General features: G+C 75.4%; 96 protein-coding genes and 1 pseudogene (2 of these 97 cut by a window edge). 21 read left to right on the top strand and 76 right to left on the bottom strand.

Annotation, left to right across the window (positions count from 1 at the left end):
• Together CELF_RS07870 and CELF_RS07865 are read left to right on the top strand one after the other, a co-directional pair.
• A protein-coding gene (locus CELF_RS07870) for an ATP-dependent helicase (RefSeq protein WP_013770724.1) crosses the window boundary here: on the top strand, positions 1–4,330 show its 3' portion. 677 nt of this gene lie to the left of the window's left edge; 4,330 of the gene's 5,007 nt are visible here — the last part of the coding sequence; its start codon lies off the left edge, out of view; its stop codon occupies positions 4,328–4,330.
• 111 nt (positions 4,331–4,441) lie between these two features.
• Positions 4,442–5,218 carry a DNA-formamidopyrimidine glycosylase family protein gene (locus CELF_RS07865; RefSeq protein ID WP_013770723.1) on the top strand — a complete coding sequence of 259 codons (777 nt, stop codon included), beginning with the start codon at positions 4,442–4,444 and terminating at the stop codon, positions 5,216–5,218.
• A gap of 193 nt (positions 5,219–5,411) precedes the next feature.
• Here CELF_RS07865 and CELF_RS07860 read toward each other — a convergent pair whose 3' ends face one another.
• The 3 genes from CELF_RS07860 to pgsA all read right to left on the bottom strand — a co-directional run bounded on the left by CELF_RS07860 (position 5,412) and on the right by pgsA (position 7,226).
• A complete protein-coding gene (locus CELF_RS07860; RefSeq protein WP_013770722.1) occupies positions 5,412–5,753 on the bottom strand; it encodes a helix-turn-helix domain-containing protein in 342 nt (113 codons plus the stop codon).
• Positions 5,754–6,021: 268 nt separating this feature from the next.
• The gene (locus CELF_RS07855; protein WP_013770721.1) at positions 6,022–6,507 is read right to left on the bottom strand and encodes a CinA family protein; all 486 of its coding nucleotides are present in this window, start codon (positions 6,505–6,507) and stop codon (positions 6,022–6,024) included.
• Between the two features lie 11 nt (positions 6,508–6,518).
• Entirely contained in the window at positions 6,519–7,226 is a 708-nt protein-coding gene (pgsA, locus tag CELF_RS07850; protein WP_013770720.1) for a CDP-diacylglycerol--glycerol-3-phosphate 3-phosphatidyltransferase, read from the bottom strand.
• Here pgsA and CELF_RS07845 point away from each other — a divergent pair.
• Entirely contained in the window at positions 7,221–8,561 is a 1,341-nt protein-coding gene (locus CELF_RS07845; RefSeq protein ID WP_232014320.1) for a CapA family protein, read from the top strand. The two genes, pgsA and CELF_RS07845, sit on opposite strands and share 6 nt — an antisense overlap.
• Positions 8,562–8,575: 14 nt before the next feature.
• On the opposite strand, the gene CELF_RS07840 is transcribed toward CELF_RS07845, so the two are convergent.
• Positions 8,576–10,771: a putative bifunctional diguanylate cyclase/phosphodiesterase gene (locus CELF_RS07840; RefSeq protein ID WP_013770718.1), complete on the bottom strand. Its 2,196-nt coding sequence runs from the start codon at positions 10,769–10,771 to the stop codon at positions 8,576–8,578.
• On the bottom strand, positions 10,768–13,434 hold the full coding sequence (locus CELF_RS07835; RefSeq protein ID WP_083835703.1) for a DNA translocase FtsK: 2,667 nt from the start codon (positions 13,432–13,434) through the stop codon (positions 10,768–10,770). Before CELF_RS07835 ends, CELF_RS07840 begins: the two co-directional genes overlap by 4 nt.
• A 199-nt stretch (positions 13,435–13,633) precedes the next feature.
• Here CELF_RS07835 and CELF_RS07830 point away from each other — a divergent pair, with 199 nt between their 5' ends.
• Entirely contained in the window at positions 13,634–14,767 is a 1,134-nt protein-coding gene (locus CELF_RS07830) for a DNA glycosylase AlkZ-like family protein (RefSeq protein ID WP_013770716.1), read from the top strand.
• Positions 14,768–14,783: 16 nt separating this feature from the next.
• On the opposite strand, the gene CELF_RS07825 is transcribed toward CELF_RS07830, so the two are convergent.
• Positions 14,784–15,650, bottom strand: coding sequence for an MBL fold metallo-hydrolase (locus tag CELF_RS07825; protein WP_013770715.1), 867 nt, complete (start codon positions 15,648–15,650; stop codon positions 14,784–14,786).
• An 85-nt stretch (positions 15,651–15,735) separates the two neighbouring features.
• Between CELF_RS07825 and CELF_RS07820 the strand changes: the two genes are divergently transcribed.
• Positions 15,736–16,680 carry a GlxA family transcriptional regulator gene (locus CELF_RS07820; RefSeq protein WP_013770714.1) on the top strand — a complete coding sequence of 315 codons (945 nt, stop codon included), beginning with the start codon at positions 15,736–15,738 and terminating at the stop codon, positions 16,678–16,680.
• A gap of 71 nt (positions 16,681–16,751) precedes the next feature.
• Positions 16,752–17,693: a DMT family transporter gene (locus tag CELF_RS07815; RefSeq protein ID WP_013770713.1), complete on the top strand. Its 942-nt coding sequence runs from the start codon at positions 16,752–16,754 to the stop codon at positions 17,691–17,693.
• Here the strand turns inward: CELF_RS07815 and CELF_RS07810 are convergent.
• The 4 genes from CELF_RS07810 to CELF_RS07795 form a co-directional block, all read right to left on the bottom strand.
• On the bottom strand, positions 17,668–19,353 hold the full coding sequence (locus CELF_RS07810; RefSeq protein ID WP_013770712.1) for a ribonuclease J: 1,686 nt from the start codon (positions 19,351–19,353) through the stop codon (positions 17,668–17,670). The genes CELF_RS07815 and CELF_RS07810 overlap by 26 nt on opposite strands.
• A 14-nt stretch (positions 19,354–19,367) precedes the next feature.
• Positions 19,368–20,285, bottom strand: coding sequence for a 4-hydroxy-tetrahydrodipicolinate synthase (dapA, locus tag CELF_RS07805; protein WP_013770711.1), 918 nt, complete (start codon positions 20,283–20,285; stop codon positions 19,368–19,370).
• Between the two features lie 109 nt (positions 20,286–20,394).
• Complete coding sequence (locus CELF_RS07800; protein WP_013770710.1) at positions 20,395–20,898, bottom strand: dihydrofolate reductase; 504 nt, start codon at positions 20,896–20,898, stop codon at positions 20,395–20,397.
• Positions 20,895–21,740 (bottom strand): thymidylate synthase, encoded by an 846-nt coding sequence (locus tag CELF_RS07795; protein WP_013770709.1) that lies wholly within the window; start codon positions 21,738–21,740, stop codon positions 20,895–20,897. Before CELF_RS07795 ends, CELF_RS07800 begins: the two co-directional genes overlap by 4 nt.
• 201 nt (positions 21,741–21,941) lie before the next feature.
• On the opposite strand from CELF_RS07795, the gene CELF_RS07790 reads away from it, so the two are divergent.
• The 4 genes from CELF_RS07790 to CELF_RS07775 all read left to right on the top strand — a co-directional run bounded on the left by CELF_RS07790 (position 21,942) and on the right by CELF_RS07775 (position 25,323).
• Complete coding sequence (locus CELF_RS07790) at positions 21,942–23,420, top strand: NAD-dependent succinate-semialdehyde dehydrogenase (RefSeq protein WP_013770708.1); 1,479 nt, start codon at positions 21,942–21,944, stop codon at positions 23,418–23,420.
• Positions 23,421–23,491: 71 nt separating this feature from the next.
• The gene (locus CELF_RS07785; protein ID WP_126297689.1) at positions 23,492–24,253 is read left to right on the top strand and encodes an AzlC family ABC transporter permease; all 762 of its coding nucleotides are present in this window, start codon (positions 23,492–23,494) and stop codon (positions 24,251–24,253) included.
• Entirely contained in the window at positions 24,250–24,570 is a 321-nt protein-coding gene (locus CELF_RS07780) for an AzlD domain-containing protein (RefSeq protein ID WP_013770706.1), read from the top strand. Before CELF_RS07785 ends, CELF_RS07780 begins: the two co-directional genes overlap by 4 nt.
• A gap of 186 nt (positions 24,571–24,756) precedes the next feature.
• Complete coding sequence (locus CELF_RS07775) at positions 24,757–25,323, top strand: GNAT family N-acetyltransferase (RefSeq protein WP_013770705.1); 567 nt, start codon at positions 24,757–24,759, stop codon at positions 25,321–25,323.
• Between the two features lie 44 nt (positions 25,324–25,367).
• Here CELF_RS07775 and CELF_RS07770 read toward each other — a convergent pair whose 3' ends face one another.
• The 10 genes from CELF_RS07770 to CELF_RS07725 form a co-directional block, all read right to left on the bottom strand.
• Positions 25,368–25,844 (bottom strand): hypothetical protein, encoded by a 477-nt coding sequence (locus CELF_RS07770; protein WP_013770704.1) that lies wholly within the window; start codon positions 25,842–25,844, stop codon positions 25,368–25,370.
• A complete protein-coding gene (dapB, locus tag CELF_RS07765) occupies positions 25,844–26,596 on the bottom strand; it encodes a 4-hydroxy-tetrahydrodipicolinate reductase (RefSeq protein WP_013770703.1) in 753 nt (250 codons plus the stop codon). The genes CELF_RS07770 and dapB overlap by 1 nt, the downstream gene beginning before the upstream one ends.
• An 11-nt stretch (positions 26,597–26,607) precedes the next feature.
• Positions 26,608–27,426 (bottom strand): hypothetical protein, encoded by an 819-nt coding sequence (locus CELF_RS07760; RefSeq protein WP_013770702.1) that lies wholly within the window; start codon positions 27,424–27,426, stop codon positions 26,608–26,610.
• 241 nt (positions 27,427–27,667) lie between these two features.
• Positions 27,668–29,014: a M16 family metallopeptidase gene (locus CELF_RS07755; RefSeq protein ID WP_013770701.1), complete on the bottom strand. Its 1,347-nt coding sequence runs from the start codon at positions 29,012–29,014 to the stop codon at positions 27,668–27,670.
• 1 nt (position 29,015) lies between these two features.
• Positions 29,016–31,244 carry a polyribonucleotide nucleotidyltransferase gene (locus tag CELF_RS07750; RefSeq protein ID WP_013770700.1) on the bottom strand — a complete coding sequence of 743 codons (2,229 nt, stop codon included), beginning with the start codon at positions 31,242–31,244 and terminating at the stop codon, positions 29,016–29,018.
• Between the two features lie 279 nt (positions 31,245–31,523).
• Complete coding sequence (gene rpsO, locus CELF_RS07745) at positions 31,524–31,793, bottom strand: 30S ribosomal protein S15 (protein ID WP_013770699.1); 270 nt, start codon at positions 31,791–31,793, stop codon at positions 31,524–31,526.
• 135 nt (positions 31,794–31,928) lie between these two features.
• Positions 31,929–32,969, bottom strand: coding sequence for a bifunctional riboflavin kinase/FAD synthetase (locus tag CELF_RS07740; RefSeq protein ID WP_013770698.1), 1,041 nt, complete (start codon positions 32,967–32,969; stop codon positions 31,929–31,931).
• 233 nt (positions 32,970–33,202) lie between these two features.
• Positions 33,203–36,508 (bottom strand): glycoside hydrolase family 9 protein, encoded by a 3,306-nt coding sequence (locus CELF_RS07735; protein ID WP_013770697.1) that lies wholly within the window; start codon positions 36,506–36,508, stop codon positions 33,203–33,205.
• 174 nt (positions 36,509–36,682) lie between these two features.
• Positions 36,683–37,630, bottom strand: coding sequence for a tRNA pseudouridine(55) synthase TruB (gene truB / locus CELF_RS07730; RefSeq protein WP_013770696.1), 948 nt, complete (start codon positions 37,628–37,630; stop codon positions 36,683–36,685).
• Entirely contained in the window at positions 37,627–38,199 is a 573-nt protein-coding gene (locus tag CELF_RS07725) for a TetR/AcrR family transcriptional regulator (protein WP_232014319.1), read from the bottom strand. The genes truB and CELF_RS07725 overlap by 4 nt, the downstream gene beginning before the upstream one ends.
• Before the next feature lie 77 nt (positions 38,200–38,276).
• On the opposite strand from CELF_RS07725, the gene CELF_RS07720 reads away from it, so the two are divergent.
• Positions 38,277–39,758, top strand: coding sequence for a DHA2 family efflux MFS transporter permease subunit (locus CELF_RS07720; protein ID WP_013770694.1), 1,482 nt, complete (start codon positions 38,277–38,279; stop codon positions 39,756–39,758).
• A 117-nt stretch (positions 39,759–39,875) separates the two neighbouring features.
• On the opposite strand, the gene rbfA is transcribed toward CELF_RS07720, so the two are convergent.
• The 5 genes from rbfA to CELF_RS07695 all read right to left on the bottom strand — a co-directional run bounded on the left by rbfA (position 39,876) and on the right by CELF_RS07695 (position 45,513).
• The gene (gene rbfA / locus CELF_RS07715; protein WP_013770693.1) at positions 39,876–40,328 is read right to left on the bottom strand and encodes a 30S ribosome-binding factor RbfA; all 453 of its coding nucleotides are present in this window, start codon (positions 40,326–40,328) and stop codon (positions 39,876–39,878) included.
• Between the two features lie 164 nt (positions 40,329–40,492).
• Positions 40,493–43,351, bottom strand: a complete 2,859-nt coding sequence (gene infB, locus CELF_RS07710) for a translation initiation factor IF-2 (protein ID WP_013770692.1) — start codon at positions 43,349–43,351, stop codon at positions 40,493–40,495.
• A 161-nt stretch (positions 43,352–43,512) separates the two neighbouring features.
• Positions 43,513–43,716 (bottom strand): YlxR family protein, encoded by a 204-nt coding sequence (locus CELF_RS21440; protein WP_331855854.1) that lies wholly within the window; start codon positions 43,714–43,716, stop codon positions 43,513–43,515.
• A 161-nt stretch (positions 43,717–43,877) separates the two neighbouring features.
• Positions 43,878–44,930: a transcription termination factor NusA gene (gene nusA / locus CELF_RS07700; protein ID WP_013770691.1), complete on the bottom strand. Its 1,053-nt coding sequence runs from the start codon at positions 44,928–44,930 to the stop codon at positions 43,878–43,880.
• A 1-nt stretch (position 44,931) separates the two neighbouring features.
• Positions 44,932–45,513 (bottom strand): ribosome maturation factor RimP, encoded by a 582-nt coding sequence (locus tag CELF_RS07695; RefSeq protein ID WP_013770690.1) that lies wholly within the window; start codon positions 45,511–45,513, stop codon positions 44,932–44,934.
• 129 nt (positions 45,514–45,642) lie between these two features.
• Between CELF_RS07695 and CELF_RS07690 the strand changes: the two genes are divergently transcribed.
• The gene (locus CELF_RS07690) at positions 45,643–46,797 is read left to right on the top strand and encodes a DUF4439 domain-containing protein (protein WP_013770689.1); all 1,155 of its coding nucleotides are present in this window, start codon (positions 45,643–45,645) and stop codon (positions 46,795–46,797) included.
• 168 nt (positions 46,798–46,965) lie between these two features.
• Here the strand turns inward: CELF_RS07690 and CELF_RS07685 are convergent, their stop codons facing one another.
• A complete protein-coding gene (locus tag CELF_RS07685; RefSeq protein ID WP_013770688.1) occupies positions 46,966–48,759 on the bottom strand; it encodes a proline--tRNA ligase in 1,794 nt (597 codons plus the stop codon).
• A gap of 84 nt (positions 48,760–48,843) precedes the next feature.
• Here CELF_RS07685 and CELF_RS07680 point away from each other — a divergent pair, with 84 nt between their 5' ends.
• Positions 48,844–49,734, top strand: a complete 891-nt coding sequence (locus CELF_RS07680; protein WP_013770687.1) for an Fpg/Nei family DNA glycosylase — start codon at positions 48,844–48,846, stop codon at positions 49,732–49,734.
• An 84-nt stretch (positions 49,735–49,818) separates the two neighbouring features.
• Here CELF_RS07680 and CELF_RS07675 read toward each other — a convergent pair whose 3' ends face one another.
• From CELF_RS07675 to CELF_RS07665, 3 genes are all read right to left on the bottom strand, one after another.
• Positions 49,819–50,727 (bottom strand): GNAT family N-acetyltransferase, encoded by a 909-nt coding sequence (locus CELF_RS07675; protein ID WP_013770686.1) that lies wholly within the window; start codon positions 50,725–50,727, stop codon positions 49,819–49,821.
• Positions 50,728–50,803: 76 nt separating this feature from the next.
• A complete protein-coding gene (gene ispG / locus CELF_RS07670) occupies positions 50,804–51,964 on the bottom strand; it encodes a flavodoxin-dependent (E)-4-hydroxy-3-methylbut-2-enyl-diphosphate synthase (protein WP_013770685.1) in 1,161 nt (386 codons plus the stop codon).
• Positions 51,965–52,069: 105 nt separating this feature from the next.
• Positions 52,070–53,392: a M50 family metallopeptidase gene (locus CELF_RS07665; protein WP_013770684.1), complete on the bottom strand. Its 1,323-nt coding sequence runs from the start codon at positions 53,390–53,392 to the stop codon at positions 52,070–52,072.
• Positions 53,393–53,588: 196 nt separating this feature from the next.
• On the opposite strand from CELF_RS07665, the gene CELF_RS07660 reads away from it, so the two are divergent.
• Complete coding sequence (locus tag CELF_RS07660) at positions 53,589–54,905, top strand: NAD(P)/FAD-dependent oxidoreductase (protein ID WP_013770683.1); 1,317 nt, start codon at positions 53,589–53,591, stop codon at positions 54,903–54,905.
• Between the two features lie 83 nt (positions 54,906–54,988).
• Here the strand turns inward: CELF_RS07660 and dxr are convergent, their stop codons facing one another.
• From dxr to rpsB, 8 genes are all read right to left on the bottom strand, one after another.
• Positions 54,989–56,152 carry a 1-deoxy-D-xylulose-5-phosphate reductoisomerase gene (gene dxr / locus CELF_RS07655; protein ID WP_013770682.1) on the bottom strand — a complete coding sequence of 388 codons (1,164 nt, stop codon included), beginning with the start codon at positions 56,150–56,152 and terminating at the stop codon, positions 54,989–54,991.
• 69 nt (positions 56,153–56,221) lie between these two features.
• A complete protein-coding gene (locus CELF_RS07650) occupies positions 56,222–56,776 on the bottom strand; it encodes a DivIVA domain-containing protein (RefSeq protein ID WP_013770681.1) in 555 nt (184 codons plus the stop codon).
• Positions 56,777–57,901: a dual-specificity RNA methyltransferase RlmN gene (gene rlmN / locus CELF_RS07645; RefSeq protein ID WP_013770680.1), complete on the bottom strand. Its 1,125-nt coding sequence runs from the start codon at positions 57,899–57,901 to the stop codon at positions 56,777–56,779. It lies immediately after the preceding gene.
• A 103-nt stretch (positions 57,902–58,004) separates the two neighbouring features.
• Positions 58,005–58,856: a phosphatidate cytidylyltransferase gene (locus CELF_RS07640; RefSeq protein WP_013770679.1), complete on the bottom strand. Its 852-nt coding sequence runs from the start codon at positions 58,854–58,856 to the stop codon at positions 58,005–58,007.
• Entirely contained in the window at positions 58,856–59,413 is a 558-nt protein-coding gene (gene frr / locus CELF_RS07635; RefSeq protein WP_013770678.1) for a ribosome recycling factor, read from the bottom strand. Before frr ends, CELF_RS07640 begins: the two co-directional genes overlap by 1 nt.
• Before the next feature lie 53 nt (positions 59,414–59,466).
• The gene (pyrH, locus tag CELF_RS07630) at positions 59,467–60,210 is read right to left on the bottom strand and encodes a UMP kinase (RefSeq protein ID WP_013770677.1); all 744 of its coding nucleotides are present in this window, start codon (positions 60,208–60,210) and stop codon (positions 59,467–59,469) included.
• Between the two features lie 115 nt (positions 60,211–60,325).
• The gene (gene tsf / locus CELF_RS07625) at positions 60,326–61,171 is read right to left on the bottom strand and encodes a translation elongation factor Ts (protein ID WP_013770676.1); all 846 of its coding nucleotides are present in this window, start codon (positions 61,169–61,171) and stop codon (positions 60,326–60,328) included.
• A 49-nt stretch (positions 61,172–61,220) separates the two neighbouring features.
• Positions 61,221–62,189: a 30S ribosomal protein S2 gene (gene rpsB, locus CELF_RS07620; RefSeq protein ID WP_013770675.1), complete on the bottom strand. Its 969-nt coding sequence runs from the start codon at positions 62,187–62,189 to the stop codon at positions 61,221–61,223.
• 424 nt (positions 62,190–62,613) lie between these two features.
• On the opposite strand from rpsB, the gene CELF_RS07615 reads away from it, so the two are divergent.
• Positions 62,614–63,159, top strand: coding sequence for a M23 family metallopeptidase (locus CELF_RS07615; RefSeq protein WP_013770674.1), 546 nt, complete (start codon positions 62,614–62,616; stop codon positions 63,157–63,159).
• A 185-nt stretch (positions 63,160–63,344) separates the two neighbouring features.
• On the opposite strand, the gene whiG is transcribed toward CELF_RS07615, so the two are convergent.
• The 12 genes from whiG to rpsP all read right to left on the bottom strand — a co-directional run bounded on the left by whiG (position 63,345) and on the right by rpsP (position 72,759).
• Positions 63,345–64,235 carry an RNA polymerase sigma factor WhiG gene (whiG, locus tag CELF_RS07610; RefSeq protein ID WP_013770673.1) on the bottom strand — a complete coding sequence of 297 codons (891 nt, stop codon included), beginning with the start codon at positions 64,233–64,235 and terminating at the stop codon, positions 63,345–63,347.
• A 377-nt stretch (positions 64,236–64,612) separates the two neighbouring features.
• Positions 64,613–65,851 carry a DNA-processing protein DprA gene (locus CELF_RS07605; RefSeq protein ID WP_013770672.1) on the bottom strand — a complete coding sequence of 413 codons (1,239 nt, stop codon included), beginning with the start codon at positions 65,849–65,851 and terminating at the stop codon, positions 64,613–64,615.
• The gene (locus CELF_RS07600; protein ID WP_013770671.1) at positions 65,848–67,371 is read right to left on the bottom strand and encodes a YifB family Mg chelatase-like AAA ATPase; all 1,524 of its coding nucleotides are present in this window, start codon (positions 67,369–67,371) and stop codon (positions 65,848–65,850) included. Before CELF_RS07600 ends, CELF_RS07605 begins: the two co-directional genes overlap by 4 nt.
• Positions 67,372–67,728, bottom strand: a complete 357-nt coding sequence (locus CELF_RS07595; RefSeq protein ID WP_013770670.1) for a YraN family protein — start codon at positions 67,726–67,728, stop codon at positions 67,372–67,374.
• A 114-nt stretch (positions 67,729–67,842) separates the two neighbouring features.
• On the bottom strand, positions 67,843–68,166 hold the full coding sequence (locus CELF_RS07590; protein ID WP_041553372.1) for a DUF2469 domain-containing protein: 324 nt from the start codon (positions 68,164–68,166) through the stop codon (positions 67,843–67,845).
• Positions 68,167–68,233: 67 nt separating this feature from the next.
• Positions 68,234–69,052 carry a ribonuclease HII gene (locus CELF_RS07585; protein ID WP_013770668.1) on the bottom strand — a complete coding sequence of 273 codons (819 nt, stop codon included), beginning with the start codon at positions 69,050–69,052 and terminating at the stop codon, positions 68,234–68,236.
• A complete protein-coding gene (gene lepB / locus CELF_RS07580) occupies positions 69,049–69,897 on the bottom strand; it encodes a signal peptidase I (protein WP_013770667.1) in 849 nt (282 codons plus the stop codon). The genes CELF_RS07585 and lepB overlap by 4 nt, the downstream gene beginning before the upstream one ends.
• A 117-nt stretch (positions 69,898–70,014) precedes the next feature.
• Positions 70,015–70,377: a 50S ribosomal protein L19 gene (gene rplS, locus CELF_RS07575; RefSeq protein ID WP_013770666.1), complete on the bottom strand. Its 363-nt coding sequence runs from the start codon at positions 70,375–70,377 to the stop codon at positions 70,015–70,017.
• A gap of 247 nt (positions 70,378–70,624) precedes the next feature.
• Positions 70,625–71,398, bottom strand: a complete 774-nt coding sequence (gene trmD, locus CELF_RS07570) for a tRNA (guanosine(37)-N1)-methyltransferase TrmD (protein ID WP_013770665.1) — start codon at positions 71,396–71,398, stop codon at positions 70,625–70,627.
• 1 nt (position 71,399) lies between these two features.
• A complete protein-coding gene (rimM, locus tag CELF_RS07565) occupies positions 71,400–71,954 on the bottom strand; it encodes a ribosome maturation factor RimM (RefSeq protein WP_013770664.1) in 555 nt (184 codons plus the stop codon).
• 137 nt (positions 71,955–72,091) lie between these two features.
• Positions 72,092–72,331 carry an RNA-binding protein gene (locus CELF_RS07560; RefSeq protein WP_013770663.1) on the bottom strand — a complete coding sequence of 80 codons (240 nt, stop codon included), beginning with the start codon at positions 72,329–72,331 and terminating at the stop codon, positions 72,092–72,094.
• Positions 72,331–72,759 (bottom strand): 30S ribosomal protein S16, encoded by a 429-nt coding sequence (gene rpsP, locus CELF_RS07555; RefSeq protein WP_013770662.1) that lies wholly within the window; start codon positions 72,757–72,759, stop codon positions 72,331–72,333. The genes CELF_RS07560 and rpsP overlap by 1 nt, the downstream gene beginning before the upstream one ends.
• A 230-nt stretch (positions 72,760–72,989) precedes the next feature.
• Here rpsP and CELF_RS07550 point away from each other — a divergent pair, with 230 nt between their 5' ends.
• A complete protein-coding gene (locus CELF_RS07550) occupies positions 72,990–74,582 on the top strand; it encodes a peptidase M16 family protein (protein ID WP_013770661.1) in 1,593 nt (530 codons plus the stop codon).
• 82 nt (positions 74,583–74,664) lie between these two features.
• Here CELF_RS07550 and CELF_RS07545 read toward each other — a convergent pair whose 3' ends face one another.
• The 27 genes and pseudogenes from CELF_RS07545 to pnuC all read right to left on the bottom strand — a co-directional run bounded on the left by CELF_RS07545 (position 74,665) and on the right by pnuC (position 110,406).
• Positions 74,665–75,762 carry an amidohydrolase family protein gene (locus tag CELF_RS07545; RefSeq protein ID WP_013770660.1) on the bottom strand — a complete coding sequence of 366 codons (1,098 nt, stop codon included), beginning with the start codon at positions 75,760–75,762 and terminating at the stop codon, positions 74,665–74,667.
• 7 nt (positions 75,763–75,769) lie between these two features.
• Positions 75,770–77,377 (bottom strand): signal recognition particle protein, encoded by a 1,608-nt coding sequence (gene ffh, locus CELF_RS07540; RefSeq protein ID WP_013770659.1) that lies wholly within the window; start codon positions 77,375–77,377, stop codon positions 75,770–75,772.
• Positions 77,378–77,401: 24 nt separating this feature from the next.
• Positions 77,402–79,198 (bottom strand): [protein-PII] uridylyltransferase, encoded by a 1,797-nt coding sequence (locus CELF_RS07535; protein ID WP_013770658.1) that lies wholly within the window; start codon positions 79,196–79,198, stop codon positions 77,402–77,404.
• Between the two features lie 22 nt (positions 79,199–79,220).
• Positions 79,221–79,562, bottom strand: a complete 342-nt coding sequence (locus CELF_RS07530) for a P-II family nitrogen regulator (RefSeq protein WP_013770657.1) — start codon at positions 79,560–79,562, stop codon at positions 79,221–79,223.
• Complete coding sequence (locus CELF_RS07525; protein WP_013770656.1) at positions 79,562–80,869, bottom strand: ammonium transporter; 1,308 nt, start codon at positions 80,867–80,869, stop codon at positions 79,562–79,564. Before CELF_RS07525 ends, CELF_RS07530 begins: the two co-directional genes overlap by 1 nt.
• A 205-nt stretch (positions 80,870–81,074) precedes the next feature.
• On the bottom strand, positions 81,075–82,295 hold the full coding sequence (gene ftsY / locus CELF_RS07520) for a signal recognition particle-docking protein FtsY (protein ID WP_013770655.1): 1,221 nt from the start codon (positions 82,293–82,295) through the stop codon (positions 81,075–81,077).
• A 90-nt stretch (positions 82,296–82,385) separates the two neighbouring features.
• Positions 82,386–82,727: a hypothetical protein gene (locus tag CELF_RS07515; RefSeq protein ID WP_041553370.1), complete on the bottom strand. Its 342-nt coding sequence runs from the start codon at positions 82,725–82,727 to the stop codon at positions 82,386–82,388.
• A gap of 83 nt (positions 82,728–82,810) precedes the next feature.
• A complete protein-coding gene (gene smc / locus CELF_RS07510; protein WP_013770653.1) occupies positions 82,811–86,371 on the bottom strand; it encodes a chromosome segregation protein SMC in 3,561 nt (1,186 codons plus the stop codon).
• A 92-nt stretch (positions 86,372–86,463) separates the two neighbouring features.
• The gene (gene ndk, locus CELF_RS07505) at positions 86,464–86,889 is read right to left on the bottom strand and encodes a nucleoside-diphosphate kinase (protein WP_013770652.1); all 426 of its coding nucleotides are present in this window, start codon (positions 86,887–86,889) and stop codon (positions 86,464–86,466) included.
• Between the two features lie 96 nt (positions 86,890–86,985).
• Entirely contained in the window at positions 86,986–87,387 is a 402-nt protein-coding gene (locus tag CELF_RS07500) for a DUF4233 domain-containing protein (RefSeq protein WP_013770651.1), read from the bottom strand.
• Positions 87,388–87,396: 9 nt separating this feature from the next.
• Positions 87,397–89,118 carry an MDR family MFS transporter gene (locus CELF_RS07495; protein ID WP_013770650.1) on the bottom strand — a complete coding sequence of 574 codons (1,722 nt, stop codon included), beginning with the start codon at positions 89,116–89,118 and terminating at the stop codon, positions 87,397–87,399.
• A gap of 141 nt (positions 89,119–89,259) precedes the next feature.
• Positions 89,260–90,003, bottom strand: a complete 744-nt coding sequence (locus CELF_RS20795) for a TetR/AcrR family transcriptional regulator (RefSeq protein ID WP_179944481.1) — start codon at positions 90,001–90,003, stop codon at positions 89,260–89,262.
• Positions 90,004–90,088: 85 nt separating this feature from the next.
• The gene (gene dhaM / locus CELF_RS07485) at positions 90,089–90,829 is read right to left on the bottom strand and encodes a dihydroxyacetone kinase phosphoryl donor subunit DhaM (RefSeq protein WP_013770648.1); all 741 of its coding nucleotides are present in this window, start codon (positions 90,827–90,829) and stop codon (positions 90,089–90,091) included.
• Positions 90,826–91,458, bottom strand: coding sequence for a dihydroxyacetone kinase subunit DhaL (gene dhaL, locus CELF_RS07480; RefSeq protein ID WP_013770647.1), 633 nt, complete (start codon positions 91,456–91,458; stop codon positions 90,826–90,828). Before dhaL ends, dhaM begins: the two co-directional genes overlap by 4 nt.
• Positions 91,459–91,507: 49 nt before the next feature.
• A complete protein-coding gene (dhaK, locus tag CELF_RS07475; protein ID WP_013770646.1) occupies positions 91,508–92,503 on the bottom strand; it encodes a dihydroxyacetone kinase subunit DhaK in 996 nt (331 codons plus the stop codon).
• Positions 92,504–92,741: 238 nt separating this feature from the next.
• Positions 92,742–94,133 carry a bifunctional folylpolyglutamate synthase/dihydrofolate synthase gene (locus CELF_RS07470; RefSeq protein WP_013770645.1) on the bottom strand — a complete coding sequence of 464 codons (1,392 nt, stop codon included), beginning with the start codon at positions 94,131–94,133 and terminating at the stop codon, positions 92,742–92,744.
• On the bottom strand, positions 94,130–97,414 hold the full coding sequence (ileS, locus tag CELF_RS07465; RefSeq protein WP_013770644.1) for an isoleucine--tRNA ligase: 3,285 nt from the start codon (positions 97,412–97,414) through the stop codon (positions 94,130–94,132). The genes CELF_RS07470 and ileS overlap by 4 nt, the downstream gene beginning before the upstream one ends.
• A gap of 360 nt (positions 97,415–97,774) precedes the next feature.
• Entirely contained in the window at positions 97,775–100,144 is a 2,370-nt protein-coding gene (locus CELF_RS07460; protein WP_013770643.1) for a LamG-like jellyroll fold domain-containing protein, read from the bottom strand.
• A 227-nt stretch (positions 100,145–100,371) separates the two neighbouring features.
• Positions 100,372–101,982: a glycoside hydrolase family 9 protein gene (locus CELF_RS07455; RefSeq protein WP_013770642.1), complete on the bottom strand. Its 1,611-nt coding sequence runs from the start codon at positions 101,980–101,982 to the stop codon at positions 100,372–100,374.
• 74 nt (positions 101,983–102,056) lie between these two features.
• Positions 102,057–102,167: pseudogene (locus CELF_RS21515) on the bottom strand (cellulase N-terminal Ig-like domain-containing protein); the annotation flags it as partial.
• Positions 102,164–103,675 carry an AMP-binding protein gene (locus tag CELF_RS07450; RefSeq protein ID WP_041553984.1) on the bottom strand — a complete coding sequence of 504 codons (1,512 nt, stop codon included), beginning with the start codon at positions 103,673–103,675 and terminating at the stop codon, positions 102,164–102,166. The pseudogene CELF_RS21515 and the gene CELF_RS07450, both read right to left, overlap by 4 nt.
• 88 nt (positions 103,676–103,763) lie before the next feature.
• Positions 103,764–104,408, bottom strand: coding sequence for a hypothetical protein (locus CELF_RS07445; RefSeq protein ID WP_013770640.1), 645 nt, complete (start codon positions 104,406–104,408; stop codon positions 103,764–103,766).
• The gene (locus CELF_RS07440; protein ID WP_013770639.1) at positions 104,405–106,195 is read right to left on the bottom strand and encodes a vWA domain-containing protein; all 1,791 of its coding nucleotides are present in this window, start codon (positions 106,193–106,195) and stop codon (positions 104,405–104,407) included. Before CELF_RS07440 ends, CELF_RS07445 begins: the two co-directional genes overlap by 4 nt.
• Entirely contained in the window at positions 106,192–107,136 is a 945-nt protein-coding gene (locus CELF_RS19465) for a hypothetical protein (RefSeq protein ID WP_013770638.1), read from the bottom strand. The genes CELF_RS07440 and CELF_RS19465 overlap by 4 nt, the downstream gene beginning before the upstream one ends.
• Positions 107,133–108,728: a MoxR family ATPase gene (locus CELF_RS07430; RefSeq protein ID WP_013770637.1), complete on the bottom strand. Its 1,596-nt coding sequence runs from the start codon at positions 108,726–108,728 to the stop codon at positions 107,133–107,135. Before CELF_RS07430 ends, CELF_RS19465 begins: the two co-directional genes overlap by 4 nt.
• Entirely contained in the window at positions 108,725–109,813 is a 1,089-nt protein-coding gene (locus CELF_RS07425; protein WP_013770636.1) for an AAA family ATPase, read from the bottom strand. The genes CELF_RS07430 and CELF_RS07425 overlap by 4 nt, the downstream gene beginning before the upstream one ends.
• Positions 109,810–110,406: a nicotinamide riboside transporter PnuC gene (pnuC, locus tag CELF_RS07420; RefSeq protein ID WP_013770635.1), complete on the bottom strand. Its 597-nt coding sequence runs from the start codon at positions 110,404–110,406 to the stop codon at positions 109,810–109,812. Before pnuC ends, CELF_RS07425 begins: the two co-directional genes overlap by 4 nt.
• A 70-nt stretch (positions 110,407–110,476) precedes the next feature.
• On the opposite strand from pnuC, the gene CELF_RS07415 reads away from it, so the two are divergent.
• The 5 genes from CELF_RS07415 to CELF_RS07395 all read left to right on the top strand — a co-directional run.
• The gene (locus CELF_RS07415) at positions 110,477–111,145 is read left to right on the top strand and encodes an HAD hydrolase-like protein (protein ID WP_013770634.1); all 669 of its coding nucleotides are present in this window, start codon (positions 110,477–110,479) and stop codon (positions 111,143–111,145) included.
• Between the two features lie 69 nt (positions 111,146–111,214).
• A complete protein-coding gene (locus CELF_RS07410) occupies positions 111,215–111,970 on the top strand; it encodes a MerR family transcriptional regulator (protein ID WP_013770633.1) in 756 nt (251 codons plus the stop codon).
• Between the two features lie 126 nt (positions 111,971–112,096).
• The gene (locus CELF_RS07405; protein ID WP_013770632.1) at positions 112,097–112,777 is read left to right on the top strand and encodes a hypothetical protein; all 681 of its coding nucleotides are present in this window, start codon (positions 112,097–112,099) and stop codon (positions 112,775–112,777) included.
• Between the two features lie 106 nt (positions 112,778–112,883).
• The gene (locus tag CELF_RS07400) at positions 112,884–114,893 is read left to right on the top strand and encodes a sensor histidine kinase (protein WP_126297686.1); all 2,010 of its coding nucleotides are present in this window, start codon (positions 112,884–112,886) and stop codon (positions 114,891–114,893) included.
• Positions 114,890–115,343, top strand: the 5' portion of a protein-coding gene (locus tag CELF_RS07395; protein WP_013770630.1) for a response regulator. Its footprint extends 194 nt past the window's final position; only the first 454 of its 648 coding nucleotides appear in the window; it begins with the start codon at positions 114,890–114,892; its stop codon lies beyond the right edge, outside the window. Before CELF_RS07400 ends, CELF_RS07395 begins: the two co-directional genes overlap by 4 nt.

Genomic DNA, 115,343 nt, shown 5'->3' with positions numbered 1-115,343 from the left:
CGCGGGCGGACGCACGGTCCGGGTCGTGCAGCCGCCGTCGACGAAGCGGATCGACGTGGACGTCGTCGTGCCCGTGCCGGACCTCACCGAGCTCGCGGTCCCGTCGGGCCCGGGCGCCGGCGACGAGGCGCCGGGTGCCGACCTGACGGGCACCGCGGACCGGCCGCTCGTGCGCCCGTCCATCTGGCCGCACGTCGAGGAGCGCGTCGTCGACCTCGTGGCGCGTCACCGCTCGACCCTCGTGTTCACGAACTCCCGCCGCGGAGCCGAGCGCCTGACGTCGCGGATCAACGAGGTGTGGGCGGGGCGCCAGGGCGTCGACGTGCCGGACCCCGGGACGCTCCAGGTCGCCGCCGTCCCCGCGCAGTCGGGCACCGCGGTGGGTGTCGACACGCGGGACGCGGCGACGATCCTGGCTCGCGCGCACCACGGGTCGATGAGCCGCGCGGAGCGCACCCGCACCGAGTCCGAGCTCAAGGCCGGCCGGCTGCCCGCGGTCGTCGCGACCAGCTCGCTCGAGCTCGGCATCGACATGGGAGCGGTCGACCTCGTGGTCCAGGTCGGCACGCCACCGTCGGTCGCGAGCGGGCTGCAGCGCGTCGGCCGGGCCGGGCACCAGGTCGGGGCCGTCTCGCGCGGTGTCGTGTTCCCCACGTTCCGCGGCGAGCTCGTGCCCGCGGCCGTCACCGCCGAACGGATGCGCGACGGCGTCCTCGAGCCCATGTCCGTGCCGCGCAACCCGCTCGACGTGCTCGCGCAGCAGGTCGTCGCGATGGTCGCGGTCGACGACTGGTCCGTCGACGACCTGGCGGCGGTCGTGCGCCGCGCGGCGCCGTTCGCGACGCTCGGCGACGCGACGCTGCGGGCCGTGCTCGACATGCTCGCGGGCCGCTACCCCAGCGAGGAGTTCGCGGAGCTGCGCCCCCGCCTGGTGTGGGACCGCGTCACCGACGTGCTCACGGCCCGCCCCGGGGCACTGCGGCTCGCGGTGACGAGCGGCGGCACGATCCCCGACCGTGGACAGTTCGGGGTGTTCCTCGCGAGCGGTGCCGCGACCGAGGACGTGCCCGTCGACGCGGAGCGCGCGGGGGGCCGTGTCCGAGGGGGCCGCCGGGTCGGCGAGCTCGACGAGGAGATGGTCTACGAGTCGCGCGTCGGCGACACGTTCACGCTGGGCTCGTCGACGTGGCGCATCGAGGACATCACGCCCGACCGGGTGCTCGTGTCCCCCGCCCCGGGCGTCCCCGGGCGCCTGCCGTTCTGGAAGGGCGACTCGCAGGGCCGCCCCGCGGAGCTGGGCCGGGCGATGGGCGCGTGGGTGCGCGAGCTCGGCACGCTGCCCGAGGCGGCGGCGCGCGACCGCGTCGAGGCCGCAGGCCTGGACCCGTGGGCCGCCGACAACCTGCTCACCTATCTCGCGGAGCAGCGCGCGGCCACCGGCGAGCTGCCCACGGACGCCGTGCTCGTGGTCGAGCGGTTCCGCGACGAGCTCGGGGACTGGCGCGTGGTGCTGCACTCCCCGTACGGCGCGCGGGTGCACGCACCGTGGGCGGTCGTGGTGGGCGCGCGGCTGCGCGAGCGGTACGGCGTCGACGCGGCGGCGATGCACGCCGACGACGGGATCGTGCTGCGCCTGCCGGACGTGCTCGACGCGGGCGACGAGCCGTGGGACGGGGCCGATGCCGACGGTCCGGGCATCGAGCTGAGCGACCTCCTGCTCGAGCCGGAGGAGGTCCTCGACGTCGTACGCACGGAGCTCGCGTCGTCGACGATGTTCGGCGCGCGGTTCCGCGAGGCCGCGAGCCGTGCGCTGCTCCTGCCGCGCCGGCGCCCGGACCGTCGTCAGCCGCTGTGGCAGCAGCGGCAGCGCGCGGCGCAGCTGCTGCAGGTCGCCGCGCAGTACCCGGACTTCCCGATCCTGCTCGAGGCCGTCCGGGAGTGCCTGCAGGACGACTTCGACACGGACGCGCTCACGGGCCTGATGCGCGACATCGGCTCGGGGCGCGTGCGGGTCGTCGAGGTGACCACGCCGCAGCCGTCGCCGTTCGCGCAGGCGCTGCTGTTCGGCTACACCGCGCAGTTCCTCTACGACGGCGACGCCCCGCTGGCCGAGCGGCGCGCCGCGGCCCTCACGCTCGACCCGACGCTCCTGGCCGAGCTGCTGGGGCAGGGCGGCGAGTCCCAGCTCGCCGACCTCCTCGACCCGGCCGCGGTGGTCCGGACGGAGGCGGAGCTCGCGGGCACCGCACCCGACCGCCTGGTCCGGTCCGTGGAGGGCCTCGCGGACGTGCTGCGCCGGCACGGCCCGGTGACCGCCGACGAGGCGGCGCTGCGCGTCGTCGAGGAGCACCGCGCCGACGTCCCCACCTGGCTCACCGAGCTCGCGGCGGCACGCCGGGCGATCCGGGTGCGCCTCGGCGGGCTGCCGCCCGAGCGCGCGGACCAGTGGGCAGCCGTCGAGGACGCGGGGCGGCTGCGCGACGCGCTCGGCGTGGCCCTGCCCGTCGGTGTGCCGGAGGTGTTCACCGAGCTCGTCCCCGATCCCGTCGGCGACCTGCTGCGCCGGCACGCCCGCACCCGTGGCCCCTTCACGGCCGCGTCGGCGGCGGCACGGTTCGGCGTGGGCGTCGCCGTGGTCACGGAGACGCTGCGCCGGCTGGAGACGGCCGGCGTCCTCGTCCAGGGTCGTCTGCGCCCCGACGAGCTGGGTGGCACGGGCGACGAGTTCTGCGACGCCCAGGTCCTGCGCACGCTGCGCCGCCGGTCGCTCGCCGCGCTGCGCGCGCAGGTCGAGCCCGTCGACCCGCAGGCGCTCGGGGTCTTCCTGCCACGATGGCAGGGGGTGCAGCCGGCGCGGCTGCCGGGCCGCTCGTCCGGCTCGCCCGGGCTGCGCGGCGTCGACGGCGTCGCCCGCGTCGTCGAGCAGCTCGCGGGGGTGTCCCTGCCGGCGTCCGCGTGGGAGACGCACGTCCTGCCCGCGCGCGTGCCCGACTACGCACCCGCGATGCTCGACGAGCTCACGGCGGCCGGCGAGGTGCTGTGGGCGGGGCACGGCGCGCTCGCCGGGCACGACGGCCTGGTGTCGCTCCACCCGACGTCCGTGGCCGACCTCACGCTGCCCCCGGCACGGGACCGTGACGGCGACGACCCGACGGCGACGCCGCTGCACGCAGCCGTGCTCGACGCGCTCACGGGCGGCGGGGCCTGGTTCCTGCACCAGCTCGTCGAACGGGTGCGCACCACGCTGCCCACCGACGACGGCGTCCCCCCGCCGTCCGGGACGGACGTCGCCGGTGCCGTCTGGGACCTCGTGTGGGCGGGGCTCGTGACCAACGACTCGCTCGCCCCGCTGCGCGCGTGGCTCGGCTCGGGGTCCACCGCGCACCGCAGCCGTGCGCCCGCACCGCGCGGCCGGGCGCTGCGCCCGCGCCTGGGGCTGCGGGCCGGTCTGCGCGTCCCCGGCGCGGGCGCGACGGCGCTCGACGGTCCGGCGTCGGCCGGCGGACGCTGGTCGCTGCTTCCGCAGCGCGAGCCCGACCCGACCCTGCGCGCGCACGCCACGGCGGCGCAGCTCCTCGACCGGCACGGCGTCCTCACGCGGGCCGTGGCGCCGTCCGAGGGGCTGGGCGCACGGTTCACGGACGTCTACCGCGTGCTGAGCGCGCTCGAGAACGGCGGGCAGGTCCGCCGCGGCTACTTCGTGGAACGACTCGGGGGGTCGCAGTTCGCCCTGCCGGGGGCGGTCGACCGGCTCCGGGTCGACGCGCAGGTGGTGGACCGCGCCGCCGAGCGCGCCGCCGACAGCCGTGACGCTCCGGGCGACGCATGGGCGCACCCGGGTCCGACGACGTCGGCGTCGCCCGACACGGACGCCGTCGTCGTCGTGCTCGCCGCGACGGACCCGGCGAACCCCTACGGCGCGGCGCTCGCCTGGCCCGCAGCGGAACGCCCGCCCGCCGGGCCCGGCGTGGGTGGTGGGCCCACCTCCGGGACGGGCGCGGTCGGGGCCTCGGGGGTGACCGGTCGGCACCGTCCCGGCCGCAAGGCCGGAGCGCTCGTCGTGCTCGTCGACGGCGCCCTGGTGCTGTACCTGGAGCGGGGCGGGCGCACCGCGCTGTCGTTCGTCGACGACGAGCCGGCGCTCGCGGCCGCCGCGCAGGGGCTCGCCGAGGCCGTCCGGACCCGGCACACCGGACGCCTCACGGTGAGTCGGCTCGACGGCGCGGAGGTGCTCGCGGACGGCGCGCTGCACGGCCCGGTCGGTCGCGCGCTCGTCGCCGCGGGGTTCGCCCCGACGCCGCGCGGCCTGCGGCTGCGGGGACAGTCGTGAGGGCCCCGCCGGCCGGTGCTGCGCGGGCAGGCGTGCACGCCCCTGGAGCCGCGGGCGCGGGCGCCGCCCGGCCCGCCGCTGCGCGGGCGATCGACCCGGGACGGGGCGTCGATGCCCGAGGGTGACGTGCTGCGCCGGACCGCGGCCCGGCTCGACGCCGCGCTCGTCGGGACGCCGCTCGTGCGCGCCGAGCTGCGCTGGCCGACCGCCGCGACGGTCGACCTGGTCGGCCGGACCGTGCTCGGCACGCGCCCGTACGGCAAGCACCTGCTGACGCGGTTCGACGACGGCCGGACCCTGCACACGCACCTGCGGATGGACGGGACGTGGCGGGTGGAGCCGACGGGCTCGTCCGCGGCGCAGGGCCGCTCCACCCGCGTGCGAGCGCTGCTGGCGACGGAGCGCTGGACCGCGTTGGGCCTCCTGCTCGGCATGCTCGACGTCGTCCCGACGCGTGACGAGGCGACGCTGGTCGGGCACCTCGGGCCGGACGTGCTCGACGACCCGTTCGACCTCGACGAGGCGCTGCGGCGCTGGGCCGCACGCGGTGCCACGCCGGTCGCCGAGGTGCTGCTCGACCAGACGGTCGTGGCGGGGATCGGCACGATCTTCATGGCGGAGTCGCTGTTCGCCGAGCGCGTCTGGCCGTGGACCCCCGCGGACGCGGTGCCCGATCCCGGGCGCGTGCTGCGGGTCGCGCGACGGCTCATGCAGCGCTCGGTGCTGAGCGGCCGCCCGGCGGAGCGGGTGCACGGTCGCAACCGGCGGCCGTGCGTGCGCTGCGGGACGCCGATCACGGTCGGGTCGGCGCGGCCGGCGCCGATGTCGCGGCCGGTCTTCTGGTGCCCGCGCTGCCAGGCCCGGGACGCGGCGACGTCGCCGCGCTGACGGGTCGCGTCGGCCACCGCGGGTTTTCACCCGGGCGAGACCACAGTGCGGACGCGTCGATCACCCGTCCGGCGCACCGCCCGCGCGTGCGCGCTGCTGGTCGTCGGGTGCTCGCGCAGGACGCAGGCGGGCAAAGCACGGTCCGCGGACCGTGGTCCACGGACCGTGAGGCCCGGCAGAGCCGGGCGTGCACCTACCCGATCGGAGCAAGCTCCCCGCGGGTCCGCTGCCAACCGCCGTCGGCGTTGCCGCCGACCGAGGCCGCGAGGTCCGCCGGGACGGTGTCGGGGATCAGCAGACCCTCGGCCACCGCGACTCGGTCGCTCACCTCGCGCAGGACGAGGGACATCGGGACGTCCAGCGCCTCGCAGATGCTGTTCAGCAGCTCCGACGACGCCTCCTTCTGCCCCCGCTCCACCTCGCTGAGATACCCCAGCGAGACCCGGGCCGCAGACGACACCTCACGCAGGGTGCGCCCCTGGCGCTGACGCGCGTCCCGCAGGACGTCGCCGATCTCTCGACGTAGCACAACCATCCGGGCTCCCCCTCTCGTGTCGCGTGCCGGCCCACCGCTCGGCGCCGGGACCCTCGCAGGGCCCGTCACCACCGCTCCCGGCTTGGTCTGCGCCGGAAGACTCCCACCGTACCGCGCACCTCCCACACGCGCGGGCGTGCGTCGGGCCGGGGGTCGAGTGCTCATCACGAGCGTTCCAACGATCCCGCCCCACCGGGTGTTCCCGCGCCCGATCCCGCCCCACCGGGCGTTCCCGCGCCACGGGGCCGCGCGAACGCGACGAGCGTCCCTACGGCTCGGACGCGACCGTCTCGAGGGCGAGCCGGACCACCGCGTCGACGGCGGACGCGCGCACGCGCGGCCGGTCACCGTCGAGCCGCAGCGAACGGACGACGCACCCCGCGGGTGTCGCGACCGCCACGTGCACCGTGCCCGGCGGGTTCCCGTCCTGCGCGGCCGGCCCCGCGACGCCCGTCGTGGCGAGGCCGACGTCGGCCCCGAGCCGGTCACGCACCCCGGACGCCATCTGCCGGGCGACGTCGGGGTCCACGGCGCCTCGCCTCGCGAGCAGGTCCGCGTCGACGCCCAGCAGCGCCGCCTTGAGGTCGGTCGCGTACGCGACGACGGCACCGCGCAGCACGGTCGACGCACCCGGGACGGCGACGAGGGCCGCGGCGACGAGGCCACCCGTGAGCGACTCCGCCACAGCGAGGGTCCGGCCACGGCGCTCGAGCTCGTGGAGCAGCGCCGCTGCGTCCGGTGCGGATGCGTCCACCGCCGCCGGCCCTAGACCCCTGCCGCGGGCGGCACCGCCGCCGCGCGACGGATCCGGACCGCGGTGCGCACGTAGTCCAGGCCGGTGACGACGGTGACGACCAGCGCCGCTCCCATGACGACCGCGGCGACGACGCCCACGGCGTCGGGCAGCTGGTCGAGCGGCAGCAGGTAGAGGCCGATCGCGACGGACTGCAGCACGGTCTTGAGCTTGCCGCCGCGCGACGCGGGGAGCACGACGTACCGCAGCAGGAAGAACCGCATGGCCGTGATGCCGAGCTCCCGCACGAGGATCACGAGGGTCACCCACCACGGCAGGTCGCCGAGGGCCGACAGCAGGACCAGCGCGCTGCCCACGAGCAGCTTGTCCGCGATCGGGTCGAGAAGCTTGCCGAGGTCGGTGATCTGGCCCGAGCGGCGCGCGAGCCAGCCGTCCAGACGGTCCGTCACGGCGGCCAGCACGAAGATGCCCGTCGCGACGAGCCGGCCGGTGACGGTATGACCGCCGTCGGCCAGGAGGGCCCACGCGAAGAACGGCACGAGCAGGATGCGGACGACCGTCAGCGCGTTCGCCAGGTTCCAGGCGGAGGGCACGGCGTCGACGACCACCCGGACAGCGTAGTTGGGCCGCGGCGCCGGTCGGTGCACGTCCGGTCGGGTGACGTGTCGTGCGGTCCCGGTCGGGGCGGGCGTGGCGGCCGTTACGGTCCCGACGTGCATCACGCCCGCGCCCGCCGCCGCCGCTCACCGGTGGCGCTCGTCGCCGCCGGCGTCCTGGTGGCGCTCGCGGCCGCGGCGGGTGCGACCGCGACGACGTGGACGCACCCGGCGGGCGCCGCCGCCACTCCCGCCCCGGTCCCCGCCGCCTCCGCGAGCCCCGTCCCGGCGCCGGACCCGGCGGGCGCCCCGGGGCCGACCGCGTCGACGCCGCCGCGGGGACCCGACCCGGACGTCGAGCTGACGATCGTCGCGGCGGGTGACGTCCTCCCGCACCTGCCGGTGCTCTCGTCGGCGCGGACGGCCACGGGCGGGTACGACCTCGCGCCGCTGCTCGCACCGCTCGACGGGTGGGTGCGGCCGGCCGACCTCGCGCTGTGCCACGTCGAGGTGCCCGTCGCCCCTGCGGGTACGGAACCCAGCGGGTACCCCCTGTTCGGCACGGTCGCGTCGCTCGCGCAGGGGCTGCGGGACGGCGGGTGGGACGGGTGCTCGACGGCGTCGAACCACGCGGTCGACCGCGGGTTCGCCGGTGTCGCCGCGACGCTCGACGCTCTCGACGCCGCGGGCCTCGGGCACGTCGGCACCGCGCGGACACCCGCCGAGCAGGCGCAGCCCCAGCTGTACCGCCTCGAGCGCGGCGGCCGGAGCGTCACCGTGGCGCACCTCGCCGCGACGTACGGGACGAACGGGATGCCGGTCGACGCCGACAAGCCGTGGTCGGTCGACCGCATCGACGTGCCCGCGCTCGTCGCCGCCGCGACCGCCGCGCGCGCAGCCGGGGCCGACCTGGTGGTCGCGAGCATCCACTGCTGCACGGAGTACCGCACGGAGCCGACGGCGGAGCAGGTCGCGATCGACCAGCAGCTCGCCGACTCCGGCGTCGTCGACCTGGTCCTCGGCCACCACGCGCACGTCCCCCAGCCGGTCGCGCTGCTTCCCGGCGGCCCACGGGGTGAGGGCATGTGGGTCGCGTACGGCCTGGGGAACCTGCTGTCGAACCAGGACGAGGCCTGCTGCTCCCCCGAGACCGCGTCGGGGCTGCTCCTGACGGCGCACGTCCGCGCCGCGGGCGCCGACCCGGGCCGCGGGGTCCCCGCCGGGCCCGCCCGGGTGACGTCCGTCGAGTGGACGCCCGTGACGGTGGACCGTCGCGGCGGGCACCGGGTGCACGCGCTCGTCGACGTCCCGCAGGGCACGGCGACCCTGTCGGCCGCCCAGGTCACGGACCGGACCGCGCGCGTCGTCGCCGCCGTCGGGACGCAGGCGCCGGAACGGCGGGTCCCGGTCTCCCCGAGCGGGCCGCCGCCCGTCGTGGTCCTGCGCAGCGCGGGCTGACCGCGCCACGGGCCTCAGCGGGACACGTCCCCCGGCTGCGCGCCGCCGAACAGCCAGCCCTGCCCGTACCGCCAGCCGTTGCGGTGCAGGTAGCGCGCCTGCTCGTCGTGCTCGATGCCCTCGGCGATCGTCACCATCGCGAGCTCGCGCGCCAGGGCACCGAGAGCGCGGGCCACCTTGCCCGCGGTCGGGTCGTCCGGGATCCCGGAGGTGAACGACATGTCGAGCTTGACGCCCGCGACGGGCAGGTCGCGCAGGTACGACAGCGGCGAGACCCCGGTGCCGAAGTCGTCGAGCAGGATGGGCACGCCCGCGGCCGACAGCTGCGTGAGCTCGTGCCGGATGCGCGTCCCCGACGCGACGAGCGAGGACTCGGTGAGCTCCACGACGATGCGACCCGCCGCGACCCGGCGACGGCTGATCTCGCCGAGCAGCGTCGTCGCGAACTCGCCGTCGCCGAGCTGGTCCGCGGACACGTTGATCGACACCCAGCGCGTGCGGTCCGTCGTCTGCGACACGAACTCGACGACCTCGGTCGCGACGAACTGCGCGAGCGGCACCGACATGCCGGCCTCCTGCACGAGCGGCAGGAACGCCCCGGGAAGCAGCAGGCCGCGGTGCGGGTGCTGCCAGCGCACGAGCGCCTCGTAGCCGACGACGCGCATGTCCGCGAGATCGACGATCGGCTGGTAGTGCACGACGAGCTGCCGCGTCGCGATCGCGTCGGTGAGCTCACGGTGCAGGCTGCTCGTCGTCGCGACGCCCATGGACGAGTCGTACACCTCGGTCCGGCCGCGGCCCGCGCCCTTCGCCCGGTACAGCGCGGCGTCGGCCGCGGCGAGCAGCGCGGGCGCACCGCCCTCGACGGTCTCGGGGTCGGCGAGCGCGATCCCGATGCTCGCGGCGACCTGGACGCGCCGCCGGGCGATCCGGGCGGGCTCGACGAGGCCCGCGTGGATCGCGGCCGCGATCTCGAACACCGCACGGGGCCCGTCGGCGTCCTGGACCACGACGACGAACTCGTCGCCGCCGAGGCGCGCGACGGTGCCGCGCCGCGCCGTCGCGGCACGCAGCACCGCGGCGACGTGCACCAGCAGCTCGTCGCCCGCCGCGTGCCCGTAGCGGTCGTTCACCTGCTTGAACCCGTCCAGGTCGCACGCGATGACCGCGACGCGGTCGACGACCCCCGGCTGCTCGAGGACGGACTGCAGCACCTCCTGCATGAGGGTGCGGTTCGCGAGGCCCGTGAGCGGGTCGTGCATGGCCCGGTGCGTGAGCATCTCGGCCTGCAGCCGCGACTCGGTCGAGTCCCTGACCTGCACCACGAAGTGGTCGGGCGAGCCCGACGCGGAGCGCACGAGCGCCGCGTCCAGCACGACCCACACGGTCAGCCCGTCGGCGCGCACGTACTGCTGCTCGAGCGAGAACCGCGGCAGGCCGCCCTCGAGGAGCCGGTCGACCTCGACGCGCTCGGCGGCACGCCCCTCGGGCTCCGCGAGGTCGGCCATGGGGTAGCCGCGCAACGCGTCGACCCGCGTGCCGAGCAGCTCCGCGAACGCGGCGTTGGCCTCGACGATCCGCCAGTCGAGGTCGACGAGCGCCATGCCGATCGGTGCGTTCTCCATGGCGACGCGGAACTGCGTCTCCGAGCGCGACAGCGCCGCCTCGACCTCGCGCCGGCCGGTCACGTCCACGAGGGTCGTCAGGACCGCGGGGTTCTCGCCGTCGCCCGCGGGCACGAGCTGGCTCGCGACCTGCACCATGCGCACGTGCATGCCCTCGGGGTCGGCGAACGCGACGCCGACGAGCTCGGGCTCCCCCGGACCGGACGGGCGGACCGGTCCGCGGTGGCCGAGCACCGCCGCGGGGTTCATGGACAGCCCCTGCTCGTTGACGAGGACGAGCGGCAGGTCGGTGACGGGCCGCCCGGTCGCCGACTCGGCGTCGACGCCGAGGATCGCGGCGGCGCGCTCCGACATGTCGAGCACGCGCCCGGACAGCGACTGGACGAGCACGCCCTCCTTCGTCACCGACTGCAGCGCGTCGTAGCGCTGCCGCAGCTGGCGGGACAGCTCGAGGAGCCCGTTCGCGGTGCGCACCTGCGCGCGCTGGCGGGCCAGCAGGACGAGGACCGCCACGAGCGCGGCGATCGCGACGACGGCGATCACGGCCGTGACGACCCCGGCGGGGTCGGCGAGGACCTCGCTCATCGGCCGCCGGACCAGCGGCCCGCGTCCTCCTCCTCGGCGTCGTCGAAGTAGTCGGTCGCGACCGGCGGGTCCCCGGGGAGCGCGCCGTCGTCGGAGCCGCCCGGGTCGCCGCGGAGCATCGCGAGCGTGCCGGGCAGGTCGTCGGGCTGGACGAGCACCTCGCGCGCCTTCGACCCCTCGGAGGGACCGACGATCTCGCGGGACTCCAGCAGGTCCATGAGGCGGCCGGCCTTGGCGAACCCGACGCGGAGCTTGCGCTGGAGCATCGACGTGGACCCGAACTGCGAGGTCACGACGAGCTCCGCGGCCTGCAGGAGGAGGTCGAGGTCGTCGCCGATGTCCTCGTCGACCTGCTTCTTGGCGGGCGCGGCGGCGACGTCCTCCCGGTACACGGGCTTGAGCTGCTTCTTCACGTGCTCGACGACCGCGTGGATCTCGGACTCCGACACCCAGGCACCCTGCGTGCGCATGGGCTTGGCGGCACCCATCGGCAGGAACAGCGCGTCACCCTGGCCGATGAGCTTCTCGGCGCCCGGCTGGTCGAGCACGACGCGCGAGTCGGTCAGCGAGCTCGTCGCGAACGCGAGCCGCGACGGCACGTTGGCCTTGATGAGACCGGTCACGACGTCGACCGACGGGCGCTGCGTCGCGAGCACCAGGTGGATGCCGGCGGCGCGCGCGAGCTGGGTGATGCGCTGGATCGACGCCTCGACGTCGCGCGGGGCGACCATCATGAGGTCGGCGAGCTCGTCGACGATCACGAGCAGGTACGGGTAGGTCGCGATCTTGCGCTCGGAGCCGGGCAGCGGCTTGACCTTGCCCGCCCGGACGGCGGTGTTGAAGTCGTCGACGTGCTTGAAGCCGAACATCGCGAGGTCGTCGTAGCGCGCCTCCATCTCCCGCACGACCCACTCGAGGGCCTCCGCGGCCTTCTTCGGGTTCGTGATGATGGGCGTGATGAGGTGCGGGATGCCCTCGTAGATCGTCAGCTCGACGCGCTTGGGGTCGACGAGCACCATGCGGACCTCGTCGGGCGTGGCGCGCATGAGGACCGAGACGATCATCGAGTTCACGAAGCTCGACTTGCCCGCGCCGGTGGCGCCCGCGACCAGCAGGTGCGGCATCTTGGCGAGGTTGGCCGTGACGTACCCACCCTCGACGTCCTTGCCGACCCCGATCACCATCGGGTGCTCGGACCGCTTCGCGGCGCTCGAGCGCAGCACGTCGCCGAGGGAGACCGTCTCGCGGTCCGTGTTGGGGATCTCGATGCCGATCGCGGACTTGCCGGGGATCGGCGACAGGATCCGGACGTCGGCGCTGGCGACGGCGTACGCGATGTTCTTGCTGAGCGCGGTCACGCGCTCGACCTTGACGGCGGGACCGAGCTCGACCTCGTACCTGGTGACGGTCGGGCCGCGGGTGAAGCCCGTGACCTTGGCGTCGATCTCGAACTGGTCGAGGACGGTCGTGAGCGACTCCACGACCCGGTCGTTCGCGGCCGAGCGGACCTTGTGCGGCGCACCCTTGGCGAGGCTGTCCTCGCTCGGGAGCGTGTAGAGGACGTCGCCCTCGAGCATCGGCTGCTCGCCGCGCGGCACGGGACGGGGCTCGGGCGCGCGCAGCTCCTTCGCGGTGGGCGCGGGCACCACGGCCGTCGGCTCGGTGACGGGCGCACGCTCGGCGGCCTCGGCCTCGGCGGCCTCCGCGTCGGCCCGCAGCTTCTCGACCATCGCGGCACGCTCGAACGCCTCGTCGCCGACGTACGCCTCGAGGCGGTCCGCGTCCGCCTCGTCGACCTGCTCGGCGCGCTTGCGCCGGCCCAGCAGCCGCGGCGTGCGCTTCTTCGGGGCCTCGATCTCGGGCAGGGCGGTGTGGCCGGCGTTGATGACCAGGGGCGCGTCGTCGTCCTCGACCGCGTCCTCGTGGTGCCCGGTGAGCCGGTGGTACACGTCCCGCAGGCGCGGGCCGATCTGGTGCACGGGCGTGGCGGTCACGACGAGCACGCCGAAGAACGCGAGCAGCAGCAGCAGGGCGACGGCCACCCCGGCGGTGAGGAGGCTCGCGAGCGGCGTCCCGACGAGGTAGCCGACGACGCCCCCGGCGGTTCGCAGCGCGGGGAAGTCGTCGGTGCTCGGGCGACCCGCGGCGATGTGCACGAGACCGCAGACCGCGAGCGTGATCGCGGTGAGGCCGATGCTGATCCGGGAGTTCGCCTGCACGCGGTCGGGGTGCCGCATGAGGCGCACCGACAGCCCGAGCAGCACGACCGGGACGACGACGCCGACCTTGCCGAACGTGCCAGCGACGACCGCGTGCACGACGTCGCCCGCGGTCCCCGACAGGCTCCACCACTCGCGCGCGGCGATGACGATCGCGAGGCCGAGCAGCGTGAACGCGAGGCCGTCGCGGCGGTGCGCGGGGTCGAGGTCGCGCGCGCCGTGCCCGACCTTGCGGGCCGCTCCCCCGAGCAGGTGCGCCGACCCCATCCACACCCCGCGGATCATCCGCAGGGGAAGCGCGGGGCGCGGCGGGGCGGGTGCGGGGCCACGTCCGGACGGGCGCGACGACCCGCCGCGCGGGGTCGCGGGGCGGCCCTGACGCGACGACGAGGCTCCGCCGGACGCGCCGGAGCGCGAGCGGGACGAGGACGTGCGGGTCGCCATGGTCCTCACGCTAGTCGGCCGCACCGACGGCCCCCGGGTGCGCCCGCCGCGTGTCGCGCCGACGCGTGCGACCGCCGCACCTGGGGGGACGCCGCCTGCCCCGGTCGGCTCGACCACGCCCTGCGCTCGTGGCCGGGATCGTGGGCGACTGCCGGGCCCGCCCCGTGACGGTGTCGGTGCACCGTGGGACGGTGGGCGCGTGGGACTCCTGACCGTCACCCGTGACCAGGTGCTGCGCCGACGCGTGCGTGTCCAGCAGCTCGACCGGCCCCTCGACCCCGCCCGGGCGGTGACCGACGCGGCCGTGCTCGACCTCGGGGTGCAGGACACCGGTCCCGACGGCGCGCTGTGGGCGCTCGCGGTGCGCGGGGTCCCCGTCCGGGCACGCGCGTGGCCCGAGGACGACCTCGCGCTCGTGTGGTCGCTGCGCGCCGCTCCGCACGCCTACCGCCGTGACCGGCTGCGCGACGTCCAGGCCGCCCTGCGCCCGTGGTCCGACGCCGACGCCGCGTCGCGCGTCTACGACGCCGCGAAGCCGCTGCGCGAGGCCGGGATCCGCCCCGTGGACGGCCTCGCGCACGCCGCGCGCACGATGCGCGCGGTCGTCACCGAGCCCATGGCCAAGGGCGCCCTGTCGACCCGCATGACGCAGGAGCTCCCCGAGCCGTACGTGCGCTGGTGCCGCGCGTGCCGCGCCACGCACATGTGGGAGATGACGTTCCGCCTCGCCGCCCTGCACGGCGGGCTCGAGCTCGTGCCCGGCACGTCCCCGCCCGTGGTGCGCCGCATCCCGGGCTGGCCCGCGGCTCGTGTCGGGAGCGTCGAGCGCGGGCGGTCGACGCGTCCGGACGCGCTCGACCCCGTGCGCCTGCTGCTGCACCTGCTGGGTCCGCTCGACGCCAAGCAGGTGGCCACGTTCCTCGACGCACCCGTCGCCGACGTCCGCGCGCACTGGCCGGCCGACGCGGTGGAGGTGGACGTCGACGGCGCGGCACGCGGGCTGCTCGAGGCCGACGTCGACGACCTGACCGGCCCCGCGGACGATGCTCCGGTCGTCCGGCTGCTCGGCCCGTACGACCTGTTCCTGCAGTCGCGCGACCGCGAGACGCTCGTCCCCGACGCAGCGCACCGTCGCGCGCTGTGGCCCGTGCTCGGCCGGCCCGGTGCGGTGCTCGTCGACGGCGACGTGGTCGGCACGTGGCGTCCGCGGACGCGCGGCCGGCGGCTCGGCCTCGAGCTCGATCCCTGGGTGCCGTGGTCGCGTGACGTCGAGCGTGCCGTCGACGTCGAGCACGAGCGTCTCGCGCAGTTCCGCGGGCTCGAGCGCGCCTGAGCGCGCCGGCGCGGCGTCAGACGGCCGTCGGGACGCCCCGCTCGAGGACGACGAGGCGGTCCGCCTGGCCGGCCGCCCGCGCGGCGTCCACGAACGCGTCCAGCGGGTCGACGAAGTGGGCCCAGTCCGTGTGGTGCACCGGCACCACGCGCGCCGCCGCGAGCAGCGCGGTCGCCGCCACCGCGCGCGGCGCGTCGAGCGTGACCGGCTCGGTCCCGAACCTCCCGACGTCCGCGCCACCCACGAACAGGACCGCGAGGCCGACGTCCGGGAAGCGCTCGACGACCTGCGCCACCACGTCGACCTGCGCGTTGTCCCCCGAGACGTACACGGTCGGCTCACCCGGAGCCTGCAGCACGAACCCCGTCACCTGCCCGCTGAGCGCCTCCGCGCCGGGCGGGCCGTGCACCGCCGGCACCGCGGTCACCCGCACACCCTCGCCGACGGACGTCACCTCCCACGGCTCGAGGCCGCGGACGCCCGGGACACGCGCGGCGGCGTCGGGCGTCGAGAGCACGAGCGGCACGTCGGCGAGCAGCGCGCGACCACGGACGTCGAGGTTGTCGGCGTGCTGGTCGTGCGAGAGCAGCACGACGTCGACCGGGCCGACCTGGGCGGGCACGAGGGCCGGGCCGACGAGCTTGCGCAGCGTCACCGGTCCCGGGTACTCCGCGGGGGCGTCGTCGAACGTCGGGTCGGTGAGGAACGTGAGGCCGGCGTACCGCAGGCGCAGCGTCGGGCCGCCGACGAAGGTCGCCTCGGCTCCCCCGCTCGCCGCCGCGCGCGCGGCCGTCGCCGTGCCGTCCGGTCGTGCCCCCACGCCGACCGGTGCGGGGGTGGTGCGCTCGTCGTCGGCGTGGTCGCCGGCTGCCGTCGTCGTCATGCGTCGAGCCTCCCGCGGACCCACGGGGTCGGACAGTGGCCCGCAGGACACCTGTCGCCAGGATCGGGCCACTACGCTCGGGCGCGTGCCCCGGCTCGTCGCGGTCGTCGCGTTCGACGGCATCAGCCCCTTCCTCCTCGCCGTCCCGCAGGCTGTGCTGGGCGCCCGTCCCCTGCGGGGCACCGCCTACGACGTGCAGGTCTGCACCCCGTCGCCCGGCCCGCTGACGACCGAGGCGGGCTACGAGGTCACCGTCCGGCACGGCCTCGACCTGCTGGAGCGCGCAGACCTCGTCGTGCTCCCGAGCTGGGACCCGACGCGCGAGCCGCCGGGTGAGCTGCTCCACGCCGTACGGTCCGCGCACGCGCGCGGGGCCCGGGTCGTCGGGCTCTGCCTGGGCGCGTTCGTCGTGGCCGCCGCCGGGCTCGTCGACGGTCGCGAGGCGGCGACCCACTGGCACGCCGCCGAGACGCTCGCCCGCCGCCACCCGGCGGTCCGCGTCCGCTCGGACGTCCTGTGGTCCGACCTGGGCGACGTCGTGACGTCGGCGGGCGTCGCCGCGGCGCTCGACTGCCTCCTGCACGTGGTGCGCACCGACCTCGGCGCGCACGCCGCCGCCGACGTGGCGCGCTCGCTCGTCCTCGCGCCCCACCGGGACGGGTCCCAGGCGCAGTTCGTGCCCGTGCCCGTCGCACCGGCCGACGGCACGGACCCGGTCGCGCGTGCGATGGCGTGGGCGACGCAGCGGCTCGACGAGCCGCTGGACCTCGACACGTGGGCCGGGCACGCGCACGTGTCGCGCCGGACGTTCACGCGGCAGTTCCGCGCCCGCACGGGCACCAGCCCGACGGCGTGGCTGCTCGAGCAGAGGCTCGCGCGGGCCAGGGCGCTGCTCGAGCAGGGCGACGACCCGGTGGAGGTCGTCGCCCGGCGGGCCGGGTTCGGGTCGGCCGCGTCGATGCGCGGGCACTTCGCGCGCCGGTTCCGCACGAGCCCGCGGCAGCATCGCGCCGCCTTCCGGCAGGAATGACGGGGACCGGTGTCGGTGGTGCGTCCTAGCGTGGCCCGCATGACGTGCACGCACCTGCACAGGTCCCTCTCGTGAGCCGCCGCGGCTGGCTCCTCCTGCTGGTCATGGGCGTCGTCTGGGGCGTCCCGTACCTGCTCATCAAGGTCGCCGTGGGCGAGGTGTCGCCCCCGACGCTCGTGCTCGTGCGCACCGGCCTGGGCGCCCTGCTGCTCTTGCCGTTCGCGCTGCGCGGCGGCGGGCTGGGTGCGCTGCGCGGCCGGTGGCCGGCGGTGGTCGCGTTCGCGGTCCTCGAGATCGTCGGGCCGTGGATCCTGCTGTCGAACGCCGAGCGCACGCTGTCGAGCTCGATGACGGGTCTGCTGGTCGCGACCGTGCCGATCGCCGCGGTCGTGCTGTCCCGGGTCGTCGGCAAGGAGCACGTGTCGCTCGTCCGCTGGGTCGGCCTGCTGATCGCCCTCGGCGGTGTCGCGATGCTGCTCGGGCCGGGCGCCGCCGCGGACGACCCGTGGGCCGTGGCGCAGGTGCTGCTCGCCGCCCTCGGCTACGCGACGGCTCCGATGATCGCCGACCGCGCGCTGCGCGACGTGCCGCCGATCCCGCTGACGACCGCGTGCCTCGGGCTCACGGCGCTCGCCTACGCGCCCGTCGTCGCCGTCACCGGTCCGCACCCGTGGCCGAGCACCGACGCGCTGCTCGCGCTCGCCGCGCTCGGAGCCGTCTGCACGGCGCTGGCCTTCGTGCTGTTCTTCCGGCTCATCGCCGAGGTGGGCGCCGCACGCTCGACGCTCGTCGCGTACCTCAACCCGGTCGTCGCCGTGGTCCTCGGCGCCCTCGTGCTCGACGAGCCCGTGACGCTCGCGGTCGTCGTCGCGACCGCGCTGATCCTCGTCGGGTCCGCCGCGGCGTCGCGCCGGGCCCCCGCGCCGCCGGCGGACGCGACCGCGAAGGTCGGGCCCGCCGGCGAGGCGACGGTGGCCGTCGGGGCGGCTACGCCTCCACGACCACCGGGATGATCATCGGCCGGCGGCGCAGCCGGTTCGACACCCAGCGGCCCACGACCCGGCGCATGACCTGCTGGAGCTGGTGGGTGTCGACCGCGCCCTGCGCCGCCGCCTCCTCGAGCGCCCGCGTGAGCTCGGGGAGGATGTCCTCGAACACCGCGTCCTGCTCCGCGAAGCCGCGCGCGTGGATCTGCGGCCCCGCAAGGACCTTGCCGTCGGCCGAGCTGACCACGGCGAAGATCGAGATGAACCCCTCGTCGCCGAGGATCCGCCTGTCCTTGAGCTCGGCGTCGGTGATCCCGCCGACGCTCGAGCCGTCCACGTAGACGTACCCGCACGGCACCGCGCCGACGACGGAGGCGCGCCCGTCGACCAGGTCGACGACGACGCCGTCCTCCGCGAGGACGACCCGGTCCGCGGGGACGCCGGTCTGCACCGCGAGCGCCGCGTTCGCGACGAGGTGCCGGACCTCGCCGTGCACGGGCATGACGTTGCGCGGGCGCAGGATGTTGTAGCAGTACAGGAGCTCGCCGGCGCTCGCGTGGCCCGAGACGTGCACCTTCGCGTTGCCCGAGTGCACGACGCGTGCGCCGAGGCGGGTCAGGCCGTTGATGACCCGGAACACGGCGTTCTCGTTCCCGGGGATGAGCGACGACGCGAGGATCACGGTGTCGCCGGGGCCCACCGAGACCTTGTGGTCGTTGTTCGCCATCCGCGACAGGGCCGCCATGGGCTCCCCCTGCGAGCCCGTGCACATGAGCACGACCTCGTCGTCGGGCAGGTCGTCGACGGCCTTGAGGTCGACGATCACGCCGTCCGGGACCTTGAGGTAGCCGAGGTCGGACGCGATGGCCATGTTGCGGACCATCGAGCGGCCGACGAGCGCGACCCGACGGCCGTGCGCGGCGGCGGCGTCGAGCACCTGCTGCACACGGTGCACGTGCGAGGCGAACGACGCGACGATGATGCGCTTGGTCGACTCCGCGAACACCGCGTCGAGCACCGGTCCGATGCCGCGCTCCTGCGCGACGAACCCCGGCACCTCGGCGTTGGTCGAGTCGACCATGAACAGGTCGACACCCTGCTCGCCCAGCCGCGCGAACGCACGCAGGTCGGTGATCCGACCGTCGAGCGGGAGCTGGTCCATCTTGAAGTCGCCCGTGTGCAGCACGGTGCCGGCACCGGTGCGCACGGCGACCGCCAGCGCGTCCGGGATCGAGTGGTTCACGGCGACGAACTCGCACTCGAACGCACCGAGCGTCTCCGTCTGCCCCTCGCGCACGGCCAGCGTGAGCGGCTGGATGCGGTGCTCCTTGAGCTTGGCCTCGACGAACGCCAGCGTGAGCTGCGAGCCGACGAGCGGGATGTCCCGGCGCAGCCGCAGCAGGTACGGCACGGCGCCGATGTGGTCCTCGTGCCCGTGCGTGAGGACGATCGCGTCGATGTCGTCGAGCCGGTCCCGGATGTAGTCGAAGTCCGGGAGGATCAGGTCGACGCCGGGCTGGTGGTCCTCGGGGAACAGCACGCCGCAGTCGATGACCAGCAGCCGGCCGGCGTACTCGAGGACGGCCATGTTGCGGCCGACCTCGCCGAGGCCGCCGAGGGCCACGACGCGCAGCGCGCCGTCGGGGAGGGCCGGGGGCAGGCCGAGCTCGGGGTGGGGGTGGCTCATGGGTCTCCTGGGGGTCAGCGGAGCGCGACGTCGAGCAGCCCGGCGGCCCGCAGGCCGTCCCGGATCGCGTCGAGCTCGTCGTCGGTCGCGGGCACGAGCGGCAGGCGCGTGGACCGCGTGGGGATGAGGTCGAGCAGCTCGCACGCGGCCTTCGCGGCGACGGCCTGGAAGCCCGCGCCGTTGAGCGCGTCGATGGCGGGGACGATGGTGCGGAACACGCGCAGCGCCTCGGCGTGGTCGCACGCGTCCCAGGCACGCACCACGGCGGCGAGCTGGGTGCCGGCGACGTGGCCCGTGACGGACACGATGCCGACGCCGCCCGCGGCGAGCAGCGTGAGCAGCGCACCGTCGTCGCCCGAGTACCAGGCGAGCCCGGTGCGGGCGGCGGCGGTGGTCGCGGCGTACGCGTCACCGGTGGCGTCCTTGATGGCGACGACGCGGTCGTGCGCGGCGAGCGCGTCGAGCGACGCCTGCGCGAACCGGACGCCCGTGCGTCCGGGTACGTCGTAGAGCATCACGGGCAGGTCGGTCGCGTCGGCGATCGCGGTGCAGTGCGCGACGACGCCGGGCTGCGACGGGCGCGAGTAGTACGGGGTGATGACGAGGAGCCCGTGCGCGCCGGCCTCGGCGGCCTGCTCGGCCATGCGGACCGCGTGCGCGGTGTCGTTCGAGCCGGCGCCCGCGAGGACGAACGCGTCGTCACCCACCGCGTCGACGACCGCGCGGACCAGCTCGGCCTTCTCCGGGGCGTGCGTCGTGGGTGCCTCGCCCGTGGTGCCGTTCAGCACGAGGCCGTCGTTGCCCTGCGCGACGAGCGTCTTCGCCAGCTCGACCGCCGCACCGAGGTCGACGGCACCGTCGGGGGTCATCGGCGTCACCATCGCGGTGAGCACGGCCCCGAACGGACGGGCGGGCGTGGCGGCGCGGGTCATGCGCTCACGGTACCGCCCGGCGGTCGGCGTCCGACGACCGGACCACGCCCCGGACCTCCTTGTCGACCCCGCCGGCGATCTCCCCGGCGACCCGGTGCGAGCCCCTGCGTCAGACCCGGACCCACGTGCGGAAGCGGTAGCGCGTCACGCCGTCGCGCGAGACCTGCCAGTCGCCCGGGCCGTCGTCCGGGTCCTGCTCGCGCCAGTCGGCCGCGTCGAGCACGGGGGCGTACGTGTCGCCCGGGACGTCGCGGTCGACGAAGGTCACCTCGACGCGTTCCGCGAGCGGCAGCGCGAGCGCGTAGACCGCTCCCCCGCCGACGACCCACGTCTCGGCCTCGCCCACGAGCGCGAGCGCCTCGTCGAGCGAGCCGACGACCTCGGCCCCGGGCGCGTCGTACGCGGCGTCGCGGGACAGCACGACGTTGCGACGACCGGGCAGGGGCCGGAACCGCTCGGGCAGCGACTCCCACGTCGCTCGGCCCATGACGACGGGGTGGCCGGTGGTGAGCCGGCGGAAGCGCGCCTGGTCCTCCGGGACGTGCCAGGGCAGCGTGTTGTCGACGCCGATGACGCCCGCGGGCGTCTGCGCCCAGACGAGGCGCAGGCTCACACCGCCACCGGCGCCTTGATGGTCGGGTGGTGCCGGTAGTCGACCACCTCGACGTCCTCGAACCGGTACTCGAGGATCGACGGCGCGCGGCGCAGGCGCAGCGTCGGCGGCGCGTACGGCTCGCGGGACAGCTGCTCGCGGACCTGGTCGACGTGGTTGTCGTAGACGTGGCAGTCGCCGCCCGTCCACACGAGGTCGCCCACCTCGAGGTCCGTCTGCTGGGCCAGCATGTGCGTGAGCAGCGCGTACGACGCGAGGTTGAACGGCACGCCGAGGAACAGGTCCGCCGAGCGCTGGTACACCTGCAGCGACAGCCGCCCGTCGGCGACGTACGCCTGGAAGAACGCGTGGCACGGCGCGAGGGCCATGTCCGGGATGGCGGCGACGTTCCACGCCGAGACGAGGTGGCGGCGCGAGTCCGGGTCGCGGCGCAGGTTCTCGACGAGCTGCGTGATCTGGTCGACCGCTCCCCCGTCGGGCGTGGGCCACGAGCGCCACTGCACGCCGTACACGGGGCCGAGCTCGCCGTCGGCGTCGGCCCACTCGTCCCAGATGGTCACGCCCTGCTCGCGCAGCCAGCGCACGTTCGACTCGCCGCGCAGGAACCACAGCAGCTCCTGGACGACCGAGCGCAGGTGCACGCGCTTGGTGGTGACGAGCGGGAAGCCCTGCGACAGGTCGAAGCGCAGCTGGTGGCCGAAGACGCTGCGCGTGCCGGTGCCCGTGCGGTCCGACTTGGGCGTGCCGGTCGCCATCACGAGGCGCAGGAGGTCCTCGTAGGGCGTCGCGACGGGGGTGCCGTCCGTGCGGGGGGTGGGCAGGACGGCGCCGGCGTCGGTCATGCGGCAGATGCTAGGACGGTGCCGGGCGGCACGGAACGACCGCCCGCAGTGTGGCGGCAGGTCGGCTCGCCGGGCGGGACGGGACGGTCCGGGACCTCGCCGCGTCCGCGGACGGGCGACGCACGTGCCGACCGACCTCGGCGTCAGACCGACCGGTCGGTTGACGGTGTGCGACGCGGTGTTCCGGGCCAGACTGGACCGATGACGACGACGTCCTCGCACCTGCCCCCCACGGTCGCCGCGCACGTGCCCACGGGCGTGCTGGTCGGCGGCGCCTGGCGGCCCGCGCACGGCGGCCGCACGTTCGAGGTCGCGGACCCCGCCACCACCGAGGTCCTGTTCGACGTCGCCGACGGCGACGAGCAGGACGCGCTCGACGCGCTCACGGCCGCCGACGAGGCGTTCGAGCCGTGGCGCACGGTCGCACCCCGCGTGCGCTCGGACCTGCTGCGGGCGGTGTTCGACACCCTCACGCGTCGCACCGAGGACGTCGCGGCACTGGTCACGGCGGAGGGCGGCAAGCCGCTCGCGGAGTCCCGCGCGGAGGTCGCCTACGCGGCCGAGTACGTCCGCTGGTACTCCGAGCAGGCGGTCCGCGTCGACGGGCTGGCCCGCCGCGCACCCGCGGGCACGCACCACCAGCTCGTCCTGCGCCGGCCGGTCGGCCCGGCGCTGCTCGTCGCACCGTGGAACTTCCCGATCGCGATGATCGCGCGCAAGCTCGCCCCCGCGCTCGCCGCGGGATGCACGGCCGTCGTGAAGCCGGCCCAGCTCACGCCGCTCACCACGGCGTTCGTCGCGGAGATCGTCCGCGAGGAGCTCGCCGCCCGGGACCTGCCGACCGGTGTCGTCAACGTCGTCCCGACCTCCTCCGCGCGGTCGGTGTCCGGGCCGCTGCTCGCCGACGCGCGGCTGCGCAAGCTCTCGTTCACGGGCTCCACGGAGGTCGGCGCGACGCTGCTCAAGGCCTCCGCGGACCGCATCCTGCGCACGTCGATGGAGCTCGGCGGCAACGCGCCGTTCCTCGTCTTCGACGACGCCGACCTCGACGCCGCGGTCGAGGGTGCCGTGCAGGCCAAGATGCGCAACGCGGGCCAGACCTGCGTCGCCGCGAACCGCTTCCTCGTGCAGGAGGGCGTCGCCGAGGAGTTCACGCAGCGGCTCGCACGCGCGTTCCGCACGCTCGTCGTGGGCCACGGCGCCGAACCCGGCACGACGGTCGGGCCGCTCATCGAGGAGTCCGCGGTCGAGCGCGTCCAGCAGGTCGTCGCGGAGGCGGTCGACGGCGGTGCGCGCGTTCACGTCGGCGGCGAGCGCCCCGCACGCCGCGGCTGGTTCTACGCGCCGACGGTCGTCGACCGCGTCTCCCCCGAGGCGCGGCTCGTCAGCGAGGAGATCTTCGGACCCGTCGCCCCGGTCGTGACGTTCGGCACCGAGGACGAGGCCGTGGGCCTGGCGAACGGCACGCCGTTCGGGCTCGTCGCGTACGCGTACACGCGCGACGTGGGCCGCGTCATGCGGCTCGCCGAGTCGCTCGAGACCGGCATGCTCGGCGTCAACCGCGGCATGGTCTCGGACGCCAGCGCACCCTTCGGCGGCGTCAAGGCGTCCGGGCTCGGTCGCGAGGGCGGCGAGGCCGGGATCGAGGAGTACCTGGAGACCCTGTACGTCGCCCTGTGAGCCGCAGCGCACGTCCGGCGCCGGCCCGCAGGCGTCGGGAGGTGTCGTCGCCGTGTGCGACAGTGACCCGCGTGGCAGGGGACGACGACGAGGCGGTGCGGGCCGCCGTCCGGCAGGCCGTCTCGGTCTCCGTCGCGACGGGCCTGTACGGGGTGTCCTTCGGCGCCCTGTCGGTCGCGGCCGGGCTGAGCATCCCGCAGACGGCGGCCCTGTCCCTGCTCATGTTCTCGGGGGGCTCGCAGTTCGCCCTCGTCGGCGTCGTCGGGGCGGGCGGCGCGGCGGGTGCCGCGATCGCGACGGCCGGGCTGCTCGGGGTGCGCAACGGCCTGTACGGGCCGCAGGTCGCTCCGCTGCTGGGCGTGCACGGCTGGCGCAGGCTGCTCGCCGCCCACCTCACGATCGACGAGTCGACCGCGGTCGGCACGGCCCAGCGGAGCAACGCCGCCGCACGCGCCGGGTTCTGGTGGACCGGTGCGGGCGTCTTCGTCCTGTGGAACGCGTTCACGCTGCTCGGTGCCCTGCTGGGCGACGCGCTGGGCGACCCCCGCACGTACGGCCTCGACGCCGCGGCCGCCGCCGCGTTCCTCGCCCTCGTCTGGCCGCGCGTCGCCGGGCGCGGCGCACGCCTGGCCCGGACGGTCGCGGCCGCAGCCGTGGTCGTGGCCCTCGCCGCCACGCCGTTCGTGCCCGCCGGCGTGCCGGTCCTGCTCGCCGCCCTCGTCGCCGTGCTGGTCGGCATGCTGGTCCCCCCGTCGGACGAGCCGACCGCCACGACGCCCGCCGGCCCGACGCGCGACCGGGCGTCGGGCGCCACGGAGGGACGGGCACGATGAGCGACGCCGCGCTGTGGGTGGCCGTCGTCGGCGCAGGCCTGGTGTGCCTGGGCATCAAGCTCGTCGGCCACCTGGTCCCCGAGCACTGGCTCGCACAGCCCCGTGTCGCGCGCACCGCCGCCCTCGTCACCGTCGCCCTGCTGTCGGCGCTCGTCGCCGTCCAGGCCGCGACGTCGGGGCGCGACCTCGTGGTCGACGCCCGCCTGCCCGCGCTGGCCGTCGCAGCCGTCGCGCTCGCGCTCCGGGCACCGTTCGTCCTGGTCGTCGTGCTCGCCGCCGGCACCGCCGCGCTCCTGCGCGCGCTCGGCATGCCGTGACCCGCTCCTCCCGCGCCCACCGGAGCGGGCGCCCCGCACCGCGCCGGGCCCGGCGACCGCCTTGATAGCCTCGCCCGACCCCGCGACCCGACCGGGGCCGGTCACCGAGGACCGCGCCCGCACCCACCCCCGACCGCCGGAGGACACCGTGCCCTCGACCTCGCCCGCACCCGCCCGGACCGTCCGGTGAGCGCGCCCGGCCCCACGGCGGACGTCTCGGTCCGCCCCGCCGTCCCGGGTGACGAGGGACGCATCGCGCGCGTGCAGCTCGCCGCGTGGCGGCTCGCGCACGCCGACGCCCTCGGCCCGGCCGCGCTGGACCTCGTCGACGAGGAGGCCGTCCGCGGTCAGTGGGCCGCGGCCATCGGCTCCCCGCCCGCCGGCGGGTTCCACGTCCTGGTCGCGTGCGACGGTCCCGCGGTCGTCGGGGTCGCGTCGGTCGCACCCGTCCCGCCGCCGGGCGACGACCCGACCGCGGCCCCGGGCGGGGTCGTGCTGGCGCTCGAGGTGGACCCGGTCCGCCAGCGGCAGGGGCACGGGTCGCGCCTGCTCGCGGCCGCCGTCGACCTGCTGCGCGCCGACGGGGCGGACCAGGTGACGACGTGGGTCCTCGACGGCGACCCGGCGCGCGAGCAGTTCCTCGCGTCGTGCGGGCTCGGGCCCGACGGTGCCACGCGCGAGCTCGCGTCCGGCACCGACGCGGACGGGTCGGCCCGCGTCGTGCGCGAGCACCGCTGGTCCGCCGCGATCTGAGCGCCCGCCGGCCGGCGGGTCACCGGCGGTGGCCGGCGCCGCGGTCAGGCCGTGCGGGGCGCCCGGTGCAGACGGCTCGCGGTGCGCAGCGACTCGCGGGCGCGGCGACGGTCCCCCGCGGCGTCGTACGCGAACGCGAGGTGGTACCAGGAGCGCCAGTCGTCGGGCGCGGCGTCGACCACCTCACGGGCGTCCTCGAACGCCTCGCGCGCGGCCGCACGGTCGATCCGGCCGCCGGGAGACCGCGGCAGCGTGTCGAGCGGCAGCTCGTCGGCGGCGGCGAGCTCGTCGGCCATGCGCTGGACGTCGATCGCGAGGCGCCACTCGCGGGCGACCAGGCCGATGACGAGCAGCGGCAGGACCCAGAACGCGATCCCGAGCGCGACGGCGACCGGCTCACCGGTGCCGATCAGCGCGGTCGCGCGCACCGCCACGAGCCAGACGTACAGGCCCAGCAGCGCGGTCAGGGCGACCGCCGCGAGCACCGACGTGCGCCGTGCACCGCCTCGACCGGTCGCCATCAGAGGTCGAGGAGGTGCTCGAGGCCGACGGTCAGCCCGGGCCGGCGGCCGACCTGACGCACGCCGAGCAGCACGCCCGGCATGAAGCTCACCCGGTCGAACGAGTCGTGCCGGATGGTGAGCTGCTCCCCCGCGTTGCCGAGCAGGATCTCCTCGTGCGCGACGAGCCCGCGCAGGCGGACCGCGTGCACGCGGACCCCGTCGACGTCCGCGCCCCGCGCGCCGTCGAGGCTCTGCTCCGTGGCGTCCGGCACCGGACCGAGGCCCGCGGCGGCACGGGCCGCGGCGATCGCGTGCGCGGTGTGCCGTGCCGTCCCGGAGGGCGCGTCGACCTTGTCGGGGTGGTGCAGCTCCACGACCTCGACGGACTCGAACCAGCGCGCGGCCCGCGCGGCGAACGCCATCGCGAGGACCGCGCCGAGCGCGAAGTTGGGGGCGACGAGCACGCCGACCCCCGGGCGGTCGGCGAGGTGGTCGCGCACCCGGTCGAGCGCGCCCGCGTCCCACCCGGTGGTCCCGACGACGAGGTGCACGCCCGCGTCGACGAGCGCGTGCACGTTGCCCTCCGTGACGGACGGCACCGTGAAGTCGACCGCGACGTGCGCGCCCGCGTCCGTGACCGCGGCGAGGTCGTCCCCCGCGTCGACCGCGGCCACCAGCTCCAGGTCGGGTGCGGCCTCGACCGCGCGCACCACCGTCGCCCCCATGCGTCCCGCCGCGCCCAGCACGGCCACCCTGATCGCGTCGCTCACGGGCAGCAACCCTAACCGGCGACGGGCACCCCGAGGGCCTCGGCGATCCCCTGCTCGACACGGCGCAGCTCGAGCGGCGTCGACCCCGTGAACCGCTCGACCTCGCGCGGCGGGTAGCCCGCCTGCACGTACCAGCGGATCGCGCCCAGCACGTCCTGCGGGCGCACGGGGCCGGGCCCGACGGCGTCGCGCACGAACGCCGAGAACCGGACGGCCGCGAGAAGCTGGTCGGGCGCGAGGCCGAGGCGCTCGACGCACCACCGGTGCAGCGTCGGGACGGGCAGCTCGCTGCCGCGCGCGAGGTCGCTCGCCGTGACCAGGCCCCGGGTCGCGAGCACCTCGTCGACGACGGGACGCAGGCTGGTGAGCACGTCGTCGGGCGGTGCGACGGCGAGCCGGCCCGCGATCGCCGCACCGAGGACGTCCGCGGCGCGGGCGTCGTCGCCGGCCTCCAGGGCGGCCTGGCACGTGGCGACGTCGGCGGTCGGCAGCACCCGGTCGAGCGGCACGACCTCGTCCGCGGGGACGGCGATCCCCAGCTGGGCGAGCGCGAGCGGTCGCAGCTGGGCACCGAGGCGGGCGCTCGGGCCCGCCTGCTCCCGCACCACGGGTCGCCGGGCCGGGCCGCGGACGCCCGGCACGTCGGCGGAGCGCCGCCGCGCGAGCGGGTCGACGCGCGACGCGCGGTTGCCGATCGTGACGAGCACGAGCCCGTGCCCGTCGGGCAGGAGCACCTCGCGCGTCAGGGTGCCGGCCGGCTGCCGGTCCACCCACAGGTGCTCGACGACGTCACGGGCCGGCTCCGGTGCCGGGAACCTCCGGTAGGTCATGTCCCATCATCCCGCGCGCGACGCCCGCCGGGGCACGACCGCACAGGACGGATCGACGCGGCGCGCCACCCCGAGGGGAGGGACTGCCGGCCGACGACGGCCGCACCGCGGCGGGGACTGCCGGCCGGCGACCGCGGACGACGGCAGGGGCGCCCGACCACGGCCGGACGCACGCGGCGGCGTGCACGGCACCCGACGCATCGGGTGCCGTGCACGCACGACCGGCCTCTCGGGCCCGTCGTCAGGCGCCGAACGGTCCCACGCGCACGACCGACCGCGGCCGCGACGCGAGCTCGGCGGCGAGCTCCTGCACGTCCGCCGCGGTGACCGCGCGGATGCGGTCGAGCGACTCGTCGATGCTCAGCAGCTCGCCGTGCACCAGCTCGGCCTTGCCCAGGCGGCTCATGCGCGACCCGGTGTCCTCCATGCCGAGCACGAGCCCGCCCGCGAGCTGGCCGAGCGAGCGCTCGAGCTCCGCGGGGGTGATCCCGCCGTCGGCGAGCCGCTCCCACTCGGCGACCATGAGCTCGACGACCTCGTCGACCTTGCCGGGCGCGCAGCCCGCGTACAGCCCGAAGACGCCGGTGTCGGCGTGGCCGGACGCGAACGAGTACGTCGAGTACGCCAGGCCCCGCTTCTCACGGATCTCCTGGAACAGGCGCGACGACATGCCGCCGCCCAGCACCGCGTTGAGCACGGACAGCGTGAACCGCCGCGGGTCGGTCGCGGTGAGCGCCGTCCCGCCGACGATGACGTTGGCCTGCTCGGTGTGCCGCTGGATCGTCAGCTCCACGCCGTCGGCGGGGATCCCGTCGACGCCCGCGGCGACCGACGACGCGGTGAGCGGCCGACGCCCCGTGGGTGCGTCGTCCCCGTCGAGCGCCCAGCCGCCCGCGGCGAGCGCGTCGGCGACCTGACCGCACAGCGTGTCGTGGTCGACACCTCCGGCGGCCGTGACGACGAGCGTCGCGGGCGTGTAGTGCCAGCGGTAGTGCTCCCAGACGGCGTCGCGCGGCACGGCACGGATGGTGTCGGGCGTGCCGCCGATGGGGCGGCCGAGCGGGTGCTCGCCGAGCACCGCGGCCGCGAACTGCTCGTGCACGACATCGCTCGGGTCGTCGTCGTTCATCGCGAGCTCTTCGAGGATGACGCCGCGCTCGGTCTCGAGCTCGTCGGTGTCGAGGCGCGCCGAGGTCACCATGTCGGCGATGACGTCCACCGCCATGGGCAGGTCGTCGTCGAGCACGCGCGCGTAGTAGCACGTGTGCTCCTTGCCGGTGGCCGCGTTGGCCTCGCCGCCGACGGCGTCGAACGCCTCGGCGATGTCCATCGCCGACCGGCGCGCGGTGCCCTTGAACAGCAGGTGCTCGAGGAAGTGCGTCGAGCCGTAGTGGCCCGACGTCTCGTCGCGCGAGCCGACGCCGACCCAGGCCCCGACGGTCGCGGAGCGCAGGCCGGGCATCTGCTCGGTGAGCACCCGGACCCCGCCGGGCAGGACCGAGCGACGCACGATGGCGTCGCCGTCCTGCCCGGCGGTCTGCTCGGAGCCCGGTGCACCCGGACGGACGAGCGGGAGGTCCAGCGGCACGTCAGGCGTCGGCGGCCGCGGCGGACTCCGCCGGGGCCTCGGCCGCGGCGTCCTCCTCGATGACCGCGTGCAGCGACAGCTTGCCGCGCGGGTCGATCTCGCCGATCTCGACCTGGACCTTCTGGCCCACCGAGAGGACGTCCTCGACGTTCTCCACGCGCTTGCCGCCGACGAGCTTGCGGATCTGCGAGATGTGCAGCAGGCCGTCCTTGCCCGGCGAGAGCGACACGAACGCGCCGAACGTCGTCGTCTTCACGACGGTGCCGACGAACCGCTCGCCCACCTCGGGCATGTGCGGGTTCGCGATCGCGTTGATCGCGGCCCGCGCGGCCTCCGCCGACGGACCGTCGGTGGCGCCGATGTAGACCGTGCCGTCGTCCTCGATGGAGATGTCGGCGCCGGTCTCCTCCTGGATCTGGTTGATCATCTTGCCCTTCGGGCCGATGACCTCGCCGATCTTGTCGACCGGGACCTTCACCGTGATGACGCGCGGCGCGAACGGGCTCATCTCGTCCGGGACGTCGATCGCCTCGGCGATGACGTCGAGGATCGCCAGACGCGCCTCCTTGGCCTGCGTCAGCGCGCCGCCGAGGACCGACGCCGGGATGCCGTCGAGCTTCGTGTCGAGCTGGATCGCGGTGACGAACTCGCGCGTGCCGGCGACCTTGAAGTCCATGTCACCGAACGCGTCCTCGGCGCCGAGGATGTCCGTGAGCGCGGCGTAGCGGGTCTCGCCGTCGACCGTGTCGGACACGAGGCCCATCGCGATGCCCGCGACGGGGGCGCGCAGCGGCACACCCGCGTTGAGCAGCGACAGCGTCGAGGCGCAGACCGAGCCCATCGACGTCGAGCCGTTGGAGCCGAGGGCCTCGGACACCTGACGGATCGCGTACGGGAACTCCTCGCGGCTCGGCAGCACGGGCATGAGCGCCCGCTCGGCGAGCGCGCCGTGGCCGATCTCGCGGCGCTTCGGCGAGCCCACGCGGCCCGTCTCACCGGTCGAGTACGGCGGGAAGTTGTAGTTGTGCATGTAGCGCTTGCGCGTCTCCGGGGAGAGCGTGTCGAGCTGCTGCTCCATGCGCAGCATGTTGAGCGTCGTGACGCCGAGGATCTGCGTCTCGCCGCGCTCGAAGATCGCCGACCCGTGCACGCGCGGCAGGACCTCGACCTCGGCCGAGAGCGTGCGGATGTCCCGCAGGCCACGGCCGTCGATGCGGAAGCCGTCCGTGAGGATGCGCTGGCGGATGAGCTTCTTCTGCACCGACCGGTAGGCGGCGGAGAGCTCCTTCTCGCGGCCCTCGAACTGCTCCGCGAGCTGGCCGACGACCTCGGCCTTGATCTCGTCGAGACGGTTCTCGCGCGTCTGCTTGTCGGCGATGGACAGCGCCTCGCCCAGCGACGTGGTGGCCGCGGCCTCGACGGCGGCGAACGCGTCGTCCTGGTAGTCCGGGAACGTCGGGAAGACCTGGGTCTCCTTGGCGGCCTTCGCGGCGAGCTCCTGCTGCGCCTCGACGAGGACCTTGATGAACGGCTTCGCCGCCTCGAGGCCCTGCGCGACGACCTCCTCGGTGGGCGCGGTCGCACCCTCCTGGATGAGGTTCCACGACTTCTCGGGCGCCTCGGCCTCGATCATCGCGATGGCCACGTCGTCGCCGACGACACGACCGGCGACGACCATGTCGAACGTCGCACGCTCGCGCTCGGAGTAGCGCGGGAACGCGACCCACTGGCCGTCGACGAGCGCGATGCGCACGCCACCGACCGGGCCCGAGAACGGCAGGCCGGACAGCTGCGTCGAGATCGACGCCGCGTTGATCGCGAGCGTGTCGTACGCGTCGTCCGGGTGGATCGCCAGGACGGTGATGACGACCTGGACCTCGTTGCGCAGACCCTTGACGAACAGGGGGCGCAGCGGGCGGTCGACGAGGCGGCACGCGAGGATCGCCTCGGTCGAGGGACGGCCCTCGCGGCGGAAGAACGAGCCGGGGATCTTGCCGGCGGCGTACTGCCGCTCCTCGACGTCGATCGTCAGCGGGAAGAAGTCGAACTGGTCCTTGGGGTGCTTGCCGGCCGTCGTGGCCGACAGCAGCATCGTCTCGCCGTCCAGGTAGGCGGCGGCGGAGCCGGCGGCCTGCTTGGCCAGGCGGCCCGTCTCGAAGCGGACGGTGCGGGTGCCGAAGCGGCCGTTGTCGATGACGGCCTCGGCGAACTGGATCTCGGGACCCTCCACGGGTGCCCTCCTCGTTCTACGAAGGCGCCGGCCGGCCGCGGCGGTCTTCGACCGTGGTCCTCGGAGCCGAGAGCTCCGGGGGCCACTACCGAGGACCGGACGAGCGGGCCGACGCGGTGGATGGTGCTGGGTGGTGCTGGTGGATCTAGGTGGTGCTGGTGGATCTCGGTGGTGCGGGGTGGTTCTCGCTGGTGCTGTCCGGGCGGGCGGTCGTCGCGCACCCGGGGCGAACGTCGGACCAGCCCGGACCCTGTCGTGGGTCCGGGCTGGTCCGGTGGCTCAACGGCGCAGGCCGAGGCGCTCGATGATCGAGCGGTAGCGGTTGATGTCGACCTTCTGCAGGTAGCCGAGAAGGCGGCGACGACGGCCGACGAGCAGCAGCAGACCACGACGGCTGTGGTGGTCGTGCTTGTGCTCCTTGAGGTGCTCCGTCAGGTCCTTGATCCGCTGGGTCAGGACGGCGATCTGCACCTCCGGCGAACCGGTGTCGCCCTCGTGCGTCGCGTACTCGGTCATGATGGCCTGCTTGGTGGCGCTGTCCAGGGACACAGTTCTCCAGGTTGTCTCGTTGCGCGGTGCTCCGGGGCACGTCCACCCGGGCTCTCTCGTTCCGCGGCCGTTCTGACGGCGTCGTCCATCGTACCAGGCGGTCCGCGACCGCCCGACGACGCGGGGTCGGGCGGGTCAGGCGTCGGCGGTGCCCGCGAGCACGACGCGCACGCGCTCCACGTCCTCGCCCATGCGCTCGAGCAGCGCCTCGACCGAGTCGAACCGCAGCGTCGGCCGCAGCCGCTCGACGAGCTCGACGACCACCTGCTGGTCGTAGAGGTCGAGGTCGTCGCGGTCCAGGACGTACGCCTCGACGCGCCGCTCGACGCCGTCGAACGTGGGGTTCGTGCCGATCGACACCGCGGCCGGCAGCACGACGTCCCCCTCGTGCGGGTCGACGGGCGACCCGTCCGCGTGGCGGGTCCGGCGCAGCCAGCCGGCGTAGACGCCGTCGGCGGGCACCATCCCGGCGAGGTCGCCCCCGAGGTTCGCCGTCGGGTAGCCCAGCTCGCGGCCGCGCGCGTCGCCGTGCACGACGGTGCCGCGGACGCGGTGCGGGCGGCCGAGCACGCGGGCCGCCTGCACGACGTCGCCGGCCGCGAGCAGCTCGCGTGCCCACGTCGAGGACCAGCGGCGCCGCAGCGGGTCGGCCGCGCGGTCCTCGGCGCTGCCGGGGTCGGCCGCGGCGGCGGGCGTCACGTCGTCGATGACCTCGACCTCGAAGCCGTACCGCTCGCCGAGGGCGACCATGGTCGACAGGTCGCCGGAGTTCTGCCAGCCGAACCGCACGTCGCGGCCGACGACCACGGTGCGCGCCCGCAGGCCGTCGACGAGGTAGCGCTCGACGAACTCCTGCGGCGTCTGCCGGGCGAACTCGAGCGTGTACGGCAGGAGCAGGACCGCGTCGAGGCCCGTCTGCTCGAGCAGCTCGAGCCGGTCCTCGTCGCCGGTCAGCAGCTCGGGCGCCTCGTCGGGGCGGTGCACCTGCAACGGGTGCGGCGTGAACGTCACCGCGACGGCCCGCGCCCCGGCGGCCCGGGCGTCCGCGCACATGCGGGTCAGGACGCTGGCGTGGCCGCGGTGCACGCCGTCGAAGTTGCCGATGGTCACGACCGAGGGGCCGAACCCGGACGGGACGTCCGCGAGGTCGTTCCAGCGCTGCACAGGGAGGATCATGCCACCGCGCACCCGCCCGGCCTGCGACCGTCCCGTCCGCGAGCGCCCTGGGTGCCGCGAGCGGCTCGTGCGTCACGTCCCCTCTGCCGCGCCTCCGGGTCGACCACGCCGACGCACCTGCGCACCTGACGTCGGAACGCCGGCGTCCGTCGGGCACGGCGGCGCGCGGTCGACCCGGAGGCCGACCGCGCGCCGTCGTCACCCGCCCGCCGGAACGCCCGGCGAGGGCACGATCAGCTGCGCGGACGCTGCACGGCGAGCTCGGCAGGCTCGGTCGCCGCGGTGCCGACGGCGTTGGTGAACACCGCGCGGTACTCCGTGCCCGCCGCGAGCACCGTGACCGGCACGGAGAGCGTCGTCGAGGTGGCCCACGGGATCGGCCGCCAGCTCCCGCCGCCCCACCGCACCTGCCACACGACGCAGGGCGTGGGGTACCCGTCGGCGGCCGCGCGGAACACGGCACGCGTGCCGACCCGTGCCCGGACGTCGGCCGGGTGCTGCGTCACGACGGGTGCCGCGCGCTCGACGGTGAGCCGCACGACGGCGCTCTCGACCGAGCCGGCCGCGTTGGTGAACACCGCCCGGTACCGCGTGCCGTCGGTGCGGGCGGTCGCGCGGACCGTGAGCGTGGTCCCGGTCGCGCCGGCGACGTCCTTCCAGCCGCGGCCGGCCCGCACCTGCCACCGGACGGTCGGCGCGGGCACGCCGCTCGCCTCCGCGGTGAACGTGGCGTCGGCACCGAGCGCGACGGTCGCGTCGACGGGCTGCCGCGTCACCACCGGCGCCGTCGGCACCGGCTCGGCCGAGCCCTGGTCGGCCACCCACGAGGCGACCCAGGACAGCGCGGAGTTCCAGTTGACGGTGAGCTCGTTCGTCGACCACGCCTGGATCTCGTCGACGTAGCACGCGGACGGCGCGCAGCCGTCGGGGAACGCCGCCTTCGTCGTCGGGTCCCACGTCGCGGCCTGCGAGTTCGGGCCGCCCGCGAGCGAGCCGGGCGGCGGGCTCGGGAGCGACGGGTCGAGCTGGTGCGCGAACCACCGGCTGTGCTGCTGGTGCGAGGCGACCTCGCCCCAGCCCGTCACGTACGACTGGTTGAGCGCGTTGCGGCCGAACAGGTAGTCGAGCCCCTCGAGCGTCGCCGCCCGGAACCGCTCGTCGCCCGTGAGGTCGTACGCGGTCGCGACGACGACGAGGTTGTTCGCGACCTGCGAGCTCGAGCCCCAGACGTACTCGCCGCCGGGCGGGGAGTACAGCGAGCCGAATCCCTGCCCCGCCTGCGCCGCGAGGTACTCCTGCGCCCCCTCGACGACCGACGATTGCACCGCGTCGAGACCCGGCAGCTCGTTCGGCACCGTCGCGAGGTCGAGGCGACCCAGCGCGGCGACGCTCCCCCAGCCGAACCCGTCCGCGGTGAACACGTCCGCGGTGTGCAGCGGCGAGGTCGTCACCGCGGTGGCGAACGCGTCCTCGCCCGTCGTCAGGTAGAGCTCGGCGGCCGCCCAGTAGAACTCGTCGGCCACCTGGGAGTCGTTGTACGCGCCACCGCCGTCCGCGCCGGCCTCGCCCGGGGCGTACAGCGCCGGGTGCTCCTGGGCCGCAGCCCAGGTCGTGCGTGCCGCCTCCAGCAGCGTCTGCGCGAGCTGCGGGTCGTACGGCTCGAGCAGGCGCGCCCCCTGCGCCGCGACGGCGGACAGGTTGAGCGTCGCCGCGGTCGACGGCCGGTGCAGCGAGCGCGCCTGCGGGTCGTCGGCCGGCAGCAGCGGCAGCCCGGTCCAGCCCTCGTCGTGCACCTTGTGGTGCACCATCCCCGCGTACTCCCCCTCGGGCACGATCATCGAGAGCATCCACTCGAGCTCCCAGCGCGCCTCGTCCAGGACGTCGGGCACGTCGTTGCCGTGCTCGGGCACGTCGAGGGTGCCGTCCGCGAGCGCGTCGGCGGTGCCCGCGTGCAGCGCCCGCTCGTACGTCTGCAGGAGCTGCCCGACCGCGATGCCGCCGTTGACGACGTACTTGCCGTGGTCGCCGGCGTCGTACCAGCCGCCGCTCACGTCGAGCCGGTAGTCGCACGTCCAGCCGTCGTAGTAGTCGCGCGGGCCGATGCACGGCACGTCGGTGTCGCCCTGGTTGGGCGCGACGCCGACGTGGCCCGCCTCGCGGGCGTACTCCTCGCCGACCACGTCCGCCTCGATCTCGGTGCCGGAGCGCGCGAGGTAGAAGTAGTTGAGCGCGTCGTACCGGAGCTGCTGGTACAGGTCGCCGTCGATGTCGAAGGGGCGGCTCGTCTCGCCGTCGGCGACGAGCGTGTACCCCGCGCCCTGCGTCGTGACGTCGGAGAAGTCGAGCACGTGCACCGCCTGCGCGGCCGACGGCTCGACGCCGCGCGGCTCGCTGGTCCCGTCGGCGACGACCACGCCGTCGGCGTCGCGCAGCTCCCACGCGACCGGCTCGGCCGCGTCGGTGACGAGGGTGGCGCGCTTCGGCCCGAACGGCAGGTAGCCCACCTGGTTGACCCGCACGCGCGGGCCGGTGTCGGGCTCGTACCCGGGCGGCGGCGTCGCCGAGGTGGTGAGCGACACCTGCGAGATGCAGAACTCGTACGCACCGGCCTTGCCGAGGTGGAACGCGACCTGGCCGGGTGCGTCGCCGTCGGGCGGGAACGTCAGGTTCGAGGTGAACGCGTACTCGCGGGTCGCGGGCTCGCCGGTCAGCGGTGCCGACCCCTGCTCGAAGGCGGTCCGGTAGGCGCCGCCGCCCTCGCCGACGAGCACGCGCACCGGCATGTCGGGCGTCGCGCTCGCGGTGAACGACAGGACGTAGCTCTCGCCCTCGCCGACGGGAACGCCGTTGTAGACGAGGCCCGCGTCCCAGGGGTTGCCCTGCCCGCCGGGCAGGTCGACGCACATCCGGCCGTCGGCGAACACCGGCTCGCTCGTGCCGTACAGGGACCACGGGCCGAGCGACTCGGCGAACGACGTGTGCGGCAGGAGCTCGACCTCGGAGTCGAGCGCGACGTCGTCGAGGCAGAACGTCCACGCGTCGGCGCTGAACCCGCCGAGCTGGAAGGCGATCTGCCCCTCGGGGTCGTCGGCGGCGGGTGTCGCGGGGTACGTCGCCGAGGCCGTGAACGTCTCGGTCACCTGCCGCGGCTCGGACGTCAGGGCCGGGCTCGTGTCGAGCACGGTGCCGTAGGGGGCGCCGTTCTGCCCGACGAGCGCCCGCACGGTGACGTCGGTCGAGGCCGTCGCGGTGTACCGGAGCGTGTAGGTGGTCCCTTCCTCGATCGCGACGCCGTTGAGCACGACGCCGACGCCGTACTGCGCGGATCCGGCCGGCACGGCGACGCACAGCGCGCCCGTGCTCGTGTCGAGGGGGCCGTCGGTGCCGTACGCGACCCACCCCTCGGGCCCGTCGTCGAACGTTCCCTCCCCGATCGGCGACGCGGCGAGCGCGGTGCCGCTCCCGGCGAGCGCGAGGGCGAGCGTCGCGACGACGGCCGTGAGCGCGCCGCGCGCCTGTGATGACCTGCGAGAAACCACTCTGTCTCCCCTGTCGTAGGAGCGCTCCCACCCTGCGGTGGAGAACGCCGGTGCTGCGGCGGCAGGGTAGGCACGGCCGCGGCGCCCGCGGAAGCGTGCGCACCGGACCGAATCGTTTCGGTCGCGGACGGCTCCAGACAGGGTGCGGGCGGAGGCGCGCGCCGTGCCGACCGGTCAGGCGGTCGCGGGCGCGAAGACGAGGACCGGCCGCACGCGCCCGCCCCGGTCCTCGACCAGGGCGACGAGCGTCCCGTCCGGGGCGATCGCCGCGACCGTGCCCGCGGGCCCCCCGTCGACGGGCGCGAGCGCCTGCCCGTACGAGAGTGCCCGCACCTCCGGCTCGGCCAGGTCGCGCACGGGGAAGGTCGCCCGCGCGGCGTCGGACAGCGGCAGCACGGGAAGCGGCGCGTCCTCCGGCTCGGCGGCGAGCTGCTCGAGCGTGCGGGCGACGTCCAGGCCGAACCCGCCGACCCGCGTGCGGCGCAGCGCCGTCAGGTGACCGCCGACGCCCAGGGCCGCCCCGACGTCGCGCGCGAGCGCCCGCACGTACGTGCCCGACGAGCACACGACCGTGACGTCGACGTCGAGCACCGCGGTGCCGTCGACGACCGCGCGCCGGCGTCCGTGCACGTCGAACCGCGACACCGTGACGGGCCGCGCCGCGAGCTCCACCTGCTCCCCCGCCCGCACCCGCGCGTAGGCGCGCTCACCGGCGACCTTGATCGCCGACACCGAGCTGGGCACCTGCAGGATCGGGCCGGTGAGCGCGGCGACGGCTGCCGCGAGCCCTGCGTCGCTCACCCCGGACGCGTCGCGCACCGCGACGACCTCGCCCTCGGCGTCGTCGGTCGTGGTCGCGACGCCCAGCCGGACGGTCGCCGTGTACTCCTTGTCCGCGCCGACGACGTAGGTGAGCAGCCGGGTCGCGCGCCCGATCCCGAGCACCAGGACGCCCGTCGCCATCGGGTCGAGCGTGCCGGCGTGGCCGACCTTGCGGGTCGCCGCGAGCCGGCGCGTGCGGGCGACGACGTCGTGGCTCGTCCACCCCTGCGGCTTGTCGACGACGAGGAGGCCGTCCGCCGCGGTGGGACGGCGAGGGCCGGGGCGCTGCTCGCGGGTCACGACAGCGGGGTGAGGTGCTGGAGCGTGCAGAAGACGAGCCCGTCCATGCCGGTGTCCTCACCGACGTGGCGGTGGGCGTCGACGGCGAGGAGCACGTTGATGAGCATGCCCTGCGCGACGAACAGGCGGGCGTCGTCGTCGGTGCCGCCGGTGCGCTCGCGGAACAGCCGGAACGCCTCGCCGAGGGTGTGCCGGGCCACGACGCCGACCTCGGTGTCGCCGCCGGCGATGAACCCGTGCATGAGCAGCCGCAGCAGGTCGCGGTCGTCGAGCAGGCCGACGTAGGCGTCCCCCATGTCCTTGCCCGCGTCGGGACCGGGCGCCACGGAGGACAGCGTGGCGAGCACCTGGGCGCTCGCCTGCCGGTACGTCTCGAGGAACAGCTCGCGCTTCGAGCCGAACAGGCGCACGACGTACGGCTGGGAGACGCCCGCGGCGCGTGCGACCTCGTCGGTGCTGGCGGCGTAGCCGCCCTCGGCGAACACGCGCCGGGCGGCGGCGAGGATCTGCTCGCGTCGCTCGGCGCCGGTCATCCGCGGCGCGGCGGTGGCGTGGTCGGTGGACGGCACCTTGACAGGTTATCAGTCGATGCCTACGTTCGGCGCTTGTTAGTAATCACTCAATGCCAACAAGCCGAGGAGTCGACGTGTCCGCGACCGCCACCGCACCTCCCCCGAGCCCCGGAGCGGGCACCACCGCGGACCCGACGAGGACCCCGCGGCGCACGGGCCGCCCGCGCTCGCGGGCCGTCCCCGTCGGCGTCGCCCTCGTCGCCGCCTCCCTGCCGATGTTCATGGCCACGCTCGACAACCTCGTCATGACCACGGCGCTGCCCGTCCTGCAGGTCGAGCTCGCCGCGTCGCTCGAGCAGCTCCAGTGGATGGTCAACGCGTACACGCTGTCCTTCGCGAGCCTCATGATCGCCGCCGCCACGCTCGGCGACCGCTGGGGCAGGCGCCGGGTCTTCGTCGCCGGCATCACGGTCTTCGCCCTCGCGTCGGTCGCCTCGGCCATGGCCACCGACGCGGGCACGCTCATCGCGGCCCGTGCCGTCCAGGGCGCCGGCGCGGCCGCGGTCATGCCGCTGTCCCTCACGCTGCTCGCCGGCGCCGTCCCCGCCGCGCGGCGCGCCATGGCGATCGGCGTCTGGGGCGCCGTCTCCGGGCTCGGCGTCGCGCTCGGGCCCGTCATCGGCGGAGCCGTCGTCGACGGCATCGCCTGGCAGGCGATCTTCTGGATCAACGTCCCCGTCGCCGTCGTCGCGATCCCGCTCGTGCGCCGCGCGCTGCCCGAGTCGCACGGGCACCGCCAGCCGCTCGACCTCGTCGGCCTCGCCCTGGCGGGCACCGGCGTCCTGTCGACCGTGTGGGCGATCGTGCGCGGCAACGACGACGGCTGGGCCTCGACGCGCGTCGTCGGCGGGCTCCTGCTCGGCACCCTGCTGCTCGCGGCGTTCCTCGTGCGGGAGAACCGCACCGCCCACCCGCTCGTCCCGCTGCGGCTGTTCCGCGTGCGCTCGTTCGGCGTCGCCAACGCCACGGCGCTGCTGTTCTCCGTCGGCGTCTTCGGCATCGTGTTCCTGCTGTCGCAGTACCTGCAGGTCGGGCTCGGCTACTCCCCGCTCGAGGCGGGCGTCCGCACGCTGCCCTGGACGGCCGCACCCATGCTCGTCGCCCCGATCGCCGGTGCGCTCGCACCCCGCGTCGGCGTACGCCCGCTGCTCACCGCAGGGCTGGCGCTGCAGGCGCTCGGCCTGGCCTGGCAGGGCGCGCTCGTCGGCGGCGACGTCGTCTACGCCGACCTCGTGCCGGGGCTCGCGCTCGCCGGGATCGGCATGGGTCTGACCTTCGCGCCCAGCGCCACGGCCGTCCTGGCCGACATGGGCGCCGACGACCACGGCACGGCCAGCTCGGTCAACGCGACCGTCCGCGAGCTCGGCGGCGCGCTCGGCGTCGCGGTCCTCGTCGCGGTGTTCACCGCCGCCGACGGCACCCTCAGCCCGACGGGCTACACCGCCGGGCTGCAGCCCGCCATGCTCGCGGCGGCCGCGATCGTGGGCGCCGGCGCGCTGCTCGCGCTCCTCATGCCGCGCGCGACCGGTCGGGGCCAGGCGGTCGCCCTGCACTGAGCGCCAGTCCCTACCTCGGCCGCCCGCCCGTCGCTGCCCGCGGGCGGGCGGCCGGGACACGACGAGCCCCGCACCGGTCCTCGGTGCGGGGCTCGTCGTGCGTGGTGGCGCGGCGCCTCAGGCCCGCGCGTCCGTCTCGTCGTCCTCGTCGTCCGCGGGCCGGCGGTACGGGTCCGCCTCCCCGGCGTAGGACGCCGCCGCGGCCAGCGCCGCGACCTCGGCGTCCCGACGCGCCGCCTCGATCAGCGCCGCGTCGAGGTGCGCCGCCGTCTCCGGGACCGCGTCCAGGTGGAACGCCAGCGTCGGCGTCAGCCGGATGCCGGTCTGCTTGCCGACCTCCGAGCGGATGATGCCCTTGGCGCTCTCGAGGGCCTTCGCGCTGCCCTCGCGCGCCTCGTCGTCGCCGTACACGGTGTAGAAGACGTCGGCGTGCTGCAGGTCGCCCGTCACGCGCACGTCCGTGACCGTGACGAAGCCGAGCCGCGGGTCCTTGATGCGGGTGTCGAGCATCTGGGCGACGACCTGCTGGATCCGCTCCGCCAGCTTCCTGGCCCGTGCGGTGTCCGCCATGGCACTTCCTTTCTCTCAGCCCCCACCAGCGAGAAGCCTCGCACGGGGACGAACGGAGGGCTCGGCGCCCGTCCGCGGCCGTGGTGGGTCCGGCGGCCGGTCGTCCCGAGGGACGACCGGCCGGTAGGCCGCGGACGGGCACCGAGCCCGGCCGCTACGAACGATCAGGAGCGAGGCTTCTCGCGCAGCTCCCAGGTCTCGATGACGTCCTCGACCTGCAGGTCGTTGAACGACCCGAGACCGATACCGCACTCGTAGCCCTCGCGGACCTCGGTCGCGTCGTCCTTGAACCGCTTGAGCGACTCGATCGTGAGGTTGTCCCCGATGACCTTGCCGCCGCGCAGCACGCGGGCCTTGGAGTTCCGTCGGATCTCGCCCGAGCGGACGATCGAGCCGGCGATGTTGCCGAACTTCGACGAGCGGAAGATCTCGCGGATCTCCGCAGAGCCGAGCTGGACCTCCTCGTACTCCGGCTTGAGCATGCCCTTGAGCGCAGCCTCGACGTCGTCGATCGCCTGGTAGATGACCGAGTAGAAGCGCACGTCGACGCCCTCACGGTCCGCCAGCTCCTCGACCCGCTCCGCGAACTTCACGTTGAAGCCGATGATGATCGCGGAGTCGACCGTGGCCAGGTTGACGTCGTTCTGCGTGATCGCACCGACACCGCGGTGGATGACCCGCAGGTCGACCTCGTCGCCCACGTCGATCTTGAGCAGCGCGTCCTCGAGCGCCTCGACGGCACCCGACACGTCACCCTTGATGACCAGGTTGAGCGTCTCGACCTTGCCCTGGGCGAGCGCCTGCGTGAAGTCCTCGAGGCTGATGCGCTTGCGGCGCTTGGCCAGGAGGGCGGCGCGCTCGGCGGCCTCGCGCTTCTCGGCGATCTGCCGGGCGGTGCGCTCGTCGGGCGCCACGAGGAACGTGTCGCCCGCGCTCGGCACCGACGCGAGGCCGAGCACCTGCACCGGACGGGCGGGGCCCGCCTCGGTGAGCGCGTTGCCGTGCTCGTCGAACATCGCACGCACGCGGCCGTGGGCCGTGCCGGCGACGATCGCGTCCCCGACGTGCAGCGTGCCCGACTGGACCAGGACGGTCGCGACGGAGCCACGACCCTTGTCGAGGTTCGCCTCGATCGCGACACCGCGCGCGTCCTTGTCGGGGTTGGCCCGCAGGTCGAGCGAGGCGTCGGCCGTGAGGAGCACGGCCTCGAGGAGCTCGTCGATGCCCATGTTCTGCTTCGCCGAGACGTCGACGAACATGGTGTCGCCGCCGTACTCCTCGGCCACGAGGTTGTACTCGGTGAGCTGCTGGCGGATCTTGGCGGGGTTGGCCCCCTCCTTGTCCACCTTGTTCACCGCGACCACGATCGGCACGTTGGCGGCCTGCGCGTGGTTGAGCGCCTCGATCGTCTGGGGCATCACGCCGTCGTCCGCCGCGACCACGAGGATCGCGATGTCGGTGACCTGCGCACCACGGGCACGCATGGCGGTGAACGCCTCGTGACCCGGGGTGTCGATGAACGTGATCGGGCGGTCGTTGCCCTCGTGCTGCTTGGTGACCTGGTAGGCACCGATGTGCTGCGTGATCCCACCGGCCTCGCCGGCCACCACATCCGTGGACCGGATCGCGTCGAGGAGCTTGGTCTTGCCGTGGTCGACGTGACCCATGACGGTCACGACCGGCGGGCGGGCCCGCAGCTCGTCGTCGCCCTCGGCCTCGAGCTCGGCGTCCAGGTCGATGTCGAACGACCCGAGCAGCTCGCGGTCCTCCTCCTCGGCCGAGACCATCTCGACGACGTAGCCGAGCTCCGCCGCGAGCGTGCCGAACGTGTCCTCGTCGAGCGACTGCGTCGCGGTCGCCATCTCACCCAGGTGGAACAGCACCGTGACGAGCGCCGCCGGGTTCGCGTCGATCTTGTCCGCGAAGTCGTTCAGCGACGAGCCGTGCCGCAGCCGGATGACCGTGGAGCCGTTGCCGCGCGGGACGCTGACGCCACCGAGCGACGGGGCCTGCATGGCCTCGAACTCCTGACGCTTCGCCCGCTTCGACTTGCGCCCACGGACCGGGCGACCACCGGCGCGACCGAACGCACCCTGCGTGGAGCCGCGACCGGCACCGCCGGGACGACCACCGCCACCGGGACGACCGGCGAACCCGCCGCCGCCACCGGCACCGGGCGCACCGCCACCGCCGCCGGGACGACCGCCGAAGCCGCCACGGCCACCGCCGCCGCCACCGCCGGGACGACCGGCACCGGCCGGGCGCTCACCGGGGCGACCGACGCCGCTGGACGTGCGGCCCGGCATCATTCCGGGGTTCGGGCGCGGCCCGCCGGGACGCGGACCGCCCGGACGCGGACCACCGGGACGGTCGCCCGCCGCGGCCGCGGGGGCCTCGGGACGACGGTCGCCGGGGCGCGGCATGCCCTGCGAGGGCGCGAACGGGTTGTTGCCCGGACGCGGACCACCGGGACGGGGACCGCCACCGGACGGACGCTCGCCGCCCTGACGGGGCATGCCCTGCGAGGGCGCGAACGGGTTGTTGCCGGGACGCGCCGCGGGGCGCGGCGCGGGACGTGCGCCGGGCGTCGGCGCGCCGCCGGGGCGCGACTGGCCGGCAGCCGGACGGCTCGCGGGAGCCGGGGCGGGAGCCGCCGAGGCGGCGGGACGCGCGGCCGGGGCCGGCGCGGGACGTGCGGGTGCCGGAGCGGCCGGAGCCGGGGCGGGAGCCGCCGGTGCGGGCGCGGCCGGCGCGGGGGCCGCTGCCACGGCCGGAGCCGGGGCGGCGGGAGCGGACGGCGCCGCCGGAGCGGGCGCGGCAGGAGCCGGGCGCGCAGGGCGGGCGGCCGACGGGGCGGCGCCACCGCCGGCGGGGTAGGTGTCGCGCAGCTTGCGCACGACGGGCGGCTCGATCGTCGAGCTCGCCGAGCGGACGAACTCACCGAGCTCGTTCAGCTTGGTCATGAGGGTCTTGCTGTCGACTCCGAGCTCCTTGGCGAGCTCGTAGACGCGGACCTTGGCCACATCTCTCCTGTCCTGGTCCGCCCCGGGCAGGGTGGACCGTCGTTAGTGCTGGGTACTCATCGCTGGGTACTCATCGGTGCGTGCTCATCGGGCAGCCATCGGCTTCCAACCCGCTTTCCGTCTCGACGATCGGCCTCGGCACCGGGGTGTCCCGGTGCCGTTCACTGCTCGTGCGTGCTCGCCAGGTGCTCGTGGACCGCCCGTGTGCCGGGGGGACCCGCCACACGCAGCGCCCGTCCGAACGCCCTGCGGCGCTCGGCGAGCTCGAGACATGCACGATCGGGGTGCAGCCACGCTCCCCTGCCCGGCATCCGGCGACCGACGTCCACCACCAGCTCCGGGGATCCCGGAACGGCCGTGGACACGACCACCCTCAGCAGGGCCGACCTCGGGCCGGTCGCGCGGCACCCCACGCACGTGCGCACCGGGCCCACGACGGGCACGGGAGGTGCGGGGTCGGGGGTCCGCCTGCTCGGCGAGGAGAGCCGGGCGTCCGGCCCAGCCGTCGACAGTCTACCCCTCCGCGTCACCGGCGCTGACCGGAGCCGCCCTGCGGGGCCGGTCGGGCGCCGTCCGACTCGTCCGCTGCGCCCGTCTCCGCGTCCGAGCGGATGTCGATGCGCCAGCCCGTGAGCTTCGCGGCGAGACGGGCGTTCTGCCCCTCCTTGCCGATCGCCAGCGACAGCTGGTAGTCGGGCACGACGACGCGCGCCGCCCGCGCGTCCGGGTCCACCACCGTGACGGACACCACGCGGGCCGGCGACAGCGCGTGCGCGATCATCTCCGCCGGGTCGTCCGAGTGGTCGACGATGTCGATCTTCTCGCCGTGCAGCTCCGCCATGACGGCGCGCACACGGCCGCCCATCGGGCCGATGCACGCGCCCTTGGCGTTGACCCCGGCGACGGTCGCCCGGACCGCCATCTTCGTGCGGTGGCCCGCCTCGCGTGCCATCGCGGTGATCTCGACCGTGCCGTCGGCGACCTCCGGGACCTCGAGCGCGAACAGCCGGCGCACGAGGTTCGGGTGCGTGCGCGACAGCGTGACCTGCGGGCCGCGCGGGCCGCGGGCGACCTCGAGCACGTAGGCGCGCAGCCGCTCGCCGTGCACGTACTCCTCGCCGGGCACCTGCTCGTGCTGCGGGAGCACCGCCTCGGTGCCGCCGACGTCGACCAGCACGGTGCGCGGGTCCCGTCCCTGCTGGATCACGCCGCCGAGGACCTCGCCCTCCTTGCCGCGGAACGTGCCGAGCACCTGGTCGTCCTCGGCGTCGCGCAGCCGCTGCACGATGACCTGACGCGCCGTCGCGGTCGCGATGCGGCCGAACCCGTCGGGCGTGTCGTCGAACTCGGGCATGTCCACCTCGACGGGACGACCGTCCTCGCCCACCGGCGCGGGCTCGCGCGCCCACACGGTCACGTGGCCGGACCGGCGGTCCACCTCGACGCGGGCGCGCTGGTGCGAGCCCGGCGTGCGGTGGTACGCGGACAGCAGCGCCTGCTCGATCGCGGCGACCAGCACGTCGAGGCTGATCTCCCGCTCACGCTCGAGCAGCCGCAACGCCTGCATGTCGATGTCCATGTCAGCTCTCCTGTCCGGCGGCGTCGGCACGGGGGCCCGCCACGTCGTCGTCGTCCACAGGGCCCAGCCCGCTCAGGTCCACCTCGACGCGCGCGTCACGCACGTCGGCGAGCAGGATCCGGACCGGGGCGCCGTTCTTGGGTCGGCGCCCCTTGAGCCCGGGCGTGACCGGGACGACCACGACCGCGTCGTCGGCGTCCTGCGCCCCGCGCTCCACGGCCGTGAGGCGTCCGGAGACCGACCCGCCGTCGACGAGCCGCACGCTCACGCTGCGCCCGACGGCGCGCGCGAAGTGCCGGCGCTGCGTCAGGGGCCGGGAGACGCCGGGGCTCGAGACCTCGAGCGTGTACTCGCCCGCGACCACGTCCTGGGCGTCGAGGGCGTCGGAGACGGCTCGGGTGACCTCCGCGACGCGGTCCAGGTCGAGCTCGCCCTCGTCGTCCTCGGGGACGTCCACGACCACGCGGACCACCGAGTGGGCGCCCGCCCTGGTCACCTCGACGTCCTCGAGCAGCAGACCGACCTCGGCCACCGCGGGCTCGACGACCTGCCGGACCCGCTGCGCGGGTGCTGGCGCGACCATGGGAGGGCCTCCTGTCGGTTCCGACGGGTCACCGACGCGCGGCTCGACCCTGTGATGTTGTGGGTCCAGCGTAACGAGTCCGCGCGTGCCCGCCGGTCCGCCGTGCGGCGCGTGGGAGGATCACCGGCGATGAGCGCGCCGCACCGACCTCCCGCCCCCCACCTCGCCGGACGCCGCCGCGCGGCGTCCGCCGCCGCCGCGACGGTGCTCGCCGTCGCGCTGTCGGGGTGCGGGCTGCGGCTCGAGACGCCGCCACCCGTCGAGCCGTCGCCGGACGCCGTCGAGCAGGTGCGCGGGCGCACGGTCGACGACGCCCTCGGCCTCGCGCAGGACGCGCGCGCGGCGCTCGCCGCCGCCCCCGCCGAACCGGTGTCCGCGGTGCTGACCGACGTCGCCGCGTTCGGCGACCTGCACGCGCAGCAGCTGGGAGGCGTCTACGACTCGGGCCTGCCCGACGCGACCCCCTCCCCGAGCGCCACGGCGTCGGCCCCGACGCCCCCCGCCGTGGCGCCGGAGGCCGTCCTGGAGGAGCTGACGGCCGACGCGCGCACCGCGCTCGCGGACGCCGACACGGTCGCGGACGGGCCGCTCGCCCGGCTCGTGGGCTCGGTCGCGGCGTCGCGCGTCGACCTCGCGCAGCGCCTCGCGACGGCGCTGGGCGCCCCCGCGCCGGACCTCGCCGCCCGGCCCGCGGGCACCGACGGCACCGATGGCACCGATGGCACCGACAGCACGGACGGCACCGACAGCACGGACGGCACCGACAGCACGGACGGCACGGACGCAGACGATGCCGGCGTCGACGCGGACGCCTCGGCCGAGGCCGCGCCCGCGGGGCTGACCCGCACCGATCTCGACGCCCTCACCCTCGCGCACGACGAGGCCGGCTACGGGCTCGAGGTGGTCGCCGCCAAGCTGACCGACGCGGCACGCACGACCGCACGCGACACCGCCGCCCGGCACCGCCAGGAGGCGAGCCGGTGGGCCGAGGCCTCGGGTGCGGCCGGCACGGCCGACGACCCGCGTCGCGTCGCCTACGCGCTCCCGGCCGGTCTCGAGGACCCGGCGGTGACGACGTCGCTCGCGCGCACGCTCGAGACGGGCGTCGCCGACACCTACGGCCACCTGCTCGCGAGCGCGGACCCGGGCGCCCGCGCCGTCCTGCTGGACGGGCTGCGCGCCGCCACGGAGCGCGCCCGCACGTGGGGCGCGACGCCGGTCGCGTTCCCAGGCATGCCGGAGCTCGCCGCGGTGGCTCCCACGCCCACGCCGACCGAGGGCTGACGCCCGGGGGGCACCGACCGTGGCCTGACGCCGGGGCACCGACCGTGGCCTGACGCCGTGCACCGACCGTGGTGGCACCGACCGAGGTCCGGCGCCTGCGGCGCCTCGTCACCGGCCGACGGCCCGGACGCGACGCACGCGTCGACCGGGACCGCCGGGCCGGTGACGTCAGCGCGCGAGCAGCTCCGCGACGCGCCCCGCGACGTGCTCCACGACGTCGGCGACGGGCACCTGCACGGGCTCCCCGCCGACGCGCGGGCGCACCTCGACCAGACCCTCGGCCAGCCCGCGGCCGACGACGACGACCAGCGGGACGCCGAACAGCTCGGCGTCGGCGAACTTCACGCCCGGCGAGACCTTCGGGCGGTCGTCGTAGAGCACCTCGACGCCGCGCGCCACGAGCTGCGCCGCGACGTCCTCGGCGGCCTCGAAGACGCTCGCGTCCTTGCCGGTCGCGACGACGTGCACGTGCGCGGGGGCGACGTGCGCGGGCCACGCGAGCCCGCGGTCGTCGTGGTTGGCCTCGGCGAGCGCCGCGAGCACGCGCGTGACGCCGATGCCGTAGGAGCCCATGGTCACGACCTGGGACTTGCCGTTCTGGTCGAGCACCGTCAGCCCGAGCGCCTGGGCGTACTTGCGGCCGAGCTGGAAGATGTGGCCGATCTCGATGCCGCGCGCGAGCTCGAGCGGCCCAGAGCCGTCGGGTGCGGGGTCGCCCGCGCGCACCTCGGCGGCCTCGACGGTCCCGTCGGCGGTGAAGTCCCGCCCGGCGACGAGGTCGTAGACGTGCCGCCCGGGCTCGTTCGCACCCGTGATCCAGCGCGTGCCGTCGACGACGCGCGGGTCGAGCAGGTACCGCACCGCGGTCCGCTCGGCACCGTCGGCGACGGGCACGTTCGGACCCAGCACGCCGGGACCGATGTAGCCCTTGACGAGCTCCGGGTGGGCGGCGAAGTCGGCCTCGCCCGCGGCCTCGACCTCGGCGGGCGCGAGCGCTGCCTCGAGACGCTTGAGGTCGACCTCGCGGTCGCCGGGCAGGCCGACGACGAGCAGCTCGCGCTCGCCCGACGGGTGGACGAGGGCGAGCACGACGTTCTTGAGCGTGTCGGCGGCGGTCCAGGGCCGGTCCGCACGCGGGAAGCGGTCGTTCGACACGGTGACGAGGGTGTCGATGGTCGGGGTGTCGGGCGTGTCCTCGACGTGGGCCGCGGGCGCGTCGGACCAGTCGAGCGCGGGCGGCGCGACGGTCGTGACGGCCTCGACGTTCGCGGCGTAGCCGCCCGCCGAGCGCACGAACGTGTCCTCCCCGATCGCCGTCGGCGTCAGGAACTCCTCGGACCGCGAGCCCCCCATCGCGCCGGACGTCGCGGACACGATGACGTACTCGAGCCCGAGCCGCTCGAACACGCGCTGGTACGCGGCGCGCTGAGCGGCGTAGGACGCGTCGAGGCCGGCGTCGTCGACGTCGAACGAGTAGGCGTCCTTCATGACGAACTCGCGTCCGCGGATGAGGCCGGCACGCGGGCGGGCCTCGTCGCGGTACTTCGTCTGGATCTGGAAGAGGGTGAGCGGCAGGTCCTTGTACGACGAGTACAGGTCCTTGACGAGCAGCGTGAACAGCTCCTCGTGCGTGGGCGCGAGCAGGTAGTCGCCGCCCTTGCGGTCCTTCAGGCGGAAGATGTTCGGCCCGTACTCGGTCCAGCGCCCCGTCGCCTCGTAGGGCTCCTTCGGCAGCAGGGCCGGGAAGTGGACCTCCTGGGCGCCCGCGGCGGCCATCTCCTCGCGCACCACGGCCTCGACCTTGGCGAGCACGCGCAGGCCGAGCGGGAGCCAGGTGTAGATGCCCGGGGCCGCGCGGCGGATGTAGCCGGCGCGCACGAGCAGCTTGTGGCTGGCCACCTCGGCGTCGGCGGGGTCCTCGCGCAGCGTGCGGACGAACAGCGTGGACAGGCGCAGGAGCATGGGGGCGAGCCTAGTGGTCGCGGCGGGGTGCCCTCGCGCCGCCCCGGGCTGTCCCCTGTGGGCGGCGTCGGCCAGGATGGGCCCGTGCCCGAGCTCCCCGAGGTCGAGGCGCTCGCGGGGTTCCTGCGCGGGCGCGCGGTCGACCACGCCGTGTCCGGTGTCGAGGTGGGTGCGATCAGCGCCCTCAAGACGTTCCGCCCGCCGCCGGACGCGCTCGTCGGCGCCGTCGTCGTCGACGTGACGCGGCACGGCAAGTGGCTGGACCTCATGGTGGCCACCGCGACCGGCGAGCCGCTGCACCTCGTCTGGCACCTGTCCCGGGCGGGCTGGGTGCGCTGGACGGACCAGCTCTCCGACCGGCCCGTGCGGCCGGGCAAGTCGCCGATCGCGCTGCGCGTGCGCCTCGACGACGGGTCCGGGTTCGACCTCACCGAGGCGGGGACGCGCAAGCGGCTCGCGGTGCACGTCGTCGCCGAGCCGACGGACGTCCCCCAGGTCGCGACGCTCGGCGTCGAGCCGTTGTCGGACGAGTTCACGCAGGACCGGCTCACGGAGCTGCTCGCGGCCCGCAACCAGCAGGTCAAGGGCCTCCTGCGGGACCAGGGCACGATCGCGGGCATCGGCAACGCCTACTCCGACGAGATCCTGCACGCGGCCCGGATGAGCCCGTTCGCGCCCACCCGGTCGTTCGACGCCGACCGCACGGCGACGCTGTACGCGGCGATCCGGCAGGTGCTCACGGAGGCCGTCGAGGCCGCGTCGGGCCGGCCGGCGGCGGAGCTCAAGGACGCCAAGCGCCGCGGCATGCGGGTGCACGGCCGCACGGGCGAGGCGTGCCCGGGGTGGGACGGGGTGCCGTGCGGCGACACGGTGCACGAGGTGTCCTTCGCGGACTCGTCGCTGCAGTACTGCCCGACCTGCCAGACGGGCGGCAAGCCGCTCGCCGACCGCCGGATGTCGCGGCTGCTGCGTTGAGCGCCGGGCCGCGGAGGTAGGGACCTGGGCGGCGCCGGCTGCCCGACCGCACGGCGACAGCCGGCGGCGCGCCGTCGGCCGGCGTCAGAAGAGCACGGTGGCGTACGTGCCGACCCGGCGGAACCCCACGGCCGTGTACGCCGCGACCGCGCGGTGGTTGTACCCGTTCACGTAGAGCGACACGACGGGGGTGTCCGCCGTGCGCGCGAGCTCGACGACCGCCGCCATGCCGGTCTCCGAAAGCCGTTCACCGCGCCGCTCGGGGGTCACCCAGACGCCCTGCACCTGGGCCACGCCGCCCGCGACGGCGCCCAGCTCGGCCTTGAACACGACCGTGTCCCGGGGACCGCGGCGCCCGTCCTCGCGCTCCACGCGCACGAACGAGCGTCCCGCGGCGATGAGCCCGCGCACGCGTGTCTCGTACGGGCCGTTCGGGCCACCCGCGGGCGAGTAGCCGACCTCCTCGGTGAACATCCGGATGCAGGCGGGCAGGACGAGCCCGTACTCGTCCGCACGCGAGCGGCGCACCTGCGGGTCGGGCGTCACCGCGGGCGGGTGGTCGATCACCATCGAGGGCTGCACGGCGCGGACCTCGCGCGCGGCGGGCCAGACGGTGCTCAGCCGGTCCCACAGCCCGAGGACGGGCTCGGCGGCGCCGACGATCGAGGAGCACCGCCGCCCCTGGGCGCGCGCGAGCCCGGCGAACGCGTCGAGGGCCCGCTGCGCGACGCGGGGGTCGCGCACGGGGACGACCGGGACGAGGTTGGCGCCGGCCCAGCATACGGCCACGAGCTCACCCTCGTGCTCGAAGCCCCACAACGACCCGCCGGCGGTCCGCAGGCCGCCCGCGACCGCCTGCTCGAGGCGCGTCGTGGCCAGCACCGCGGCGACGGGGGCACGGGCGCAGACCGCGAGCGCCGCCTGCAGGTCCACGTCCCCCAGGACGCGGCCCCCTGCCCGCTCGTCGAGCAGCACCGCGCGCCGAGAACCCATGACACGGATTGTGCACCACGGCGGGCGGGCGGTCCCGTCGGCGACCGAACCGCTTCGACGTGGCGCGCCGCCGACGTCAGCCGACCGAGACCGTGGGCCCGCCCTGGCCGGCCTCGACCGGGTCCATCGACTCGGCGAGCCGCATGGCCTCCTCGATGAGGGTCTCGACGATGAGCGACTCCGGGACGGTCTTGATGACCTCGCCCTTGACGAAGATCTGCCCCTTGCCGTTGCCCGACGCGACGCCGAGGTCGGCCTCGCGCGCCTCGCCGGGGCCGTTGACGACGCACCCCATGACGGCCACGCGCAGCGGGACCTCCATGCCCTCGAGGCCGGCGGTGACCTTCTCCGCGAGCGTGTAGACGTCGACCTGCGCACGCCCGCAGGACGGGCACGACACGATCTCGAGCTTGCGCGGGCGCAGGTTCAGCGACTGCAGGATCTGGATGCCGACCTTGACCTCCTCGACGGGAGGCGCGGACAGCGACACGCGGATGGTGTCGCCGATGCCCTTGCTCAGCAGCGCGCCGAACGCCGTCGCGGACTTGATCGTGCCCTGGAACGCCGGGCCCGCCTCGGTGACGCCGAGGTGCAGCGGCCAGTCGCCCGCCTCGGCGAGCAGCTCGTACGCGCGGACCATGACCACCGGGTCGTTGTGCTTGACCGAGATCTTGAAGTCGTGGAAGCCGTGCTCCTCGAACAGCGACGCCTCCCACACGGCGGACTCGACGAGCGCCTCGGGCGTGGCCTTGCCGTACTTCGCGAGCAGGCGCGGGTCGAGCGAGCCGGCGTTGACGCCGATCCGGATCGAGACGCCCGCGTCGGTCGCGGCGCGGGCGATCTCCTTGACCTGGTCGTCGAACTTGCGGATGTTGCCGGGGTTCACGCGGACGGCCGCGCACCCCGCGTCGATCGCGGCGAACACGTACTTCGGCTGGAAGTGGATGTCGGCGATCACGGGGATCTGGGACTTGCGGGCGATGGCGGGCAGTGCGTCCGCGTCGTCCTGGCTGGGCACGGCGACGCGCACGATGTCGCAGCCCGACGCCGTCAGCGCGGCGATCTGCTGGAGCGTGGCGTTGATGTCCGTCGTCGGCGTCGTGGTCATGGACTGGACGCTGATCGGGGCGTCGCCGCCGACCTCCACCCTGCCGACGCGGATCTTGCGCGAGGGACGGCGGGGGGCCAGGACGGGGACCGGCGCCTGCGGCATGCCGAGGCTGATCGGGGTGCTCACCCGTCCATCATCGCACCGTCGCGCGCAGCCCCCGGCCGTCGTGGGCGCCCGCCACGAGACCCGCACAGAACCCGCGCGCGGTCGCGGGCCGTCGCACGGGACGGGTCAGATCGTCACCGGGTTGACGATGTCGGCGTACACGAGCAGCAGGCCGACCGCACCCAGCAGCACGAACACGGCGTACGCGAGCGGGACGAGCCGCGCGCTGTCCGACGGGCCCGGCCGCGGCAGCCCCCGCAGGCGTGCGACCTGCCGGCGCGCGCCCTCCCAGAGGGCGGCGGCGACGTGCCCGCCGTCGAGCGGCGGCAGCGGGATGAGGTTGAACACGAACAGCGCGACGTTGAGCATCGCGAGCATCTCGAGCCAGGAGACGACCTTGACCTCCAGGCCGAGGTCGCCGAGCCCCTCGTAGGCGCCGATCTCGCCGGCGAACCGACCGATGCCGACGACCCCGACGATGCTGTCCACGCCCCGCTCCTGCGAGCCGAACGTCGACTGCACGAGGTCGACGACGCGCGCGGGCAGCGTCGCCACGACGGTGATCGTCTGCCACGTGCGCTCGGCGACGACCCCGGGCACCTCGAGGACCGGCGTGCGCTCGAGCGCCATCATCGGCTGCACTCCCAGGAACCCGACGCGCGTCATGACCGGCTCGCCGTCCGGGCCCAGGACGGCCTCCCCCGCGTCGTCGAGCTGCGGGCGGTCGGCCACGACCGGCGTGACCGTCAGGTCGACCCGCGCGCCGTCGCGCTCGACGACGACGGGCACCTCCTGGTCGCCGCTCGCACGGATGAGCTCGGTGAGCTGCGCCCAGGACGTGACGTCGGTGCCGTCGTAGCGCACGACGGTGTCGCCGGGGCGCATGCCCGCCGCGGCGCCGGGGGCGGGCTCGTCCGCGTCGGTGCAGGTCCGGTCCGCCGGGGCGTCCGACGGCAGCACGCACGCGTACACGGCCTGCAGCGTCGTGCTCGTGCCCGTCGGCGCACCGATCGCGGACAGGGCGACGCCGAGCAGCACGACGGCGATGACGAGGTTCATCACGGGCCCGCCGAGCATGACGACGAGCTTCTTGGGCGTCGAGAGCCGGTAGAACGCCCGGTGGTCCTCCCCCGGCCGGATCTCCTCGGCGCTCGCCTGCCGGGCGTCGCGGGCGAGGCGGCCCAGCCACGTGCGCGCGGGCGGGTTGCCGACGGCCTCGTCGGGTGCGTACATCCCCACGAGCCGCACGAACCCGCCCAGCGGGATGGCCTTGAGGCCGTACTCCGTCTCGCCCTTGGTGCGCGACCACAGCGTCGGCCCGAACCCGACCATGTAGTGGCTCACGCGCACGCCGAAGCGCTTGGCGGGCACCATGTGCCCGACCTCGTGCAGCGCGATGGACGCGAGCAGCACGACGACGAAGACGAGCACCCCGAGCAGGTACGCCATCCGGACCCTCACACCTCGACACGCGTCCGCGCGCGCGGACGGGCCCGGGACTGCCCCGGACCGGCACCCATCATCCCCTGCCCGGCTGGGAGGCCGCTGACAGCTCCGCCCGTGCCACCCGCGCGGAGCACCTCGACGGGCCGGGGACGTACGGTCCGCCCTCGCCGCCGCCCGCGGGGGGCACTACCGTCCGGGCATGGCGACGGTCCCCCGCACGCACCCTCTCTGGCTCGACCGGCTCCCCACGGAGGAGCCCCGCCCGCCGCTCGACGGCGACTCCCGCGCCGACGTCGTCGTCCTCGGCGCAGGCCTGAGCGGGCTGTGGACCGCGTACTACCTGCTCGAGGCCGACCCCGCGCTCGACGTCCTGGTCGTCGAGGCGGACGTCGTGGGCGGCGGTGCCGCGGGACGGGGCGACGGGTGGTGCACGGCCGACCCGGTGCTCCCGGTCCCGGCCGACGAGGTCCCGCCCGACGGACGCGCCCTGCGGCAGGCGCTGCGCGACGCCGTCGTCGAGGTGGGGGGCGTGGCCGCCGCCGAGCAGGTCGACTGCGGCTTCGACTACGGGGGGACCGTGTGGCTCGCCCGCCATCCCGGCGCGCTCGAGCACCTCGCCGCCGTCGCCCGCACGGCCGCGGACGACGACGACCTGCACCTGCTCGGGCCCGCGGAGGCGACCGACCTCGTGGGCGCCGACGGCGTCCTGGGCGGCCTCGTCGGGCACGACAGCGCCCGGCTCGACCCGGCGAGGCTCGCGCGCGGGCTGCGGGACGTCGTGCTCGCGCGCGGCGCACGCGTCGTCGAGCGCACGCACGCGGTGCGGGTGTCGCCGCGTGCCGTCGTCACCGACCGGGGCACCGTCCGGACGCGGTGGTCGGTGCGCGCGCTCGGCGCGTGGTCGGCCGGACCGGCGGGCGATGCCCGCGCGGTCGCGTCGCGGCACGCCGTCGCGGTCACGACCGCGCCGCTCGACGCCGCCGCGTGGGGCGCCGTCGGCCTCGGGCGGGAGTCGTTCACCGACGTGCGCCCCCTGCCGGTGCGGGGGGCCCGCACCGACGACGGACGGCTCCTGCTCGTCGACCCCGTCGGCGTGCCGGCCGGCGCGGGCGGCCCCGCGGGACGCGACGTCGAGCGGGCGGCCGCGCGCCTGCGGGCGGCCCTCGCGTCGCTGTTCGGCTCGCTCGACGGCGCCGCGGCCAGCCTGTGCTGGACGGTGCCGCTCGGTGTCGCGCGCGACGGGCTCCCGTCGGTCGGCCTCGGTGACGACGGCGTCGCGTGGATCCGTGGGCTCGGGTCCGGCGGGGCCGCCGCGGCGAACCTCGCGGGCCGCACGGTCGCGGACCTCGTCACGGGTGCCGACAGCCCGCTCGTGCGGCTGCCGTGGGTGGGGCACCGCTCGCCCGCGTGGCCGGCCGGCCCCCTGAGGGTGCTGGACGGCGCCGTGGCACGGCGGCGTGCCGAGCGCGCGGACGCCACCGTGCGCGTGCCCGACGGGGTGCGCACGCCGCGCTGACGCCGCTCCCGGCCGCGCCCCCACCGCCCGGCCGACCCCAGCCGACCCCGGCCGCCGTCGCGGCCCCGTCCGGGCGGGTCGCGTCAGCGGCGGTCGAGCACCTCGTGCGCGCGGGCACGGGCCCACGCCTCCGCCGCGAGGACCGCGTCCAGCGTGAGGTCTCCGGGCGCGGTCCCGTCGTGCTCGCGCAGCACGCGCTCGACGGTCGTGACGATGTCCAGGAAGCCGATCCGGCCCGCGAGGAAGGCGTCGACGCACTCCTCGTTCGCCGCGTTGTACACCGCCGGGTGGGTCGCCGACGCGGCGACCGCCTCCCGCGCGAGGCGCACCGCGCCGAACACCTCCTCGTCGAGGGGCTCGAACGTCCACGCCGTCGCCTGCGACCAGTCGCACGGCGGTGCGACGGCCGGGACCCGGTCCGGCCACGACAGGCCGAGGGCGATGGGCAGGCGCATGTCCGGCGGGGACGCCTGCGCGATCGTCGAGCCGTCGACGAACTCGACCATCGAGTGCACGACCGACTGCGGGTGCACGACCACCGTGATGTCGTCGACGGGCACGCCGAACAGCAGGTGCGCCTCGATGAGCTCGAGCCCCTTGTTCATCAGGGTCGAGGAGTTGACGGTCACGACCGGCCCCATCGACCACGTCGGGTGCGCGAGGGCCTGCTGCGCCGTGACCGTCTTGACGTCGTCGAGCGACCAGCCGCGGAACGGACCGCCCGACGCGGTCAGGACGATCCGGCGCACCTCGCCGCGCGCCCCGCCGCGCAGGGCCTGCGCGATGGCCGAGTGCTCGGAGTCGACGGGCACGATCTGGTCGTCGCGGCGTCGCGCGGCGTGCACGAGCGCGCCGCCGACCACGAGCGACTCCTTGTTGGCGAGCGCGAGCGTGCTCCCCGCACGCAGCGCCGCGAGCGTCGGCCCGAGCCCCACCGACCCCGTGATGCCGTTGAGCACCACGTCGGCGCCCCGGCCCGCGAGCGTCGTCGACGCGTCCGGCCCGGCCAGCACCTCGATCCCCGTGCCGTCGAGCGCCGCGGCAAGCGCGGGACCCGCGCCCTCGTCCGCGACGGCGACCGTCTGCACGCCGAGCTCGCGCGCGTCCCGCGCGACCGCCGCGACGTCGCGCCCGCCGGCGCTCAGACCGACGACGTCGAACCGCTCCGGGTTGCGCCGGACGACGTCGATCGCCTGCGTGCCGATGGACCCCGTGGAGCCGAGGATGACGACGGTGCGTGCACTCACGCGCCCATCCTCCCCGACGGCGCCCCTGCTCGCGGCCACGCCGACGGTGCAGGACTCACCCGGCCGGGCTCACTCGACGCCGAGCAGCACCTCGACCGCGCGGGCCAGGAAGGCGTCGACGGGCGGCTCGGCGTACGCGTTGCCCCCCTTGCGGCTGCGGAACGTCGCCGAGCGGACCTCGGCCGCCGACAGCGGGGTGCCCTTGTCGAAGTACGCGACGAGCCGGTGGCACAACGCGTCGACGTCCGCGGGCTCGTACCCCTGCTCGCGGCCCTCCGGCGGACCGAACCGGTCCCCGTCCGGGCGGGACAGCCGGCCGTACAGCGAGCGCGCCTGCTCGCTGAGGCGCGCCATCCACGCCTCCTGGCCGTTGCGCGCCACGAACTCGGCGCGCTGGCGCGCGACGAACGCCGCCTCGAGACGGTCCAGCGCCGCGTCGACCGCCGACGTCACGTAGCCGCCGCGCACCATGTCGAACGCTACGCCGCGCACGTCCTTGCTGGACAGCGCGGACGACGGGCCGGTCTCGTACACCTGCCGGGCGTGCGTGAAGAAGTCGTCGACCTCGTCCGGGTCGTAGCCCTGCTTCAGGCCGGAGACGGTCCGGAACATGCCGTCGCTCACTCAGTCCTCCTCCGCCGCGAGCTGGCCGCACGCACCGTCGATCTCGCTGCCGCGCGTGTCCCGGACGGTCGTCGGGATGCCGTGCGCACGCAAGCGTGCCACGAACTCCCGCTCCACCTGGGGATCGCTCGCCGTCCACCGCGAGTTCGGCACCGGGTTGAGCGGGATCGGGTTGCAGTGCACCCAGCCCGTGCCACGGGCAGCGAGCTTCTCGCCGAGGAGGTCCGCACGCCAGGCGTGGTCGTTGACGTCCCGGATGAGCGCGTACTCGATCGAGACGCGACGGCCGGTCTTCTCGAAGTACCGGTGCGCCGAGTCGATCGCCTCGTCGACGCTCCACCGGGTGTTCACCGGGACCAGCTCGCTGCGCAGCTCGTCGTCCGGGGCGTGCAGCGACAGCGCGAGCGTCACCGGGATGCCCTCGTTCGCCAGCTTGTCCATAGCCGGCACCATGCCGACCGTCGACACCGTGACGTTGCGGGCCGACATGCCCAGCCCGTCCGGCGTCGGCGCCACGAGGCGGCGCACCGTCTCCATGACCGCCTTGTAGTTCGCGAGCGGCTCGCCCATGCCCATGAACACGACGTTCGTCAGGCGCGTCGGGCCGCCCGGAACCTCGCCGTCCGCGAGCGAACGGGCCGCGGCGCGCACCTGCTCGACGATCTCCGCGGTCGACAGGTTGCGGGTCAGGCCGAGCTGGCCCGTCGCGCAGAACGCGCACGCGAGTCCGCAGCCCGCCTGGCTCGAGATGCACAGCGTCGTCCGGTTCGCGTAGCGCATGAGCACCGACTCGACCTTCGCGCCGTCGAACAGGTGCCACAGCGTCTTGACCGTCGTGCCCTGGTCCGCCGTGAGCGTGCGGTGCGCGGTGAGGAGCGTCGGGAACAGGCCCTCGACGAGCTTGTCCCGCGTCGCCTTCGGCAGGTCGGTCATCGCCGCGGGGTCCGACGTCAGGTGCGTGAAGTAGTGCGTCGCGAGCTGCTTGGCGCGGAACGGCTTCTCACCGAGCTCGGTGACCGCGGCGACCCGCTGCTCCGGGGTCAGGTCGACGAAGTGCTTGGGCGGCTTGCCCCGCGGCCCACGGGTGGGGGACGACAGGTCGAGACGCACGGGTGTACCGGTCATGTGCGGGTACCCCCTTCTGGTGGTGCGGCGGTGGCCGCGGGTCGGACGGTCGGTCGGTGCGGGTCGGTCGGCGCCCGCGGGGGTGCTCGTCGGTGGGTGCTGGTCAGACCGTGGCCGGGACCAGCATCGCCAGCACGAGGTAGACGGCCGGCGCCGTCAGCAGCAGCGAGTCGAGCCGGTCGAGGACACCGCCGTGCCCCGGGACGAGCCGGCCCATGTCCTTGAGCTCCAGGTCGCGCTTGAGCATCGACTCCGCGAGGTCGCCCAGCGTCGCCGTCGCGACGGTCGCCAGGCCGAGGAACACCCCGACGAGCGGCTCGCCCTCGAACGCCATCTGCACGCCGACGACTCCCACGACGCATGCGAGCACGATCGACCCGAGCAGACCCTCCCAGGTCTTGTTCGGGCTGACCGAGGGCGCGAGGGGGTGCCGGCCGAGCAGGACCCCCACGGTGTACCCGCCCGTGTCGCTCGCGACGACGAGCAGGATGAACAGCAGCACGCGTGCGGGCCCGTCGGGCTCCGCGAGCATGAGCATCGCGAACCCGGCGAGGAACGGCAGGTACGCCGCCGCGAAGGCGCCCGCGGTCGCGTCGCGCACCGCGGGCTCGCCGCTGCCGTCGAGGACCCGCCACACGACCACGCCGCCCACCGTGAGCATGAACGCGACGAACAGCGCCTCCGGACCGGCGAGGTACGCCGACACGAGCGTGCCGACCGCGCCCACCAGCAGCGGCAGGAGCGGCAGGTGGATGTTGCGGCGCGTGAACGCCTGCGCGAGCTCCCACAGCGCCGCGCACACGGCGACGATCGCCAGGACCCCGAACGCCTCCTTGCGCACGAACAGGGAGGCGACCACCACGACGAGCAGCGTGACGCCGACCACGACCGCGACCGGGAGGTCACGGCCCGGGCGCAGGGTGCGGGGGGCGGCGATGGTGCTGTGCTCCGTCATCAGACCTCGAGGAGCTCGCTCTCCTTGGAGGCGAGCAGGTGGTCGATCGTCTCGACGTGCTTCTTCGTGAGCGCCTCGAGCTCCTTCTCCGCGCGCACGACCTCGTCCTCGCCGGCCTCGCCGTCCTTGACGATGCGGTCGAGCTCTTCCTTGGCCTTGCGGCGCACGGAGCGCACCGACACGCGCGCGTCCTCCGCCTTGGCCTTGGCGAGCTTCACGAAGTCGCGGCGGCGCTCCTCCGTGAGGGCCGGCAGCACGACGCGGATGACGTTGCCGTCGTTGGTGGGGTTGACGCCCAGGTCGGAGTCGCGCAGCGCCTTCTCGATCGCCGTCGTCGACGACTTGTCGAACGGCGAGACCAGGATCGTGCGCGCCTCGGTGACGTTGAACGACGCGAGCTGCTGCAGCGGCGTGGGGCTGCCGTAGTAGTCGACGAACACCTTGGAGAACATCGCCGCGTTGGCCCGGCCGGTACGGATCGTCGCGAAGTCGTCCTTCGCGACCTCGACCGCCTTGTCCATCTTCTCCTCGGCCTCGAGGAGGGTCTCGTCGATCACCGCTGCTCCTTCGTGCTGCTGTCGTCTCGGGTCTGGCGTGCGGGCGTGGTGCGTCAGCTCGCGGTGACCAGCGTGCCGATCTTCTCACCCTGCAGGGCGCGCGTGACGTTGCCCCGCTCCTCGAGCCCGAACACCCGCATGACCACGTCGTTGTCGCGGCACAGGCTCAGAGCCGTCGCGTCCATCACGCCGAGGTCGCCCACGAGGGCGTCCGTGTACGTCAGGTGGTCGAGCTTGACGGCCGACGGGTCCTTGCGCGGGTCCGCGCTGTAGACGCCGTCGACGCCGTTCTTGCCCATGAGGACCTCCTGGCAGTGCGTCTCCAGGGCCCGCTGGACGCTCACCGTGTCCGTCGAGAAGTAGGGCATGCCGGCGCCCGCGCCGAAGATCACGACGCGGCCCTTCTCCAGGTGCCGGATCGCGCGCAGCGGGATGTACGGCTCGGCGACCTGGCCCATCGCGATGGCGGTCTGCACGCGCGTGCTCACCCCGGCCTGCTCGAGGAAGTCCTGCAGCGCGAGGCAGTTCATCACCGTGCCGAGCATGCCCATGTAGTCCGCGCGTGCGCGGTCGATGCCGCGCTGCGACAGCTCGGCGCCGCGGAAGAAGTTGCCGCCGCCGACGACGATCGCGACCTGCACGCCCGAGCGCACCGCGACCGCGATCTCGGCCGCGACCCGCTGCACGACGTCGGCCGCGAGACCCACGTCACCGCCGCCGAACGTCTCTCCGGAGAGCTTGAGGAGCACGCGCCGCGGGGGTGCGACCTCCGCGGTCGCGGTCGGGTCCTGGGTCACTGCGCCTCCATCGACATCGGTCGTGCTCGGTCGTGCGACGGGGCGCTGCACCCGGCCCCGGTGCGACGGTGGCCCCGACCCTCCCGGGCCGGGGCCACCGTCGTGTCACATGGCGTCAGGCTCCCACGCGGTAACGGACGAAGCCCGTCAGCGTGCCGCCGGCCTCGGTGAGGACCTGGCCGACCGACTTCTTCGGGTCCTTCGCGAACGCCTGGTCGAGCAGGACGTTCTCCTTGAAGAAGCCGTTGAGGCGGCCCTCGACGATCTTCGGCAGCGCGGCCTCGGGCTTGCCCTCGGTGCGGGCCGTCTCCTCGGCGATGCGACGCTCGCTCTCGACCGTCTCCGCCGGGACGTCCTCACGCGTGAGGAACGTCGGCGAGAAGGCCGCGATGTGCGTCGCGATGTCGCGGGCGACACCGGCACCGGCCGCGTCGGTCGCCACGAGGACGCCGACCTGCGGGGGCAGGTCCTTGTTGACCTTGTGCAGGTAGACCTCGACGTGCTCGCCGGCCACGCGGGCCAGACGACGCACGACGACGCGCTCACCCAGGGTGGCGGCCGTCTCGTCGACGATCGACTGCACGCTCGTGCCGTCGACCTCGGTGGCCAGCAGCGCGTCCGCGTCACGGGCGGCCGAGCCGACCGCGGCCGAGAGGACGCGCTCCGCCAGCGCGACGAAGTTCGGGCTCTTCGCCACGAAGTCCGTCTCCGAGTTGACCTCGACCAGCACGCCGGTCTGGCCCTCGCCGTCCGCCGTCGGACCGACGTGCGCCGCGACGAGACCGTCGGAGGCCGCACGGCCCTCACGCTTGCCGACGCCCTTGAGGCCCTTGACGCGGATGATCTCCAGCGCCTTGTCGGAGTCGCCCTCCGCCTCCTCGAGCGCCTTCTTGACGTCGAGCATGCCGGCGCCGGTCTTCTCGCGCAGCGCCTTGATGTCCGCGAGCGAGTAGTTCGCCATCAGTGGTTCCCGTTCCTGTCGTGGTGGGGTGCAGCGGGCCGGGGCCCGGTCACTTGGACTCGGCGTCGCCCTCGGCGGCCTCGGCGGCGGCGTCGACGGCCGGCGCAGCGTCCGCACCCGGCGCCTCGGCGGCCTCGTCCGCGGCGGGGGCAGCGGCCTCGTCCGCGGCGGGGGCAGCGGCCTCGTCCGCGGCGGGGGCGGCAGCGGCCTCGGGCTCGGCGGCGGCCTCGGCGACCTGCGCCTCGGCACCGGCGAGCAGCTCACGCTCCCACTCGGCGAGCGGCTCGGCGTCGGCCTCGGCACCCTCCGCGGCGGCGGTGCGGCCCGAGTGGCGCTTGAGCAGGCCGTCGGCGGCGGCGTCCGCGATCACGCGGGTGAGCAGCTGCACGGCACGGATCGCGTCGTCGTTGCCCGGGATCGGGTAGTCGACGACGTCCGGGTCGCAGTTGGTGTCGAGGATCGCGACGACCGGGATGCCGAGCTTGCGCGCCTCGTCGACCGCGAGGTGCTCCTTGTTGGTGTCGACGATCCACACGGCCGAGGGGACCTTGGCCATGTCGCGGATGCCGCCCAGGGTCTTGCTGAGCTTGTCCTTCTCGCGACGCAGGACGAGCAGCTCCTTCTTCGTCAGGCCCGAGGCCGCGACGTCGTCGAAGTCGATCTGCTCGAGCTCCTTGAGGCGCTGCAGGCGCTTGTGGACGGTCGTGAAGTTGGTGAGCATGCCACCGAGCCAGCGCTGGTTGACGTACGGCATGCCGACGCGGGCGGCCTGCTCGGCGACGGGCTCCTGCGCCTGCTTCTTGGTGCCGACGAACAGGATCGAGCCGCCGTGCGCGACGGTCTGGCTGACGAAGTCGTACGCGCGGTCGATGTAGGACAGCGACTGCTGCAGGTCGACGATGTAGATGCCGTTGCGCTCGGTGAAGATGAAGCGCTTCATCTTGGGGTTCCAGCGGCGGGTCTGGTGCCCGAAGTGGACACCGCTCTCGAGCAGCTGGCGCATGGTCACGACGGCCATGGCACGTCCTTCCGGCGCGCACCGTGCGGTGCGCGCGTCTGGGCGGACCCGCCTCGGCGGACCCGCGTCTCGGTTGTCGGCTCCGACGTGGTCGGGGCCCCTGGCACCATGTCGGAGGCCGCGCCGGGACCTCGTCGACTGACGGTGGTCCCGGACCGGTGCGGCGTCCGACCCCGGCCGCGGTCCGCGGGGCGGACGTGCGGGCGGGTGGATGGTGCGCGATGTCGACCGGCACGGACCGGTCGCAGGGGAAGTCTAGCCGATGCCCGGCCGTGCCCCGGACGGCGCCCCGGGCGAGGCTCCGGACCGCGCCCCCGATCGTGACGGTGCCGCCGAGCCGTCCACAGCCGGCGCCGTCGGCGCGTCGTCCACCGCACGACCCGCCCGCCGCGACGCCCGGAGCCGCCGGGCGCCACGGTGAGGCGTGCCCCACCCCCACCCCTGGCCCCTCGTCGCGGCGGTCACCCTCCTCGCGGCGCTCGCCGCTCCACCGTTCGCGGCCGCAGCCGCGGCCGACCCGCCCGCACCGGTGCCCACGTCGGCGTCGGGCCGCACGCACGGCCCCTACCAGCTGCCGGTGGACGGGGACCCAGCGGTCCTGCGTGCCTTCGAGCGCCCGCCCGAGCCGTGGGCCGCCGGGCACCGGGGTGTCGACCTGCGGGCACCCGACGGGTCCACGGTCGTGGCGCCGGCCGCGGGCACGGTGGCGTTCGCGGGCGTCGTGGCGGGGCGCGGCGTCGTCACCGTCGCGCACGACGACGGGCTGCGGTCCTCGTTCGAGCCCGTCGACGCGGCAGCCGCGGTCGGGGCGCGTGTCGCGGCGGGCCAGGCCATCGGCACCGTGGCCGCCGGCGGCTCGCACTGCGCGCCCGCGGCGTGCGTCCACTGGGGCGTGCGGCGGGGCGAGGAGTACCTCGACCCGATGGCGCTCGTCGGCGGCGGACCGATCGTGCTCCTCCCACCGGGGTAGCGGGCGCCCCTACCCGTCGAGGCGTCCCGCAGGGCGGTCCGCGCGGGTGCGGGTGAGCGCCGCGCGTGCCGGGGCGACGGCCGGACGCACGGACGGGCCGGGGCGACGGCAGGACGCACGGACGGACGGGCCGGCGCGCCGAGGAACGGCGGGCCGACCCGTCCGGGGTCGTACGAGACGGGGCGTCAGCCCTGCTCGGCCTCCACGAGGCGCGTGCGCAGGCGCAGCATCGCCGCGGTGTGCATCTGCGAGATGCGGGACTCGGTGACGCCGAGCACCCGGCCGATCTCGGCCAGCGTCATGCCCTCGTAGTAGTAGAGGACGACGACCATGCGCTCGCGGTCGCCGAGCTGCTCGATCGCCCGCGCCAGCAGGTACTTGGTCTCGGCCGCGTCGAGCGAGCCGGCCGGGTCCTGCGTGCGCTCGTCACCGAGGGTGTCGACGAGGCACACGCCCGCCTGACGGTCCTCGCCGCCGCCGAGCAGCTCGTCGAGCGCGGCGATGTTGACGGTCGACAGCTGGGAGAACGTCGCCCGGAGCTCGCCGACCGAGATCTCGAGGTGGCGGGCCACCTCCGCCTCGGTGGGGGCACGGTGCAGGGTCGCCTCGAGCTCGGCGTACGCGCGGTCGACGGAGCGTGCCTTGGTGCGGACCGAGCGCGGCACCCAGTCCATGGCCCGCAGCTCGTCGATGATCGCGCCGCGGATGCGGGACGAGGCGTAGGACTCGAACTTCACCGCGCGGTCGGTCTCGTACTTCTCGATCGCGTCGATGAGACCGAACATGCCGTAGGAGACGAGGTCCGCCTGCTCGACCGTGCTGGGCAGGCGCATCCCGACGCGGCCGGCGACGGCCGCCACGAGCGGCGCGTAGTGCAGGATCAGGTGCTCGCGGGCGGCGCGCGAGCCGGTGGACTTGAAGTCGGCCCACGCGGCGTCGACGGCCGACACCTCGGGGACGTCGACCTGCGGGGCATCGGTCGGGGCCGTGCCGCGCTGCTGCGGGATGACGCCCAGCGGGGCGCTGCCGGCGTGACGCGTACGGAGCACCAGCCCGGTGTCCAGGGCACTCGTCATCGGGGTACTCCGTTCGTGCGTGCGCGCGTGCGCGGGCGGTCGTCGGCCGGGCGACCCGGTCGGACCGCGAGGAGGGAGGGCGTGCGCTCGCCGACCGTGGCGCGCTGCGTGGCCGCCGCGGACTGCACCGTCCGCCGAGCGCCGCACCGAGCCGGGCCGGCCGACATTCCCGGAATCACGCGGAATGCCGAGAACGAGGCCGAGGAACTCGCGGGGAGAACGTCCTCCGTCGCGGGCCGCGTCTCGTTCATGGCCCTACGGTGGCGGGAAACACAGGCGGGAACAAGCGACGTTCGTCACTCGGTCGGCCCATCGGGGGCGAATGTGGCGGCATTGTCTGAATCGATGTCCGATTCGGCCGTTTCGGCCGCCGAAATTCACCCGACCGGCCGTCCACGGCCGGGAACTCCGCCGGGCGACGACGCCGGGGCGGTCGGGGTGGCACGTGTCGCGGGACCGAGCCGCCACCCGTCGACCACACGCTCGGCGAGCCCCGCGAGCTCGAGGAGCCCGAGTGCCGCGCGGGCCTCCGCGAGACTCACCCCGGCGTCGGCGGCGGTGGTCGCGGCGTCCCGCGCCCGGCGCCGCGACAACGCGTCCAGGACCCGCGCGGCGTGCTCGGGCAGACCGTCCGCCGGTCCGGCACCGGTGTCGCGCGTCCCCGGCTCCCCGGTACCCCGGGCTCCCCCGAGACCGGCGAGCTCGAGCACCTCGGAGGGATCCGTCACGCACACCGCGACGCCGTCCCGCAGCAGCCGGTGGCAGCCCGCCGACGCGACCGAGGTGACCGGCCCGGGGAACGCGCCGACGGGACGCAGCAGACCGGCCGCGTGGTGGGCGGTGCTGATCGCCCCCGACCTCCACGCCGCCTCCACGACGACGGACGCCCGTGCCGTCGCGGCGATCACGCGGTTGCGCTGCAGGAACCGGCTGCGGGTCGGCAGCGCGCCGACGGGGACCTCGGAGACGACCGTTCCCCCGTCGTCCATCACGGCGGCGATCATCCGGGCGTTGCCGACCGGGTAGGCACGGTCGACGCCGCCCGCGAGCACGACGACCGTCGGACCGCCGCGCGCGAGCGCCCCGCGGTGCGCGGCGGCGTCGATCCCGAACGCTCCCCCGGACACGACGGCGACGTCCGCGTCGACCAGCGCACCGGCGACGTCGTGCGCGAGACGCTCGCCGTACGTCGTGGCGGCGCGGGCGCCCACGACCGCGACCGAGCGATCGGTGACGGCGTCGAGGTCGCTGCGACCCCGCACCCACAGGGCGAGCGGTGCCGCCGGTCCGAGGTCGCGCAGTCCCCGCGGCCAGCGGCCGTCGCCGGGGACGAGCAGGGTGCCGCCCAGGTCCTCCAGCGCGCGGAGCCGGCCCGCCCCGTCGACGGCCGGCAGCCGGGGTGCCCACCGGTCGACCGCGCGGGCCACCCGGGACCGCGACGCGGACGGCACGTCGTCGCGGACGCCGTCCACCGCCGCACGACGGACCCACTCCCACGCCTCCCGGGCGCCCCACGCGGCGACCAGCGCGCCGGCGACCGGGTCGCCCGGCTCGACGAGCTCGCTCCACGCGGCGCGGGCGGTGCGCTCGTCGTGCGGCTCGGGTGCGCTGCTCATGCGCCGTGCCCTCGCGTCCGCAGCAGCAGGGCGCGGCCGATGTCGGAGCGCGTCGGTGCCGCGCGGCCGTCGAGGTCGGCGAGCGTCCACGCCACCCGGAGCACCCGGTCCACGCCGCGCAGGCTCAGCGTTCCCCGCTCGAGCGCCCGGTCGAGGTCCGCGACCGCCGCCCGGTCCGGGCCCAACCGGTCCCGCAGCCAACGGCCGGGCACCTCCGAGTTCGTCCGCCACGGCGTCGTCCGCAGGCGCTGCTCCTGCGCCGCGCGGGCGGCGGCGACCCGGCGCGCGACGACGGCGCTGCCGTCCCCCGCGCGACCCGCCGCGCGCGCCGGCTCGAGCTCGACCTGCACGTCCACCCGGTCGAGCAACGGGCCGGAGAGGCGCGCGAAGTAGCGCCGGCGCTGCTCGCTGCGGCACGTGCAGTCGAGACCGCGGCCGACCGCGCGGCCGCACGGGCACGGGTTCGCCGCGAGCACGAGCTGGAACCGTGCGGGGTACCGCGCGGCACCCGCCGCCCGGTGCAGGACCACCTCGCCGTGCTCGAGCGGCTGGCGGAGCGTCTGCAGCACCGCGGAGGTGAACTCCGGCGCCTCGTCGAGGAACAGCACCCCTCGGTGCGCCCGCGACGCGGCCCCCGGTCGGGGCAGACCGGATCCCCCACCGACCACGCTCGCGGGCGTCGCGGTGTGGTGCGGGTCCTCGAACGGCGGCCGCCGCACGAGCCCCGCGCCGGGGTCGAAGGTGCCCGCGACGGAGTGCACGGACGTCACCTCGACGGCCGCCGCCTCGTCGAGGTCGGGGAGCAGTCCCGGCAGCCGTGCGGCGAGCATCGTCTTGCCGGTGCCGGGCGCACCGACCATGAGGAGGTGGTGGCCACCCGCGGCGGCGACCTCCAGGCAGTGCCGCGCGTCGTCCTGGCCCAGGACGTCGGCCAGGTCGCCGCAGTCCTCCTGCGCCGGTCCGGGAGGCGCCTCGGCGCCCACCGCCGGCAGGTCGGGGACCGCGACCGGCGCGCCGTACAGCGCGGCGACCTCGGCCAGGCTCGCCGCACCGACGACCAGCGCGCCGGGCACCAGACGTGCCTCGGCGAGGTTCGCGGCCGGCACCACGACGCGCGGGTGCCCCGCGGCGACCGCGGCCGCGACCGCCGGCAGGACGCCCCGGACGGGTCGCAGGCGGCCGTCGAGGCCCAGCTCCCCGAGGTGGACGACCGCGCCGGCACGCTCCGCGTCGGGCAGGCCCGCAGCGGCGAGCGTCGCCACGGCGATCGCGAGGTCGAACCCGGAGCCCGACTTCGGCAGCGCCGCAGGGCTGAGGTTCACCGTGATGCGCCGGTTCGGCCAGGGCAGGCCGCTCGACGTCACGGCGGCGCGCACGCGGTCGCGGGCCTCGGCGAGGGCCGCGTCGGGAAGCCCGACGAGCGTGAACGCCGGCAGCGAGGGCGCGAGGTGCGCCTCGACCTCGACGACGTGCGCGGCGAGCCCGACGAGCGCGACCGCCCAGGAGCGCCCGAGCGTCACTCAGACCACCCCCACGAGGTGCTCGACGAGCGCCGCGCCGCTGCGCGGGACGCTCACGCACACCACGTCGACCCGCACCGAGGCCGGCCGGACGTCGTGCTCCGCGAGCCACCGCGCGGCGAGCCGGCGGACCCGGGCGAGCTTGCGCGCCGTCACCGCCTCCGCAGGGCTGCCGTACGTGGTCGAGCGCCGCGTCTTGACCTCGACGACCACGAGCTCACGGCCGTCGAGAGCGACCAGGTCGAGCTCGCCGTCGCTGCACCGCCAGTTGCGGGCCAGCACCTGCCAGCCCCGCGCGACGACGTGCCTCGCGGCCACGTCCTCGCCGTACCGTCCCACCGCGTCCTTCGCACGCACCGGACCACCTCCGCACGGAAGGCTGCCGCGCGGGCCGGACGCCGGACGCGACGACCGGGCGCCGCCGTGGAGAGGGCCGGCGGGGCCGGGGGCTGTGGACGGCTGGGCGTCGGATCAGCGCGGGAAGCCCGCGCCGCCGCCCAGGTCGAGCTCCGCCTTGGCGAGCTCCTCGACGTTGACGTCCTTGAACGTCACGACGCGCACCGACTTCACGAACCGCGCCGACCGGTACACGTCCCACACCCACGCGTCCGCGAGGCTGAGCTCGAAGTACACCTCGCCCGCGGCGGACCGCACCTGCAGGTCGACGTGGTTCGCCAGGTAGAACCGGCGCTCCGTCTCCACGACGTACGAGAAGAGACCCACGACGTCCCGGTACTCGCGGTACAGCGCGAGCTCCATGTCGGTCTCGTAGTTCTCCAGGTCCTCGGCGCTCACCGGTCCATCATCCCCCATGGGCGGCCCGCACCCACCACCGGCACCCGCGCGGCGGAGCCGGTACGCCTCAGCGCGCCTCGGCCGGCACGACCCTCGCGCCGTCGTACGCCTCGAGGACGTCGAGCGGCAGCAGCGCGTCGGCGTCGACCACGTCGCGCGGGCCGGGTCCGTCCGCGGCGGGCAGCCGCCACGACCGGCGGTGCAGCACGCACGGGCCGTGGTCGCGCAGCGCGGCGAGGTGGTCCGGCGAGGAGTAGCCCTTGTTCTCGTCCCAGCGGTACTCGGGGTGGCGGGCCGCCAGGTCGACCATGACCGCGTCGCGCTCGCACTTGGCGAGCACCGACGCCGCAGCGACGGTCGCGCACGTGCGGTCCGCCTTGACGCGCGTGAGCACGCGCGGCGGCGTGGGGGCGGAGGCGTCGACCGCGGCGAAGAGGTCCTGCTGCGTGGGCCCGGACAGCCAGTCGTGCGAGCCGTCGAGCAGCACCACGTCGACGGGCCCGACGGCTGCGTGCACGGTCTCCAGCGCGCGCGTCCCGGCCAGCCGCAGGGCGGCGATGATCCCGACGGCGTCGATCTCCTCGGCGCTCGCGTGCCCGACGGCGCGGGCGACGCCCCACCGGCCGAGCGCGGGCAGCAGCGCGGTGCGCGCGGCCGGCGTGAGGAGCTTGGAGTCGGCGACGCCTCGCGGTGCGGAGCGCGTCGCGACGTCGACGACCACGACGCCGACGCTCACGGGCCCGGCGAGCGACCCGCGTCCGACCTCGTCCATGCCGGCGACGAGCCGCGCGCCGTCGCGCAGCAGGACGCGTTCGTGGCGCAGGTGCGGGCCGGGCCGCGCAGCCCGGAGCCGCGCGCGCGGCACGAGAGCGGCGTCGGCGGTCACGGCGCGGCCGGGACGTCCTCGAACGCGGCCGTGGGGTTGCGCAGCAGCCCGGCGCGGTCGAGGGGCCACACGGTCACGAACGCGACGCCCACCACGTTCGCGACGGGCACCGAGCCGCCGCCCGGCTTGCCCATGTTGAACCGCGAGTCGAACGAGTGCTGGCGGTTGTCCCCCATGACCCACAACGAGTCCGCCGGCACGACGACGTCGAACGCCACGTCGCTCGGCACGGCGCCCGGCGCCAGGTACGGCTCGTCGACGGCGACGCCGTTCACGGTGATGGGCCCGCCCTGCGAGCGGCACGTCTCATCGCACGCCACGTGGTCGCCGGGCAGCCCGATGATCCGCTTGACCAGGTGCTCGCCCGCGTCCTGCGGGTAGAGGCCGACGAACGTCAGCACCGTGCGGACGACCTTGTCGAACCCCGTCGGCGCGACCTCCTGGGCACCGCTCAGCCAGTCACCGGGATCCTTGAAGACGACGATGTCGCCCCGCTTCAGGTCGAAGGGGCCCGGCGTGAGCTTGCTGACCAGGATGCGGTCGTCCTCGACGAGGGTCTGCTCCATCGACGGGCTGGGGATGAAGAACGCCTGGATGAGGAAGGTCTTGACGACGAGCGACAGCACGAGCGCGCTGACGAGGATGATGACCGTCTCGCGCAGCATGGACAGCGCACCGCTGCGCTTCTGCTGGGCCGCGTGCCGGTGGTGACGTCCCTGCCGTCCGCCCGCGTCGGCGCCGGTCGGCTCGACCTTCCCGTCCTGGGCCGGGACGACGAGCCCGTCACGAGGCCACGGCGGGCGCCGGCGCTGGTCGTCGAGCTCCTCGGCGGGGCGGTCGATCACCCGCACACTCTCGCATGCCCGGGAGAACTTCGTGTAACGGACCCCGGCCTGTCGCCAGACGCCGACGGGCGGCCACCCCGGAGGGTGACCGCCCGTCGGTCGGGAGCGTCGAAGGACTCAGCCCTTCGCCGGCGCGTTGTCGCGCTTCTCCTTGATCTTGGCCTTCTTGCCGCGCAGGGCCCGCAGGTAGTACAGCTTCGCCCGGCGGACGTCACCGCGGGTGACGACCTCGATGGACTCGAGCGACGGGGAGTGCACGGGGAACGTGCGCTCGACACCCACCTGGAAGCTGATCTTGCGGACCGTGAAGGTCTCGCGGACGCCGCTGCCCTGGCGGGCGATGACGACACCCTGGAACGCCTGGACGCGCGAGCGGTTGCCCTCGACGACCTTGACGTTGACCTTGACGGTGTCACCGGGGCGGAAGTCCGGGACGTCGCTGCGCAGCGAGGCTGCGTCGAGCTGGTCGAGCGTGTGCATGTGTGCCACTTCCCCGCCCTGCCACAGGTCAGGAACGTCGTCGTGGCGCTCCGGCCGCGCTGCGGCGGGCGCCTGCGATGGTCTGGTCAGGTGCGACCGGGCGTCGAGCGATCGACGTGGTCCCGGTTGGTCGTGGGCCGTCTCCCCTGTGGCAGAGACGCGACCGGCGCGCACCAGCGGACAAGTCTGCCACACGGCGCACGGACCGGCGTAATCGCGCACGCCGGGGGGCCGGCCGTCGCGGTGGTCAGCCGCCGCTGCCGTCCGGGCCGGGCTCCCACCCGGCGTCGGCGAGCGTGGCCCGGTCGTGCGCGTCGAGCTCCGCGGGGTCCAGCGCGGCGAGCATGTCGGGACGACGGCGCGCCGTCCGCAGGAGCGCCTGGTCGCGTCGCCACCGCGCGATGCGGGCGTGGTGACCGGAGAGCAGCACCTCGGGCACGTCGAGGTCCGCCCAGGTCGGCGGCTTGGTGTAGACCGGGTACTCGAGCAGGCCGGCCGCCCCGTGCGACTCCTCGACGAGCGACTCCGGGTTACCGACCACGCCGGGCAGCAGCCGCGCGACGGCCTCGACCAGCACGAGCGCCGCGACCTCGCCTCCGTTGAGGACGTAGTCGCCGATCGAGAACTCGCTGACCCGCACGCCCGGCCGGGTCGCGAAGTGCTCGGCGACCCGCGCGTCGATGCCCTCGTACCGCCCGCAGGCGACGACGAGGTGCTGCTCGGTCGCGAGCGCCTCGGCGGTGCGCTGCGTGAGCGGGGCGCCCGAGGGCGTCGGCAGCAGCAGGTGCGCGCCGTCGTCGAGCACGTCGTCGAGCGCGCGGCCCCACACGTCGGGCCGCATGACCATGCCCGCTCCCCCGCCGAACGGGGTGTCGTCGACCGTGCGGTGGCGGTCCGTGGTCCAGTCCCGCAGGTCGTGCACGCGCAGGTCGAGCAGCCCCGCCGCGCGCGCCTTGCCGACGAGGGACAGGTCGAGCGGCGCGAGGTAGTCGGGGAAGATCGAGACGACGTCGACGCGCACGTCAGGCCTCGGTCCCGCGGGTCTCGTCGGACACGACGAGGTTCTCCGCGTCGGACGCGAGCAGCCCGCCCGGCGGGTCGAGCACGACGCGCCCCCCGCGCACGTCCACCGTGGGGACGATCGCGCGGACGAACGGCACGAGGGTCCGTGTGCCGTCGGGCTCCCGGACGACGAGGACGTCGTGCGCGGGAGCGTGCTCGAGGCCGACGACCTCGCCGAGCACCCGTCCGTCGACGTGCTCCGCGCGCAGGCCGGCGAGCTCGTGCGGGTACCACGCGTCGTCGTCGGCGTCCGCGTCCTCGTCGACCTCGACCACGAGCGTGGTCCCCGTCAGCGCCTCGGCGGCGGTCCGGTCGGAGGCCTCGGCGAACGTCACGTACCAGCGCCCCTGCTGGACCCGTGTGCGCATGACGGTGAGCGGTCCGGACCCGGCCGGCTCGGTCTGCAGCACGGCACCGACGGCGAGGCGCTCCTGCGGCGCGTCGGTGCGCAGGTCGAGTGCGACCTCGCCGCGCAGCCCGTGCGCGCGGCCGATGCGCGCGACGTTCAGCAGCATGGGGATCCTCCGGAGGACGACGACCGGGGGTTACGGCCCGGTCGGGCAGGTGGGGGGACGGCGCAGGCCCGGTCCCCAGGCTAGGGGACCGGGCCTGCGTGGAGCCGATCGCGCGGGGCGGGCCCGCGGCGGTCAGGTCAGCGGCGGTCGACGTCGACGACGTCCACCCGCACCGCCCCGTCCGAGGACAGCGCCCCGACGACGGTGCGCAGCGCGCGGGCGGTGCGACCGCCCCGGCCGATGACGCGACCCAGGTCGTCCGGGTGGACCCGGACCTCGAGGAGCTCGCCGCGCCGCAGCGACGACGAGCTGACGCGCACGTCGTCCGGGTGGTCGACGATCCCGCGCACCAGGTGCTCGAGCGCGTCGGCGAGCATCAGGCCTGCTCGTCCTCGGCGGCGGGCGTCTCCGCCGGCGTCTCCTCGGCGGCGGACTTCTTCTCCGACGCCTTCGCCTTGACCTTCTCGGCGTCGGCGGCGGCGGCCTCGACAGCGGCCTTCGGGTCGACCTTCTCGCCCTTGGTCCGCAGGGTGCCCTCGGCACCCGGCAGGCCCTTGAACTTCTGCCAGTCGCCCGTGATCTTCAGGAGCGCGAGGACCTGCTCGGTCGGCTGCGCGCCGACGCCCAGCCAGTACTGCGCACGCTCCGAGCTGACCTCGATGAACGAGGGCTCCTCGGTCGGGTGGTACTTGCCGATCTCCTCGATGACGCGGCCGTCACGCTTGGTGCGCGAGTCGGCGACGACGATGCGGTAGTACGGCGCACGGATCTTGCCGAGACGCTTGAGACGGATCTTGGTGGCCACGGTGTGGTCTTCTCCCGGTGTCTGCTGGTGTGGCCTCGCCGCGCTGCCCGTGGGGAGGGCGCGCCGGTCCGGCCGAGGACACGACGGGCGCAGGTAGAGGGGCTGCAGCCGTCGGGTACAGCCGACCATTGTGCCAGACGGCGCAACGTGCACCCAAACGTGTGCCGCCCGCGCCCGCGTCGAGCCTAGGGTTCGCTCCACGCACTGGCCCCGACGACGGAGCAGCCCTCATGACGACCACCGACCAGGACGGCATCGTCCGCACGACCCGCTCGGCCGACGGCGTGCCCGTCCTGTGGACCCCCGTCCCCGGCGACACCTTCGGCGGGCTCGTCGTCGGCGTCGGCGCACGCGACGTCACGCCGGCCACGACCGGGATCCACCACCTCGTCGAGCACCTCGTCATGGCCCGGGTCGGTCCGGTCGTCGTCGAGCACAACGCGGAGTCGTCGCTCGACAGCCTCGTCTTCTGGGCGTCAGGGCGCACCGACGCCGTCGTCGGCTTCCTCGGGCGCGTGGGAGCCGCGATCGCCGCGCTCGGCGACGTGACCGACGAGGAGGTCGACCTGCAGCGCGCGACGATCCGCCGCGAGCTCGGGCTGCCCGGGATGTACGCCGCCGCAGGCCCCCTGTCGGCACGGTTCGGCGCAGCCGGGCTCGGGCTCGCCGACGTCGAGCACGCTGCGCTGCCGGCGATCACCGCGGCCGACGTGCACGCGTTCGCGGCGCGGTGGATGGTCGCCGGGAACGCGCGCGTCGTCCTGACGACCGAGCCGCCGCAGGATCTCGCGGTGGGCATGCCGCTCGGCGACGCGCCCGCGCGGCCCGCTCACCCGGCCCCCGTCGACGGGCCCCTGCCCGGTCTCGTCGTCACGCCCGCGGGCCGGGGCGCGTCGCTGTCGTTCCTCGTCGGCGGCACGCCCGCCGCGCGCATGGTGACGGGGACGCTCGTCGAGGAGGTGCTGACGCGCCGCCTGCGGCACGCCGACGGTGCGGTGTACAGCGTCGCGCTCGCGTCGTGGTGGGTCGACGCGACGACCTCCGCGTGGGTCGTCGGCATGGACCCCGAGGAGCAGCGGGCGGGGCGCGTCCTGCTCGACGCGTACCGCACGCTGCTCGGGGTCGCCGCGGACGGCCCCGACGACGACGTGCTGGCGCACGCGCGCGCCGTGCTGCTGGAGCAGATGGGGTCCGTCGACGGCCACCGCGGCCTGCTGGCCCTCAACGCCGAGGCGGACCTGCGCGGTGTGCCGCGGCCCCCCGACCTGGCCACCGAGGTCGCGGACGCCGCCGCGGTCACGCGCGAGCAGGTCCGCGCGCTGCTCGAGGACGCGCTCGCGCGCGTGATCCTCGTCGTGCCGGCGGACGGGTTCGACGACGAGACGGCCACGGCGTTCGAGGACCTCGGCGTCACGTACCGCCACATGTACCCGGCCTTCGAGGGCAGCCCGCGCGAGCTCATGCGCAACCTCATGTCGGGCGGCACGGCGACACGGGGCTTGCTCTCCGCGGCGCTGTCCGAGGCCGGCTCGGTCCACCCCGGACGGTTCTTCGGCCCGCGGCGCGGGGAGGAGATCTGGCTGGGCCCGCGCCAGCTCGCCCTGCCGTCGCTCGCCGCGCACGTCACGGTGGAGGACGTCGTGCTGGCCGGGGAGGACGACGACGGCGACGTCGAGCTGGTCACCCGCACGGGCGGCACGGTGCTGCTGAACCCCGCGCACTTCCGCCGTGCCGCCACGCCGTGGGCGCGCTTCATGTCCGCGCTGCCGCCGGAGGTCGTCCGGCACAAGCGGGGGGTGGGCGTCGGCCGCGAACGCGCCTGAGCGCGCGTCGCGGCCGTCCCTGCGCCTGCTGGCGGGACCGCTCCCGCCGCGGGGGTCCCCGTGTCGCGGCCGCCGGGTCGCGTCAGCGGACGCGCGTGCCGCGCAGCACGACCGCGCGCGGGTCGGCGAGCACGCGGACGTCGCGGCGGGGGTCGGCGGCGTAGACCACGACATCGGCGGACGCACCCTCGTCGAGCACCTCGGCGCCGAGCCAGGCGCGCGTGCGCCAGCTCGCGGCCGCGACGACGTCGTGGTCCGGGATGCCGGCGCGGACCAGCTCCGCCGCCTCCTGCGCGACGAGCCCGTGGCCGAGCGTCCCGCCCGCGTCGGTACCGACCAGGACCCGCACGCCGGCGTCGTGCAGGTCGCGCACGTGCGCGTACCGCCTCTCCCCCATCGCGCGCATGCGGGCGGCGAAGCGCGGGTAGCGTGCCTCGCCCTGCGCCGCGATCTCCTCGAAGCGGGCGACCTGCAGGAGCGTCGCGGTGACGGGGATGCCGGCCGCCGCGATGCGCTCGACGTGCTCCGGCGTCGCGCCGGTCGCGTGCTCGAGGCAGTCCACGCCGGCGTCGAGCAGGTCGTCGAGCGCCTCGGTCGCGAAGGTGTGCGCCGTGACGCGGGCGCCCGCGGCGTGCGCGGCGGCGACCGCCTCGTGCAGCACGTCGCGCGGCCACAGCGGGCGCAGGTCGCCGTCGGGGCCCAGGTCACGGTCGATCCAGTCGGCGACGAGCTTGACCCAGCCGTCGCCGCGCGCGGCCTCCTCGCGGACGGCACCGGGCAGGTCGTCGACCGACGCGAGCTCGCGGCCGTAGTGCCGCAGGTAGCGCCGGGGGCGGGCGAGGTGCCGTCCCGAGCGGATCAGGCGGGGCAGGTCGTCGCGGTCGTGCACCCAGCCGGTGTCGGCGGGCGAGCCCGCGTCGCGGACGAGCAGGACCCCGGAGTCGCGGTCGGCGAGCGCCTGCTTCTCGGCGGTCCCGTCGTCGACGGGCCCGTCGGCCGCGAGGCCGATGTGGCAGTGCACGTCGACCAGCCCGGGCAGCACCCAGCCGTCGAGCGTGGCCGTCACGCGAGCCGCCGGCCGCGTGAACGTCAGGCGGCCGCCGACGACCCAGGCCTCACCCGCCTCGCGGTCGTCGTCGAGCACGACCGTCCCGCGCACGTGCAGGACCCCGCCCGTCATGGTCGCGTCAGCGCCCGAGGAAGCGGTCCAGCCCGCCCGGCAGCTGCAGGCTCGACGGGTCCACGTCGGGCTGCGCGGGCTGCTGGCCGCCGAGCCCGAACGCCGAGCCCGCGGGCGCGGCCGGGGCGCCGACCGACCGGTCCGCGGCGGCGCGCTCCTGCGCCGCGCGCTTCGCGGGGTTGCCCGACTTGCCCTTGACCTTGCGCGCCGGGGCCGCGGTGCGGCCGCGTGACTTCTTGCCGCCCATCCCGGGCAGGTTCCCCATGCCCGGCATGCCCGACATGCCGCCCCCCTTGGCCATCTGGCGCATGACCTTCTGCGCGCCGTCGAACCGCTCGACGAGCTGGTTGATGTCGGTGGGCGTGGTGCCCGAGCCGCGCGCGATGCGGGCGCGGCGCGAGCCGTTGATGATCTTGGGGTTCTGCCGCTCGGCGGGTGTCATCGAGCGGATGATCGCCTCGATGCGGTCGACCTCGCGCTCGTCGAAGTTGTCGAGCGCCTCCCGCATCTGCCCCATGCCGGGGAGCATCCCGAACATGTTCTTCAGCGGGCCCATCTTGCGCAGCTGCTGCATCTGCACGAGGAAGTCCTCGAGCGTGAAGTCCTCGCCGCTGACGAGCTTGCCGGCCATCTTCTCGGCCTGCTCGGCGTCGAACGCCTTCTCGGCCTGCTCGATGAGGGTGAGCACGTCACCCATGTCGAGGATGCGCGAGGCCATGCGGTCGGGGTGGAAGACCTCGAAGTCGGTGAGCTTCTCGCCCGTCGACGCGAACAGGATCGGGCGGCCCGTGACGGACGCGACCGACAGCGCCGCACCACCACGCGCGTCGCCGTCGAGCTTCGACAGGACGACGCCCGTGAAGCCGACCCCGTCCGCGAAGGCCTGCGCGGTGGCGACCGCGTCCTGGCCGATCATCGCGTCGATGACGAACAGGACCTCGTCGGGCTCGACCGCGTCACGGATGTCGGACGCCTGCTGCATGAGCTCGGCGTCGACACCCAGCCGGCCGGCCGTGTCGACGATGAGGACGTCGTGCTGGCGGGTGCGCGCGGTCTCGAGGCCCTGGCGGGCGACGGCGACGGGGTCCGCACCGGCCGGCAGGTAGTCGTCGGCGCCCTGGTTGCCGGGGTGCGGCGCGTACACGGGGACCCCCGCACGCTCCCCCACGACCTGCAGCTGCGTGACGGCGTTGGGGCGCTGCAGGTCCGCGGCGACGAGCAGCGGCGTGTGGCCCTGGTTCTTCAGGTGCAGCGCGAGCTTGCCGGCCAGCGTCGTCTTGCCGGCACCCTGCAGCCCTGCGAGCAGGATGACGGTCGGCGGGCGCTTGGCCATCGCGAGCGGGCGGTTCTGCCCGCCGAGGATCGCCACGAGCTCGTCGTTGACGATCTTGACGACCTGCTGCGCCGGGTTCAGCGCCTGCGACACCTCGGCGGACAGCGCACGCTCGCGCACCGCCCCGGTGAAGGAGCGCACGACCGGCACGGCGACGTCGGCGTCGAGCAGCGCCCGGCGGATCTCGCGCACCGTGGCGTCGATGTCCGCCTCGGACAGACGGCCCTTGGTGCGCAGGTTCTTGAAGGTCGACGTCAGTCGGTCGGACAGGGTGGCGAACACCGGGCGGTCCTCACGCTTCGGGGGTCACGGACGTCCCAGGGTACCCGCCAGCACCCGTCCGGCCCGCGCGACGAGGTCGTCGACGAGCGTGCCGCGCCACGCGCTCCACGCGGCCGGACCGGCGGCCGAGGCGTCGGCCTCGGTCAGCGCACGCAGCACGGCGAGCAGGTCCGCCCGGTGGTCGACCGCGTCGAGCAGGCGCGCGACGGTCGCCGGGTCCTCCGGGTCCTCCGTCGTCGCGAGCTCGACGAGGGTGAGATGCTCCCGCACGAGCCGCGCGACGTCGGCCGCGACCTGCTCGTCGAAGCCCATGCGCGTGACGATCGGGCCCGCCAGGCGTGCGCCCTCGACCGAGTGGTCACCCGCGCCCGCGCGCTTGCCGATGTCGTGCAGCAGCGCGGCGAGCAGGAGCGTGTCGCCGAGCGCGACGTCCTTGCGGTCGCGGCCCGCCCGGGCGACGGTCTCGACGAGGTGCCGGTCCACCGTGTGGCGGTGCACGGGCGAGCGTTGCGGCCGGTTGCGCACGCCCGCCCACTCGGGGATCCACGTGGTGACGACGCCCGCGAGGTCGAGCGCCTCCCAGATCGGCACCTGCGCGTGCTCGGAGCCGAGCAGCTGCAGGAGGGCGGAGCGGGCCGCGCGCGGCCACGGGGTCGGCAGCGGCGGCGTCGCGGTGAGGCTCGCGACCGTCACGGGCGAGAGGGTCAGGCCCGTGCGCGCCGCCGTCGCGGCGGCCCGCAGGGACAGCAGCGGGTCGTCGGCAGGGCGCGCGTCGACCGCCAGCACGATCTCGCCGTCGTGCTCGACGAGGTCCTCGGCGATGGGGCGCAGGCGGGGCGCGGCCCGCCGGCCACGCACCAGGACGGGCCTGCGAGCAGGCCGCTGCAGGGCCTGCCGGGCGTTGCGAGCCGTGGTGTCCAGCGCGTAGGAGATGACGCGCCCGGCCTCAGCGATGCTCGCGAGCAGGTCGTCGCGGTCGTCGAAGCCGACGAGCGACGCGACCTCGTCCTGGTCGGCGAGCAGCAGCCGGTTGGTGTGCCGCCGGGTCGCGACCTGCACCGCGTCGCGCACGTCGAGCAGGTGCGCGTACGCGTGGTCGACGGCGCCGTGCGGGCGGTCCGTGAGCCACGTCGCGGCGAGCGCGCTCAGCACGACCGCGTCGCGGATCCCACCGCGGGCCTCCTTGAGCTCGGGCTCGATGCGGTAGGCGAGCTCGCCGTGCTGGTCGGCGCGCTGCCGGGTCGAGGCGAGCAGCTCGGGCAGCCGCCGCCGCGCCGCCGACCGCCAGTCCTCGAGCAGCGCCGAGCGGGCGCGCGCGATCACGACCGCGTCCCCGGCGACGGGCTGCAGGTCGAGCAGGCCGACCGCCGCCGGCAGGTCCTTCGAGGCGACCTGGCGGCACTGCGCGAGCGAACGGACCGAGTGGTCGAGGTCCAGCCCCGCGTCCCAGATCGGGTACCAGAGCCGCTGCGCGAGCTCGGCGAGCTGCTCGGGCGAGTGCCCGCGGCCCTCGTGCACGAGAAGCAGGTCGAGGTCGCTGACCGGGCTGGCGTCGCCGCGGCCGATGCTGCCGACGGCGCCCAGGGCGATGCCGTTGACGTCCTGCCCGTCGGTGGCCTCGCGCCAGAGCTCGGCGAGGCGGTGGCGGACGAGGTCGACGACGGCGGCGCGGCGTGCCACGCCGTCGGAGGAAGGGCCGGAGAGGCGGGCCGCGAGGTCGAGCCGCTCGACGCGGAGGTCCCGCACCCCGACGGGGGGGTGCGGGACCTCCGGCGACCCGTGCTCGGCCGCGCCCCCCGCGGGCGGCCGGTCGTTCGTCATGCGCTGCGCGGGACCGTCCTGCTCAGAGGGCGTCGTCGCCGTGCTCGCCGGTGCGGACGCGAGCCACGTCCTCGACCGGCACGACCCAGACCTTGCCGTCGCCGATCTTGCCGGTCTGCGCCGCGCGCACGATCACCTCGGTGACGCTCGCGGTGTCCGCGTCGGCGACCAGCACGTCGATCTTGACCTTGGGCACGAGGTCCACGGTGTACTCCGCGCCCCGGTAGACCTCGGTGTGCCCGCGCTGCCGGCCGTAGCCGCTCGCCTCGCTCACCGTGAGCCCGCGGACGCCCGCGGCCTCGAGGGCCGACTTCACGTCGTCCAGCCTGTGCGGCTGGATGACCGCCGTCACCAGCTTCGTCATCACTTCACCTCCGTCACGACACGGGCGCCAGCGCCCAGGGACTCGTACGCCGTCTCACCGTGCGTCGTCAGGTCGAGGCCGGTGACCTCGTCCTCCTCCGTCGCCCGCAGGCCGATCGTGGCCTTGAGGACCAGGGCGATGACGAGCGTCGCCAGACCGCTGAACACGACCGCGCACAGCGCCACCACGACCTGCGTCGCGAGCTGGCCGACGCCACCACCGTAGAACAGGCCGTTCGCGGCGCCCTCGGGGTACCACGTGGCGTTCTCGTTCGTCGCGAACAGGCCGATGAGCACCGTGCCGACGAGACCGCCGACGAGGTGGACGCCGACGACGTCGAGCGAGTCGTCGTAGCCGAACCGGTACTTCAGCCCCACCGCGAGGGCGCACAGGACGCCGGCGACGAGACCGATCGCGATCGCGCCCCACGTGTCGACCGCCGCGGCGGCCGGGGTGATGGCGACGAGGCCCGCGACGACGCCGGACGCGGCGCCGAGGGACGTGGCGTGCCCGTCGCGGACCTTCTCCGTGCCGAGCCAGGCGAGCATCGCGACGGCCGTCGCGACCGTGGTGTTGAGCCACGCGCGGCCGGCGGTGGCGTCGGCGGCGAACTCCGAGCCCGCGTTGAAGCCGAACCAGCCGAACCACAGCAGGGCCGCGCCGAGCATGACGAACGGCAGGTTGTGCGGGCGCATCGGCTCGCGGCCGAAGCCGCGGCGCTTGCCCGTCACGACGGCCAGCACGAGGCCCGCGACACCGGCGTTGATGTGGACGACCGTGCCACCGGCGAAGTCGATCGGGAGGGGCAGCGCGCCGTCGAGGAAGTAGCCGCCGCCGAGCAGGCCGCCGCCCCAGACCATGTGCGCGAGGGGGATGTAGACGACGGTCACCCAGACCGCCGCGAACACGAGCCACGTGCCGAACTTGAAGCGGTCGGCGATCGCCCCCGAGATCAGCGCGACCGTGATGACGGCGAACGTCAGCTGGTAGCCGGCCGCGACCAGGAACGGCACGCCGGTGGCGGCCATGAGGCTCTGGTCGTCGGTCGCCCCCTGCAGGCCGAAGAAGTCCGTCGGGTTCCCGATGAAGCCGCCGATGTCGGTGCCGAACGTCGCCGAGTAGCCGTACAGCACCCAGATGAGCGAGACGATGCCGAGGGCACCGAAGCTCATCATCATCATGTTGAGCACGCTCTTGCCGCGCACCATGCCGCCGTAGAAGAACGCCAGGGCCGGCGTCATCAGCAGCACGAGGGACGCGGCGAGGAGGATGAACGCCGTGTTCCCGCTGTCCAGTTCGAATTCCATCGAGTCGCCTCTCCCGTTCCCAGCCGGGGCTGGCTGGTCGGGTACCAAGGTCGAGCAGGACCGTTTCGGCGATGCGCTGGCGGTGTTACAGCGGTGTGACAACGCTCACCCGCGCGTAAACGTTCGGTTTCGGGGTGGGCGGACGTCCAGCACGTCCGGATCGTCCGGGGCGTGAGAGGGCGCGTCCCACGCCCCGGACGGCGGGTCAGCCCTGCAGGATCCCGTCGACGAACGCCTCGGGGTCGAACGGCGCGAGGTCGTCCGGGCCCTCACCCAGACCGACGAGCTTGACGGGCACGCCGAGCTCGCGCTGCACGGCCACGACGATGCCGCCCTTCGCGGTGCCGTCCAGCTTCGTCAGGACGATGCCCGTGACGCCTGCGACCTCCGCGAAGACGCGGGCCTGGTTGAGCCCGTTCTGGCCCGTGGTCGCATCGAGGACGAGCAGGACCTCGGACAGCGGCGCCTCGCGCGTCAGGACGCGCGTGATCTTGCCCAGCTCGTCCATGAGCCCTGCCTTGTTCTGCAGCCGGCCCGCGGTGTCGACGAGCACGACGTCGACGCCCTCGGCGCGGCCCGTGCGGACCGCGTCGAACGCGACCGACGCCGGGTCGGCGCCGTCCCGGTCGGACCGCACGGTGCGCACGCCGACGCGCGAGCCCCACGTCTCGAGCTGGTCGGCGGCCGCGGCGCGGAAGGTGTCCGCAGCGCCGAGCACGACGCTGCGCCCCTCCGCGACGAGCACGCGGGCGAGCTTGCCGACCGTCGTCGTCTTGCCCGTCCCGTTGACGCCGACGACGAGCACGACCGCGGGCACGGTCGCGCCGTCCGGCGTCGTCGTCGGGGCGGTGCCGAGCGTGCGGTCGAGCGACGGGTCGACGATCGCGAGCAGCTGGTCGCGCAGGACGGCGCGCACCTGACCCGGCTCGCGCAGCCCCTCGACGCGCACACGGGTGCGCAGCGCGTCGACGATCTCGGTGGTCGGGCCGGCGCCGACGTCGGCGAGGAGCAGCGTCTCCTCGAGCTCGTCCCAGTCGTCCTCGGTGAGGTGGTCGCGCGACAGGACCTGCAGCAGCCGGGTGCCGAGCGGCGAGCCGGACCGCGACAGCCGGTCGCGCAGGCGGGTCAGGCGACCAGCGACCGGCGCGGGCACCTCGAGGACGGGCGGCTCCTCGAGCTCGGCGACGTCGTCGGGGGCGCGCTCCGGCGCGGTCGTGCCGGTGGGCGAGCCCGGGCGGGCGTCGGCCGGGGCCTCGGGCGCGGCGGGCGGTGCGGGGGCGCCGGCCGGCGGGGCGGCGGGGGGCTTGGTGTCGGTCGTCCCCGTCCGGGACGAGCCGCGACGGCGCAGGAGCACCGTGCCGAGCGTCACGACGGCGACGGTCGGCAGCCCGACGGCGAGCAGGGTGTTGAGGAGGTCCTGGTCCACGTGGACAGTCTGTCTGCCGGGCGCCCCTCGACGCGAACCGGTCGCGGGCCGTCAGGCGGTGCGCCCGGACCGCGAACCGGTCCGAAGCCGTCAGGCCCCGCGCTGCTGACGCGGCAGCGCCGAGCCGGCACGCCGGGCGGCGCGCTCGAGCGCCGCGCTGAGGTCGTCGACCTGCAGGTACGCGTCCCCCTGCTCGACGTTCGCGCTCAGGAGCTCCTGCAGCGAGACGTCGACCGGGTCCGCCGAGGCCGCGACGGCAGCGGCACGCTGCGCGGGGTCGGGGTGACGCCGTGCGCGCCACCCGTCCCGGAACGTTCGCCAGGGGCCGCCCCGGCTGTCACCGCGCGCGTCGGCGGCCGCCTCGGCACCCGCCAGCACGAGCACGGCGGCGGCGACGACGAGCGACACGACGATCCCGATGAGCACGACCACGCTCCCAGTCTCGGCCGCGCCCCGTCGTCCGTCGCGCCGCCTCACCCGTGTGGCGGGCAAGCCGCACACAATCTCCACACCTGTCAGGCGGGGACGTCCTCGCGCATCCGCTGGCTCACGACGGTCGTCACGCCGTCGCCGCGCATCGTCACGCCGTAGAGCGCGTCGGCGATCTCCATCGTGCGCTTCTGGTGCGTCACGACGATGAGCTGGGAGTCCTCCTGCAGCTCGCGGAAGATGTCGAGCAGCCGCCCCAGGTTCGCGTCGTCGAGCGCCGCCTCCACCTCGTCCATGACGTAGAACGGGCTGGGCCGGGCCTTGAAGATCGCGACGAGCAGCGCGACGGCCGTCAGGGAGCGCTCGCCGCCCGACAGCAGCGACAGGCGCTTGACCTTCTTGCCGGCGGGGCGCGCCTCGACCTCGATCCCCGTGGTCAGCATGTCGTCCGGGTCGGTGAGGACCAGGCGGCCCTCGCCGCCCGGGAACAGGCGCGGGAACACGACGTCGAACGCCGCGGCCGTGTCGCGGTACGCCTCGGCGAACACCTGCTCGACGCGCTCGTCGATCTCACGGACGATCTCCAGCAGGTCGGCGCGCGACTTCTTCAGGTCGGCGAGCTGCTCGGTGAGGAAGCGGTGGCGCTCCTCGAGGGCCGCGAACTCCTCCAGCGCGAGCGGGTTGACGCGGCCGAGCTGGGACAGGGCGCGCTCGGCGGCCCGCAGCCGCTTCTCCTGCTGCTCGCGGACGAACGGCACGGCGGTCGGCGCGCCCGGGTCCGGCTCGGTGCCGGGCGGCAGGACGACGGGCACGTCGCGGTGCGGCCCGAACTCGTCGAGCAGGACCTGCGGGTCGAGGCCGAGCTCCTCGACGGACCGCGCCTGCAGCTGCTCGACGCGCAGCCGCTGCTGGGTGCGGGCGACCTCGTCACGGTGCGCCGCGTCGGTCAGCCGGGCCAGCTCGGCCGCGAGCTCCTCGACGCGTGCGCGTGTCGCGGACAGGTGCTGCTCGCGCTCGGCCCGCGCCGTCTCGGCGGCCTCGCGCTCGGCGGTCGCCCGGCGCAGGGAGTCGTCGAGCGCGGTGAGCGCGTGCGCGGCGCCGGCACCGACCGCCGCGGCGGCCGCGGACTGCCGGGCCCGGACCTGCTCCCGCTCGGCCGCGCGCCGCCGCGCGACGCGCTCCGACTCGGCGGCCCGCTCCAGCGACGCCGCGCGGCCGGACATCGCGCGGGCGCGCTCCTCACCCGTGCGCAGCGTGAGCCGCGCCTCGGTCTCGCGTGCGCGCGCGTCCGTGGCCAGGCCCGCGAGGCGGTCGCGACGCGCGGTGACCTCGGCGATCGCGGCCTCGGTGTCGGCGGGCTCCTGCTCGGCGGCGGCGAGCCGCTCGGTGAGCTCGGCGAGCTCGGCGGCGTCCGCCTCGAGCGTCGTGGACGCGGCGGTCAGCGTCGCCTGCGCACGGTCGGCCTCGGCGCGTGCGGCCCGCACGGCGGACGCCAGGTGGCCGAGCTGCTCGGCGACCGCGGCGAGCGCGGCGTCGGACTCGTGCAGGCGCTCGAGCGTGCGGTCGTGCGCGTCGCGGGCCTCCTGCTCCGCACGCGTCGCGCCGGCGATCTCGAACCGCAGCCGCTCCGCGGTCGCGGTCGCCTCCGCCGCACCGGCCCGGGCCTGCTCGAGCGCCGTCTGCAGGTGCAGCGCGCTGGGCGCCGTCGCTGAGCCGCCCGAGGCGCGCGTGCGCGACAGGAGGTCACCGGCGCGCGTCGCGACGACGAGGTGCGGGTGCTGCGCGACCAGCGCGCGGGCCGCGGCGAGGTCGTCGACGACGACGACGTCGGCGAGCAGCGCGCGCACGGTGTCCTGCACGTGGGCCGGGGCGCGCACGAGGTCGACGGCGCGGTCCACGCCCGGCGGCAGGTCGACGTCGGCGGCGGGGGGCGCGCCCGCGACGAGCAGCGACGCTCGCCCGGCGTCCTCGGTGCGCAGGTGGCGCAGCGCGTCGACGGCGGCGTCGACGGACTCGACCGCGACGCCGTCGGCGACCGCACCGAGCGCGGCGACCACGGCTTCCTCGTCGCGTGGTTCCACGGCGAGCAGCGCGGCGACCGACCCGAGCGTCCCGGTCAGGGTCTCGGCGGCGAGCAGGGCCCCGGCGCCGTCCTTGCGGTCCAGGCTGAGCTCCAGCGTCTCGGCCCGGGCGACGAGCGTGCCGTGCTCGCGCTCGGCGTCCGCGAGCTGCGCGCGCAGCACGGCGAGGTGCTCGGTCGCGGCGTCGAGCGCCTCGACCGCGGCCTCGTGCGCCGCGTCCAGGCCCTCCTCACCCGCCTCGACGCCCGCGACCTCGGACTCGAGCGCGACGAACTCCTCGCTCGCGGTCGACTCGCGCTCGCGGGCCGCGGCGAGCGTGTCCCGCAGGCGGCCGATCTCGGCCTGCGTGGCCTCGACGCGGCTGCGGCGAGCGGCGACCTGGCCCGCGAGGCGCGCGACGCCCTCACGCCGGTCCGCGGCCCCGCGCAGGACGGTCGCGAGCTCCTTCTCGGCCGCGGTCGCCTGCTGCTCGACCTCCTGGCGCGCGGCGACGGCCGCCTCGAGGGCCGCCCGCCCCTGCTCGACCTCGGTCGCGAGGTCCGCCTCCGCGGCGCGCACGCGCCGCGCCTGGGCGGCGAGGTCGTCCGGGTCCTGACCGCCGGGCCGCTCGGGCGCCGCGCTGCCGAGCAGCCGCACACGGTCGGCCGCGAGCGACGCGGTGCCGCGCAGCCGCTCGCGCAGCGACGACAGGCGGTACCAGACGTCGGTCGCCTCGGTGAGCTGCGGCGTCGCCTCGGCGGCCTCGCGCTCGAGCGCCGCGAGCCGGTCGCGGTGCTGCGCGAGCGCGCCCTCGACCTCGGCGCGCCGGGCGAGCAGCGCGGTCTCGTCGGCGATCTCCTGCTCGAGCGTCGCGGTCAGCTGCGCGAGGTCGTCGGCGAGCAGCCGTGCCCGGGCGTCGCGCAGGTCGGACTGGACGACGGCCGCCTTGCGCGCGACCTCCGCCTGCCGGCCGAGCGGGCCGAGCTGGCGGCGGATCTCCCCCGTGAGGTCGCCGAGGCGCGTCAGGTTGGCCTGCATCGCGTCGAGCTTGCGCAGGGCCTTCTCCTTGCGCTTGCGGTGCTTGAGGACGCCCGCGGCCTCCTCGACGAACCCGCGCCGCTCCTCGGGCGTCGCGCGCAGGACCGCGTCGAGCTGGCCCTGGCCGACGATGACGTGCATCTCGCGGCCCAGGCCGGAGTCGGACAGCAGCTCCTGGATGTCGAGCAGCCGGCAGCCCTGGCCGTTGATGGCGTACTCGGACCCGCCGTTGCGGAACAGGGTCCGCGAGATCGTGACCTCGGTGTACTCGATCGGCAGCGCGCCGTCGGTGTTGTCGATCGTGAGCGCGACCTCGGCCCGGCCGAGCGGCGGCCGGCCGGCGGTGCCGGCGAAGATGACGTCCTCCATCTTGCCGCCGCGCAACGACTTGGCGCCCTGCTCCCCCATGACCCAGGCGAGCGCGTCGACGACGTTCGACTTGCCCGAGCCGTTGGGCCCGACGACGCACGTGACGCCGGGCTCGAAGGTCAGGGTCGTCGCCGACGCGAACGACTTGAACCCCCGCAGGGTGAGGGTCTTGAGGTGCACGCACGCAGCCTAGGACGTGCGAGGCGGGCCGTCGGGGACCCGGGCCGCGTCCGCCGACGGCCCGCCGCCGGTCGTGCTCGCGCGAGGGCGGGTCAGAGCGCCGGGAACCAGAGCCCGATCTCGCGGGCCGCCGACTCCTCGCCGTCGGAGCCGTGGACGAGGTTCTGGATGACCTTGAGGCCCCAGTCGCGGGCGAGGTCGCCGCGGATCGTGCCGGGCGCCGCGACGGTGGGGTCGGTCGCGCCCGCGAGCGAGCGGAAGCCCTCGATCACGCGGTGCCCCTCGACGACCGCGGCGAGCACCGGGCCCGAGCGCATGAAGTCGACGAGCGGCTGCAGGAACGGCTTGCCGGCGTGCTCCGCGTAGTGCTCCGCGAGCAGCGCCTCGTCGGCCTCGCGGAGCTCGACGGCGACGAGCGTGTAGCCCTTCGCCTCGATGCGACGCAGGATCTCCCCCACCAGACCCCGGCGGACGCCGTCGGGCTTGACGAGGACCAGGGTGCGCTGCGTGTCAGTCATGCCGGTCACCCTAGCCGGGGACGTGCGAACGCCCCGCGGCCGGTCCGTGGACGGACGGCGGCCGCGGGGCGTCGCTGCGGTGCGGCGTCGGGACGGTCAGGGACCGACCGCGCCGGGGTGCGCGGCGTCCCACTCGGCGCGCTCGCGGTCGATGCGACCGCCGACGCGCAGAGAGAAGACCCACAGCGCGACGAACACGCCGCCGATGACGAACATCATCGGCACGACGAACCCCCCGGCCAGGACGAGCGCCTGGGCGACCGACCCGGCGACGTAGCCGCCGGGCCGGCCCACCCAGCCGGAGAGCACGAGCAGGAGCACCGCGAGGCCGCCGCCGACGCCCCACACCAGAGCGGGCTCGGCGACGCGCAGCCCGTACGCCACGAGCGTGGCGAACAGGACGACGAAGGCCTCGAGGATCAGCATCGTCTGCGTGAACTGGGGCTTCGCGGGGCGCTTGCGGCGCACCGCCTGCCCCTCGGGGACGCCGGAGCTCATCGCGTCAGGCTACCGGGCACCCACGGCGTCGCCGTCGGGCGTCCGGCCGTCGCGGTCCGCGGTCGCGGACGCTCCGGCGCCGTCCGCGGACAGCTCGTCGACCACGACGGCGCCGTCGAGCGTCGCCGTGACGCCCGCCCGGGCGTCGGGCGCCGCCACGGCCTCCCCGCGCGCGACCATGCCCGCGACGTCGGAGAGCTTGACCTCCTTGAGGAACAGCGCGAGGACGAAGCCGACGACGACGAGCGGGATGAAGTACCAGAACGACGACGACAGGCTGTCGGCGTACGCGTCGATGACGCCCGACTTCAACGGCTCGGGCAGCTGCTGCACGACGTCCGGCGTGAGGCCCGACGCCTCGCCGCCGCCCGCACCCTGCGGGACGCCCGCGAAGACCTCGGTGACCTGCTCCACGAGCCGGCTCGTGAACATCGTCGAGAACACGGCGACACCGACGGCCGCGCCGATCTCGCGGAAGAAGTTGTTCGCCGACGTCGCGGTGCCGAGCTCGTGCGGGTCGACGGCGTTCTGCACGGCCAGGACGATCGTCTGCATGACGAGGCCCATGCCGGCCCCGAGCACGAAGATCATGGCCCCGAACAGCCACATCGACATGTCGCCGGTGATGCGCGTGAGCCACACCATGCCCACGGTCGTGATGGCGAGGCCGGCGACCGGGTAGACCTTGTAGCGGCCCGTCTTGGTGATCGCGACGCCCGAGCCGATCGCGGTGAGCATGACGCCCGCCATCATCGGCAGCAGCAGGTAGCCGGACTGCGTGACGCCGACGCCGGTCGACATCTGCAGGAACGTCGGCAGGAAGGCGAGCGCGGAGAACATGCCCATGCCGAGGATGAAGCCGATGGACGTCGCGATCGTGAAGGTGCGGTTGCGGAACAGGCGCAGCGGCAGCAGCGGGTCGGACGCCTTGAGCTCGGCGAGGACGAACAGCGCGATCGAGAGCAGCGTGCCGCCGACGAGCGCCAGCAGGCCCGGGTCGGACCAGTCGTACCCGCGCTGCCCGCTCCAGCTCTCCCAGCTCGTCGCCAGGACCAGGCCCGACGTGCCGAGGACGACGAGGACGATGCCTGCGACGTCGATGCGGCGGCCCGAACGGTGCGACGGCAGCTTGAGCGCGAACCACGCGACCGCGAACGCCGCGATGCCGACGGGGATGTTGATCCAGAAGCACCAGCGCCAGTCGGCGTGCTCGGTGAACAGGCCGCCGAGGAGCGGGCCGACGACGGCCGCGATGCCGAACAGCGCGCCCATCGGGCCCATGTACTTGCCGCGGTCCTTGGCGGGGACGATGTCGGCGATGATGGCCTGCGACAGGATCATGAGGCCGCCGCCGCCGAGGCCCTGGATGCCGCGGCCGACGACGAGCCAGCCGAACGAGCCGGCGAAGCCCGCCACCGCGGAGCCCGCGGTGAACAGGGCGATCGCGACGAGGAACGGCCAGCGCCGCCCCCAGAGGTCGCCGAACTTGCCGTACAGCGGCATGACGATCGCGATCGCGAGGATGTAGGCGGTGACGACCCAGCCCTGGTGCTCGACGCCGTCGAGCTCGCCCACGATCGTGGGCATCGCGGTGCCGACGATCGACTGGTCGAGCGACGACAGGAACATGCTCGCCATGAGCGCGCCGAAGATCAGCCAGACGGTGCGGGGCGTGAGGACGACGAGCGGCTTGTCGCTCGCTCCCACGTCGGGGACGGTGGCGGTGGCCATGCGGGTTCCTTGCTCTCGGGAGGGCGCACGAGGGTGCTCGGGCGCGGACGTGCGAGCCCGGCCGCGGCGGCGGCGGTCCGGGTGACGGTGGTGGCGGTGGGCGTCTGTCGGTCGGTGGGGTCGGTCGGGTGGCGGTGGTCGTCAGCCGCCGCGCGCGGGGCCGGCGTCGCGAGCGGGGTCGGCGTCGCGCGCGGCGGCCGCGTCACGCGCGGTGGTCGTGTCGTCCGCGAGGAGCGCGCGCAGCTCGCCGAGGACGTCGTGCAGGTGGTCACGGACCTCGCCCGTGCCGCCGCGGGCCTCCCAGCGCACGAACGACGCGTGCGTGAGGAACAGCGCGAGCGACGCGACGGTCTCGGGCGGGTGCACGGGGTCGTCGCCCAGCCGGCGGGCGACGAGCGTCATGAGCAGGCCCTTGTGCTTGTCGAGCCACGCGAGGTGGCGCGCGAGGAGCCGGGGCTCCCGGGCTGCGATCTCCAGCCCCTTGGCCATGCGCGCCCGGGCCGACGGAGCGGCCTCGAGGAGCGAGGCGACGAGGTGCTCGACGTCGGTCAGGAGGTGGCCGGTGGGACCGCCCGCGGCGAACTCGTCCTCGAGCACCGGGTCGATCGGGTACGTCGCGTGGCCGAGGACCGCGTCGTCCTTCGTCTCGAAGTAGTTGAAGAACGTGCGCACGGAGACGCCCGCGGCCTCGCAGATGGCCTCGACGGTCACCGCGTCGAGCCCGTCGCGGTCGACGAGGCGGTGGGTCGCGTCGATGAGCGCGTCACGCCGCGCCCGCTTCTTGCGCTCGCGCAGGCCGAGGGCGCCGACGAGCTCGGCGATCGTCGGCGGCTCCTGGGCCGGCACGCCCTCGGCGACCGCCGGGGTGGACGCGACTTCCTGCATGGTGTGCAACTTTACACCGACTGCAACTTTGCAGTCCATGCATTCTTCGTGCCGTCCCTCACACGGACCGCGGTCCGTGGCGTGGTCAGACCTCGCCGAAGCCCTGCTCGACCGCCGCGAGAAGGGCGTCCCGCGCCTCGACCGCCTGCGGACCGTGCGCCTCCACGACGACCTCCTGGCCCTGCACCGCACCGAGCTTCATGAGCTCGAGCACGCTCGCCGCGTTCACGCCGTTGACCAGCACCCGCGCGTCGAAGCCCGCCATCAGCCGGGCCACGACGGCCGCCGGACGCGCGTGCAGCCCGAGCCGGTTGCGCAGCACCGCCGACCCGCGGACCGTCCCGTCCTCGCCGCCGGGCCCGGGGCCGGCCCCGGGCGGCCCGGCGGACGCCTCCGGCGCGACCGCGAACGTCGACCCCGCGTGCTCGGCCGCGGCCACGACACCCGTGAGGTCCGCACCCCCGTGCGCGGCGACCGCCGCCGCGACGGCCCCCTCGACGAACGGCGCGTCCGCGAGCCGGACCCGCTCCGCGAGGTCGGGGTCGGCGAGCTCGAGCACCGACTCCGCGGTGAGCACCGCCGACCCCAGGTCCGTCAGGACCACGGCGGAGCGGCCGTCACCGGTCGCCTCCAGCAGGGCCGCCTCCACGAGGTCGAAGCTCGTGCCGAGCCCGCCGTCGGGACCGCCGCCCGCCGCGCGCAGCAGCACGCCCGGCGCCATCTGCGCGGCCAGCTCGACGGCCCCCTCGGCCAGCGTGCGGGAGTGCGAGACGAGGACGAGCGCGACGCGGGCCACGGTGCGGCCCGCGCCCGCCCCGCCGGTCACGCCGCCGCCTGCGCCGCTGCGGCGAGCAGGAGCTCGGTCGAGCGGGCGCCCGGGTCGAGGTGTCCCGCCGAGCGCTCGCCCAGGTAGGACGCGCGGCCCTTGGTCGCGACGAGCGGGATCGTGGCCTGCGCGCCGTCGGTCGCGGCGCGCGCGGCGGCGGCCAGCACGTCGGCCGGGCCCGCGCCCCCGTCGGCCGCGGCGACGGCCGCCTCCGTCGCCGGCGTCCACGCGTCGACCATCGTCTTCTCGCCCGTCGTCGCCTTGCCCCGCACGACGATCCCTTCCAGCGCGGCCTCGAGCAGGGCGACGACGCCGCCGCTGTCGAGCTCGCTCACCGCGGTCGCGCGCGACGCCCGCAGGAACGCGGTGCCGTACAGCGGGCCGGCCGCGCCGCCCACGGTGGACATGAGCGTGGTGGCGACGAGCTTGAGCACGTCGCCGATCTGCGCGGGCGGGGCGTCGAGCGCGTCGAGCTTCGCGACCACCGCCCTGAACCCGCGGTTGAGGTTCTCGCCGTGGTCGCCGTCCCCGATCTGCCGGTCCAGCTCGACCAGCTCGTCGCGGTGCTCCGCGACGGTCCGGGCGCACGCGCGCACCCAGTCGACCGCCCACGCCACGTCCAGCGTCATGCCCACGCTCCCTCGGCCCGTCCGACCGGCGCCCCGAGCAGGCCGCGTCTCACCAACGCAGCGCCGTCGTGTGCACCGGTGCGTCCCACAGGGCGGTCAGCTCGTCGTCCAGCCGCAGCACGGTGACGGACGCGCCCTGCATCTCCAGTGATGTCACGTAGTTGCCGACGAGCGAGCGAGTGACCTCGACCCCGCGCTCGGAGAGCAACGCGCGTGCCCGACGATAGACGACGTACAGCTCGGACGCGGGCGTGCCCCCCATGCCGTTGACGAACAGCAGCACCTGCTCCCCGCCCGACAGGCCGAGGTCGTCGACGACGGGCGTCAGGAGCATCTCGGTGATCTCGTCGGCGCCCGCGAGCGGGATCCGCCGCCGCCCGGGCTCGCCGTGGATCCCGATGCCGATCTCGATCTCGTCCTCGGGCAGGTCGAAGCTCGGCCTGCCGGCGTGCGGGACCGTGCAGGCGGTGAGCGCGACGCCCATCGAGCGCACGTTCGCGATCACGCGCTCGGCGACCGCGGCGACCGCGTCGAGGTCGCCGCCGCGCTCGGCGGCGGCTCCGGCGATCTTCTCGACGCACACCGTCCCGGCGACGCCCCGGCGACCCGCGGTGTAGAGCGAGTTCTCGACCGCGACGTCGTCGTCCACGACCACGGAGCGCACGGTGACGCCGTCGGCCTCGGCGAGCTCGGCGCCCGTCTCGAAGTTGAGGACGTCGCCCGTGTAGTTCTTGACGATCGCGAGGACGCCCTTGCCGCCGTCGGCGGCCTGCAGCGCGGGCGCGATCTGGTCCGGCGTCGGCGAGGTGAACACCGCCCCCGGCACGGCCGCGTCGAGCATGCCGACGCCGACGAAGCCCGCGTGCAGCGGCTCGTGCCCCGAGCCGCCGCCGCTCACCAGACCGACCTTCCCCGGGACCGCCCCGCCGGCGCGCGTGACGAACGGCGGGTCCGCGTGCACCGCGACGAGGTCCGCGTGCGCGGCCGCGAAGCCCTCGAGGGACTCGGCGACGACGTCCTGGGGATCGTTGATGAGCTTCTTCACGCTGACCGCTCCCTCCTCCGACGTGGGCGATCGCCCACGTCACGTGCGTCGCGGCGCCGTCGCCCGACATGCCTCACCCTCGCCGCGCCCTCCGGCACGGTCAAGGGGAGGACGTGCGCACCGGGTGCACGTTCGTGCAGGCCGGCGGGCGGCGACGTGCCTCGTCACCCCCGCGGGCGACGACGGCGGGCGGGACGGCGTGCGCCGAGCCCGCCCGCCCCAGGGCCGGTGTCGCGCGTCAGGGGCGGCCGAGCAGGATGCGCGCCTCCGCGACCAGCAGGATCGAGCCCGTCACGAGGACCGCGCCACCGCGCTCGACCTCGCCCTCCGCACGCGCCGCCGCGAGGTCGATCGCCTCGTCGAGCCGCTCGACCACGTGCACGCGGTCCTCGCCGAAGACGTCGACCGCGACCTCCGCGAGGTCCTGCGGGTCGAGCGCGCGCGGGTTCGACGCGCGCGTCACGACGACCTCGGCGAGCACCGGCTCGAGCAGCGCGAGGATGCCCTCGGGGTCCTTGTCGGCCATGACGCCCACGACCCCCACGACGCGCTGGAACGCGAACGCCTCGTCGAGCGCGGCGACGAGCGCCTCGACGCCCGCGGGGTTGTGCGCACCGTCGACCAGGACGGTCGGGCTCGACCGCACGACCTCGAGCCGGCCCGGCGACGAGACGTCGGCGAACGCGGTCCCGACGACGTCGCCGTCGAGCGCCGCTCCCCCGGTGAGGAACGCCTCGGCCGCGACGAGCGCGAGCAGCGCGTTGTGCGCCTGGAACTCGCCGTGCAGCGGCAGGAAGACGTCCGCGTACACGCCGCCGAGGCCGCGCAGCGTGAGCAGCTGCCCGCCGACCGCGACCTGCCGCTCCACGACGTCGATGTCGACGCCCTCGCGCACGACCCGCGCGCCCTTCTCGGCGGCCGCCGCGAGCACGACCCCCTCGACGACCTCGTCCTGCTGCGCGAGCACGAGCGTCGCGCCCTCCTTGACGATGCCCGCCTTGACCGAGGCGATCTCGGCGAGCGTGTCGCCCAGGTAGCGCTCGTGGTCCATCGCGACGGGCGTGATGACCGCGACCTCGCCGTCGGCGACGTTCGTCGAGTCCCACAGCCCGCCCATGCCGACCTCGACGACCGCGACGTCGACGGGCGCGTCGGCGAACGCCGCGAACGCCATGACCGTGAACACCTCGAAGAACGACAGCTGCGGCTTGCCCTCATCACGCGCGCGCTGGTCGACGAGGTGCACGTACGGCGCGACGTCCTGCCACACCTCGACGAACCGCTCGTCGCTGATGGGCTCGCCGTCGACGACGATGCGCTCGTTCACGCGCGTGAGGTGCGGGCTCGTGAACCGGCCCGTGCGCAGGCCGTGCTCGCGCAGGAGCCGCTCGACCATGCGCGCGGTCGACGTCTTGCCGTTGGTGCCGGTCAGGTGGACCACGCGGTACGCCCGCTGCGGGTCCCCCAGCAGCTCCATGACCTGCCGCGTGCGCTCGAACGACGGGTCGATCTCGTGCTCGGGGGCCCGGGCGAGGATCGCCCGGTACACCTCGTCGGCGGCCTCCCGCGCGGCCCGCGCCTGCTCGGCGCGCAGGTGCTCCGAGCCCCCGTCGCGTCCGCGGCGGCTCATGCCTCGTACCCGCCCGCCTCGACGGCCGCGACGTGCACGGCGACCTCCGGACCCGGCACGGGGTTGACCGTGACGGAGACCGCGAGGGTCTCGTGCGCGATGGTCTCGCGGTGCGCCTCGACGGCCGCGACGTGGTCGCGCGGCACGTCGAGCGTGAGCAGCACGCGGTCGCCCACGTGCAGGCCCGCGGCCTTGCGCGCGTCCTGCACCTGGCGCACGACGTCGCGCGCGTACCCCTCGGCGAGCAGCTCGTCGTCGAGCGCGACGTCGAGCACGACGAACCCGTCGCCCGACAGCACGCCCGCGGCGAGCTCGACGCCCTCGCGCTGCTCGACGACGGTCGCGACCGTGTACTCGTGCTCCTGCAGCGCGACGTCGCCGTCGTCGGTGCGCACCACGACACCGTCGACGGTCTGCTCCCACGCCCCGGCCTTCGCGGCCTTGATGACCGACTGCACGGCACGGCCCAGGCGCGGGCCCGCCGCACGCGCGTTCACCGCGAGCTGGGCGCTCACGCCCAGGTCGGCGGCGTCGGCGTCGTGCAGGCCGAGCACGCGGACGTGGCGGACGTTCACCTCGGACGCGACGAGGTCGAGGAACGGCCCGAACCACTCGGGGTGCGGCACGACGACCCGCAGCTCGCGCAGCGGCTGGCGCACGCGCAGCTGGCGGGCCTTGCGCAGCCCGAGCGTCACCGAGACGACCTCCCGCACGCGGTCCATCGCCGCCACGAGCTCGGCCTCGGTGCCGGCGGCACCCGCGTCCGTCGCCACGAGCTCGCCGGGCGTCGGCCAGTCCGTCAGGTGCACGCTGCGCCCGCCCGTCAGGCCGCGCCAGATCTCCTCGGTGACGAGCGGCGCGAGGGGCGCCATGACGCGCGTGAGGACCTCGAGCGCGGTCCACAGCGTGTCGAACGCGGCCTGGTCCTCGTCCCAGAACCGCTGGCGCTGCGTGCGCACGTACCAGTTCGTGACCAGGTCGAGGTGGTCGCGGACCGCCTCGCACGCCTCCGCCACGTCGTACGCGTCGAGGTGCTTCGTGACGTCCGCGACCAGCCAGCGCGTGCGCGCGAGCAGGTACCGGTCCATCGTCGCCAGGCCCTCGGCCTCGCGCTCGTCCACGCGCTGCGCCGACAGCCCGGCACCGCCGCGCGCGGCCCCGGCGTAGAGCGTGAAGAAGTAGTACGTGCTCCACAGCGGCAGCAGCACCTGGCGCACGCCGTCGCGGATGCCCTCCTCCGTCACGACGAGGTTGCCGCCGCGCAGGATCGGGCTCGACATGAGCGACCAGCGCACCGCGTCCGAGCCGTACTTGTCCCACATCAGGACGGGGTCGGGGAAGTTGCGCAGCGACTTGCTCGCCTTGCGACCGTCGTCGCCGAGCACGATGCCGTGGCACATGACGTTGCGGAACGCGGGGCGGTCGAAGATCGCGGTCGCCAGCACGTGCAGCGTGTAGAACCAGCCGCGCGTCTGCCCGATGTACTCGACGATGAAGTCGCCCGGGTAGTGGTGCTCGAACCAGTCCGCGTTCTCGAACGGGTAGTGCACCTGCGCGAACGGCATCGCCCCCGAGTCGAACCACACGTCGAGGACGTCGGGGATGCGGCGCATGGTGCTCTTCCCGGACGGGTCGTCCGGGTTCGGGCGCGTGAGGTCGTCGATGAACGGCCGGTGCAGGTCGGGCTCGCCCGCCTCGTTCGTCGGCAGGCGGCCGAAGTCCGCCTCGAGCTCGGCGAGCGAGCCGTACACGTCGACGCGGGGGTGCAGCGGGTCGTCCGAGACCCACACCGGGATCGGCGTGCCCCAGTAGCGGTTGCGGCTGATCGACCAGTCGCGCGCACCCGCGAGCCACTTGCCGAACTGCCCGTCACGGATGTGCTCGGGCGTCCAGGTGATCTCCTGGTTGAGCTCGACCATGCGGTCGCGGAACTCGGTGACACGCACGAACCACGACGACACGGCCTTGTAGATCAGCGGGTTCCGGCACCGCCAGCAGTGCGGGTAGGAGTGCTCGTACGTCTCGTGGCGCACGACGACGGCGCGCCGGTCCGCCGCGACGCGGGCGAGCGGGCCCGTGCCCCCCTTGAGGTCCGCGATGATCGGCTTGTTCGCCTCGAAGACCTGCTGGTCGGCGTAGTCCCCGACCTCGGCGGTGAAGCGGCCCCGGGCGTCGACCGGCACGACGGGCGCGATCCCGGCGGCGTCGCACGCGACCATGTCGTCCTCGCCGAACGCGGGCGCGAGGTGCACGATCCCCGAGCCGTCGTCGGTCGTGACGAAGTCGGCCGTGAGGACCTGGTGCGCGTTCTCGTGCCCCGCGAAGTAGTCGAACGGCGGCGTGTACCGGCGACCCGCGAGCTGCGCGCCCGTGAGCGTCTCGACGACCGTCGCCTCCCCGAGCTCGCGCTGGTAGGCCGCGAGCCGGGCGGCCGCGAGCACGACGCGCTCACCGGGGTGCGCCTGCCCGAACGGCGAGTCCGCCGCGGGCTCGGCGACGACGTACTCGACGTCGGCCCCCACGGCGACCGCCAGGTTGCTCGGCAGCGTCCACGGCGTCGTCGTCCAGATGAGCGCGAGCTCCCCGGACTCCAGCCGCAGGCCGACCGTGAGCGCCGGGTCCTGGCGCGACGCGTACACGTCGTCGTCCATGCGCAGCTCGTGGTTGGACAGCGGCGTCTCGTCGACCCAGCAGTACGGCAGGACGCGGTAGCCCTCGTACGCCAGGCCCTTGTCGTGGAGCTGCTTGAACGCCCAGATCACCGACTCCATGAAGGTGACGTCGAGCGTCTTGTAGTCGTGGTCGAAGTCCACCCAGCGCGCCTGGCGCGTCACGTACTCGCGCCACTCGCCCGTGTACCTGAGCACGGACTCGCGGCACGCCTGGTTGAACTTCGCGATGCCGAGCTCGTCGATCTGGGCCTTCTCGGTGATGCCCAGCAGGCGCTGGGCCTCGAGCTCGGCGGGCAGCCCGTGCGTGTCCCAGCCGAACCGGCGCTCGACCCGGCGGCCCTTCATCGTCTGGTAGCGCGGCACGACGTCCTTGGCGTACCCCGTGAGCAGGTGGCCGTAGTGCGGCAGGCCGTTGGCGAACGGCGGGCCGTCGTAGAAGACGAACTCGTTGCTGCCGTTCTCGCCCGCGTCGCGCTGGTCGATCGACGCCTGGAAGGTCCCGTCGGCGTCCCAGTGCGCGAGGACCTCGCGCTCGAGGCCCGGCAGGTCCGGCGACGCGGGCACGGGCTGGTCGGGGCGGTGCAGCGGGTAGCGCGGTGCGGTGGTCACCGTCGGGTCTCCTGGTCGATCGCTCACGGCCACGAGGACGACCACCCCCTGGCGGGGACGACCGCGGTACCACCTCGCTTGCCGGCTCCCCCGGGCGGGGTCGTCGACCTCTCTGCTGCGGCTGTGACGGGCCTGCCCCGTCCGGTTCTACTGGGGCGGCTCCCCGGTGCCGGGGTCCCGCCTGTTCTTCCGGAGGCTCGCCGGTGATGGCCGGGTCGACGCCTGTGCCCCCGAGTCTAGCGACCCGTCGCCGGGGGTCCACCACCGCGACCGCGTCGGCGCAGGCCCGTGCGCCGTGCTCGGGCAGGCCGCGGCCCGGCCGCCCAGGAGGAGAGGGGCGACCGGGCCGCGGCGGGAGGGTCAGCGCGTCGCGAGCGCGGCGACCTCCGTGGGGGTGAGCGCGGAGCTCCACACCGACACCTCGTCGACGTCGCCCTGGAACGGCGTGTCCCACCAGTTGACGCCGAGCGCGAAGGTGCCGGCGGTCGTCGTCAGGACGCCCGGGAACCCCGTGCCCGTGTACGCGGCCTCGCCGTCGACGTAGACGACCACGTCGCCGCCGTCGACCGTGAACGCCACGTGGCTCCACCGCCCGACCGGGATCTGCGTACCCGTGCCCGCGTCGTACCACTGCGAGCCGGACCACACCATGGTCGAGCCGCCGACGCCGTCGTGGCCGCGCGGCACGACGCTCACCCACGCGTTCGCGTCGCGGGCCGCGAAGAACGCGGACGTGTACGGCGTGAGCACCTGCGGGCGCAGCCACATCGCCGCGGACCAGGTGGCCCCGGAGACGAGGCCGTCGGGCAGGCGGACGCCGGACGTGCCGTCGAGGTGCACGGCCTGGCCACGAGCACCGTCCGCGACGTACGTGACCTGGCCGCCGGCCTGGTCGAGCCTCGGGCCGGTCGTGCTCGCCGGGACGCTGCGACCCGTGCCGTCGGCGAGGTCGCCCTCGAACGACCACGAGCCGACGACGCCGCCCGCGACCCGCTGCAGGACGGTCACCGGGAAGGTCACGGCACGGGTGCGCGTGCCGTTGGTGACCGTCGCGGTCAGCGTGACGTGCGCGTCCCCCGCCCCCGCCTCGGGCCGCGTGACGTCGCCCGTCGTCGAGACGACGGCCGGGTCGGACGACGTCCACGTGATCGTCGTGCCGTGCGTGCCCGTGGTCGGCAGCGCCAGGTCGGACACGACGGCGGTGGTGTCGCCCAGGTCGAGGTCGGCGACGACCGCGTCGACCGCCTGCTTCGCGGTCATCGGCGGGACGGCGCTGCCCCACAGGGTCACGCCGTCACGGGACAGGACGCTGAACGTCACGACCCAGCGCGCGAGGTCCGGCTGCCACGAGCGCGTGAACACGCCGTCGTAGCGTGTGCCGCCCACGTCGAGCCGCGCGCGGTTCTTCCCGGACAGCGACCACTTCCCGGTCACGGCGCCGGAGACCTTGCCGTTCGACTGCAGCGTCACGCTCTGCGCGCGGCGCTGGTCCGCGGTGAGCGCCTTGTCGTGCGTGACGAGCGCGTAGTCGCCCGCGACGTCGCCGCGCTGCACGCGACGGTCGTCGCCACCCGCGTAGCGGTACGGGTCGAGGACGGGCCAGCCGTCCGCGTTCATCCACAGCTGGTGGACGCGGACCTCGTGCTCCTCGCCGCGCCCCGGGAACCGGGAGTGGAAGACGAGGAACGTCTCGCCCGTCTCCGGGTCGCGGTACCAGCTGTTGTGGCCCGGCGAGAGGTAGCCGGTGCCCAGCCCCTCGCCGGGGTCGCCGACCTCGCGGGCGACCAGGTGGTTGCCGAGGATCTTGGTGCCGAACGGCTCGATCGACGCGTCGTCGAACAGCGGCTTGCTCGGGTCCGCCTTCACCTGCGCCATGTCGTTGCCGGCGGCGTCGACGTACGGCCCGTCGGGGTTCGTGGAGCGCGCGACGCGGACGTTGTACGCACCGTTCGCGTCGAGGCCGCCGAACGACAGGAAGAGGTAGTAGAACTTCGTGCCCGGGTCGTACATGACGGTCGGGCCCTCGATGCGGCTGTGGTTGCCGCCGACGAGGTGCGTGCCGTAGCCCTGCCCCGGCACGGGCTCGCCGGTGGCCGGGTCGAGCGCGAGGACGAAGATGCCGCCCGAGTACGAGCCGTACACGAGCCACCAGTCGCCCTCGGCGTCGACGAAGACGTCCGGGTCGACCGTGTTGGGGTGCACGCGGGCGTCGTAGATCGCGCCGTCGACCGCGTCGGAGGGCTGGTCCCACATCCCCGACCGCAGGAAGATCCCCTGGTCGACGTAGGGACCGTCGACGTCGTCGCTGACCGCGACGCCCATCGCGGAGCGCGGCGAGTCGCCCTTGCAGGCGTTGTAGTACATCGCGTACCGGCCGTCGGGCAGCTGGATGACGTCGGCGGCCCACAGGGTGTCGGTCTGGGCCCACGCGAACGTCTCGGCGAGGTTCGCCCGGACGTCGTCGAAGAGCGGGTTGTCGGCGTTCGCGCCGTCGGCGACCTTCTCCCAGTGCAGGAGGTCGTCGGTCTTCGCGGCGGCGAGGTGGCTGCCGAAGACCCAGATCTCGTCGTCCGCGACCACGACCGAGGGGTCGTGCACGGAGACGTCCTGGAACGTCGGCGGCGGTGGACCGGCCGGGCGGCGGTCCGCCTGGGCCGGGGCGCTCGTGGCGACGAGCGCGAGGGTGACGACGGCCGCCGAGAGGGCGGCGCGCAGGGGGCGACGGGCCATGGAGAGCTCCTGGTGCGACGTCGGACGCAGGACAGGCACGGTTCGCGGCGGTTCGCCGGAGGTGCCGGTCCGAAATCTACAACGTTGTGGGACTTCTGTACATCGTTGTACGAGACGAACCGCCAAGGACGCCGGACGGCGGGGCCGCGCGCGTCGACCGGACCGCGGGGTGCGCGCGCCCGTCGCAGCGGTGGCCGTCGTGCTCGGCCGGCGTGCCGGTCGGGCCGTCAGCCCTCCGCCGCGGGGCTCGGGCGCCCGTCGCCCAGACCTGCGAGGTACGCCGCGACCCAGGCCAGCGCCGAGTTCCAGTTGATCGTCATCTCGTTCACGCCGTACGCGCCCACGTCGTCGACGAAGCAGCACTGCGCGGGCGAACCCGCGAGCGCGGCCGACACCGGGTCGGGGCAGTCGGAGTTCGGGCCCCCCGAGACCGTGCCCCGCGGCGGGTGCGGCAGGGCCGGGTCGAGCTGGTGGGCGTACCAGCGCGAGTGCTGGTTGCGGACGTCGCGCGTGCCGTAGCCGGTCACGTAGGACACGCCGAGCGCGTTGCGGCCGAACACGTAGTCCACCCCGCCGAGCACCGCGTCGCGGTACCGGTCGTCGCCCGTGATCTCGTGCGCCGCCGCGAGCACGGCGAGGTTGTTGAGCAGCAGGCCGTTCGAGCCCCAGTCGTACCGGCCGCTCGTCGGCACGTAGGGGTGGCCGAACGGCTGCGTGGCCTGCGCCTCGACCAGCGCGTCCGCCGCGTCCACGACGGACGCGCGCACGAGCGCACGCTCCGGCAGCGCGCTGTCGACCGTCGCGAGCTGCAGCCGCGCCCACGCCGCGACGTGGTTCCAGTCGAAGCCCTCCGGGCGGAAGGCGGGAGCCGTGCCGCCGAGACGGTAGGGGTTCGCGCGCAGGTCGGCCGCGTACCGGTCCTCGCCCGTCGAGAGGTACAGCTCGGTCGCCGCCCAGAGGCGGTCGTCGTCGACGTCGGTGTCGTCGTAGGGCCCGCTGCCGGCGTTCTCCAGCGTGTTGGTGTCGGGCGCGAGCAGGACGGGGTGCGCCTGCGCCGCGTCGTACGCCGCGCGCGCCGCGGCGAGCAGCCGGTCGGCGAAGGCCGCGTCGTGCGGTGCGAACAGTCGCGACCCCTGCGCGGCGACCGCCGCGAGGTTGAGCGTCGCCGCGGTCGACGGGCGGTGCAGGAAGCGGGGCTGCGGGTCGTCCGCGGGGAGCATCGGCAGCGGCACCCAGCGCTCGTCGGAGACCTTGTGGTGCACGAGGCCCGCGAGCGGCTCCCCCTCGGGCACGACCATGCGCAGCATCCACTCGAGCTCCCAGCGCGCCTCGGACAGCACGTCGGGCACGCCGTCGCCGCTCTCCGGCACCCGCAGGGAGCCGTCCCCCAGGGCGCCGGCCGTGCCCGTGCGCAGCGCGCGCTCGTACAGTCCGAGCAGCTGGGCGACCGCGATGCCGCCGTTGACGACGTACTTGCCCTGGTCCCCCGCGTCGTACCAGCCGCCCGTCACGTCGAGCGCGTACCCGCCGGTCCAGCCCTCGTACAGGTCGACGCCCGCCGCGGTCGTCGCGTGCCCCGCCGGCAGGCACGCCACGTCGCCGTCCCCGCCGTTGGGTGCCACGTCCACGTGACCCGCGGCGCGCCCGTAGCCGGCTCCCAGCAGGTCCTCCTCGATCGGGATGCCGCTGCGCTGGCCGTAGAACACCACGAGCGAGTCCACGCGCAGGCCGTCCCACAGGTCGCCACCGATCGCGAACGGGTCGCTCGTCGCGCCGTCCGCCTCCAGGACGTAGCCCGCGCCCGGCTCGTGCACGTCGTCGAGGTGCAGCGTGTGCACGTCCAGCCCCGCGGACGGGTCGTGCCCCGCGGGACCGACCGGCCTGCCGCGACGACGGCGCCGCCGCGCAGCAGCCGCCACGCCACCGGGTCGGTCGCGTCCGTGACGAGCGTCGCGGCCTTCGGGCCGTGCGTCAGGTACCCGACCTGGTTGACGCGCACGCGCGGGGCGTCCTGGGCGGTCATGGGTTGTCCTTCCCGAGCGTCGAGGGGACCGCGTCCGAGCGGAAGCGGCGGGGCTTGCCGGGGCCGAGCGCGGCCGGGTCGTGCACGACGTCGAGCCGGACCGGGCGGCCGAGCCAGCGTTCGACCGCGTCCGCCGCGGCGCGGGCCGTCGCGACCGGGTCGGCGCCCAGGCCCGTGACCGGCAACGCCGTCAGCCGGACGTCGCCGGCGACGTCCTGCACGAGCTCCCAGCCCGCCAGGCCGTACGCCTGCAGGAGCTGCGTCGCGTCGATCGACGAGCTCGCCGAGCCGTCCGCCGCGACGAACCGCACCGGCGCCCGGCCCTGCAGCCCGACCAGCACGGTGCCGCGCGCGTCGCGGACCAGCGCGGCCGTGTCGCCCGTGCGGTAGCGCAGCAGCGGCAGGTACGGGTTCTCGTCGACGGTGACCACGACCTCGCCGCGCTCGCCGTCGGGCAGCCGGCGCCCGTCCGGCCCGAGGACCTCGACGAAGACCCGCCGCGGCACCACCACGTGGCCCGCGCCGTCCGTCGAGACCGCGACCGGGCCGGTCTCGCGCAGGCCGTAGAGGTCGAGCACCGGGCAGCCCCACGTGCGGGCCACCGCGTCCCGGACCGCGGGCGGCAGGTCCGTCGCCCCGTTGACGACCGCGACGGGGTGCAGCGCGAGGCCCGCGGCGGCCAGGTCGAGCAGGTGCAGCAGAGGGAGCGTCGACGTGCTCAGCACCTGCGGGTCCGCCGCCTGGAGGTACCGCTCGCGGTCGCCGTCGCCGCGCCACACCGACGCGTGCAGGTTGACGCGCGCCATGACCGGCGCGGGCGTGCCGGGTGGACGGCGGAAGCCCGTCATCGCGGACACGTACGTGAACGACGCACGCTGGTCGACGACGTTCGCGAGTCCCAGCCGGTCCGGGTCGACCTGCCAGGTCGCACCCGTCGCCTCGACCAGGTGCTGCAGCAGGACGAGGTCCGCGGCCACCGACAGCGGGTGCAGCGGCACGAGCAGCGCCGCGCCCGTGTGTCCCGAGCTGCTGCCCTCGAGCACCCGGTCGAGCGGCACGTCGAGCGGCACGTGCGCGGCCGCGTCGGACAGGTCGGAGCGGGTCGTGGTGGGCAGGTCGACCAGCGGGGTGCCCGGCCCGCTGCGGCCCTCGCGCGCGGCGCGGCGCCAGCGCGGGACCGTCTCGTGCACCCGCGCGACCAGCTCGCGGACCCACGCAGGCTCGTCCGCGGCCTGCGCCGCGGCGCAGCCCGGAGCGGCCAGCCGGCCGGCGACCGCCTCGAGCGCGTCGAGGTCGTCGGGCCGCAGCCGGTCGCCCGTCGCGTGGACCCAGACGGGCGCGTCCGGCCGGGACCGCCACGCGTCGACGCGCGCGAGCCCGAGGGCGTCGAGCGTCGGCCAGCGCTCCTGGTCGGTCAGCGCGACCGAGCCCATCGCCGCGTACTCGCCGAGCGCGGGGTCGGGGACGAGCGCGGGGTCGGGAGCGGTGGCGGCGGTGGGGTCGGGCACGGGGACCGGGTCGTGGTCCGGCACGCCGCCGCCGGGTGCGCCGGGGGCGGGTGCGCGTCCCGGGCCGCCGTCGGGGCCCGGCGCGGGGTCAGTAGTTCGCATACTGCGCCGCCGCCTCCTTGGCCTTCTGCTCCGCGAGCGCGCGCGCGAGCGCCTCGGCCCGCGCCTGCTCGACCGCGAGCGCCTGCGCGACCCTGCGCTGGTAGGCCGAGCTCACCGTGAGCCAGCGGTCGTCGGCGGTCGCGGGGTCCTCTCCCGCGGGCAGGACGCCACCGAGCCGCAGGACCGCGCGGGCCAGCTCCTCCCGCGCCGTCTCGTCGCGGACCCAGTCGCGGGCCGGTCGCTGTCCCGCGAGCGTGCGCTGCACGCCGGCCACGACCCCGAGGAACCAGCCCGACAGGCCGCCCGCCGACGCCGCCGCGGTCCGCACGCCGGGGGCGTCGGCGAGGGTCGGGTCGGTGGCCAGCCAGCAGACGAGCCCGACGAGCGCGCGCCGCGCGGGGCCGTCGGGCGACGTCACGCGCAGGTCGGCGTCGAGCGCGCGCAGGGAGTCGCGCCCGAGCACGGAGCGGTCGAGCCCCACGGCGACGTCGGCCACGAGCGCGGGCACCGACACGGCAGGCTCGAAGAGGTCGGGCGGCGCGAGGGCGAGGCGGTGCACGAGCGCCGCGAGCGGCGGCCCGCCGGTGACGCCGGCCGGCACGCGCTCGAACTCGTCGGGGTGGTCGGTCACGCCTCGTCGCCTCCCCAGGTGCTCGCGGCCATGCGGCGCACGAACGTCAGCAGGTCCTCGTCCGTGAGCACGCTGTGCACGGCGTACCCCTGCGCCCGCTGCTCGAACGTCGCGACCCACTGCGGTCGCGCGTGCAGCACGAGCGTCCCGCCGCCCTCGGCGGCGCGCAGGGCCTCGCCGGCCGTCGGGTCGTCGTGACGGGGGTCCGCCGCGCGCGGCCACCCCATGCCGAACATCGTCGCGATGCCGTCGTCCGAGATGACGGCCACGTGGGTCGGCCCGCGCCGCGTCGGCGGCGCACCGGTGTCGGGATCGCCCAGGTGCGTGCGGCGCAGGAGCGCGAGGGGGAACGACGTGGCTCCCCCGAAGTACGCGACGACCGCGCGCAGCACCGCGTCGGCGTCGCGCGTGAACCCGTCCGTCCCGGCCACCTGGCCGGCACCGCTCCACGTCGTCGCCTGCACGCGTGCGCCCGCCCGCAGCGCCGACAGCGCGAGGATCGCGCCGGCGAGCGCGATGGGTGCGCGCGTGCGGCTCGGGTCCGGCATCGAGCCCGACGAGTCGAGGTACAGGTCCAGGTCGACCAGGCGCTGCTCGCTCTCCTCCTCGGGGTCGTCGAGGTACGCGCGGCGGACGGTCGTCATGCCCGGCACGACGACGGGCGACGCCGTCATGGTCCCGGTCCAGTCGACCGACGCGAGGTCGTCGCCGACCTCCCACGGCTCGAGGCCCGCGATCAGCTCGTCCGCCGGCCGGGGCCGGCGGCGGGTCGGGAACGGCACCAGGTGCCGGGCGGCGTGCTCGCGGTACCAGGCGATCGCGACGTCCTCGCGGGACGTCGTCGCCCCGAGGGCCGCGAGCACCGCGTGCAGCGCCGCCGGCTCGAGCACGTTGCCGCCGCCCGGGGGCGGGACCTCGCCGTCCTCGCCGACCGCGGCCTCGACCGTCCCGGCGCCCACGACGCGCGGGTCGAGCGAGGGGTGCAGCACGGGCGCGCCCAGCGTCGGGTCGGTCGCGACGCCGAAGGGCACCGAGCCGTCGTCGCCGCCGGGCCCGCCGCACGCGACGCGAACGAGCGTGCGGGTCCGCGCGCCCAGGTCGCGCAGCTGCTCCTCGGGCACCGTGGTGCGCACGAGCGACGCGAAGCCCGCGGCGCCCCCGACGGGGTCCCGGGCGTAGGCCCGCACGAGGCGCGCACAGAGCATCGCCTGTGCGTCGGGAGCGGCGTGCGCGCCGACGAGCGTGCCGCGCGGCAGCCCCCACAGGACCTCGTTCGTGCGCAGCACGAGCAGCATGAGGACGTCGTCCGCGACCGGCGGACCCACGGCGGCCGACAGTGCGGCCCGGTCCACGCCCGCGCGGCGCTGGAGCCGGTCGTTGATGAGCAGGTCGCACCACAGGTTCGCGACCAGCCCGACGAGGTGGTCCATGTCGACGAGCCCCGCCTGGACGCGCGCCGCGATCCGGACGTGCGACGCGCGGTCGACGGGTGCCAGCAGGTGGTGGCCGATCTCGTGCGCGAGGACCGCGAGCGCGTGGTCCTCGACGCCACGCTCGCGCACGACGGTCAGGTCGACGTGCACCTCGACGTCCTCGACGTCGTACCAGGCCCACGACGGCATCCCGCAGGGCTGCTGGTGCAGCACGGGCGGGTGCAGGCGCGTCGTGCGTCCCCATGCCGCGAGCGCCTGCGGCCACGTGGCCCGCCAGCGGCGCTCGAGGTCGTCGAGGGGGGCGTCGGCAGCACCCGACGGCGCGGTGCCGGGCGTCCCCGCGGGGGCCGTCACGCGGCGACCCGCACGACGTCGAGCGAGTACGAGTGGCGGCGGCTCACGACGAGCACGCGCTCGTCGCCCCCCGCGGCCGCCCAGCCCGTGACCTCGTCGTCCCACGGCACGGGGAGCGTGGGGGCGCTCGCGCGCACCTCGTCGTCGGTCGTGTCGAGGCGGACGACGGCGCTTCCGTGGACGTCGAGGAGCACCGCCCAGCACACGCCGTCGGTGCGCACGTGGCAGCCGGACGACGCCGTCGACGACACCCGCGGCACGGCGAGCCACGGCCCGCCGAACCCGCGGAACCCGCCGACGCGGCGCACGACCCCGACCGGCGACGGCACCCCGGGCCACCACCACGGGTCGGCGGCGTTCCGGTCGAGCACCGCGGCGACGTCCTGACCCGCGGGCAGCCCGAGCACGGCGGCGGCCAGCGGCGCGGGCAGCGCGGCCGCGCGGCGCAGGGCGGCCGCCCGGTAGCGCACCCCGCCGGCGCGCCAGGTCGCGACGAGGACGGCCGCCCGCAGGTCGTCGACGTCGGCGGTCGCGGGGGCGGCCGCGAGGAGGTCCGCCCACCGGGCGGCGTCGGCGCCGCGCCGGACGGCCCCCGCCGACGCGACGAGCAGCGGCACCACGACGTCGGGGCGGGCGCGCACGAGGGCGGCGGCCCGCGGGACGACGTCGACCAGCGTGTCGTGCTCGGCGACCCCGGCGCGCCAGCGGTCCCGTCCGGCGAGGTCGGTCACGGCAGCGAGCAGCGCCCGCCCGAGCCGCGGGTCGAGGTCGCCGTCGGACAGCCGCTCGGCGACCGGCACGACGTCCCGCACGGCGGCCGCGACGGGGGCGGCGTCGCCCCGGCGCGCGGCGGCCGCGCGCAGCACCGGGTCGGCGTGCGCGCGGTCGGCGGCGAGCCAGCGGCCGAACGCGGACCCGGGGTCCAGGCCGGCACCGCTCACGCGCCGCTCCAGCGCAGCCACGCGAGGTAGCCGGAGTAGCGCTGGTGCGCGTACTTCAGCGCGAGGGCGTCCTCGTACAGGCTGCCGTGCAGCTTGGTCGCGTCCTGCCAGCCGGCGAGCACGCCCTCGATGTGCGCGAGACGACGGCGGACCTCGGCCTCGGGCAGCCCGTCGAGCCCCGCGTGCAGCTCGTCGAGGATCGTGCCGACCGGGTCGTCCGTGTCGAGGTCCTCGGCGTCGTACAGGACGCACGCGGAGTCGAACAGGTCCCGCAGCCAGGACACGCGGTCGATGCGCATGGCCTCACGCGCCGGGTCCTCGAACGTCGGCGACGCGAGGTCGGGGTGCAGCTTGTCGTGCAGCACGAACGGCAGCACGGCGCGCAGGTCCTCGAGGCCGACCTCGGCCTGGCCGCGGAAGTACGCCATCGCCTTGGCGTAGAGCACGAGCGACTGCAGCGCCCGCACGGACAGCCCGTTGAGCGTCTGCGCGCCGATGTCCGAGCGCAGGTCGCGGCCCGAGTCCCGCGCGAGCACCCGGTGCGGGTCCTCCCCGGCGAGCCGGACCGTGTCCTTGGTGCGGTACTCGAGCTGCACCGCGCCGCGCTCGGCCAGCTCGAGCTGCGAGGCGAAGTACTCCAGGCGGCGGCGGACGTGCCGCGGGACGGGGACCGCGACGACCTCGCGGTGCAGCCGGTCGTGCTCGTCGGCGTCGAACACGACCGCGGGCGGCACGTTCTCCTCGGGGCGCAGCCCGCGCTCCGCCCGCGAGACCAGGTCGCCGAGGAAGCGCGAGTTGAACGACAGGGCCTTGACGACGACGTCGATGCGGTCGCGCAGCGCGTCGACCACCTGGAAGGTGCCGCCGCCCGCGTCGTCGTTGGCGGTGAGGTACCAGGCCGCGTGGCCGGTCTCGTAGACCTGGTCGAACACCTCGACGTAGCCGTCCGCGAGGACCGTGAGCAGCGCGGACTGGGTGCGCGTCGGGATGCGGTTGTACTCGTCGACGATCTTCACGCGGCGGCCGAGCCACGAGCGCCACGCGACGTCGATGTCCGCGAGGCTCTCCGCGGCGACCAGGTCGCGCGGCAGCGGTGTGCCGAACATGTCCTGCACGGTGAGCTGCGGGTGGCCGTGCTGCATCGCGCGGCGGACCTCGTGCACCGGGTAGCCCGCGAGGACGCCCATGAGGATCGCGCTCGCCGTCTTGCCGCGGCCCGGTCCGCCCACGAGCAGGCAGCGCCCGCGCACCGCGAACGTGAGCAGCGGCAGCAGCACGAACGACGAGTACGACTGGTCCGTCGGGAGATCCACCTCGGCCTGCGAGTCGCCGAGCCGGAAGCGCGTGCGGGGCCGGTCGGCGTCGTGGAACTCGACGTCGTAGTGCGGGCTGATGATCGCGTGGTTGACCATCCAGAAGTACGCCTGGCGCAGCTTCTCGTCGAGCGGCGCACCGGCGGACCCCGTGGGCGCGTCGGCCCCGGCGAAGAGCTGGTCGACGTCGAGGTCGAGGCGGGCACGCGGTGCAGCGGCCCCGGCCCGTGTGGGGGCGGCGGAGACCTGGTCGAACGCGTCGGCGGTGGGCGTCGTCACGGGCCCGAGTGTGGCAGAGCCAGAGCCGCGGCCAGGTCCGGGACCTGCTCGTGGCGCTGCTCCATCGGCTCGGCGAGGGGTCGGGGGCGGTCCCGCAGCGGCTCGACGAGCGCGAGCGCGGCGGCGAGCCGCTCGCCGGGGTCGCCCCGCAGCTCGACCCACGGCGCACCGCCCGCGGCCTCCTGCTCGGCGAGGACCTCCCGGAACCGGTCCTGCATCGCGTGCCGCAGGTGCTCGCCGTCGCGCAGCCCGTCCTGCACGAAGGGGATCTCGTCGCCCGTGAGCAGGTAGAGGTCGGGGACGCGGCGCGCGGCGAGGGACCGCACCGACGGAGACGGGCGGCCGACGTAGCGCTCGTGCCAGACCGCGGTCGCCAGGACGTCGGTGTCGCACACGAGCAGCGGCACCGGCGTGCGCGCGGCCGCGTCGTCCTCCGTGCGGGCCTGCTCGCGCGCGACGAGGTCGAACTCGGCGGTGTGCCACGGGGCGGTGAAGCCTCCCGGGCGGATCTCGGACCACTCGCGCCCGAACTCGGCGACCGTCGGCAGCCCGAGGTGCGCGGTGAGCGCCTCGGCGAGCGTCGTCGTGCCGGTGGACTCCGCGCCGATCACGACGACGCGCCGCACGAACCACGCCCGCACGGCAGCGGGCAGCGCCCACCAGTACGCGCCGGGGTCGGCGCGGACCGCGCGCGCGCTCACGGGCGTCCCGCGGCGGCCGGGGTCGACCTGCACCCAGCGGGCGCCGAGGCGGCGCGCGAGCTCCTCGCCGTAGTCGTCGGAGCTGAACAGCGCGTCGACGGGTGCGTCGAGCAGGCCCTCGATGACGGCGGTGTGGGCCTGCCAGGCCGCCTCGCTCGCGTAGTCGACCGGGGCGTCGTCGAGGCCGTGCACGACGTGCGCGCCGGGCAGCTCGTCGCGCAGCCACCGCGCGCGCAGCTCGGCGGGCAGGCTCTCCTGCGAGGACGCCAGGACCTGGACGGTGACCCGCGCGCACCGTGCGAGGGCGGCGCGCACCAGCGCGAGGTGGCCCGCGTGCGGCGGGTAGAACTTGCCGATCACGAGCCCGTGCGCGAACGCCGTCACGCCGGGACCGCCGCGGGTTCGCGCTCCGGCTCCGGCGACGGCGCGAGGGCCCGGCGCCAGTCCCGCCAGCCGACGACGCACAGCACGATGAACCCGGCGTACAGCACGGCGGTGAGCACGAGGCCCTGGCTCGCGTACAGGCCGACCAGGACGACGTCCGTGGCGATCCAGACGGCCCACGACCCGACCCACTTGCGGCCGAGCATGAGCTGGGCGACGAGGCTCGACGACGTGGTGAGCGCGTCCCAGAACGGCGCGGCCGAGCCGGCGGTCGCGGACAGCAGCGCGGTGAGCCCGGCCGTGCCGGCGACGATCGCGACCGCACCGGCGGGCCACACCCAGCGCGGCGTGCGGGACACCGCGAGCGTGCCGTGGTCCGCGCCGCCGCGGACCCACCACACCCAGCCGAGCACGGCGAGCACGACGTAGACGACCTGCAGGCCCGCGTTCGCGTACAGGCCGGTCGTGGCGAACAGCCACACGAACAGCAGGTTGTTGGCGATCCCGACCGGGAAGTTCCAGATGTTCTGCCGGGTCGCGAGCCACACGCACACGGCGCCGCTGACGAACCCCAGGACCTCGACCCAGCTCACGACCGGACACCCTAACGGCGGGGACGGACGGCCCGGCGCGCGGCTCCACGGCCGCGAGAGGATCACCCGCATGCCCGCTCCCCTGGTCCTGCTCGACCTCGACGGCACGCTCGTCGACTCCGCCCCCGGCATCACCGCGTGCGTCGCCGCGGCCTACCGCTCCGTGGGGCTGCCGGCACCCGACGCGGCCACGCTGCGCTCGTTCGTCGGGCCGGGGATCTGGGAGAGCCTGCGACGCCACGGCGTGCCGGAGGAGCTCGTGCCCGACGTGGTCGCGGCCTACCGGGAGCGTTACGCCGCGACGGGCCGGCACGACGCCACGGTGTTCGACGGGATCCCCGCCCTGCTGGGCGACCTGCGCGCGGCGGGGATCCGGCTGCTCGTCGCGACCGCGAAGCCGGAGGCGTTCGCGGTGCCGATCTGCGGCGACCTGGGTCTGACCCCGCTGCTCGACGGGATCTTCGGCACCTCGCTCGACGAGTCCACGTCGAAGGCCCAGGTCGTGGCGCGCGCGCTGGCGTCCGCGCCCGACCACGACCCGGCGACGACGCTCATGGTCGGCGACCGCGAGCACGACGTGCACGGCGCGGGCGAGCACGGCGTCGGCTGCATCGGGGTGACGTGGGGCTACGCCGCACCCGGCGAGCTCGCGGCGGCGGGTGCGCTGGAGGTCGTCGGCACCGCGGACGCGCTGCGCGCCGCGCTGCTCGCCCGGCTCGGTGCCGACGCGGTCGTCTGACCGCTTGACCTTGACGCTGCGTCAACTCCTACCGTGGATCAGGACCACACAGGGAACGGGAGGGACGCGGTGGAGGCCTCGATCCAGGAGGTCGCCCGGCTGACGGGCACCACGAGCCGCACGCTGCGGCACTACGACCAGATCGGGCTGCTCGAGCCCAGCCGGGTCGGCGAGAACGGGTACCGCTGGTACGACGAGGACGCCCTCGTGCGGCTCCAGCGGATCCTGCTCCTGCGCGACCTCGGCCTCGGGCTCACCGAGATCGGCCGGGTGCTCGACCGCGAGACCGACGAGACCGCCGCGCTGCGGCGGCACCTCGACTGGCTGCGCAGCGAGCAGCAGCGGCTCGGGCGCCAGGCCGCGTCCGTCGTCCGGACCCTGACCGCACGGCAGGAAGGAGCACCGATCATGGCCGACCAGATGTTCGACGGGTTCGACCACACGCAGTACCAGGACGAGGTCGAGCAGCGCTGGGGCAAGGACGCGTACGCGCAGTCCGACGCCTGGTGGCGCGGCATGTCCGACGCGGAGCGCACGGCGTTCCAGGAGCGCAGCGCGACGCTCGCGCGCGACTGGGCGTCCGCCGCGGAGGCAGGCGTCGACCCCGTCTCCGACGAGGCCCAGGAGCTCGCGCGGCGTCACGTCGCGTGGCTCGGCGGCATCCCCGGCACGCCCGGGGCCGGCAGCACCCCCGTCCGGGAGTACGTCGTCGGCCTCGCCGACATGTACGTGGCGGACCCGCGGTTCGCGAAGAACTACGGCGGCGAGCCGGGGGCGACGTTCGTCCGCGACGCGCTGCACGAGTACGCGGCCCGGCACCTCTGACGCGCACGCCCGGTCGAACCGCCCGGGCACCCGGGCTCCACGCCCTGGTGCCCGGGCGCACCGCCCGCCGAGTCTCCTTCCAGCCGCCGGCACGCCACGCCGGCGCCGAGACGAAGGAGCACCCGCATGACCAGCACCACCGCCGACCCGACGGCCACCCCGACGCGCCGCGGCCCGGCGACGAGCCGCGCCTGGGCGTGGACCGGCGTCGCCGCGGGCGCCCTCGGCGTCGCGGCGATCCAGGCCTCCATGGCGACGTCCACCGACTGGGAGAAGGTCGCGGGCGACCCGGTCGCGATCCTCGAGGATGCGGCGACCAAGCAGTCGGCCTTCCTCGTCTTCCACGTGCTCGCGACGCTGACCGTCGTCCTGCTGCCCGTGTTCGCGGCCGGTCTGCGCCGCCGCCTCGACCAGCAGGCTCCCGCCGGGTCGCTGCAGGGCATGGTCGCCGCGACGGGGCTCGTCCTGACCGCCGCGGCGCTGCTGCTCGGCAGCGGCCTCGACACGCAGTTCACGTTCGCGTTCGCGGACACCTCGATGATCGTCCCCGAGTCCGGCGCCTTCTACACCGACTGGGTCGCGACGATCCCGTGGCTGTGGCTCGGTGCGGGCCTCTCGGCACTCGCCCTGGGCGTCGCCTCGCTGCGGCACGCCGCGGCGCCGAGGTGGATCGGGTGGGTCAGCGTCGTGCTCGGCGGCCTCACGGTGCTCACGGGCATCTCGCCGCTGCAGTACCTGTCCGGGTTCGTCGGCCCGATCTGGCTGCTCGTCGTCGCGCTCGGCTTCGCGCTGGGCGACCGGCGCTGACGTGCCCGCCGCTCGCGTCGGGCCCGCGCTCGACGTGGACGCCCCCGTCCGGTTCACCCGGGCGGGGGCGTACCCGCGCGCGCACCCCTCCCCCTACGGTGACGCCATGGCGACACCTGCGACCCGACCGGGCGGCCGACCCCGGACCGCGGTCGCGCTCGTGCTCGTCGCGTGGGTGCTGACGCTCGCGGGCGCGCTGCTCCTGGTGACCGCGGGCGTGCCGGTGACCCCTGACCTGCTGTTCTCGGCCGTCGACGCGATGGTCGGCCTCGTCTACGGCACGGTCGGCGCGGTGCTCGTCGCGCGCCGCGCGCACCCCGTCGGCTGGCTCGTGTCCGTCACCGGGCTCGGCGGGGCGCTCGCGACCGTCGGCGGGGGCTGGGGCGCCTACTCCTCGACGCACCCGACCCTGCCCGCGCTGCCGGGCGTCGAGTCGCTCGTCAGCTGGGCGTGGGTGCCGGGCACGCTCGCGCTCTTCCTCGTCGTGCCGTGGCTCGTGCGCGAGACGCGGGCCGGTGCGTGGGCGCGGTCCGGGCTGGGGCTCGGCATCGCGACCACCGTCGGGTTCACGCTGCAGCGTCTGCTGCTGCCGATGTCGGACAACACCGCGACCGTCCTGCTCACGGTCGCCGTCGGCCTGCTCACCGCCGCGGCGACCTGGTGGCGGCGCGTCCGCGGGCCTGCCGCCGAGCGACCCGGGCTCGGTCTGCTCGCGCTCGGCGTCGCGCTCATGGCGGTGTCGTTCCTGCCGCTCGCGTTCGCGGACACGCCGTTCGAGATCGTGCTCGCCGTCCCGCTCGTGCACCTCGCGTGCCAGGCGCTGTTCCCCGTCGCGCTGCTCACGACGGTCCTGCGCAACCGGTTGTGGGGCATCGACCTGGCCGTCAGCCGCGCGTCGGTCGCGGCCCTGCTCACGCTGGGCCTGGCGCTCGTGTACGCGGCCGTGCTCGTCGCCGCCGGGGCGCTCGTCGGCAGCAGCGCCGTGGCGCAGGTGCTCGCGACCGTGGGCGTCGCGGTCGCTGTCCAGCCGGTGCACGGCTGGCTCGGGCGCCGCGTGCGCGTGCTCGTCTACGGCGAGGCGGCGACGCCCGGGCGCGCGGCGCTGCGCGTGGGGCGGCAGCTCTCCGCGGCCGCGGACACCGACGACCTCCTGCGCGGGCTCGCGGGCGCGCTCGGCGAGGCGCTGCGGCTGGAGTCGGTCGCCGTCCACGGCGTCCGCGACGGGCTGTCAGCCTCCTGGGGCGTCCCGACGTCCGACCCGGTCGAGCGCGCGCTCGAGCACGGCGGGCAGCCGGTCGGGACCCTGACCGTCACCGCACGCCCCGGGGAGCGCCTCGACGCGCGCACCACCGACGCGCTCGACCACCTGTCCCCCGTCGTCGCCGCCGGAGTCGCGCTCGCGCTCGGCACCGCCGACCTCGTCCGCGCCCGCGACGCCGCGACCCGCGCGCGCCTCGCCGAACGCACCCTCATCCGGCGCGAGCTGCACGACGGCATCGGCCCCTGGCTCACCGGGCTGCGCCTCGGGCTCCAGGGCGCGCGCAACACCCTCGACCGCGACCCCGCCGCGGCCGCCGCCGTGCTCGACGCGCTCGGGGCCGAGGTCGCGCAGCGGGTCGAGGACGTGCGGCTGCTGTCCCGCAGCCTCCTGCCGCCCGTGCTCGACGAGCAGGGTCTGCGCGCCGCGCTCGACGACCTCGCACGACGCACCGCCGCCTCGGGGTTCGGCGTGCACGTGGAGGCGGACGACCCCGCGCTCGACGTGCTCGACGCGCGCGTGGCCGCCGCGGCGTACGGGATCGCCGGCGAGGCCGTGACCAACGCGTCGCGGCACAGCGGCGGCGCCGGGTGCGTGGTCACGGTCGCCGTCGACGGCTCCCTGCTCACCCTGACCTGCGACGACAGGGGCCGTGGACTGTCGTCCGACCGGATCGCCGGCGTGGGTACCCGGTCGATGCGCGAGCGCGCGGACGAGCTCGGCGGGCACGTCCTCGTCGAGGGGCGCCCCGGCGGCGGGACGCGCGTGCGGGCGGTGCTGCCGCTCGTGCCGGGGGCCACCGCGCACGAGCCCGCGCCGCCGCGCGGTGCCGGCACCACGGCGGAGGTCCCCGCGTGAGCGTGCGCGTCGTCCTCGTCGACGACCACCCCGTCTTCCGCATCGGCATGGCCGCGCTGCTCGAGTCGCTGCCCGGCCTGCGCGTCACCGGTCAGGCGGCCTCCGCCGCCGAGGCGCGCGCGCTGTTCGCCGGAGCAGTCGAGGCCGACGTCGTCCTCATGGACCTCGACCTCGGCGACGGCTCGGGCGTCGACCTCACACGCGAGCTCCTCGCCGCCCGCCCGGGCCTCGCGGTGCTCGTCGTCACGATGCACGAGGACGACGACGCCGTCGTCGCGTCGGTCCGCGCCGGTGCCCGCGGCTACCTCGTGAAGTCCGCCCCGCCCGACGCGGTCGAGCGCGCCGTCCGGGCCGTCGCCGCGGGCGAGATGATCCTGTCCCCCGCCGTCGCGCAGCGCGCCATGGCCTACGTGCTGGGTGGCCGCACCGCCACGCGCGTGCCGTTCCCGC

This window comes from Cellulomonas fimi ATCC 484, assembly GCF_000212695.1.
Classification (GTDB): Bacteria; Actinomycetota; Actinomycetes; order Actinomycetales; family Cellulomonadaceae; genus Cellulomonas; species Cellulomonas fimi.
This window is presented reverse-complemented; position numbering and strand designations above follow the sequence as displayed.

Excerpts from the sequence above, each read along its gene's own strand:
- CELF_RS07865 (WP_013770723.1), top strand. The coding sequence starts at position 4,442 with ATGCCCGAGGGTGACGTGCTGCGCCGGACCGCGGCCCGGCTCGACGCC.
- CELF_RS07860 (WP_013770722.1), bottom strand. The coding sequence starts at position 5,753 with ATGGTTGTGCTACGTCGAGAGATCGGCGACGTCCTGCGGGACGCGCGT.
- pgsA (WP_013770720.1), bottom strand. The coding sequence starts at position 7,226 with ATGCACGTCGGGACCGTAACGGCCGCCACGCCCGCCCCGACCGGGACC.
- CELF_RS07840 (WP_013770718.1), bottom strand. The coding sequence starts at position 10,771 with ATGAGCGAGGTCCTCGCCGACCCCGCCGGGGTCGTCACGGCCGTGATC.
- CELF_RS07835 (WP_083835703.1), bottom strand. The coding sequence starts at position 13,434 with ATGGCGACCCGCACGTCCTCGTCCCGCTCGCGCTCCGGCGCGTCCGGC.
- CELF_RS07825 (WP_013770715.1), bottom strand. The coding sequence starts at position 15,650 with ATGACGACGACGGCAGCCGGCGACCACGCCGACGACGAGCGCACCACC.
- CELF_RS07810 (WP_013770712.1), bottom strand. The coding sequence starts at position 19,353 with ATGAGCCACCCCCACCCCGAGCTCGGCCTGCCCCCGGCCCTCCCCGAC.
- dapA (WP_013770711.1), bottom strand. The coding sequence starts at position 20,285 with ATGACCCGCGCCGCCACGCCCGCCCGTCCGTTCGGGGCCGTGCTCACC.
- CELF_RS07795 (WP_013770709.1), bottom strand. The coding sequence starts at position 21,740 with ATGACCGACGCCGGCGCCGTCCTGCCCACCCCCCGCACGGACGGCACC.
- CELF_RS07790 (WP_013770708.1), top strand. The coding sequence starts at position 21,942 with ATGACGACGACGTCCTCGCACCTGCCCCCCACGGTCGCCGCGCACGTG.
- CELF_RS07780 (WP_013770706.1), top strand. The coding sequence starts at position 24,250 with ATGAGCGACGCCGCGCTGTGGGTGGCCGTCGTCGGCGCAGGCCTGGTG.
- CELF_RS07770 (WP_013770704.1), bottom strand. The coding sequence starts at position 25,844 with ATGGCGACCGGTCGAGGCGGTGCACGGCGCACGTCGGTGCTCGCGGCG.
- CELF_RS07760 (WP_013770702.1), bottom strand. The coding sequence starts at position 27,426 with ATGACCTACCGGAGGTTCCCGGCACCGGAGCCGGCCCGTGACGTCGTC.
- CELF_RS07740 (WP_013770698.1), bottom strand. The coding sequence starts at position 32,969 with ATGATCCTCCCTGTGCAGCGCTGGAACGACCTCGCGGACGTCCCGTCC.
- rbfA (WP_013770693.1), bottom strand. The coding sequence starts at position 40,328 with ATGGCGGACACCGCACGGGCCAGGAAGCTGGCGGAGCGGATCCAGCAG.
- nusA (WP_013770691.1), bottom strand. The coding sequence starts at position 44,930 with ATGGACATCGACATGCAGGCGTTGCGGCTGCTCGAGCGTGAGCGGGAG.
- CELF_RS07695 (WP_013770690.1), bottom strand. The coding sequence starts at position 45,513 with ATGGTCGCGCCAGCACCCGCGCAGCGGGTCCGGCAGGTCGTCGAGCCC.
- CELF_RS07690 (WP_013770689.1), top strand. The coding sequence starts at position 45,643 with ATGAGCGCGCCGCACCGACCTCCCGCCCCCCACCTCGCCGGACGCCGC.
- CELF_RS07685 (WP_013770688.1), bottom strand. The coding sequence starts at position 48,759 with ATGCTCCTGCGCCTGTCCACGCTGTTCGTCCGCACGCTGCGCGAGGAC.
- CELF_RS07675 (WP_013770686.1), bottom strand. The coding sequence starts at position 50,727 with ATGGGTTCTCGGCGCGCGGTGCTGCTCGACGAGCGGGCAGGGGGCCGC.
- CELF_RS07665 (WP_013770684.1), bottom strand. The coding sequence starts at position 53,392 with ATGGCGTACCTGCTCGGGGTGCTCGTCTTCGTCGTCGTGCTGCTCGCG.
- CELF_RS07660 (WP_013770683.1), top strand. The coding sequence starts at position 53,589 with ATGGCGACGGTCCCCCGCACGCACCCTCTCTGGCTCGACCGGCTCCCC.
- rlmN (WP_013770680.1), bottom strand. The coding sequence starts at position 57,901 with ATGACCGGTACACCCGTGCGTCTCGACCTGTCGTCCCCCACCCGTGGG.
- CELF_RS07640 (WP_013770679.1), bottom strand. The coding sequence starts at position 58,856 with ATGACGGAGCACAGCACCATCGCCGCCCCCCGCACCCTGCGCCCGGGC.
- tsf (WP_013770676.1), bottom strand. The coding sequence starts at position 61,171 with ATGGCGAACTACTCGCTCGCGGACATCAAGGCGCTGCGCGAGAAGACC.
- rpsB (WP_013770675.1), bottom strand. The coding sequence starts at position 62,189 with ATGGCCGTCGTGACCATGCGCCAGCTGCTCGAGAGCGGTGTCCACTTC.
- whiG (WP_013770673.1), bottom strand. The coding sequence starts at position 64,235 with ATGACGAGTGCCCTGGACACCGGGCTGGTGCTCCGTACGCGTCACGCC.
- CELF_RS07605 (WP_013770672.1), bottom strand. The coding sequence starts at position 65,851 with ATGAGCAGCGCACCCGAGCCGCACGACGAGCGCACCGCCCGCGCCGCG.
- rplS (WP_013770666.1), bottom strand. The coding sequence starts at position 70,377 with ATGCACACGCTCGACCAGCTCGACGCAGCCTCGCTGCGCAGCGACGTC.
- rimM (WP_013770664.1), bottom strand. The coding sequence starts at position 71,954 with ATGCTGCTGAACGTCGCGCGCATCGGCCGCGCGCACGGGCTGCGCGGC.
- CELF_RS07560 (WP_013770663.1), bottom strand. The coding sequence starts at position 72,331 with ATGCTCGCCGACGCGCTCGAGCACCTGGTGCGCGGGATCGTCGACCAC.
- CELF_RS07550 (WP_013770661.1), top strand. The coding sequence starts at position 72,990 with ATGACGACCACCGACCAGGACGGCATCGTCCGCACGACCCGCTCGGCC.
- CELF_RS07545 (WP_013770660.1), bottom strand. The coding sequence starts at position 75,762 with ATGACGGGCGGGGTCCTGCACGTGCGCGGGACGGTCGTGCTCGACGAC.
- CELF_RS07535 (WP_013770658.1), bottom strand. The coding sequence starts at position 79,198 with ATGACGAACGACCGGCCGCCCGCGGGGGGCGCGGCCGAGCACGGGTCG.
- CELF_RS07530 (WP_013770657.1), bottom strand. The coding sequence starts at position 79,562 with ATGACGAAGCTGGTGACGGCGGTCATCCAGCCGCACAGGCTGGACGAC.
- CELF_RS07525 (WP_013770656.1), bottom strand. The coding sequence starts at position 80,869 with ATGGAATTCGAACTGGACAGCGGGAACACGGCGTTCATCCTCCTCGCC.
- ndk (WP_013770652.1), bottom strand. The coding sequence starts at position 86,889 with ATGACTGACACGCAGCGCACCCTGGTCCTCGTCAAGCCCGACGGCGTC.
- CELF_RS07500 (WP_013770651.1), bottom strand. The coding sequence starts at position 87,387 with ATGAGCTCCGGCGTCCCCGAGGGGCAGGCGGTGCGCCGCAAGCGCCCC.
- CELF_RS07495 (WP_013770650.1), bottom strand. The coding sequence starts at position 89,118 with ATGGCCACCGCCACCGTCCCCGACGTGGGAGCGAGCGACAAGCCGCTC.
- CELF_RS20795 (WP_179944481.1), bottom strand. The coding sequence starts at position 90,003 with ATGCAGGAAGTCGCGTCCACCCCGGCGGTCGCCGAGGGCGTGCCGGCC.
- dhaL (WP_013770647.1), bottom strand. The coding sequence starts at position 91,458 with ATGACGCTGGACGTGGCGTGGGCGGTCGACTGGGTGCGCGCGTGCGCC.
- CELF_RS07470 (WP_013770645.1), bottom strand. The coding sequence starts at position 94,133 with ATGAGCCGCCGCGGACGCGACGGGGGCTCGGAGCACCTGCGCGCCGAG.
- CELF_RS07460 (WP_013770643.1), bottom strand. The coding sequence starts at position 100,144 with ATGGCCCGTCGCCCCCTGCGCGCCGCCCTCTCGGCGGCCGTCGTCACC.
- CELF_RS07415 (WP_013770634.1), top strand. The coding sequence starts at position 110,477 with ATGCCCGCTCCCCTGGTCCTGCTCGACCTCGACGGCACGCTCGTCGAC.
- CELF_RS07405 (WP_013770632.1), top strand. The coding sequence starts at position 112,097 with ATGACCAGCACCACCGCCGACCCGACGGCCACCCCGACGCGCCGCGGC.
- CELF_RS07400 (WP_126297686.1), top strand. The coding sequence starts at position 112,884 with ATGGCGACACCTGCGACCCGACCGGGCGGCCGACCCCGGACCGCGGTC.